The organism is Methylobacterium iners (assembly GCF_022179305.1).
Classification (GTDB): domain Bacteria; phylum Pseudomonadota; class Alphaproteobacteria; order Rhizobiales; family Beijerinckiaceae; genus Methylobacterium; species Methylobacterium iners.
The window spans coordinates 1-111,777 of sequence record NZ_BPQP01000049.1; the positions used below are offsets into that span (position 1 = coordinate 1).

Genomic DNA, 111,777 nt, shown 5'->3' on the forward strand with positions numbered 1-111,777 from the left:
GGCGCGCTGGGCGCCGTCCTCCTACAACTCGCAGCCCTGGCGCTTCCTCTACGCCCTGCGGGACACGCCCGATTGGCAGACGTTCTTCGACCTCCTCGTGCCCGGAAACCAGAAATGGGTGAAGGACACCGGCGCCATCATCTTCCTCGTCTCCAACAGCCGCATGAAGGTGGGCGACGAGCTGAAGCCCTCGTGGAGCCACTCGCTCGATGCGGGGGCGGCCTCGGCGAACTTCCAGCTCCAGGCGATCCGGCAGGGCTGGCATGCTCACGGCATGACCGGGTTCGACCGTGACCGGGCGGTGACCGCTCTCAACGTGCCCGAGGGCCACCGCGTCGAGGCCGCCTACGCGGTCGGACGCGCGATCGCGCCGTCCGAACTCACCCAGGAGCAGCGCGCCCGCGAGGTGCCGAACAGCCGGCGCCCGATCACGGACTTCGTGTTCGCCGGCGGCTTCAAGGCCTGAGCGACGCCGGTGCTGCAAGCCGCCTCCACCTACGACGCCCTCGTCGCCGGCTTCGCGTGGTCGATCCCGAAGCGCTACAACATCGGCGTCGACATCTGCGACCGCTGGGCCACGCGCGACCCAGGGCGGGCGGCAATCCTGGAGGTCTCGGCCGAGGGCGGCATCGCGACCACGACCTTCGCGGGGTTGCGCGACGCCTCGAACCGGCTCGCGAGCGCCCTGAGCGGCCGGGGCGTCGGCACCGGGGATCGGATCGCGGTGCTGCTTCCGCAATCGGCCGCCGTGGTGATCGCCCATGCGGCGGCCTACAAGCTCGGTGCGATCGCCCTGCCGCTGGCCGGCCTGTTCGGGCCTGACGCCCTGCGCTACCGGCTTCGTGATGCGGGCGCGCGGGCGCTGATCACCGACGGGTCGGGCTTGCGCAAGCTCGCCGGCATCCGCGCCGGGCTGCCCGATCTCGACACCGTCGTGTCCCTGGATGGCGCCGGGGAGGGGGCCCTCGACTACGCGGCGCTTGCCGCGGGCGGCGATCCCGCGTTCGAGCCCGTGGTGACGGAGGCCGACGATCCGGCCCTGATGATCTACACCTCGGGCACCACAGGCCCCGCCAAGGGCGCATTGCACGCCCACCGCGTCCTGCTCGGCCACCTGCCGGGCTGGGCGATGATGCACGACTTCCCGCCGCGACCCGGCGACCTGATGTGGACACCCTCCGACTGGGCCTGGGCCGGCGGTCTCCTCAACGTCGTGATGCCGAGCCTGCATCACGGCGTGCCGGTGGTAGCGCAGCCCCATGCCCGGTTCGCACCGGAGGCGGCGCTGGGACTGATCCAGGACCTTGGCATCACCAACGCCTTCCTGCCGCCGACCGCCCTGAGAATGCTGCGCAGCGTGGCGAAGCCGCGCGAGCGCTTCGACCTGACGCGCCTTCGCAACATCGCCTCGGCCGGCGAGGCGCTGGGGCCGGAGACCTTCGCCTGGGCGGAGCGGGAGCTCGGCCTCACCATCGGCGAGGCCTATGGGCAGACGGAGTGCAACCTGGTGCTCGCCGCCTGCCGCGAAGCGGGCGTGGCGCGTCCCGGCTCGACCGGGCGGCCGGTGCCCGGCCACCGCGTCGCGATCCTGCGGCCGGACGGCAGCGAGGCCGACATCGACGAGCCGGGCGAGATCTGCGTCGCGCGTCCCGACCCGGTGATGTTCCTGCGGTACTGGAACCAGCCGGAGGCAACAGAAAGGAAGTTCTCCGGCGACTGGATGCTCACCGGCGATCAGGCCCGGCGGGATGCCGACGGCTACGTCCACTTCGTCGGCCGCGAGGACGACCTCATCACCTCGGCGGCCTACCGCATCGGTCCGACCGAGATCGAAGATTGCCTGGGCAGTCACCTGGCCGTGGCGCTTGCCGCCGTCATCGGCAAGCCGGACGCCCTGCGCACACAGATCGTGAAGGCCTTCGTGGTGCTGCGGCCTGGCTTCCCGCCCTCGGAGGCGCTCGCCGCGGAGATCCAGGCCTTCGTGCGCGAGCGGCTTTCGGCTCACGAGTACCCGCGCGAGATCGCCTTCCGCGAAAACCTGCCGATGACGACGACGGGCAAGATCATCCGGCGGCAGCTGCGGGATGAGGGATAGCGCTCAGTAGTGGGGCGGGGGCGACTCCGTCCCGGTCGGGCTGCGCGTCCCCGCCTCCTCGAACTGATCCTGTAGCGCAGCGACCTGCCGGCGCAGCCGGTCGATCAGGCGCCATTGCTCTGTGATCGTCCGGTTGAGATCCTCGATCGTCGCCTCCTGTTCGGTCAGGCGAATCTCGAGGGTGTCGATACGGGGTGCGAGCGTGTCGCTCATCGCGGAGGGTCCCAGCCAGAAGGTCGGCCGGGATTACAGCCTACGGCGCCGGCCGGATACGCTCCGACCGGCGCCGCGCGACGCAGGACGCCCCGATAGGTCCGCTGATGCTTCAAGCCGCGGCCTGCTCCTCGTCGAGGACCATCGCGTGCAGCACCTCGAAGATGCGCTCGCCGGAGAGGCGCGAGAAGTCGAAGCCGCTCTCGCCCGCGATCGACCCGTAGCGCGCCTCGTCGGCGTCGGAGCCGCCGACATAGGCCATGGACCAGACGGGGAAGCCGCGCGCCTCGGCCGGGCCGAAGGAGAGCAGGGTGACTTCACCGTGGCGCGCGTCCTGCTGGATGCGCTCGAAGGTTGTCTCCACGGCGCCCTGCGGGCCTTCGAGAACCTGGGCGAAGCAGCCCTTGTTGAACATCAGCGCCCCGGTCACCCCGACGCGATCGTTGTTCACCTGGCTCGTCGCCAGGATCTGGGCGACCTCCCGGTCCATCGCTTCGGGCGCAGCGGTGAGACAATTCCGGCTGTAATAGACTAGCCGATGCAGGGTCTCGGTCACGATTCCATCTCCTCGTTGACTGTCTCGGTTCGGCGTGGCGTCAGGCGACCCGCGCGGCGATGAAGGCGCGGGCGGCCTCGGGCGTGAGGGGGCGGCTGATCAGGTAGCCCTGGGCCTCGGTGCAGCCCTCGGCCCGGATGCGCGCCAGCTGCTCGGGCGTCTCGACGCCCTCGGCGATCGTGGTCATGCCGAAGCTCGAACCGAGGCTCGTGACCGCGCGGATGATGGCCGCGCTGTCGCGGTCGCTCGCCATGCTGCGCACGAAGGACTGATCGATCTTGATCTTGTCGAAGGGGAATTTCTGCAGGTAGCTCAAGGACGAATAGCCGGTGCCGAAATCGTCCATGGACACCCGCACACCGAGCTCGCGCAGGCCGTTCAGCACGGCGAGCACGGCGTCCGTGTCCTCCAACAGGGCGCCTTCGGTGATCTCCAGCTCGAGGCGGGCCGCCGCGAGGCCCGAGCCCGCCAGCGCCGAGGTCACGGTGTCAAGGAGCCGCGAGCCCCGGAACTGCACGGCCGAGAGGTTCACGGCGATCGTGATGGAATCCGGCCAGAGAGCGGCCTCGCGGCAGGCGGTGCGCAGAACCCACTCGCCGATCGGCGTGATCAACCCGATTTCTTCGGCAAGCGGGATGAAATCGGCCGGCGAGACGAGGCCGCGGTCGGGATGCCGCCAGCGCAGCAGCGCCTCGAACCCGACGACCGTATCCCCCTCGATCCGCGTCTGAGGCTGGTAGACGAGCTCGAACTCCTTCAGGGCGAGCGCCTTCCGGAGATCGATCTCAAGGCCGCGGCGCGCCTGCATCCGCTCGTCCATCTCGGGCTTGAAGAAGCGGAAGGTGCCGCGTCCGTCCGCCTTGGCTCGGTAGAGCGCGAGGTCGGCATTGCGCAGGAGCGTGTCCGCGCTCAGGCCGTCCTCCGGAACGAGAGCGATGCCCACGCTCGTGCCGATATTGAGCATGTGCCCCTGCGCCACGTAGGTGCGGCCGATGAGATCCACGAGGCGCCGGGCCAGCGCATCCGCCGCCTGCGGCTGCTCGCCCCCGATCTGCAGGATGGCGAACTCGTCGCCGCCGAGCCGGGCGACCACGTCGCCCTCGCGCACCGCGCTGCGCAGGCGCTGCGCCACCATCTTGAGGAGCGCATCACCCACGGGGTGGCCGAGGGTGTCGTTGACCGCCTTGAACCGGTCGAGGTCGAGGCAGACCAGCGCCGCCTGTCCCCCTTCCCGCTGAACGGCCGCGAGGAACGCCTTCAGGCGCTCGTCGAGTTCGCCGCGGCTCGCGAGACCCGTGAGGCCATCCCGCTGATCGATCCGGTTGGCCGCGCGATGGTGCGTCACGTCGTCGAGCGTCACCACCCAGCCGCCGTCGTTCCGGGCTCGTGCCGTGAGGGCGAGGGCCCGGCCCTCATTCTCCTCGACGACGCAGGGGCGGTCCGACCCCGCCGCCGTGATCCGGCACAAGGCCGCGGCGGCTTCGGTGCTCCAGCGCCCGATCCTGACGAGTTCCTTCCCGAGAGCGTCGAGCGTCAGCCCCGCAGCGTCGATCGGCGCGAGGATCGCGCTGGCCAGCGTATTGGCGAAGACGACGTCGCCGAGCCGGCCGAGGACGAGAACGCCGACGGCCAGATCCTCGATGAGCGACCCCGGATCGGAGTATCCCACCGGGTGCGCGCGGACGATCTGAGCTGGCATGCGAGGGACCCGATGGAAGGACGTTCCTCCAGCTTGACCGGGGAATACTAAGGATCGGTCAATCGGGAGCTCTCGCCACGCGCTCGGCAGAGGGAAAATCGCTCGATGCCGAAAGCAACTCCAACGTAGTGCCGAGAATTTAGCGCTTCCCCAGGTCGATGCTGCCCTGGGCCTCCCCGCTCACTCACGACAAAGTGATCTTTCTCCTATCATTTGTTACGTTGCGTTACTCGCCTGTCGGAGGCGCTTTCTAGAAGTTGGTGAATGATCCGGCATCGGGTCGAGCGGCCTCCGCCTTGAGGGACGGGTGCCCTCAAAACGACGCTCGGCATCCCGCGCAATCCTAATCGATCCGTCTCGCCCACCTCATCCCGAGACGGTCTGGCGCGAGGGAGGCTCCATTCTCGCCGATGGCTCCTCGCGGCTTGCCGCGGGGCCTGCCGCCCGGACGAGTGATCAATGCGCCTCCTCCCAGTTCAAGGCCGCCCGCGCCTCCACGACCAGCGGCACCCGCAGCGTCAGGGCCGGCGCCGGGGCCTCGACCATGATGCGGGAGATCACCGGGAGCGCCTTGTCGACCTCCTCCTCGGACGCCTCGAACACCAGTTCGTCGTGGACCTGCAGCAGCATGCGCACGTTCAGCCGCTCGGCGCGCAGCGCCTCCTCCATCCGGATCATCGCCCGGCGGATGATGTCGGCCGCCGTGCCCTGGATGGGGGCATTGATCGCCTGGCGCTCAACGCTGGCGCGCTCCTGCGGGTTGTTCGAGCGGATCTGCGGGTAGTGGCAGACCCGGCCGAACAGGGTCGTGACGTAGCCCTTGTCGCGACAGAGCCGCTTGGTGTCGTCGATATAGGCGCGGATGCCTGGGAAGCGCTCGAAATACTGCTTGATGAAGGCGGAGGCCTCCTCGCGGCCGATGCCGAGGCGATCCGCCAACCCAAAGGCCGAGATGCCGTAGATGATGCCGAAATTGATCGTCTTGGCCCGCCGGCGCAGGTCGGGCGTCATGTCCTTGAGCGCGACGCCGAACATGGCCGAGGCGGTGGCCGCGTGGATGTCGATGCCGTCCTCGAAGGCTTGGCGGAGCTGGGGGATGTCGGCGATGTGGGCAAGCAGCCTGAGCTCGATCTGGCTGTAATCGGCCGAGATCAGCTTGTTACCCTCCGCGGCCACGAAGGCGCGGCGGATGCGGCGGCCTTCCTCCGTGCGGATCGGGATGTTCTGCAGGTTCGGATCGGATGACGACAGCCGCCCCGTCGTGGTGGCGGCGAGCGCGAAGGAGGTGTGGACCCGGTCGGTTTCGCGGTCGGCGTGCTGCTGCAGCGTGTCAGTGTAGGTCGATTTCAGCTTCGAGAGCTGGCGCCATTCGAGGATCTTCTTCGGGAGCGGATGGCCGGCTTGGGCCAGCTCCTCCAGCAGCGTCGCCGGCGTCGCCCATTGGCCGGACGGCGTCTTTTTCGCGCCGGGCAGGCCCATCTTGCCGAACAGGATGTCGCCGATCTGCTTGGGGGAGGAGACCTGGAACTTCTCGCCCGCGTCCTCCTGGATCTCCTCCTCCAGCCGCGCCAGGATCTGCGAGAAATCGCCGGAGAGCCGACTCAGCATGTTGCGGTCGACGCGGATGCCGCAGGCCTCCATCCGGGCGATCACCGGCAAGAGCGGCCGCTCCAGGGTCTCGTAGACGGTGAGCCGCCGCTCGGCGACGAGGCGGGGCTTCATCATCCGCCACAGGCGCAAGGTGACGTCCGCGTCCTCGGCGGCGTAGGCCGTCGCCTTGTCGAGCGGCACCTTGTCGAAGGTGACCTTGGCCCGGCCGGTGCCGGCGACCTCGGCGAAGGTGATCGGCTGATGGCCGAGATGACGGCGGGCGAGCTCGTCCATGCCGTGCCCGCCCTTGCCGGCGTCGAGCACGTAGGAGATCAGCATGGTGTCGTCGAAGGGCGTGATCCGGATGTCGTGGCGCGCCAGCATGACCCAATCGTATTTCAGGTTCTGCCCCACCTTGAGGACGCCGGGGTTCTCCAGCAGCGGCTTGAGGCGGGCGAGCGCGGTCCTCAGAGGAATCTGGCCCGGCAGGAGGTCGGCCCCATCGGAGCCGAGGCCGCCGGCGAAGAGGTCGCCGCCCTTCTCGTCCTTCACGTGCGCCAGCGGGATGTAGGCCGCGCGCCCCGGCGCGGTGGCGAGCGACACGCCGACGAGCCCGGCATTGTTGGCGTCGAGCGAATCCGTCTCGGTGTCGACGGCGATGACGCCCGCCTCCTCGCATTCCGCGATCCAGGCATCGAGCTGCTCGACCGTCGTGACGGTCTCGTAGGATTCCGTGTCGAAGGGCTTGGTCGATTCCGCCGCGCGCGCCGCGACGAGGTTCGAGGGCGTCGGCTCCGCCGGCGGGCGGGGCTTGGCCGGTGCGTCGGGCAGGTTGAGATCCGCGAAGGGATCGACCTCCGGCGGGCCGGCGCCCTCCGGCCGGTCCATGCCGCCGGCCGCGGTCTCCGGATCGGGGGGCACGCTGTCGCCGAAGAAGGGCACGGCATCGCTGCCGCCGGCGCCGTTGGCGTAGGCGTGCGGCGTGCCGCCGGGCAGGAGCGCCGGATCGGGCTTCACGGCCTCGGGGTCGACATGAAGCATCTGCGCGATGCGCCGGGTGAGCGTGTTGAACTCCATGGCCTTGAGGAAGCCGACGAGCTTCTGCGGATCAGGCTGCGGCAGCCGCAGGTCGTCGAGGGGCACGGGGACGGGCACGTTCTCCTCGAGCGCCACGAGTTTTCGCGAGAGCCGCGCCTGATCGATGCTGGCGAGCAGCGTCTCGCGGCGCTTGGGCTGCTTGATCTCGCCGGCCCGCTCGAGGAGCTGCTCCAGGCTGCCGTATTCCTTGATCAGCGCGGCGGCCGTCTTGAGGCCGATGCCGGGCACGCCGGGCACGTTGTCCGAGGTGTCGCCGATCAGCGCGAGCGCGTCGCCGATCTGGCCCGGGCTCAGCCCCTCCCACTTGGCGATGATCGCCTCGACGTCGAGGTTTCGCTCGGGCCGGTAGCCCGGCTTGCCCTTGGCGCCGGACTCGAAGTCGTAGAACCGCACCAGGGGCCCGACGAGCTGCATCAGGTCCTTGTCGGACGAGACGATGATGACGCCCGCGCCCCGCGCCTCGGCCTGGCGCGCATAAGTCGCGATAAGGTCGTCGGCCTCGTAGCGCTCCAGTTCGATCGGCATCAGGCCGAAGGCCCGCACCGCATCGCGCATCAAGGGCATCTGACGCTTGAGGTCGTCCGGCGCGTCGGGGCGATGGCCCTTGTAGTCGGGGAAGAGTTCCTTGCGGAACGAGCCCTCCGACTTGTCGAAGACGATGGCGAGGTGCGTCGGCTTGATGCCGGCCGCCCCGTCCTGCACGAACTGGGCGATCTTGGTGCAGAACAGCCGCACCGCGCCGGTCGGCAGCCCGTCGGAGGGGCGGGTGTTGTACTTCTGGTCCTGGTTGATCGACTGGAAGTAGGCCCGGAAGATGAAGGACGAGCCGTCCACCAGGATGAACTGGTCGCCGGGGCCGACGGGTGGATTCGAGGCAGCAGACATCGAGGGCTAACGTTTTCCGACGAGAACCATTCCACCGATCTTACGGAGCCGAAGGCGCATCCAGCTCCGTGCGGCAGACCGCGATGATCTTCGGGAGTTCGTCGTGGACGGTCTTCCAGACGATGTCCAGCGCCACACGGTGATAGCCGTGACGGTAGAGATTCCCCGCGTCGGCAACGTCCCGCCGGGGAATTTGCGGATGCCGCGCCTTCGCTTCCGGGGCGAGCCTGCGGCTCGCTTCCGAAACGATTTCAAGGCAGCGGACTACGGCATAAATGGTCCGCAGGTCGGCCGCGAAGGTCCCGAACGTCATTCCGCGGACGAAATCCAAGGCCGCCTCGCCATTCGTCAGGATGTCTTCCCACGCATCGAGCTCGCGATCAGAACGCAGCGATCGCCTCGCGCTCGGCCCGGACGCGGATACGGTCCTTCAAGGTCCCGCGATTGGCCACGTCGACCTTCATGGCGAACAGGTCCTCGATGAAGCTCACAACACTCACATGATCGTAGACGGTGAGGATCTCGGCCTCGTCGATCTCGATCATTACGTCGAGATCGCTGCCGGCATGAGCCTCGCCACGCGCGACGGACCCGAACAGGGCGGCATGGCGGACACCGCGCCGACGCAGCTCCGCTTCGTGCTTGCGAAGCGTCTTGAGGGCGGCGTCACGATCCACGTCGGAAGGATACACAACCCGATTGCTGCGCAGAAGCGCGTCCGACGTGACGCCGCAGCGCGGAACGGCGATTTTCCGCGAGGCGTTCTCCGGGTGCATTCCCTTTCGGAGATCCCATGCCGCACAGCCGCCTCGTCCTCGCGCTCTGCCTCGCGCCACTGCCCGCCTTCGCTCAGCCGCTCCAGAACCCGAGCGCGACCCGGATCGAGGCCAACGTGGTCAAGCCGGCGCCACTCGAGGCGACGCCCGAGCGCGTCGCGGGCCTGAAGCTGCCGGCCGGCTTCAAGATCGAGAAATTCGCCGAGGGGATGAAGGCGCCCCGCGTGATCGTGGTGGCCGAGAACGGCAGCCTCTACGTCAGCGATCGTGACGAGGGCACCGTGACAATGCTGGACCCCAGTGACCCGACGAAGCGCAGGGTCGTCCTGAAGAAGCCCGACGTCCACGGCCTCGCCCTCCACGACGGGCGGCTGTTCTACGTCACCGTCAAGGAGATCTTCTCCGCGCCGATCCAGGCCGACGGCACGCTCGGCCCCGAGACGAAGCTCGTCGCCGACCTGCCGGATGCCGGCCAGCACCCGAACCGCACCATCGGGTTCGGGCCGGACGGCTGGCTCTACGCGAGCCTCGGCTCCACCTGCAACGAGTGCGAGGAGCGCAACCCCGAGAACGCGACGATGGTGCGCATGAAGTCCGACGGCTCTGGCCGGGAGATCGTGGCCTCGGGCCTGCGCAACACCATCGGCTTCGACTGGGACCCGCGCACCAAGGCGCTCTACGGCTGGGACGACGGGGTCGACTGGCACGGCGACAACGAGACGCCCGAGGAGCTCAACCGGATCGAGGCCGGCAAGAAGTACGGCTGGCCCTACATCTTCGGCGCGGGCATGAAGAACCTATATCGCGAGGTCCCGAAGAGCAGCCTGGAGCAGTGGGACAAGGACAGCGCGCGCCCGCTGCTGACCTGGACGGCCCACGCCTCGTCGATGCAGTTCACCTTCTACGACGGCGCTCAGTTCCCCGCCGAGCACAGGGGCGACGCCTTCGTCACCATGCACGGGTCGTGGAACCGCAAGCCGCCGAGCGGTTACGAGGTGCTGCGGGTCCGCTTCGAGAACGGGGAACCGAAATCGGTCGAGCCCTTCGTCACCGGCTTCCTCGTCGAGGGCGGTCCCAGCGGCTGGTCCCGCTTCGCGCGGCCCTTCGGCCTCGCTGTAGCGAAGGACGGCAGCCTCTATCTTGGCGACGACCAGCACGGCATCATCTACCGGATCAGCTATCGCGGCTGAGCGGGGGAGATGAGATGAACGGGCTCACCGCGCGCGAGGTCATCGCGCGGCTCGGCCTCGCGCCGCATCCCGAGGGCGGGCATTACCGCGAGACGTTTCGCGATTCCCGCCTGGTCGAGGGCCGGCCGGCGGGCAGCGCGATCTACTACCTGCTCGATGTCGGCGAGGTCTCGGCCTGGCACCGTGTCGATGCCGCCGAGATCTGGCTCTGGCATGCCGGGGCACCGCTGGTGATCACGGTGAGCCCGAACGGGCATGACGCCGAGGCTCGCTACCTCGGCCCCGACATTCTGCGCGGCCAGCACCCGCAAATCGTGGTGCCCGAGGGGCATTGGCAGACCGCGACGAGCCTCGGCGCCTGGACCCTGGTGAGCTGCACCGTCTCGCCGGCCTTCACCTTCGAGGGTTTCGAGGTGGCCCCGCCGGACTGGCGCCCGACGCCGCGGGCGTGAGGGCGGCGCGGGCCGCGACGACGGCGCCGGCGACGATGAGGAGGCACGCGAGTCCGAGGGCGGGTGTCGCCGCGGCGAAGCCCGTTGCCACCAGGATCAGCGTCGAGAGCACCGGCGCGGCGTAGGACGAGACGCCGAGCAGGCGGATGTCGCCCCGCTTCATCCCGATGTCCCAGAGGTAGAACGCCGCCCCCACCGGCCCGAGGCCGAGCGCGACGAGCGCGATCCACTGCGTCGCACCCTCGGGCCAGACCGTGCGCTCGAAGGCGAGATGGCAGAGGAGGCTGAGGACCGCGGTCGCGAGGCAGAACCCGGCCACGGCATCGGTCGGCACGGCGCCGACCCGGCGCGAGAGCACCGAGTAGCCTGCCCACACGAAGGCGCAGGCGAACGAGGCGGCGTAGCCGGGCAGGGCGCCGGCCGCGAAGTGAAGGTCGCCCCGCCCGGCGAACAGCGCGACGACTCCGGAGAGCCCGAGGAGCGCGCCGATCACATGGCCTCGGCGCAGGCCCGCCTCACCGGGGAGCGTGGCGGAGAGAAGCACGATGAGGAGCGGCCAGAGGTAGTTCAGGAGCCCGGCCTCGGCCGGCGGCGCCAGGCGCAGCGCCGTGAAGTAAAGCGCGTGGTAGCCGAACAGTCCGCCGATCCCGAGCGCCCAGACCGCCACGGGCTGGCGCAGGGCCGCCAATCCCGAAGGCCGCAGGATCCAGCTCGCGCAGCCGAGAAGCCCGCCGATGGCGAAGGTCATCGCGGCGAGCTGGAAGGGAGGCACGGCGCCCGACGCGGCGGTGAGAACGGCGAGCAGCGATCACAGAACGATTGCGCCGGAGCCGATCAGAGTGGCGGAGGGCACGGGCGACGGACCTGGATGCGAAGACGGGACGGCCCGCTCTCCCACACCGGCGCCCGGGCGGGCAACCCGGCCGGCTTCACGCGCCGGTCACGCGGCAGGGCTAACCCTCGCCGTCTCGGAGGAAGCTAGGGGAGACGGGCATGCGCGGGATCGCTGCGGGATTGACGATGCTGGCCTGCCTCCTCGGAGGAATTCCCGTTCGAGCCGGCGAGCCCGCCCAGATCGGGCCCCGGCCCTTCGCCCTGGTGGACGGCATGAAGCCGGGCGCCCTCAAGGAGCGGCTGCAGGCCTGCGGCGTGGATCGGCCCTACACCGCACGCGCCTTCTCGATCTCTCACCGGGGAGCGCCTCTGCAATTCCCGGAGCACACGCGGGAGGGCGTGAGGGCGGCCGCGCGCATGGGCGCGGGCATCATCGAGTGCGACGTCGCCTTCACCCGGGACCGGCAGCTCGTCTGCCGCCATTCCCAATGCGACCTCCATGCGACGACGGATATCCTGGCAAGGCCCGACCTCGCGGCAAAGTGCACGCAGGGCTTCCAGCCGGCCGATCCGGCGACGGGGCGCAAGGCCACCGCGAAGTGCTGCACCAGCGATCTCACGCTCGCGGAGTTCGGGTCGCTCAAGGGCAAGATGGACGCCAGCGATCCGGCGGCCGGCTCCGTCGCCGCCTTCATGAACGCCACGCCCCGTTGGCGGACTGACCTCTACGCCACGACCGGCACGCTGATGTCGCACGAGGCCTACATCGCGCTGGTCCGCTCGCTGGGGCGCCGATTCACCCCCGAGCTGAAGACGCCGGAGGTCGCGATGCCCTTCGACGGGTTCACGCAGGACGACTACGCCCAGGCGATGATCGACGCCTATAAGGCCGCCGGCATCCCCCCCCCGCGGACGTCTTTCCCCAGAGCTTCCAGCTCCGCGACGTCCTCTACTGGCTGAAGGTCGAGCCCGCGTTCGGCCGGCAGGCGATCTGGCTCGACGGCCGCGACGAGAAGGATCCGGCCTTCGATCCTGAGAAGCCCGAGAGCTGGAAACCCGGGATGGCGGAGCTTGCCGCGATGGGCGTGCGCACGCTCGGGCCGCCCCTGTGGATGCTCGTCCGTCTCGGCCCCGACGGGGCGATCGAGCCGTCCGCCTACGCGCGCGCCGCGAAGGCCGCGGGCCTCGACCTCGTCGCGTGGTCGCTGGAGCGCTCGGCGCCGGGGGAGGGTACTATTACAAGTCGGTCCGGCCGGCGATCGACCGCGACGGCGAGATGCTCACCCTCCTCGACGTGCTCTATGGGCAAGTCGGCGTGAAGGGCGTGTTCTCCGAGTGGCCGGCGACCACGACCTTCTACGCGAACTGCGTCGGCGCGCCCTGAGGCGGGACCGGACGGGAGTTCGGGCTCCCGTCCGGTAGAGGGATCAGGCGATGTACTGGGCGCCGTTGATCGTGAGCGTCGAGCCGGTAATGAAGCCCGAATCCTCGGCGGCGAGGTATTCCACCGCGCGGGCGATCTCCTCGGCCTCGCCGAGGCGGCCCACGGGGATCGTCGAGATGATCTTGTTGCGCACGTCCTCCGGCACCGCCATCACCATGTCGGTGGCGATGTAGCCCGGCGCGATCACGTTGACGGTGATGCCCTTGGACGCGCTCTCCTGGGCCAGCGCCTTGGCGAAGCCGATCACGCCGGCCTTGGCGGCGGAGTAGTTGGTCTGGCCGATCTGACCCTTCTGGCCGTTGATCGACGAGATCAAGATGATGCGGCCGAAGCCGCGGTTGCGCATGCCCTCGATGACGGGGCGCGTGACCGTGAACATCGAGTCGAGGTTGGTCTTGATGACCGCCTGCCACTTCTCGAAGGTCATCTTGTGGAACAGGCCGTCGCGCGTGATGCCGGCGTTGTTCACCAGGATGTCGACGGGCCCGACCTCGGCCTCGACGGCCTTGATGCCGGCCTCGCAGGCGGCGGCGTCACCCACGTCGAACTTGAAGACGGGGATGCCGGTCTCGGCCTTGAAGGCGTTCGCCGCCTCGTCGTTGCCGCCGTAATTGGCGGCCACCTTGTAGCCCTTGGCCTTGAGCCCGTTCGAGATCGCGGCACCGATGCCGCGGGTGCCGCCGGTGACGAGGGCGACGCGCTGTTGGGACATGGTTTCCTCCTGATTTTTTGTTTGATTTGAGTTCGCTACGGATTGTCATTCCGGGGCGCCGCAGGCGAGCCCGGAACCCAGAGCCGCCGGCGGTGCCTGATCAGGCCTGACCTATGGTCATGGGTCCAGGGCTCTGCGGAGTTCATCCTTGGACCGGCCAAAGGCCGGATCCGGGGGCAGCCCCGGGATGACAAGTGTCAGCTCACACCCGCTCGATGCACATGGCGACGCCCATGCCGCCGCCGATGCAGAGGGTGGCGAGACCCTTCTTGGCGTCGCGGCGCTTGAGCTCGTGCAGCAGGGTGACGAGGACGCGCGCGCCCGACGCCCCGATGGGGTGGCCGATGGCGATGGCGCCGCCATTGACGTTCACCTTGGCATCGTCCCAGCCCATGTCCTTGTTGACCGCCAGGGCCTGGGCCGCGAAGGCCTCGTTGGCCTCGATCAGGTCGAGGTCGGAGGGCTTCCAGCCCGCCTTCTCCAGGGCTTTCCGCGAGGCGGGAATCGGACCGGTGCCCATGACCTTCGGGTCGACGCCGGCGGTCGCCCAGGAGACGATCTTCGCCAGCGGCTTGATCCCGCGCTTCTCGGCCTCGGAGGCCGACATCAGGACGATGGCCGCGGCGCCGTCATTGAGGCCGGAGGCGTTGGCCGCCGTCACGGTGCCGTCCTTCGAGAAGGCGGGCTTGAGCTTGGCCATCGCCTCGACGGTGGCGCCGTCGCGGATGTACTCGTCGGCATCGACGATGGTGTCGCCCTTCTTGCCCGGCACGGTGAAGGGGACGATCTCGTCCTTGAAGCGGCCCTCCTTGCGGGCGGCCTCGGCCTTGTTCTGCGAGCGGGTCGCGAAAAGGTCCTGCTCCTCGCGGGTGAGCTGCCATTGCTGGGCGACGTTCTCGGCCGTCGTACCCATGTGGTAGCCGTTGAAGGCGTCCCAGAGCCCGTCCTTGATCATCGTGTCGACGAGCTTCACGTCGCCCATCTTCTGGCCGCCGCGCAGGTACTGGGCGTGGGGGCTGAGCGACATCGATTCCTGGCCGCCGGCCACGATGACGGTAGCGTCGCCGTTGGCGATCTGCTGCATGCCGATCGCGACGGTGCGAAGGCCCGAGCCGCAGACCTGGTTGAGGCCCCAGGCGGTGGCCTTCTCGGGGATTCCGGCCTTGATGGCGGCCTGACGGGCCGGGTTCTGCCCGGCGCCCGCCGTCAGCACCTGCCCGAAGATGACCTCGTCGACGTCGTCGGCCGGCACGCCGGCGCGGTCGAGGGCGGCCTTGATCGCGACGGCGCCGAGCTCATGGGCGGGAACGCTGCCGAAGGCGCCTCCGAAGGAGCCGACGGCCGTGCGCGCCGCGCCGACGATGACGATGTCTTCCGCTGCCATGTGATGGTCTCCTCGGTTTGCCGGCGCTGCCTTGTGATGCTCCCGCGGGAGCGCGCTGCCGTTGAAGGGATGAAAGCCCTCGACTTCGTGAAGTCAAGCACGGCTCCTGCGTATACCAGCGGGTTACCATCGCAAGAAGCGAAGGGATGTACGCAGAGCATGGCACTATTCTGCGGGGACGAGGCGCAGATTGCTGTTTTCGTCGGCGTGGGAAAGCCTTAAGGTCCCTCCAGGAACGCAGCGATCCCTGCTGGTCCGGGAGGAGCAGGAATGAACGCTGGTACGATCGGTCGGGAGAGGCCGCAGAAGATGGCGGATAACGGCAAGGTGCATCAGACGGTCATCAAGAAATACGCGAACCGGCGCCTCTATCACACCGGTACCTCGACTTACGTCACCCTGGAAGATCTTGCGGGCATGGTGCAGAACGGCGAGGACTTCCTCGTCTACGACGCGCGCTCAGGGGACGACATCACCCGCTCGGTGCTGACCCAGATCATCTTCGAGCAGGAGAACAAGGCCGGCGAGGACAATCTCCTTCCCGTCGCCTTCCTGCGCCAGCTCATCCGCTTCTACGGCGACAGCATGCGCACCATGGTGCCGAGCTTCCTCGAATTCTCCATGGCGAATTTCGCCCGCGATCAGGACGGCCTGCGCGAGAAGCTGACCCAGAGCTTCGCCCCGACGGTGTTCCAGAACGCCCTGGAGGAGCAGGTGCGCGCCAATATGAGCTTCTTCGGCGACGCCATGAAGATGTTCACGAGCTTCGGGACCGGCCCGCTCTCGGGAATGAACGCGCCGACCGGGACGCAGCCCTCCGCCCCGCCGCCCTCCGCGGGAACGAGCGACCTCGACGAGCTGAAGCGCCAGATGGCCGAGATGCAGTCGCGGCTGGAAGATCTGGCGAAGAAGTAGGCGGATCTGGGTTTGACGAACGGGGCGGCACACGGCGCTTGCGTTCGTAACGATCACTCACACGCTCCGCTGGGGCCCCGAATTCAGGTCGACTACGGGTGTTGCTCGCAGAGGAAACGACGGCTCGGTCACTGATCGCCGTCATTCCGGGGCGCCGTAGGCGAACCCGGGATCCATAACCGCCGACATCGACAAGTCCGGCATAGGTTGCGGTTTTGGATTCCGGGTTCCGCGGAGCCTGTCCTCGGACTTGCCGAAGGCCAGATCCGGGGGCGGCCCCCGGAATGACGGTGTTGGTGCTCCTTCCGCGGTAACCCCGGCCGTCAACCTGCGTTCGGAGCTTCGCCCCGGCAGCAAAAGGTTGACGAAAGGTTAACGCCGGCCCAACCCTTGCGCCATCCGTCCGGTATCCCCGGCGGAGGCGGAAGCGATGTCGCGTTCAGAGACAGATCGAACCGGAACGGCGCAGTCGGCGTCCCAGGCGCTCGTCCTGCTGCCGGGTACCGCGGATTCCGAGCCCCGCGGCCGTGCGCTGAGGCGGCCGAGCGCGGGCTTCCTGGCTCAGCTCATGGTCAGCGCCGACCCGAATCTGAGACCGTCGCGCCGCGACCGCACCCGGGCCGCCGCCGCGCTCTACGCCGAGACGGCGCAGCTTCGCGCCTGACCGCGATTTCCGGTTGATCGGTACGGAGCCGGACCCGCGACCCAGGCATCAGGGCGCGAGGCGTCCGAGCCCCTGCGCCCTTCACTACGGGCTGCCGAGGCGGCGGTCCCTCGCTTGATCCCGCATCACCTTCCGCTGACGCTCCGGGCGTCCGGGAAAGGGTTGGGAGACGAAAAAGCGAGCAACCGGATGGGACTCAGGCGCCGGGCCAGGCGTCAGGCCTCGGTGGACTTCACCTTGAGGACCTGACGGCCGCGATACATGCCGGTCTTCAGGTCGATGTGATGGGGACGGCGCAGCTCGCCGGAATCCTTGTCCTCGACATAGGTCGGCGCCTTGAGCGCGTCCGCGGAGCGGCGCATGCCGCGCCGGGAGGGGGAGGTCTTTCGCTTCGGAACGGCCATGACGAGGTCCTGCTACGGCAAAAAGGCGCTGGGGCGCTCCTTCGCGAGGATCGCCTCGGCACCGTGTCCAGACGGAGATTCGAGGAGGCGTCTATAACGGGATGAGGGTCGCCTGACTAGACCCGTCCGGGGCGATGCAGGGCCAGAACCCGGGGTTGCCATCCTTCCCCGTGGGGACACTCGACCCACCCTTGTCATTCCCGGGCCGCGGAGCGGAGCCCGGACCCAGAACCGCCGATGGTGCTCCGGCTTGCCGTGTCACCGCTTGTGGGTTCCCGGCTCGCCGGAGCCTGTCCTCGAGGTGGCCAAAGGCCAGATCCGGGGGCACCGCTAAGCGTTAAGATGCGGTTCAAGCGGGGAAAACTAGAGACTTCCTCCGTCGGGACCGGCATCGTGACCGCGATCGACTTCAGGAGCTTGCCATGACTTCGTCCCTTCTGCGCAGCCTGACCCTTATCGCCGGCCTCGCCGCCCTCCCTGCGTTCGCGCAGACGCCGGCGCCCGCGACGCCGACGGCCAAGCCGCCGGCCGCCGCGCCGTCCACTGCCGCCAAGCCTGAGCCTGCCAAGGCCGACGCGAAGGCGCCGCTGATCGACCTGAACAGCGCCAGCGCCGAGGAACTCGACGCGCTCCCGGGCATCGGTTCGGCCCGCTCGGCCGCGATCATCAAGGGCCGTCCCTACAAGGGCAAGGACGAGCTCGTCTCGAAAAAGATCCTCTCCGAGAGCGTCTACGAGGGCATCAAGGACAAGGTCATCGCGAAGCAGAAGTAGGCGGGCCTGGTCCGGGCGGACTTGTCCGCCCGGACGCCCGATGCTAGGCGCCGGCGCTTTCCCGCGCCGAGAAAAGCCGCCCGATGCCCGCCCAGCCGACGATCCGCGTCCATCGCGGCGACCTTCCCGCCGACTACGTCGCGGGCCCGGCCATCGCGATCGACACCGAGACGCTCGGGCTCAACCCGCATCGCGACCGCCTCTGCGTGGTGCAGATCTCGCGCGGCGACGGCGATGCCGATGTCGTGCAGATCGTGCCCGGCGGCCCGTCGCCGGACCATCTGAAGCGCGTCCTCGCCGACCCGGCCGTCATCAAGATCTTCCACTTCGCGCGCTTCGACCTCGCGGTCCTGTTCAACGCCTTCGGCGTGATGCCCGCGCCCGTCTACTGCACCAAGATCGCCTCGAAGCTCGCGCGGACCTATACCGACCGGCACGGCCTCAAGGACGTCGTGCGCGAACTCGTCGGCGTCGATCTCTCCAAGCAGCAGCAATCCTCCGATTGGGGCGCCGACGCGCTGAGCCAGGCGCAGGTCGACTACGCGGCCTCCGACGTGCTCCACCTGCACGCGGCCTGGGAGCGGCTCAACACCATGCTCGCCCGCGAGGGGCGCACCGATCTCGCGCAGAACTGCTTCGACTTCCTGCCGACGCGGGCCAGGCTCGACCTCGCCGGTTGGGCGGAGGCCGACATCTTCGCCCATAGCTGAGCGCGGCCAGTCCCGTGCGTCCCCGCACATCGCGAGAACCGATTGCGCGGCATCACCGGCACGGTTGATCATTCCGAAAGATCACGGCCATAACTTCGCCATCGCCCGCGAGCAATCGCGGAGCCGATCCGGCGGCGGGCCGGATGATTTCCGCCGCGATCACACGGGACATCGATGCAGGTGGTCGACGCCATCGAGACGGGGCTGCCTGCGACGCGCGGCGACGCGCGGCGGACCCGTGCACATGCGCGCGCTCGGAATCACAGCACTCGCGTGCGGGCCCTGCGCCGCCTGATCCCGGTCGCGGCCGGCCTGTCGCTGGCGGCCGTCGCCGCGGCGGTCTTCCTCAACCCCTTCGCCAACCTTCCCGCCGAGGTCAGCATGGGCCCGGTCAGCCTCTCCGGGACCAAGGTCCGGATGGAGAGCCCGAAGCTCTCCGGCTTCCGCAAGGGCGAGCGCGGCTACGAGGTCACGGCGAGCGCCGCGCTGCAGGACGTACGCAAGCCGACCATCGTCGAGCTCGAGGCGATGAAGGGCCGGATCGACACCGACGACAAGGGCGGCGTCGCCCACCTCGAGGCCGCCTCCGGCCTGTTCGACACCGCGCGCGAATCGCTCAAGCTCGACCGCGACATTCGCCTCTGGACCGACAAGGGCGAGGAGGTGCGCCTGAGCTCCGCGGCGATCGACTTCAAGGCCGGCACCGTGTCGTCCCGCGAGACCGTCACCGTCTCGGTGCCGACCGGGCAGGTGACGGCCGACAGCCTGGACGTGGTCGACAACGGCCGCGTCATCTCCTTCGTCGGCAATGTCCGCACGGTGTTCAACGGCTCGCCGGCGGCCAAAGGCGCGGCGCCGGCCGCGCGCATCCTGACCTCGTCGGCCGAGCCCCCGGACGGCAGGGGCCGCCCGTGATGCGCCGGTCCGTCCTCCTGCGCGCGGGAACGGCCCTCGCGGCCCTGCTCCTCGCGGCGGGCGTTGCCCATGCCGAGACCTCGGCCGCGGCGAAGAAGGAGCGAAGCGCGCCGATGGGCGCGTTCGGCGGTGGCGGCAAGGAGCCGATCAAGATCGATGCCGACCGGCTCGACGTGTTCGACCGCGAGAACAAGGCCGTGTTCGCCGGCAACGTCGTCGCCGTGCAGGGCGACAGCACCATCCGCTGCTCCAGCATGACCGTGCGCTATCGCCGGGGCAAGGAGAAGCGCGACGATGCGAAGGCCGCTCCCGAGGAGGGCGCCGAGGCCAAGGCGGGACCCTTGAGCGAGAACGGCATCCAGCGCGTCGAATGCGCCGGCCCGGTGACGGTCGTCCAGAAGGACCAGGTCGCGACCGGCGACAACGCCGTCTTCGACCAGGATGCCAAGCGCATCGTGCTGACCGGCAACGTGGTGCTCAGCCAGTGCCAGAACGTCACCCGCGGCTCGCGGCTCGTCTACGACATGAACACCGGCCGCGCGAACATGGATCCGGGCGCGGGCGGACGCGTCTCCGCGATGTTCGTTCCCCAGAAGGACGACGGCCCGAAGGGCGCCAAGGGCTGTCCGCCGCCCGCCTCCGCGAAGCCGACCGAGGCGGCAGCCGACAAGCCGCCGCCCAAGCCGCGGGCCCAGGTGAATTGAGCCGGGCGGCAGCGTTGCCCTCGACCGTTGCCGTCAGCCGCGCGAGCGCGGTCCCCGCGAGCGCCACGCGCTCCTCGTCGCTCATCGCGCGCCTGTTCGGCCGCCGGGAGCGGAAGAAGGAGCGATTTGCTGCGGAAAACTCTCACCTCGATGATCACGGCGGCCCCGGCATCCTCGCCGTGCGCGGCCTGCGCAAGAGCTACGGCGCCCGCACCGTGGTGCACGAGGCGGGCCTCACCGTCCGCAACGGCGAGGCGGTCGGGCTGCTCGGCCCGAACGGCGCGGGCAAGACCACGATCTTCTACATGATCACCGGGCTCGTCTCGGCCGACCAGGGCACGATCAGCCTCGACGGCCTGCCGATCACGCACCTGCCGATGTATCAGCGCGCCCGGCTCGGGATCGGCTACCTGCCGCAGGAGGCCTCGATCTTCCGGGGCCTCTCGGTCGAGGACAACATCCGGGCGGTCCTCGAAGTCGCCGAGCCGGACAAGCGCGAGCGGGAGCGCAAGCTCGATTCCCTGCTCGAGGAGTTCGACATCGCGCGCCTACGCAAGTCGCCGTCCATCGCGCTCTCGGGCGGCGAGCGCCGGCGCTGCGAGATCGCCCGCGCGCTCGCCTCCAGCCCGAGCTTCATGCTGCTGGACGAGCCCTTCGCCGGCATCGACCCGATCGCGGTCGGCGACATCCAGGACCTCGTGAAGCACCTGAAGCAGCGGGGGATCGGGGTCCTCATCACCGACCACAACGTGCGCGAGACCCTGGGCCTCATCGACCGCGCCTACATCGCCCATACCGGGCGCATCCTCACCGAGGGCACGCCGGAGCAGATCGTGGCGAACGAGGATGCGCGGCGGCTCTATCTCGGCGAGGATTTCCGCCTCTAGCGGATCGCTCGGTAGCGCACGCGCACAAGAGGCTGTGCACAACTCCGCCGGACCGGTCCGGAGCGGCGGGCGCCCGAATTCTCCGGCTCCGTCAAGGACTTCTTATCACCCGGCGGCCGATGCTGGTCCGGAGCGGGGAGGCGGTCCTGTGTCCCGGGCGCCACCCGCAGCGACGCAGACGCTGTCGACCGACGACACGCTTTGACGCGCGGCTCGGATGTCGATAGATCTGCGGAAGGGCAGAAGAAGCAAGATTTGTGCCGCAAACGGGTGAGCGCTGAATCAAGCGCTGTGCCCGGTGTCATCCGCGTGTTGGGGCAACACCATGAGCCTGCTGCAACGGCTGGAGATGCGCCAGGGCCAAGCCCTGGTGATGACGCCACAGCTCCTGCAGGCGATCAAGCTCCTTCAACTCTCCCAGCTCGATCTCGCCGCCTATGTCGATGCGGAGCTGGAGCGCAACCCGCTCCTCGAGCGCGCGGAGCCGGAGAGCGAAGCCGAGCGATCCGGCACCGAGGAGCCATCCGAGGGCGGGGAGGGCGATTTCAACGGCGGCGAGACCGAGCCTTGGCTCGCCAGCGAGCTCGGCGCCAGTCAGGCGCAGATCGAGACCGACCTCGACACGCGCCTCGACAACGTCTTCGAGGCCGAGGCGGCGATTCCCACGCAGGAGGCGGCATCGGGCGACATGCTCTCGCTGACGCCGGCGCCCTACGGCAATACCGGCGGCAGCTTCGAGGGCGACGCGCCCGATTTCGAGGCGACGCTCACCCACGAGATCTCGCTGCGCGAGCATCTCGGCGCCCAGCTCGACCTCGCGACGCGCGACCCCGGCGACCGCCTGATCGCCGGCTTCCTCATCGACGCCGTGGACGACGCCGGCTACCTGCGCGAATCCATCGACGAGCTTGCCGAGCGGCTCGGCACGAGCCTCGACAGCGTCAGCCGCGTCCTCATGCTCGTCCAGAGCTTCGATCCGCCGGGCATCGCCGCTCGCGACCTCGCCGAGTGCCTCGCGATCCAGCTGCGCGAGCGCGACCGCTTCGATCCCGCCATGCAGGCGCTGGTCTCGCGCCTCGATCTCGTCGCCAAGCGGGACTTCGCCGCCCTGCGCCGCCTCTGCGGCGTCGACGACGAGGATCTCGTCGACATGCTGGCGGAGATCCGCCGCCTCGATCCGAAGCCCGGCCGCGCCTTCGGCTCCCGCGCCGTCGAGGTGCTGATCCCCGACGTGTTCGTGCGCGCGGCCCCCGACGGATCATGGCTCGTTGAGCTCAACGCCGAGGCGCTGCCGCGGGTGCTGGTCAACCAGAGCTACTACGCCCGCGTCTCCCGCGGCGCCAAGGCGGAGGGCGACAAGGCCTTCCTGTCCGAGTGCCTGCAGACGGCCAATTGGCTGACCCGCAGTCTCGAGCAGCGCGCCCGCACCATCCTGAAGGTCGCCTCCGAGATCGTCCGGCAGCAGGACGGCTTCTTCATGCACGGCGTCGCGCATCTGCGCCCCCTGAACCTGAAGACCGTGGCCGAAGCGATCGGGATGCATGAATCGACCGTGTCCCGGGTGACGTCGAACAAGTCGATCGGCACGAGCCGCGGCACCCTGGAGATGAAGTACTTCTTCACGGCCGCGATCCCCGGCGCCCTGGGCACGGCGGCCCATTCCTCCGAGGCCGTCCGCCACCGCATCAAGCAGCTCGTCGACGGCGAGGCCCCGAGCGACGTGCTGTCCGATGACGCCCTGGTCCAGCGGCTGCGCGACGAGGGCGTGGACATCGCCCGGCGCACGGTCGCGAAGTACCGGGAATCCCTGCGGATCCCTTCGTCGATCGAGCGGCGTCGCGAGCATTTCGCCTATGCCGGCCGGTGAGGCGCCCGGCGCCCTTCCGCTCGCGTTGACTTCCCTTCGCAACGCTCCTTAACTCGCCGGCTGAAACGGCGGGAGCGGGAGGGATCATGGGGTCATTGCGCGTGACGGGCCACGGCCTGGACCTCGGCGAAGCCCTGAGGGGGCGTGTCGAAGAGCGGATGGCGGCCACCCTCGCGAAGTACCTCGACTCCCACATGAACGGTTCCTCGTCCGGTCACGTCACCCTTCGTCGCGACGGAGGCGCCTATCGCACGGACTGCGTTCTCCACCTCGTCTCGGGTCTGACGCTGGAGGCGTCGGGCGCCGCCCACGACCCGCATGCGAGCTTCGAGCAGACCGCCGACAAGCTCGAGAAGCGCCTGCGCCGCTACAAGCATCGGCTCAAGGATCACGGCGCGGCGGACCACGACGGAGCCACCGTCGAAGCCGCCTATGCAGTCTTCGCCGCACCGAGCGAAGCCGAGGACGACCTCGATGACGACGAGGAGGAGGGCGGGGAGCACCATCCGCCGGTGGTGGCCGAGAGCACCAAGACCCTGAAGCGCCACTCCGTCAGCGAGGCGGTGACCGCCCTCGACCTGACCGGCGCCCCCGTGATCGTGTTCGTTCACGCTGGCACCGGGCGCATCAACGTCGTATATCGGCGCAGCGATGGTGCGATCGGCTGGGTCGACCCGCCGGACGCGGCCTGAGCGTCGTCGGGACGACATCGACCGAGTGCGCCGTGTGCGGATGCGAGCCTGGCGGCCGCTGCCGCGCTTCACCGAGCAGGACCCGAGCGGGTCTCCGCCGATAGGGTAACAACCCTCTATGCCTATGCTGGAATTCCTCAATTCGGATTCCGTGGTGTTCTCCTTGCGCGCGCGCGCCAAGAGGCAAATCCTGCAGGAACTCAGCGCGCAGGCCGTGCGCCGACTGCCGGCGCTCGACGAACAGGCCGTCTTCGAGACCCTTCTGCAGCGGGAGCGTCTCGGCTCGACCGGCATCGGTGAGGGAGTCGCCATCCCCCACGGAAAACTGCCCGGCCTCGATCGCCTGTTCGGCCTCGTCGCCCGCCTCGAGCGTCCCGTGGATTTCGAGGCCCTCGACGGGCAACCGGTCGATATCGCCTTCCTGCTCCTCGCGCCGGAAGGAGCCGGGGCAGAGCACCTCAAGGCGCTCGCGCAGGTCGCGCGCCTCCTGCGCGAGCCCGGAATTCTGGAGCGCATCCGCGCGGCCCGCGATGCGAGCGCGCTCTATGCCCTCCTCACCCATACCTCGGCCTCGCAGGCAGCGTGACCGGCGTGCGGTATGCGCTGGTCCTCGTCGGCTGCCTGTGGTCGGCCACCCCGATCTCGGCGCAGACGCCCGGCACCGACACGGCTTGCGCCCGCGATGTCCTGGTGGCGAGCTCGATGCAGCGCCAAGCCATCGATCAGCTCGAACAGGCCGGCTCGGACGAGGCGGATCGTTGCCGCGTGTGGCGGCGCCATGTCGAGACGATGCGGAGGGTCGCGTCGGTCTACGGTCGCTGCCTGTCCGGCGCCGAGCGGAGCGAGCGCCTGTCGCAGGTCCAGGGTTCGGAGAAGGAATTCTCGGGTCTCGTGCGCAAGAGCTGCAAAGGTCTCTAGCGCCGACTTAGTCGTTCCCGCGCAGCAGCGGCTCGGCCACCCGCTTCACCGGCTTTCCGCGACCGATCAGGATCGCGGCGCGGGAACTCTCCGGATCGCTCTCGAACCGCGTGCGAACCCAGGCGACGAGGAACTTCGCGTATTCCGATGCCAGCAGGCGGGCCGAGGAAGGGTGCTGCCACCACCGCCCCGCGTCGAGGCCGTCCGTGACGACGGGGTGGGGCACGACCCGTTCACCGCCGGCAAGAGCGTGTTCGAGCTCGATCAACGTCCGCGGCATATGATAGTTGGACGTCACGACGGCGACGGTGTTGAAGCCGTGCTGGCGCATCCAGCGCCGCGTCTCGATGGCGTTGCCGATGGTGTTGCGTGCCCGGTAATCGAGATCGACGCAGCAATCGATCCAGTGCCGCTGACGGGGGTTGAGGCGGGCGATCTCGTCGCGACTGGTTCGTTCGTTCACGCCGGTGATGAGGAGGCGTCGCCCATAGCCTCCGGCCAGGAGGTCGATCGCATCGCCGATCCGCTGCGCGCCGCCGGTGAGCGCCACGATCCCGTCGGCCCGCTCTGCGAAGATCCGCTCGTCCCGGTCGAGGCGGGTCACGAAAGCCAGAAACCCGAGAAGAAGGGCTGCGGCACCCACCGCCGCGAGGCCGAGCAGCACCGCACCGATGTTCAGCACACGCATGCTGTTCCGACCTGTCGCGGGTCGCCGCGTCTCGCTCCAGGCCCAGCCGAACGCTTCGAAGGGCCTCATGGTGCGGTCGCTCGACATCCGCGTGGTCATTCTCCGGGAGGATAGCCTCGATTGAGGCGGCCAAGGGGCAAGCCACAGGCAAGCATTTCGTGGGTGAAAAGTTCACAAAACGTGAAGACCGGAGTCAAGGTCGCCCACAAACCCTCGTCCTCACAAGGAGATGACCGGTTCTGGTCAGGCCAGGAAGCGCCGGACCGTGAGGCGGGAGACGATGCCAGTGACGACGGAGGCGATGACGCCGATCAGGATGACGCTGGCATAGCCGCGCCACCCCACTTGGAAGGTGCCGAACAGCGCCTCGATCTCGTCCCCAGCCGGCCCTGAGCGCCAGTTGCGGGCGACGATCCCGGCCAGGGCGAAGGCGGCGAGCGCTAGGCTCGCGCCGATGACGCCGCCGCGCAGGCCGAGCCGGAAGAAGCGGCGCTGGAAGGCGCGGGCGATGAAGTCGTCGTCGGCACCGACGAAGTGGAGCACCTCCACGACCTCGCGGTTCCCCGCCATGGCGCCCCGCGTCGCGAAGACGACGGCGAGCCCCGTCGCGACGAGGACGAGGGCGACGATGCCGACCCCGATCCCGACGAAGGTGTTGGCCATGGTGGAGAGGCGCTGCAGCCAGAGCGCGTGGTCGTCGAGGCTCGCGATGCCGGGCAGGGCCTCGGTCAACGAGGCCCGCAAGGCTTTCAGGTCCGGCTCGGGCGAGCGGCCGAGCTTGAGGGTGATGAGACGGGGGACCGGCAGGTCCGTGAGGTCGAGGCCACTTCCGAGCCAGGGTTCGAGCAGACGTTCCGCCTCCTGCTTGGTGAAGACGCGGGCGGCCGCAATCCCCGGGGCCGCCCGAGCCATGGCTGCGGCGCGGCCGACATCCGCCTCGATGTCCCGGGCAGGGCTCGGGCGGATCTGGATGGTGACCTCCTGCGCGACCGTGCCCTGCCACTGGTCGGCACTCGACGCGACGATCTCGGCGGCGCCGGCGCACAGGGCTGCCAGGAAGGTCAGGATCGCGATGACGGCGGCGAGCGCCCGGCTCGCCGCCGAGTCCGTCGGGACGAGGGGTGCGTTCCGCCGCAAGGTCAGCGGCAGGGCCGGCTCGGTCGCACCGTGGGCGGCGACCGAACGGGGCGGGGGGCCGACCTCACCCATCAGGACTGAACCGCCAAGCGCCCGTCCCCGAGGACGAGGCGGCGCGCGTCGACGAGGTCCATGAGCGCGAAGTCGTGGGTCGCGATGAGGACGGATGTCCCGAGCCGGTTGAGCTCGATGAAGAGGCGCAGCAGGCGCCGGCCGAGGCCGGGATCGACGTTGCCGGTCGGCTCGTCGGCGAGCAGCAGCTCCGGTCGGGCGATCAGCGCCCGCGCGATGGCGGCGCGCTGCTTCTCGCCGCCCGAGAGCAGCGGCGGCAGGACGTGCATGCGCTCGCCCAATCCGACCCATCGCAGCAATTCGACGACTTCGGCCCGATAGCTCGTCTCCGCGCGGCCCTGGACGCGCAGCGGCAGCGCCACGTTCTCGTAGGTGGTGAGGTGATCGAGCAGGCGAAAATCCTGGAAGACCACGCCCATCCTCCGGCGCAGGCCCGTCAGCGCCTCGCTCGAGATGCCGCTGACCTCTTCCCCGAACACCGAGACGAGTCCCCGGGTGGGCCTTACCGCGAGCAGGATGAGGCGCAGGAGCGTGGTCTTGCCCGCGCCCGACGGCCCGGTGAGGAACTGGAAGGAGCGCGGGGCGATCTGGAAGCTCACGTCGCTCAACACTTCCGGTCCGAGCCCGTAGCGCATCCCGACATGCTCGAACTGAACGACCGGCTCCTCAGCTCCGGGCAGCAAGCTCTCCGCGTTTACCCGATCCGACACGATCCCCCCGCCGAAGCGCCGCCCACGCGAATCCCTCGCTTCACGGACGATTAACTGCGTTGCGCGAGAACGGTGTGAGTCTTTTTTCGAGCACCGGCAACCGCCGATCGAGCCGTTGAGCGCCAATTCGCCATGCTGATCGTCTGCCCGGCCTGCGCAAGCGAATATGTGATCGACATCGATCGTGTCGGGAGCGAGGGCCGTTCGGTCCGCTGCGCGGCCTGCCGTGAAACCTGGTTCATCTCGCCCGACGACGTGGCCGCCGCCCGTGCGGCCGAGCGCGGGGAGGAGCCGGCGAGCGGTCGCGTCGACGACCAGGCCGCGCTCGACGCCTGGGAGGCGGCGCTTGCCGAGGAAGGCGTCTCCTTCGGCGATCCCGACCCAGCGCCGGCGCCGCCTCCGTCCGAGAAGCCGAAGGCGCGAGGGCGCAAGAAGAAGGCGGTATCAAGCAAGCGGCGCCCGCGGCTGTCCCTTGCCGCCTCGATCGGCCTCGCCGTGCTCGCGAGCCTGCCGCTGGCCCTTCTCGCCCGCACCAGCGTCGTTCGCGCGATGCCCCAGAGCGCCGGGGTCTATGCCCGGCTCGGCCTGCCGGTGAACCTGCGCGGCTTGGAGCTGCGGGACGTCGTCGCCTACCAAGTCCCGGGGGAGGGCGGCCAGACCCAGCTTGTGGTGGAGGGCGACCTCGTCGGGATCGCGGCCAGAGCCGCCACCGTTCCTCCGATCGAGGTCGAAGTGCGCGATGGCCGCGACCAGAGCCTGTACCGCTGGACCTTGCCCGCCCCGCGGCCGGTGCTCGAGAACCGCGAGACGGCCCGCTTCCGCGCCAGCCTGTCGACGCCGCCCGTGGAGGGCCGGTCGGTCCAGGTCCGCTTCGCGACCATCACCGCCTCGGAAGCCAAGCTCGACGCCAAGGCCGATGCCAGCGCCAAACACCCGTGATATGGCTGCCTCATGAGCAGTCCCGCCAGACGCGTCCGCGTCCTCTTCGACGAAGCCGCCATCGCCCGCCGCAACGAGGAACTCGCCGGCTCCATCCTGGCCGCGCGGCCCGAGAACCTGCTCGTCGTGGCGGTGCTCAAGGGCAGCTTCATGTTCGCCGCCGACCTGCTGCGCAGCCTGCACCGGGTCGGGCTCGACCCGCAGGTCGAGTTCGTCCACCTCTCGAGCTACCGGACGGCGACGGTTTCCTCCGGTCAGGTCGAGATCCTGCGCGACGTCGAGAGCGAGGTTCGCGGGCGCGACGTGCTCCTCATCGACGACATCCTCGAATCCGGCCGGACCCTCGTCTTCGCGAAGGACCTGCTGATGGCGCGCGGCGCCAACCGCGTCCTGACCGCCGTTCTTCTCGAGAAGCCCGGCAAGCGCGCCGTGACCATCGACGCGGATTTCGTCGGCTTCACCTGCCCCGACGTGTTCGTCGTCGGCTACGGCATGGACGTCGCCCACGCCTATCGCCAGCTGCCGTTCGTCGGTCTCGTCGATTACGACAGCAGCGAGCCGGACCTGTTCGGCGGCACCTGACGAGAAGCGTTGCGGCGACATTTGCGCACATCCGGGCGCAACCGGAACGCGATGCGCTCTTCACGTCTTGACACGTCTGAGACGCACCCTTGTGATCGAACGTAGATCGGAGAGCAGGGACCGATGGCCCGCATCCTGCTGGTGGATGACGAAGAGACGGTGCGCGGCTTTCTGAAGCGCGGCCTGGAGATCGACGGCCATGCCGTCGTGACCGCGAGCGACGGCAGCGACGGGCTCGACCGTCTGACCGAGGCGCAGGGCGACTTCGACTTGATGCTTACCGACATCCGGATGCCGCTGATGGACGGGATCGCCCTGGCGCTGGCCGCCAAGCGCGACTTCCCCGACCTGACCATCCTCCTGATGACGGGCTTCGCCGATCAGCGCGAGAGGGCGCGGGGCCTCGACGCCATCGTGACCGATGTCCTGACCAAGCCCTTCTCCCTGGCCGACCTTCGCTCCACGGTGAACCGGGCGCTGGCGGCCTGAGCCGGACGCGGGGCGAGGCCCGTCAGGTGCCCAGCTTGAGCTCGGCCACCAGACCCTCGACCGCCTCACGCGCGGCCCCGACGGCCTCGGGGTCCTTCCCCCGCACCACGATGCGGTTGGCGAAGCCGCCCTGCACCATCGCCGGATAGGAGCCGATCGAGACCGTCGGGTGCGCGGCCGCGACGGCTGCCAACGCGGAGGCGTAGGTGCCCTCGGGCAGGTTTCCGGCCTCGATCGTCTCCGAGAGCATGCGCTGGCCGGTCGTGAGCGTGGGCCCGATCGCGTCGAGCATCACCTGCATGATCGCCGGCACGCCGGCCATGACGAAGACGTTGCCGATGCGGAAGCCCGGCGCCTTCGAGATCGGGTTCGGGATGAGGTCGGCCCCGGCCGGGATGCGGGCCATGCGCAGGCGGGCCTCGTTGAGATCCTCGGGCTTGTGGCGCTCCAGCAGCATCGCCTTCGCGCGCGGATCGACGTCGATGGTCACGCCGAAGGCCCGGGCCACGCAATCGGCGGTGATGTCGTCGTGGGTGGGGCCGATGCCGCCGGTCGTGAACAGGTAGCTGTAGCGGGCCCGCAAGGCGTTCACGGCGGCGACGATCTCGTCGGCCTCGTCCGGCACCACCCGCACCTCGCGCAGCTCGATACCGATCGCGGTGAGGTACTCGGCGATGGTGCCGATGTTCTTGTCCTTGGTCCGTCCCGACAGGATCTCGTCGCCGATGACGAGCACGGAGGCGGTGACGGTCTGGGGTACGGTGGAGGTCATCGATATCCGTTTCGGTGCTGTGCGGCGCTGCAGGCCAGGTAACGCGGGACACGCATTCCCGCCATCGGTTCCGTCGAGGAGGCACCGCGTCCCATGCGCTTCCCGGCAGCCCTGATCGAGGGGCGGCTCGTCCGGCGATCCAGGCCCTGCACCGGACTTGCCGGTTGCCGAGGACCGGACGATGCTCAGCGACCGGTCCGGAGCGGCCGGCGCGAGTGAGCCGATGACCGAGCCCGCATCATCTCCGACTTGTCGCCTGGTCCGGCCGGGTGAGACCTTCACCGGCAAGCAGGGGCTCGACTACGCGGTGGCCATCTCCGCCGAGAGCGTCGGCGCCCGAGCCCTGCATATGCAGCTCGTGACCCTGGCGCCGGGCGTCAGGGCCAAGGCGCACAAGCACGAGGCGCATGAGAGCGCGATCCATGTGCTGAGCGGCGAATCCGGCTGCTGGTACGGGGAGACGCTCGAACACCACGCCGTCGTGCGGGCAGGAGACTTCTTCTATATCCCGGCCGGCGTGCCGCACCTGCCCTACAACCCGAGCGACAGCGTTCCTTGCGTCGCGGTGATCGCGCGGACGGATCCGAACGAGCAGGAAAGCGTCGTGCTTCTGCCAGAGCTCGATCGGGCGCTGGGTCGGCGGGAGGGCGGGGCGATCTGATCCCGCTCAGCACGCCCGCTCGAACATCAGGTTCAGCCGGGTCGTGGCGATGCGGCGATAGCCGTGGCCTTCCAGGAGGCCCGGCAGATCGATCTGCCACTGGTCGGTGCCGTTCTCGACGAGGATGAGCCTGGGGTGGAGCGCAGGAGGCGCCTCCCGGAGGAACGGCTCGAGGATCAGGTCCTCCGCGCCTTCCACGTCGAGCTTGATGCCGTCGATGCGGGTGATGCCCTCGCTCTCGGCGAGCGCCAGCAGCGTCACCGCTGGCACGCGGATCTGGGCGCCCTCGTTGGTGCCGACGATCTTGAGGCTCGACTCGCCGCGGTTGCGCGGGTCGACGAAGAGCGTCAGCTCGCCCGCCTTGTCCGCCACCGCGCAGGCCACCGCCTTGATCGTGCCGAACGGGTTCTGGGCGATGTTGTAGGTCAGGCGGTCGAAGACGTCGGGCTGGGGCTCGACGGCGAGGATGCGGGCCCGCGGGCCGGCGAAGGCCGCGACGAAGAGGGCGTAGGCGCCGATATTCGCGCCGATATCGAGGAAGGTGCAGCCGGGCGGCAGCTTCTCCTTGAGGATCGCGCGCTCCTCCGGATCGAAGAATTGCGGCGTGAAGAGCACCTTCTTCTCGCAATTGTTGTTGTAGGGGTGCAGCCGCATCCGGGCGCCGTAGCGCTCGACGTCGAGGGGCTGCCCCCGCAGCATCGAGATCGCGATGCGGCGCAGGAAGAGCGCGAGGCGGCGCCCCTGCCAGGTTCGGTCGGAGAGCGTCTGCGTATGCGCGGCGATGCGCGCGACGAGACCGGTCGGCACGTAGGTGCCGTAGGGTTGCGTGTCCTTCATATCGGGCGGTGATGCCATCGGCGCGGCTTGGCCGCAACTGCGGGCGAAGGCCGCCGTTACCGGGGGAGACGTATCGTTCGGCCAGCCCCGACCACGGGGAACCCAATAAGGTCTTCCGACAATACTCTTCCTATCTTGTCCTATTCATTCGCTATAGAGTCGTTGCTGCGACAGCGAAAAATGAGAGCGACCCTAAAGGCAGGTTAGAAAATGGAGAGAAGAGGAACAGCATTGGTGTCGTGCCGTTTCTGTGCCGGAAGATCAGTCTTGTCTTCCGTCACATTGGAGCTCGAATGATGAAAAGCATCACGATCACCACGCTAGCTGCGGCGGCCTCGTTGACTGCCGCTCTGCCCGCCCAGGCGGTCACGCTGCCGGTGGAGCGCAGCGTCACGATCGAGGAGCAGGATCAAAAGCTTCTCCACTCGGTCGGCAACAGCTCGTCGAACAGCTCCTCCAACAGCTCTTCGAATTCCTCCAGCAACAGCTCGTCCAACAGCAGCGACGACGACGATTGGGACGACTGATCGACCCTCGATCCGTTGAAGTCGAGGCGGGTGCGGGCCATGGGGCCCGGCCCGCTTTGGCGTGTTCGACAGTCGTCATGCGTGATCGCGAGGCGGGATGATCTGGTTCAGGAACAAGGCGCAGGCCGCCCAGGGGCAAATCGAATTTCTGTGCCGGCCGCAGGACAAGGGCGTCATCGCCGAGCCCTACCCGGCGCGGGACAAGCTTCCGGACTGGTTTCGCAAGGTGCCGGCGATCGACAAGGAGGTGTTGAGCCCGACCAACAACGCCATCACGGTCAAGCGCTGCATGCCGTTTCTGGATGCCATGAGCGCGGGCTGGATCCTGCCGCTCGCCGCCACGGTGCGGCTGGAAGTCAAGGACGAGGGTCGAACCGTCAACGCCGGCTGGGAATTCGACCGCGACATGGTCGGCAATCACGCGCCCTTCCAGGTCGCCGGCCATCCGGCCCTCCCGCGACCGCCCTGCAAGATGTACAACTACTGGACGATTCGCACGCCACCCGGTTGGAGCTGCCTGTTCGTCGCGCCGCTGAATCGCGACAACGGCGTGCTCGACGTCATCTCCGGTGTCGTCGATACGGACGAGTACAACTCGCTGATCCATTTCCCGTTCTTCGCGAACGCGCCGGACGGGATCTACACGTTGGAGAAGGGCACGCCGCTCGTCCAGGTCATTCCCTTCCAGCGCAGCACGACCGACCTCGCGGCCGTCGTGCGGGCAGAGGACCCAGATGAGGCGGACACCCGCAGGCGCATCCTGCGCAGCACCCAGGCTGGGGACGGCTGGTATCGCAAGACGGCGCGAGCCAAGCGGTAACCGGCGTCCGAGATCACGCAAGCGGGTGCAGCGTCAGGTCCCGTGAGCATCCGGACCCGCATCCTCCTGTTCCTCGTCTTCGTCTCGCTCGCGATCGTGACGACCGGAGTCGTGAGCGTCGTGACGCAAGCGTCCACGCGGAACTACCTGGAAGGCGTCAAGCAGGCGCATCAGCAACTCGAGGCGATGGTTCAGCTCGCGGTGCACGCCAACCGCTACTCGGAGCAGATCGCCGAAGTGCTGCTTCTCGGGGAGGACGAGCGCGAGGATTTCGAGGGCGCGAGCGCGCAGGTCAAGGCGGCCATGACGAACCTCTACGACCGCACCCGGCGCGTGGCCGTGAACGCAGGCCATGGCGACGTCCGAGACCGGGAGCGGCGCGAACTCAAGCGCCTCGATCGCATGCGAACGATGTTGAACGAGGTCGATGATGCCGCCAAGCGCGCCTTCGCTCTCAATGGGACCGACCGGAAGAGCGAGGCGGTCGCGCTGTTTCGTGATCAGATCGAGAACCGTCTCGATGCGGAGTTCGATCAGATGATCGTCATAGCGATGGCCAACGAACGCGCGGACGTGTCGAAGGCTGAGGACGATGCCAACGATCTCTCGAGACGCCTCGCCGTGGCATCGGGCCTCACCTTCCTCGGGCTCCTATCGGCAACGCTCGTGTGGGGCTTCCTGCTCGGCCGGTCCTTGGTGGGTCCGATCGGCGCCCTGACCGAGGGAGCCTCCGCGATCGGGCAGGGCAAGCTCGATCATCGCATCGATGACCGGGGCAGCGGCGAGCTGGCGCTGCTCTCGCGACGCTTCAACGAGATGGCGAGCGAGCTCGGCGAGCGCCGCGCGGAGATCCTCGAGGGGAGCGCGGCCCTCGAGCAGCAGGTGGCGCAGAGGACCGAGCAGCTCGAGCTCGCCAATGCGCGCCTGAGCGCACTCGACCGCTTTCGCGTCCAGTTCCTCGGCGAGGTCAGCCACGAACTCCGCACGCCGCTCACGGTTCTGAGGGGCGAAGCGGAAGTCTCGCTCCGGGGCAAGCCCAAGCCCGTGCAGGTTTACCGCGACACCCTCACCCGGATCGCCGAGCAGGCGATCGAGATGGGCTGGCTCGTCGACGAGCTCCTCACCATCGCCAGCACGGAAGCCGACCAAGCCAGCTTCGAGTGGTCCCTCGTTTCCCTTCGCGACGTGGCCAAGGAGGCCACGCGGGACGGTGCCGTGCTCGCGGCGCGACGAAGCATGACCGTCGCTCTGGATGTGCCGGAGGCGCCGATCGAGGTCTACGCCGATCCGCGGCGCCTGAAGCAGACGATGGTCATCGTCCTGGACAACGCCGTCAAATACTCGCCGGCCGGCGGCACGATCAAGGTTCAGGTCCTCGCCGGCGAGGAGCTTGGCATGGTCATGGTCTGGAACAAGGGCGACGGCATTCCGCCTGAGGATCTGCCGCATGTGTTCAAGCACTTCTATCGTGGGGACGATGCCAGAACCCGCGTCGCGGAGGGAAGCGGGCTCGGCCTTCCGATCTCCAAGCGGATCATCGAGAAGCATGGCGGTACGATCACGATAGAAAGCGAGCCGGGCAGCGCCACGAAAGTGACGCTCAACCTGCCGCTGCGGAGGTGAGATGGCCGTGAAGATGCTGCTCGTGGAGGACGACCGGCGTGTCGCCTCCTTCGTGGCGCGAGGGCTCGAGGCGGAGGGCTACGCCGTCGAACTCGCCCGCGATGGGCGGGAGGCGCTCGCGATGGCCCGCTCGAACCCCTACGACCTGATGATCCTCGACCGCATGATCCCGCACATCGACGGCCTGCAGGTGTGCAGGACGCTGCGGGAGGAGGGTTGCGAGAGCCGTATCCTCATGCTGACGGCGAAGGACGGCCTTCAGGACAAGATCGATGGGCTGACCGGCGGCGCGGACGATTACCTCACGAAGCCCTTCGCCTTCGACGAGTTTCTGGCGCGGATCACCGCGCTGATCCGTCGAAGCCGACAGGAAGCTAGGGCGACCGGGGCGCAAGCGCCGATGCTTTCCGTCGGCAACCTTCGGCTTGATGTCGGCGGCAAGCGGGCTTGGCGCGGCGACCGCGAGATCCCGCTCACCGGCCGGGAATACGCGCTTCTCGTCTACCTGATGGAGAACGCCGAGACCGTGGTCAGCCGGTCCCGGCTGCTCAGCGACGTCTGGAACCTCGGCTTCGACCCGGGCTCGAAGCTTGTGGACGTCTATATCCGGTATCTCAGGCGCAAGGTGGACCCGGACGGCGCTCCGCCGATGATCCGCACGGTCCGTGGCTTCGGCTACATGATCGCCGCCGCCAGCGAGGAGGCGGACTTGCCCGGCAACGGACCTTCGGAGAAGCCGACCGACGGCGAAGGATGACGTCCGGCGGCTAGGACACCCGTCCCGTGCACGCTGACTCGATGAAGCAACCTGTGTTAGGCGGGGGGCCGAACTCAGTCGCCGGTCTGCAACGCCGTCCGCCGAACCGTCGGCCCTCGGTCTTGGCGGGTCGCATTCGAAACCGGAAGGCGGTCGAGGACCGGCCCGTCCCGCACGCACGGATTTCCATGCAGAGCTTCGATTCCGACGGCGTCCGCATCGCCTACATCGACGTGCCGGCTGCGCAAGGCGCCGAGGGCGACCCGGTGCTGCTGATCCACGGCTTCGCCTCGAACCACCTGGTCAACTGGGTCAACACGCTCTGGGTGCGCAAGCTCTCCGAGGCCGGCTACCGTGCGATCGCCCTCGACAACCGCGGCCACGGCGAGAGCGAGAAGCTCTACGATCCGGAGGCCTACGGCTCCGACCTCATGGCCGGCGATGCACGCCGCCTTCTCGACCATCTCGGCATCGAGCGGGCGGACGTGATGGGCTACTCGATGGGTGCCCGGATCGGCGCCTTCCTCGCCCTCGACCATCCGGACCGGGTCCGGTCCCTGCTGCTCGGCGGCCTCGGGCTGCACCTCGTCGAGGGCCGGGGCCTGCCGGCGGGCATCGCGGAGGCCCTGGAAGCACCCGCCGGCGCGCCGGCGCCGAACCCGACGGCCGCGGCCTTCCGCACCTTCGCCGAGCAGACCAGGAGCGATCTGCGGGCGCTGGCCGCCTGCATGCGCGGCTCGCGCCAGACCCTCTCGCGGGCAGAGGTTTCGGGGATCGAGGTGCCGACGCTGGTCACCGTCGGGACCCTCGACACGGTCGCCGGCTCGGCGGCCGGCCTCGCCGCCCTGATGCCGGACGCCCGCACCCTCGAACTGCCGAACCGCGACCACAGCACGGCGGTGGGCGACAAGCTGCACCGGGAGGGCGTCCTCGCCTTCCTGGCGCAGCGGTCGTGAGCGCCGGCTCAGCTCTTCAGTCGGTATCCCGTACGGAAAATCCAGGTCACCGCCCCGAGGCAGAGGGCGAGGAACAGGAGCACCATTGCCAGGCTGATCCCGACGCCGACGTCGGCCGTGCCGAAGAAGCTCCAGCGGAAGCCGCTGATCAGGTAGACGACCGGGTTGACGAGGCTGAGGGTGCGCCAGAACGGCGGCAGCATGTCGATGGCGTAGAAGCTGCCGCCGAGGAAGGTCAGTGGCGTCACGATGAGGAGCGGCACGAGCTGCAGCCGCTCGAAACCGTCGGCCCAGAGGCCGATCAGGAAGCCGAACAGACTGAAGGTGACCGCCGTCAGGAGCAGGAAGGCGATCATCCAGACCGGATGCTCGATCCGCAGAGGCACGAACAGGGCCGCCGTGGCGAGGATGATCAGCCCGATCAGGATCGACTTGGAGGCCGCGGCGCCGACATAGCCGAGCACCACCTCCAGGGGCGAGACCGGGGCCGACAGGATCTCGTAGATCGTGCCCGCGAAGCGCGGGAAGTAGATGCCGAAGGAGGCGTTGGCGATGCTCTGGGTGAGCAGCGCCAGCATGATCAACCCCGGCACGATGAAGGCACCGTAGGGCACGCCGCCGATATCGGTGACGCGCCCGCCGATGGCCGCGCCGAACACCACGAAATAGAGCGAGGTCGAGAGCACGGGCGCCACGATGCTCTGCAGCGCCGTGCGCCAGAAGCGCGCCATCTCGAACCCGTAGATCGCCCGGACCGCCGGCCAGTTCATGCATCCTCCCGGACGAGGTCGACGAAGATTTCCTCCAGCGAGCTCTGGCTGGTGCGCAGGTCGCTGAAGGCGATTCCCGCTGCGGCGAGATCGGTGAGCAGAGCGGTGATACCGGTGGGCTCTCCCCTGGTATCGTAGGTGTAGACGAGCTCTCCGCCGCCGGCGGCGAGTTCGAGGCGGTGGCCGGAAAGCGCCGGAGGCACCTGCACCAAGGGACTCTGGAGCTGCAGGGTGAGCTGCTTGCGACCGAGCTTGCGCATGAGCTCGGCCTTCTCCTCCACCAGGATGATGCGGCCCTTTCGGATCACGCCGACGCGGTCGGCCATCTCCTCGGCCTCGTCGATGTAGTGCGTGGTCAAGATGATCGTGACACCCTGATCGCGCAAACCACGCACGAGCCGCCACATGTCCTGGCGCAGGGCCACGTCGACGCCGGCGGTCGGCTCGTCGAGGAAGAGGATGCGCGGCTCGTGGGCCAGCGCCTTGGCGATGAGCACCCGCCGCTTCATGCCGCCCGACAGGGTCATGATCCGGCTGTCGCGCTTGTCCCAGAGGGAAAGGTCGCGCAGCACGCGCTCGATATGGGCGGGATCGGGCTTCAGCCCGAACAGACCGCGGCTGAAGCTCGTCGTCGCCCAGACCGTCTCGAAGGCGTCGGTGGTGAGCTCCTGAGGCACGAGACCGATCGCCTTGCGGGCGGCACGGTAGTCTCGGGCGATATCGTGGCCGTCCACGAGGATGCGTCCCCCGCTTGGCGTGACGATCCCGCAGACGATGCTGATCAGGGTCGTCTTGCCCGCACCGTTCGGCCCGAGCAGGGCGAAGATCTCACCGCGCCGGATCTCGAGGTTCACGTCCGACAGGGCCGCGAGGCCCGAGGCATAGACCTTCGACAGGTTGGCGATGGAGACGATCGGCTGCATCGGGCCTCGGATGATGTCGACGGAACTTTCGCGGGGCGGCTATCGCCCAAGTCCGGAAATGAAAAAGCCGTCCTCGCGGGACGGCTTCATCGTCGATGGGAGCGACGCCCGCTCATGCCCGCAGACGGTTGCGCACCTCGCCGAGGCTGAGGCGGACGAGGTCCTGGGCCGCCTCGCCCTGCATGCGCTCCTTCAGGATGACCTCCGAGACCCGCACGGCGGCATCGGCCGCTGCCGAGCGGACCTGCGCCGTCGCCTGGACCTCGGCCTGCGCGATCTTGGCTTCGGCCGACTTGGTGCGGCGGGTGATGAACTCGTTGAGCCGGGCCTGGCCCTCGGCCGCGATGCGCTCGGCTTCCTCGCGGGCTCCCGCGACGATCGCCTCGGCCTCCTTCTCGGCCTCGGCGCGGCGGCGCTTGTAATCGGCCAGAACGCCGGCCGCCTCCTCGCGAAGGCGACGCGCCTCGTCGAGCTCGTTGCGCACGCGCTTGGCGCGGCCGTCGAGCCCCGCCGTGATCTGCTTGAAGCCGCCGACCTTCCAGACCACGACCATGAACAGGACGAAGGCGACGGCGACCCAGAATTCTGCTGTCAACAACATGCTCGTCGTCCCACGATCATCGAGGCATCGGGCCTTTCCGGGCCGGATGCGAAATCAATAAGCCGGATCGCCCGTCAGTGGGCGGTCGATGTCTTGTCGAGGGCCCGGTTCAGAGCGGCCTGGTCGGGGCTGTGGCCCGTCAGGCGCTCGACGATGGCAGACGCCGTCTCGGCGGCGATCCCGCGGACGCTGCCCATGGCCTCGGCGGTCCGCGACTTGATCGTCGCCTCGGAGGCGACCAAGCGCTCGTTGAGTTCGGCTTCCAGCGACTTGCGCCTGGCGTCCGTCTCTTGAGCGACGCTGTTGCGGGTGTCTGCGGAAATCGCGCGGGCCTTCGACTGGGCCTCGCTCAGGGCCCGCTCGTAGGCGGCACCCGCAGCCTCGGCCTCGGCCTTCATCCGGTGGGCCTCGTCCAGGTCACCGGACAGGCGCGTGGCGCGATCGTGCAGGATGCCCTGGATCCGGGGCAGCGCGATCTTGGCCATCAGGTAGTAGAGGAGCCCGAAGGCGAGGGCGAGCCAGATCAGCTGGGACAGGAAGGTATGGCTCTGGAACGGCGGAAAGCCGCCGCCATGCTCGGAATCCGGCACCACGACCGTGGCTTGGTTGGGGGCTGTCGGGGAGGCCGGCTGAGCCATGTCGTCCTTCGCTTAAACGTCGTGCGTGCAGAGGTCTCGGAACGCGGCCGGGCGGGAGCGACCCTCGGGTCCTCCGCCCGGCCGGTGCCGGCCGACCGTAGTGATCAGACAGCGAACAGGAGCAGGAGCGCGACGAGCAGCGAGAAGATGCCGAGCGCTTCCGTGAGGGCGAAGCCGAGGAGCAGGTTGCCGCGCTGGCCGTCGGCGGCAGACGGATTGCGCAGCGCGCCGGCGTAGAACTGGCCGAAGAGGTTGCCCAGGCCGATGGCGGCACCCGCCATTCCGAGACAGGCCAGGCCGGCGCCGATGAACTTGGCGGCTTGGGGATCCATGAGATGCTCCTAAAGGTCGTGCGTTCGTTGCGTGGAGAGAACCGGCCGCGAGCGCGGACCGGGGACGGAAAGGGTTGACCCGCCGCTAGTGGCCGGGATGCAGGGCGTCGCTGAGATAGATCGAGGCGAGCGTCGCGAAGACGTAGGCCTGCAATCCGGCGACCAGGAATTCGAGGGCGGTGACGGCGATGCTGAGCGCCAGCGGCAGCGGGGAGATGATCCCCCAGGCGCCGGCGGCGAGCAGCGCCGGCACGAAGCCCGCGAAGATCTTGAGGGCGATGTGGCCGGCGAGCACGTTCGCGAAGAGACGAACCGCGAGGCTGATCGGCCGCGAGATGAAGGAGACGATCTCGATCGCGACGATCATCGGCATCAGCCAGCCGGGCACGCCCGACGGCACGAACACCTTCAGGAAGCCGGTGCCGTGCGCCATGAAGCCGTAGACGATGACGGTGCCGATCACGAGGAGCGCCAGCGCGAAGGTGACGATTATGTGGCTCGTGACCGCGAAGGCGTAGGGGATCATGCCGAGCATGTTCAGCACGAGCACGAACATGAACAGCGAGAAGATCAGCGGCATGAAGCGCTCGCTGCCGTGGCCGGCGGATTGGCGCAGGGTCGAGCCGATGAAGTCGTAGAAGATCTCGGCCATGGACTGCATGCGGCCGGGCACCACCGACCGGTTCGCGGTAGCGACGATGGTGATGAGCGCGATGATCCCCACCGCCGAGAACATGTAGAGGGCCGATTGCGTGAACGCGATCTCTTGGTTGCCGATATGACCGAACGAAACCAGCGGCTTCAGCTCGAACTGGTGGATCGGATCCATCTTTACGGCCATTGCCGCTCCCGCCCTTCTGACACCCGACGCGAACCGCGCCCGCCACCCTCATCGACCGCCGCGCGGCGGTCCACCGATCCGGCTCCCCTCAGGGATCGCGGTTCTTCGTCGGCGCCCTGGGCAACGAGCCCGAGACACGCATGACGTTGTAGATGCCGGTCGCGAAGCCCAGCATCAGCAGGACGATCATCCCCCAGGGTTTCGTCCCGAGGTAATGATCAAACATCCAGCCGAGAATGCCCCCGGCGATAACGCCCGCGATGAACTCCGTCGAGAGCCGCATCGCCTGGCCGAGGGGTGAAGGCCCTCCGGCCGATCCCGAACGCGACGAATGAGCGGGAGAGGCCTCGGGCCGCTTCCGTTCAATCTTCGTCTCAAGACTTTTGAGCCTCGCGGAGAGATCGCCGTCCCGGTCCTTCCCGCCTCCACCGTCCGCGTCGCTGCCATTCATGGCGACGACCCACACCGACGAAATGCGAGGGAACCTCGGGGCGACACCCCCAAAGCGCGGCGCACCATAGTTTCGCCCAACCAGGGTGTCAAGGCAAGCCCTGCATCCATTAAGTGTTTGCGGGAAATGCGAAAACCGGCTTTCCTGAAAGTCCGGGACGGCGAGTTTCCCGCTTTGCGCATGAGGGGCGATCAGGCGCCGAGGATGGGCTTGATCACCTTCTCCATGCCCTCGATCGACATCTCGCCCTTGTAGCGCTCGCCGTTGATGAAGAAGGTCGGCGTGGAATCGACCTTGTAGGTCTCGAGGCCGCGCTGCTTCACGGCGTTCACGGCCTTGTAGATGTCCTGATTCTTGAGGCAGCTCTCGAACTTCTCCTTCGAGTAGCCGGCTTGGCGCAGCATCTGCTCCAGCGCGTCGATCGGCTTCTGCGGCTCGCGGACATAGGCCCAGCCCGCCTGCTGATCGAAGAGCAGGTCCGTAATGGGGTAGTATTTCGCCTCCCCATCGCAGCGTGCCAGCATGAAGGCGGCCGTCGCCAGCGGATCGAGGGGGAACTCGCGCAGGGTGAAGCGGACCTTGCCCGTGTCGATGTAGCGTTCCTTGAGCGCAGGCCAGGTGTTCTTGTGGAAGGCGGCACAGTGCGAGCAGGTCATCGAGGCGTATTCGATGATCGTGACCTTCGCGTCCTTCGGCCCGAGCCAGACGTCGCCGAGCGGGCCCGGCTCCATCAGCGTCGAAAGGTTGGCCTCCTGCGCGATGGCCTCCAGCGAGAGGTGCGGCAGCAGGGCGGCCGCGCCGACGGCGAGACCGGTGAGTTTGATTGCGTCGCGCCGGGTGATCATGGAGGTGACGGGCTCCGTTCGCGGAAAGTCCGAGATTTCCACTGCGGTAGAATCCTCGCGCACGCCTGACAAGCCGTTAGACCGCCGCGGGCGCCGCTCAGCGCTTCGAATCGGCGGCGACCGCGATGCCGAAACGGTCGAGCGCCTCCCGGAGCGCCGCGTCCTCGATCTTGGACACGGCGAGCGCCACCTCACCCCGCTGCACCGGGTCCAACGGCGGCGGCGCGGCCTTGCGGGCGCCACCGCCGATCCGACCCTGACGCATGACGATGCGGCCGACGCAGGCCCAGCCGTAATGCGCATTGATCCGCTCGATCACGATGGGGCCGAGATGCTGCAGCTCGAGGGCGAACGCGCCGTCCACCCGGACCACCAGCGTGCCGGGCTCGGGACGTGCCTCCTCGTCCCGCCGGCGCCGGCGCGGCCATTCCAGCTTCGAGGGCTGGCAGTGTCGGGCGAGGCGCTCGCCGACGATCTCCGGCCAGGCCGCGAGGATGTCGGTCGAGGCGAAGCCCTGGGCCGCGAAGGACGGACCGATGCAGGCCTCGACCAGATCGGCGAGCGGTTTGACACGCGCCATGCGCTTCACACGTTCCTCCAGATGCGGATGCCGAGCATACGATGCCGGCGCGTCGTCACAAACCGGCACCGGGCCGACATCCTCCGCGAGAGGTCCTGCCCGGCGGCAACGGGCATTTTTTCTCGCAGCAGATGCGACGAGCGGTCGAGCGTAACGCCTTTGCCGGACCTGGCGCTGCTTGTAAGGACGGGCGCCCATGCCCACCCCCGATCCCAGGCCCAAGGCCGCAGACCTCCTCGTGTGGTACGACCGGCACCGCCGCGTCCTGCCCTGGCGAGCGCTCCCCGGCGAGACGCCGGACCCCTACCGCGTCTGGCTCTCGGAGGTGATGCTGCAGCAGACGACGATCGCGGCGGTGAAGCCCTACTTCGCCCGGTTCCTGGAGCGGTTCCCGACCCTGCAGGCGCTGGCGCTGGCGCCCGAGGAGACCGTGATGTCGACCTGGGCCGGACTGGGCTACTACTCGCGGGCGCGCAACCTCCATGCCTGCGCCAAGGCGGTCGCGGCCGCGGGCGGGTTTCCGGACGATGCCAAGGGCCTGCGGCGCCTGCCCGGCATCGGCGCCTACACGGCCGGGGCCATCGCGGCGATCGCCTTCGACCGGCAGGAAGCCGCGGTCGACGGCAATGTCGAGCGGGTGGTGACCCGCCTGTTCGCTATCGAGACGCCGCTGCCGGCGGCCCGGCCGGCGATCCGGGCGCTCACCCAGGACCTCGTGCCGGCCGACCGACCCGGTGATTTCGCGCAAGCCGTAATGGATCTCGGCGCCACGATCTGCACCGTGAAGCGCCCGGCTTGCGCGCTCTGCCCCTGGATGGCGCCCTGCCAGGCGCGGGCGCTCGGCCTCCAGGAGACGTTTCCGCGCAAGGTGAAGAAGGTTCCCGGCGTGTTGAGGCGCGGCGCCGCCTTCGTCGCGATCCGCGGCGGCGACGAAGCGGTACTGCTGCGGACGCGCCCGGCCGAGGGCCTGCTCGGCGCGATGGCCGAGCCGCCGACGAGCGAATGGACGGCCGATTACGATCCGGCCCGGGCCCTGCTCGATGCGCCCCTCGACGCGCGCTGGCGGCGCCTGCCGGGGATCGTGCATCACGGCTTCACGCATTTTCCGCTTGATCTGACGGTCTTTCTTGCCCGCGTCGGCCTCGGCACCGTCGCGCCGGAGGGGATGCGCTTCACACCGCGCCGCGACCTCGCCGAGGAGCCGCTGCCCGGAGTGATGAAGAAGGTGCTGGCCCACGCCTTCGACCCAAAGCCCGAGGCGCCGAAAGCGCCCCGCGGCCGTCCGAAGAAACCTCCGGCCGCCGCGCCTCTCCTCGACGAGCCTGAACCACCTGAACCCGAGCCGGCCCCAAGGCTCCGGCCGGTGCCGAAGCCGCTGCCGCGGGTCATCGCTGCAACGGAGCCGGATGACGAGACCAGCGAAGCCCCGCCTGCGCACAACGCTGCGCCGCGCAAACGTTCCGTCGCCAAACGCCCGGCATCGCGCAAGCGCTGATCACCCCCGGCCTTGAGCGCCGCCCCTCGCGAAGAGAGGCGGCGCTCGACCGAGAAGCCGATCAGGCAGCCCCGGCCATCGCGGCGCGCATCTTGCCACGGAAAACGTCGATCACGACCGGCTTGCCCGCCCGGGTCGCGTGCCAGAAGTCCCAGCCGTTGCAGGCGGGAAGCCCCTGGACCAGCGCGCCGATCTTGTGGATCGAGCCGGAAGCCGGGCCGACCATCAGGGTGCCGTCGGGCCGTACGATCGCCGAATGGCGGCCGCGGGCATCGGTCAGGGTCTCGCCGGCGCGGATGTGACCGGCCTCGATCACGCTCAAGAAGGCGACGCGCGGCTCGGCGCGCTTCGTGGGCGCGACGAGGAGCGCGGCCGTCGAGAGCGGCTCGACCGCCGCGATGCGCGCGCGGGCGGCATCGGCGTAGACGGTCTCGCGCTCGATGCCGATGAAGCGGCGGCCGAGGCGCTTGGCGACCGCACCCGTGGTGCCGGTGCCGAAGAACGGGTCGAGGATCACGTCGCCGGGATTGGTGGCCGACAGGATCGTGCGGGCAAGCAGAGCCTCGGGCTTCTGGGTCGGATGAACCTTCTGGCCGTCGGCGCCCTTCAGGCGCTCGTCGCCGGTGCAGAGCGGGATGAACCAGTCCGAGCGCATCTGGACGTCGTCGTTGCCGCCCTTCAGCGCCTCGTAATGGAAGGTGTAGCCCTTCGAGTCCGCCGAGCGCGAGGCCCAGATCAGGGTCTCGTGGGCGTTGGTGAAGCGCTTGCCCCGGAAGTTCGGCATCGGGTTGGCCTTGCGCCAGACAATGTCGTTCAGGATCCAGAAGCCGAGGTCCTGCAGCACCGTGCCGACCCGGAAGATGTTGTGATAGGAGCCGATCACCCAGAGCGTGGCGTTCGGTTTCATCACGCGGCGCGCGGCGGCGAGCCAGGCGCGGCTGAACTCGTCGTATTGGGCGAAGCTCGAGAACTGGTCCCACGCGTCGTCGACGGCGTCGACGCGGCTGTGGTCGGGGCGCAGGAGCGCGCCCTCGCCGAGCTGGAGATTGTAGGGCGGATCCGCGAAGACGCAGTCGACGCTGGCCGGCGGCAACGCGTTCATGGCGGCGATGCAGTCGCCGACGAGGATCTCATCGAGGGGGAGACGCTGGACGGAGGGTACGAGACCCATCCGCGGCGCCGACACGAGCCGCCCGGTACGCGAGACTTTATTCCGGGCGGCGGTGCCGGCGACCGCGGTACGCGGGGAAGCCATGGCAAACACCGGTTACGCGACTGACAACGCGACTCTGGCCCCGTTAGGGTAAAGGCCGGGTTGCCAGAGCCGGGAAAATGCGTCTCGATTTGGGGCTGCAGATTTTGCCTAGGCAATAGATCCAAGTATAAACCCGTAATTCGGTTTGCAATCGAATACGCATACTTATAATTCCGGCAGACACTGCTTGTTTTAAGCTCGTCTCACTGAACTCTTGCTCTGACGCACCTCGCGGGGTCCAAGCGCTGAGCGTTAAGGATGGGAAACGACGCTCCTCGGTGACGCGACGCGCCGAAAGTTCCCGATTGCGAGCAGGGCAGGGTTTCGCGAGACGCAGGGCGGCGGTGCGAGCGCAGGCACCGCCGCTCGGCGTGCCCTCTCGTGAATGCCTTCGAAGTCTGTACCGGGCGGGGAGCAATCCGCCTCGGCAATGTATTTCGAAGTAATAAGTACTTATTCGTCCTGCAGTTGTATAGAGCAAGCTATATCCGCCAAAAACGTGACAAGCTCTGCCATATTCATCTTGTCTCATTTTGGCCGTCATTGGCTTCATTTTCCGCACCCGTTGCACAAGCCTATTAAGGCGCAAGGGAATGCGAATGAACATGAAGCCTGTCCGTACCGTCGCTGTTCTCGGCACCGCCCTCACGCTCGCCTCGATCGGCCTCCCAGCCATGGCGCAGACCGGCGCGGCCTCCTGGTATGCGAGCGGCTCGCGCACGGCGAATGGCGAGCGCTTCAACCCCAACGGCATGACGGCCGCCCATCGCACGCTGCCCTTCGGCACTCGCGTGCGCGTGCACAACACCAGCACCGGCCGCTCGGTCGTGGTCCGCATCAACGATCGCGGCCCCTTCGCGCATGGGCGCATCATCGATCTCGCCCGCGGCTCGGCTCGGGCGCTCGGCATGGGCGGCGTGGCGAAGGTCGCCTTGACCGTCGTCGACTGAGCCATCCGCTACCGGCCGGCGTTGTTCGTCCGGCGGTCGGCACCACATGGGGTGCTCGAAAGCTAAGGGGCTCTGGTGACACGATGCCGAAACCGCTGATCGTCGAACTTCCGCACGAGCTTGGCCCTGTCGAGGCCAGGCGCCGCATTGCGGAGGGGCTGGACCAGATGAAGGGCATGCTCCTCAAGGCCGGCGTCGCCGTCGACTCCATGGCCTGGACCGGCGATCGCCTCGACTTCGCGGTCGCGGCCATGGGTCAGAAGGTCGACGGTCAGGTCGACGTGCGGCCCGAGACGGTACGCATCGAGGTGCGGCTTCCGCTGCTCCTCGCTCTCTTCGCGCAAAAGATCCAGAAGTCGATCGGCAAGGAGGGCGGCAACCTCCTCCTGACGAAGAAGTAGTACGGAGCGGCGTGCGGAACCGGCCTTTGCGGCCATCCGTTTCGTTGGCGTAATCCTTGAGCTTCGCGAGGCGGCGCATGGCAAATCCCGGTCCGATTCCTGAGGCGCCGGTCCCCGAGACGCCCTACGAGCCGCCGCACACGCCGATTCCGAGCCCTGGCCCCGAGATTCCGGGGGAAACCCCGGTGGAAGCGCCGGGCGGACGACCGGCCGAGATCCCGATCAACGATCCCGGCACCTCGCCGCAGATCACGCCCGATCCCTCGCCAACGGGGCCGGTGGCGTAAGGTCCGTACGCCCAGCGGATTTGTTCGCGCCGCACGGCGCTGCCATAAGCCGGCGCATGGCCGCCCCACCGCTCCTGACCCTGCAAGACGTCGCGCTCACCTTCGGCGGCACCCCGCTGATCGAGGAGGCCGCGATCGCGATCTCGCCGGGCGAGCGGGCCTGCCTCGTCGGCCGCAACGGCTCGGGCAAGTCGACGCTGCTCAAGATCGCGGCGGGGCTCCTCGAGCCCGACCGCGGGGTGCGCTTCCTGCAGCCCGGCACCACCATCCGCTATCTCGCGCAGGAGCCCGACTTCTCAGGCTTCGAGACGACGCTCGGCTTCGTCGAGGCGGGCCTGATGGGCGGCGACGATCATTACCGGGCGCGCTACCTCCTTGAGAGCCTCGGGCTTACCGGCGCGGAGGACCCGACGAATCTGTCGGGCGGGGAGGGGCGGCGCGCGGCGCTCGCCCAGGCGCTCGCGCCCGAGCCCGATATCCTCATGCTCGACGAGCCGACCAACCATCTCGATCTGCCGGCGATCGAGTGGCTCGAAGCCGAGCTCAAGGGCAGCCGCTCGGCTCTCGTCCTCATCAGCCACGATCGGCGCTTTCTCTCGGCCCTGTCGCGCAGCACGGTCTGGCTCGACCGCGGCGTCACGCGCCGGATCGAGCAGGGTTTCTCGGGCTTCGAGGCCTGGCGCGACGCCTTCCTCGAAGAGGAGGAGCGCGACCGACACAAGCTCGACCGCAAGATCGCGGACGAGGAGCATTGGTTGCGCTACGGCGTCACCGCCCGGCGCAAGCGCAACGTCCGCCGGCTCGGCAACCTGCATGCCCTGCGCAAGGAGCGGCGCGAGGACCGGCGCCCCGTCGGCACGGCGACGCTGAACTCCACCGAGGCGGACGCGTCGGGCGCGCTGGTGGTCGAGGCCAAGCAGATCGGCAAAGCCTACGGCGACCGCCGGATCGTGGACGACCTCTCGCTCCGGGTCATGCGGGGGGACCGCCTCGGCATCGTCGGCGCGAACGGGGCGGGCAAGACCACGCTCATCAACCTGCTGACCGGGAGCCTCGCGCCCGATACCGGCACGGTCAGGCTCGGCACGAACCTGCGCATGACGCTGCTCGACCAGGCCCGCGCGGTGCTCGAACCCGGCATGACCGTCACCGACGTCCTCACCGGTGGTCGGGGCGACAGCGTGACGGTGGGCGGCGTCAGCCGCCACGTGATCGGCTACCTCAAGGATTTCTTGTTCGCGCCCGAACAGGCGCGGACGCCCGTCAGCGTGCTCTCGGGCGGCGAGCGCAACCGCCTCCTCATCGCCCGTGCGCTGGCGCAGGCCTCGAACCTCCTCGTCCTCGACGAGCCGACGAACGACCTCGACCTCGAGACCCTCGACCTCCTTCAGGAGATGCTGACCGAGTACGCCGGAACCCTGATCCTGGTGAGCCACGACCGTGACTTCCTCGACCGGGTGGTGGGCAGCGTGCTGGTCAGCGAGGGCGAGGGCCGCTGGGTCGAGTATGCCGGCGGCTACAGCGATATGGTCGCCCAGCGCGGGGAGGGGATTGCGGCCCGCAAGGCCGCGCAGGGACCGAAGGCCGAGAAGGCGAGGCCGGAGCGGTTGGAGGCCTCCGGCGCCCGCCCCATCCGAGCCAAGCTCGGCTTCAAGGACCAGCACGAGCTGAAGACGCTGCCGGAGCGGATCGCCAAGCTCGAGGCGGGGATCGAGCGTCTGCGCGCGGTGCTCGCCGACCCGCAGCTCTACGCCCGCGACCCGGCCCGATTCGAGAAGGCCTCGGGCCTTCTCGCCCAGGCCGAGACCGAGCTTGCCGAGGCCGAGGATCGCTGGCTGGCCCTGGAAATGCTGCGGGAGGAAGCGGAGGGCTGAGCCGCACAGCCTTCATGATGCCGTGAAGTTGAGGCCTCACCACGTGATCGCCGAGCGGCTGCGCGCCGCCCCGCGCCATCGAGGTCAACCGTGCCGTCCGCCCCCACGCAAAGCACCCTGTTCGCTCGGTTCGGCTGGCTCACGGGTCTTCCGGTGCTCGCTCTCATCATCGGTGCGGCGATCCATCTCGGCACGCCGCGGATCGAGGCGGAGCTCGCGGGCGAGGCGGCCCGGGTCGTGGCCGCGACGGGTGAGGCGGGCGCCGAGCCCTGGCTCGTCGCGAGCGTGCAGGGCCGCGACCTCTCGGTGAGCGGCGAAGCTCCGAGCGCCGAGGCGCGGGCAGCGGCCCTCCGCCAGCTCGACGCGCTCCCCGGCCTGCGCCGGCTCGAGAACGGGATCGGCTTGGTCGAGCCGGCCTCGCCCTTCGTCTGGACTGCGACGCGCTCCGCGTCCGACCGGATCGAGATCGCCGGCAGCCGGCCTGCGGAGATCGGCCCGGCGGGATCGGCACGACTTCTCGCGCCGGCGCTTCCGGCTGGCGTGACTCTGCGGGACGGCTCGCGGCGGGCGAGGGGCGCCCCTCCGGATTTCGGGACCGCCTCGGCCTACAGCCTCGCCCGGCTCGGCGAACTCCTGCCGGGCGCCAAGGCGACGATCGAAGACACGACCCTGTCCTTCGCCGGAGAGGCGGCGAGCGCGGCCGATTACGAGCGCTTCCGCGCGGCGCTCACCGAGCTGCCGCACGGCTACACCCTGGCCAAGGCCGAGATCCTGCCCGCGAAGGTCGAGGATTTCCGGTTCAGCGTGTCGCGCGAGCCCGGCCGCCTCGTCCTCTCCGGCAACGTGATCTCGGAGGCCGCGCGCGCCGAGATCCGCGCCCTCGCGTCCGAAATCTCCGAAGGTGCCACGGTCGAAGACCGGACCCGGACGGCCCGCGGGCTCGATCTGGGCATCGACCCGGCTGCCCTGACCCGGTTCATGTTCCGGGTCGCCGGCCTGATGCAGGACGGCAGCGTCGAGCTTGCGGGCGCCACGCTCTCGGCCGTCGGCACCGCGCTCGACCGTCAGGCGACTTCGGAGGTCGGCGCGTTCATCCGAGATGCAAGGCCTGCCGGGATCGGCGAGGGGACGGTGAGGCTCGGCACGCGGCCACTCTCGCCCTACCGGGTCACCATTCGCCGAGAGGCCGAGAGCGTCACCCTGAGCGGCCATCTGCCCGACGACCGCGTCCGGGAGCGCCTGCTCGCCGCCCTGCGGCCGCGCTTCTTCCACGAGCGCGTCGTCGACCGACTGCGGATTGCGGAAGGCGCGCCGGCCGAGCTGCCCGCCGTGCTCGATCTCGCGCTCGGATCGCTCTCGACGCTGGCGAGGGGCGAGGCGGCATTGGCCGACCGGACGGTGAAGCTCAGCGGCGAGAGCCTCTACCGCGAGAGCGCCGGGCGTATCGCGTCGGATTTCCGGCGTTCGCTCCCGGCGAGCTGGCAATCCGACGTCGCCATCAGGGCGCCCGGCGAGACCGAGCCCCGCGATGAAGCCGCCTGCGCGGCCGCATTCGGGCAGGCGGTCGAGGGCAAGATTCTTCGCTTCACGCCCGGCAGCACCGTCCTGACGCCCGAGTTCTACCCCCTCCTCGACGCGCTCGCCGCCCTCGCCAAGAGCTGTCCCGCCACGCGGATCGAGGTGTCGGGTCACGCCGACCCGGCCGGCACCGCTCCGCGAGACGCGAAGCCCGTCCTCGACACGGCCGTGGTCGACAGCACCGCCTCGGTCGACACGACGCCGCCAAGGCCGGACCCGGTGGCGGATGCGGGCAAGGCACGTTCCGGGAAGACGGACAATCTGAAGGGCGGATCGCGGGCAGCGAACGCCGCCCCGGGGAGCAAGCCGCCGGCGAAACCCGCCGAAGCGAAGGCCGTGGCGAACGCTCCTGCAGCGCCCGAGCCGGACCTTCCGCGGCAGCGCGCCCTTGTGATCCTGGATTACCTGACGAAGGCCGGCATCCCTGTCGACAGGGTCGTCGCGGCGCCTGACGACCGGTCGCCCTCCGAACGCCAGGGCATCGGATTCACGCGGCGCCCGTGACGCGACTGCGGCAGGGGGACGCGCCATAATGCTTCTCTTCGCGACACTGTAGCCGGCCCTCCTCGCCGGCCTCATCCTCGGAACGCTCGTCGGCGGCCTGAGCGACCTTCCGTCGAGCTGGCCTGCCCGCGCCACTGCCCTCATCCTCGCCGCGCTGGCGATCGGGCTCGCCGGTCTCGCCGTCAGCAGCCTCATTGCGGGATCGCCGGGTTTCTGGCTCGAGGCCTCGGCCCTGATCTTCGGCGCTTACGTCGTCGGCTGCCTGACGGGAGGTGTCACCGCCTCGCGCCGTGCCGACCTCCCGAGCGACTCGATTGAGAGCTGACGGTCCCGGGCGGCGCTCCCGGTCGCCGGAACGTTCACGATGTCGGGAGCGGCCTGAGGCGCTCGTCGGCGGCGGCGGCAGGCGACGCCCCGCCCGACCACGAGCGCGTCGATCCATCGGCGCTCCGGAACGAAGGTCGGGCCGTCCCTCACGCTACGACTGACGATCGCGCGAACCCTGAGACTCGGGCGCGCCATCCCTGACGATCCGACGGCTTGTCGTCATCAAGCCTTCACATGCGCCCTCCAGACAGACGCCCCGAATTGCGAGCGTATACGCGGTCTAACAGAAAGCAATTGAGCCAGCTAATATATGGTCCGGTGAGGTTATTCATCGCATCATGGCCGCCGTATTAGATTACTCCGGCACATTTGCCTTCATCGACTGCAATTGTATCGATCTACAACCTCAAGCGCGGTGACGCGCTCCCTCCCGCATCAACGGACAGGACGGCACGATGTCTGACGAGTATCATCGGCTCGCGACGGGCGACTTCACGCAGGATTGGAGCGATACCGGCCTGATCACCCGTAACGACGATTGGACCGGCGTGCCCGCGATCGTGGGCTATCTCGGGGACATCAATTCCGGGACTCCAACCAACGTCGATCCGCAGACGGTCACCGGCGAGAATCTCGGTACCGCCGACGTTATCGCCAACCAAACGAGCACGAACATCACCAACGGAGGCGTCGCCGAGTTCCAGATCTCGAACCCTGTCGTGGCCCTGCAGGGGTCCGGGACCGCCGATGCGCCGAGTCTCGTCATCCATCTCGACTCGACGAGCCATGAGAACATCGTCCTCGCGTTCAATGCGCGGGACCTCGACGGGTCGGCGGACAACGCAGTTCAGCCGATCGCCGTCCAGTACCGCCTCGGCGCCGCGGGAGCCTGGATCAACCTGCCCGCCGGCTACGTCGCCGATGCCACGCAGGGGCCGAGCGTTGCCGGGAGCGTTACCCCCGTCAGGGTGACGCTTCCGCCTGAGGCCTCCGACCAGCCCCAGCTTCAGGTCCGGATCCTCACCACCAACGCGGTCGGCAACGACGAGTGGGTCGGCGTCGACGACATCCGGGTCACCAGCACACCCAGGGAAGACGAGCCAGCGACGCAGGTCTCGATCGGCGACGTCTCGGTCGACGAGGCGGCCGGCACCGCGACCTTCACGGTGTCGCGCTCGAACGATGCAAGCGCCTTCTCGCTCGACTACGCGACGCAGGGCAACACCGCGACCGCCGGAAGCGATTTCACCGCTGCCGCCGGCCAGCTCACCTTCGCGGCGGGCGGCCCGCTCACGCAGATCGTCACGGTCGCGATCACGAACGACGCCCTCGTGGAGGAGAACGAGACCTTCAGCCTCGCGCTGTCGAACCTCACGCCCCTCTCCGGTCAGGCCGTCATCACCGATCCGACGGCAACCGGCACGATCGTCAGCGACGACATCCAGTTCGCCCGCATCAGCGAGGTCCAGGGCAGCGGCAGCGGAAGCCCGCTCGCCGGCCGCACCGTGACGATCGAGGCGATCGTCGTCGGCGATTTCCAGAACGGGGATGCCGATGGGCGACGCAACCTCGGGGGCTTCTACCTCCAGGAAGAAGCGTCCGACAGCGACGGCAACGCCCTGACCTCCGAAGGCATCTTCGTCTACGAGGGCTCGGGCAACCTGCGCGCGAACGTCAACGAGGGCGATCGCGTCCGGGTCACCGGCACCATCACCGAGTTCAACGGCGAGACCCAGTTCGTCGTCAGCAGCGCCGCGGCGATCCAGGTCGTCGCGCCGGGCGCCGTCGCGGACGTGAGCACCCTTGCGACCGTGCTCAACCTTCCCGCCGCGGGCGCGACCGGGTCCGTCACGGCCGGCTTCCAGCCCGACCTCGAGGCCTATGAGGGGATGCTCGTCACCATCCCGCAGACCCTGACCGTCACCGAGCAGTTCAACCTCGATCGCTTCGGCGAGATCGAGCTCTACGCGGGCGAGGGCGACGGGCTCGCGGGCGCCATCGACGAAACCGCGGGGAACCGCCCCTACTCGTACACGCAGACGAACGACCCGAGCGCCGCGGGCTACGCCGCGCATCTCCAGAGCATCGGCGCCCGCACGGTCGTCTACGACGACGGGCTCAACGCGCAGAATCAGCCGATCGAGAACCTCGACGGCTTCGACCCGGACGATGACGGCCTCGGCGTCTCCGCCGCCGACCCGACCGAGCCGGGCTATGGCACCGCGACCGCGCCGCGCATGGGCGATACCGTGACCGACCTGACCGGCGTGCTCGGCTTCGGACCGGCCGGCGCCTACCGCCTGCGGGCGATCGATGACGGCGACAACACCTTCGTCGATGCCAGTCCCCGCCCGGCCGAGCCCGAGGATGTCGGGGGCACGCTCCAGATCGGAAGCTTCAACGTCCTGAACTACTTCACGACCCTCAATGACGGCGACAACAGGACGGCGAACGGGCTCGAGCCGCGCGGTGCGAACGACGCGGCGGAATTCGAGCGTCAGACCGACAGGCTGGTGACCGCGATCCTCGAACTCGACGCCGACGTCCTCGGTCTCGTGGAGATCGAGAACAACTTCATCGAGGGCTCACCGGGCAACGCGATCGCCTACCTCGTCGACGCGCTCAACGAGGCCGCCGGCGAGGAGCTGTACGATTGGGTCCGCCCGGGCCAGAACTTCGTCGGCGGCGACGCCATCGCGGTCGGCTTCATCTACAAGCCGGGCGAGGTGCGGATCGCCAGGGACACGAACATCGCGATCCTCGACGACAGCGACGTCCGGGCCGATCTGCTCGCGCAGAGCTCGATCGGCCGCATCTTCAACGGCCCGGATACGAGCCGCGCCGCGCTCGCGGTGACCTTTGAGGAGATCTCGTCGGGCGAGCAACTCACGGCGGTGGCCAATCACTTCAAATCGAAGAGCGGCACCGGCACCGGTGAGGATGCCGACGCGCGGGACGGGGCGGGTGCCTGGAACAACCAGCGCGAGCTCGCGGCCGAGGCGCTGAACGAGTGGCTCGCGACGAACCCGACGGGCTCCGACGACGGCGACCGGATGATCCTGGGCGACCTCAACGCCTATTTCGAGGAGAATCCGATCGATATCCTCGAAGAGGCGGGGTACGAGAACCTGCAGGAGCGCATCGAAGACCCCTACTCCTACGTCTTCGACGGGCAGGTCGGCTCCCTCGACTACATCCTGTCGAACGGGAGCTTGAGCGCGCAGGTCACCGGTATCACCGAGTGGCACATCAACGCCGACGAGGCCGACGCCCTCGACTACAACCTCGATTTCGGCCGCAACGCCGCCTATTTCGACGGCTCGGTCGCGGCGCGCGTGTCCGATCACGACCCGTTGCTCGTCGGGCTCGATCTCGGCAACGCGACGCGCACGGCCTTCGGGAGCTTCCGATCCGACAACTTCACCGACGCGACGTCGAGGGCGACGACGTACTATGCGGGGATCGGCAACGACGTCGTGCGCGGCCTTGACGGCGCCGACGTGCTCTTCGGCGGCATCGGCCGGGATCAGCTCTTCGGCGGTTCGGGGCAGGATCGCCTGGCCGGCGAGCTTGGCAACGACGTCCTCAACGGGGGAGCAGGCGCGGACGTCTTCGCCTTCTCGGTCCTGGGCGGCCGTGACGTCATTGAGGACTTCCGGGCCTCCGAAGGCGACCGGCTGGACCTGGGCCGCGGGCTGTTCTTCATCGGTTCGCGCGAGATCGACACCGACGGACGGGACGGCGTGGACGCGACCGAGCTGCGGTTCATCGGCTCCTCGGTCACGCTCCTCGACGTGGTGAACCTGAGCAATCCCGCCGACCTGTTCGCCTAGCAGGAGTTGCCGAGGCCGGAGCGGTGGAGGGTTCCTCCGCCGCTCCGGCACGCCGCGCGTCGACGATCACGACTCGGACGAGACGAGCTTCGCCAGGGGCCTTCGCGTCAGGTGGAAGGCCTGCTCGATGGCGGCGGCGAGGTCCCTCGCCCGGAAGGGTTTCGAGAGACGCGGGATGTCGTGGGCGTTCCCATTCTCCTCGATGTCGGCGAACCCGCTTGCCAGGACCATCGGGAGCCCCGGCTGCAACGTCTTCAGCCTGCCGATCAGCTCCAGACCCTTCATGCCGGGCATCGCCTGGTCCGTGATCAGAAGATCGATTCCTGCGCTGTCCATGGAGAAGCGCTGCAGCGCCTGAGACCCTGACTCCGCCTCGATGACCACGTGCCCCATGTCCTCGAGCATCGCGGTCGTACCGTTCCTGACGAGGGCGTCGTCATCGACGACCATGATCAGCAGGGAGGCGATGGCGGGATCGGCCGTCCCGTAGCCCTCATCGTCGATGATCGGAAGAAGGGCGTCGTCGGGCAGCCGATCGGCCTGCGGCAGCCAGAGGTGCACGGTCGTGCCGAGGCCGACGCGGCTCGACACCTTCATCGCTCCGCCGAGCTGCGCGGCGAGGCCGTGCACCATCGACAGGCCGAGGCCAGTGCCTTTTCCGGGCCCCTTCGTCGTGAAGAAGGGCTCGCTCGCCCGGAGGAGGGTCTCCTCGTCCATCCCGATGCCGGAATCGCTGACTTCGATGCAGATGTAGTCGCCCGGCGCCATCGCCTTCAGCGGGCCGGCGGCGTTCGGTGCCCGCTGCTCCTTGCGCGCGGACACACGCAGGGACCCGCCGCGCGGCATCGCGTCCCGCGCATTCACGGCAAGGTTCAGGATCGCGAGTTCGAGCTGGTTCGCGTCGGCCTGGACCGGGGGCAGCAGCTCGGAGATCGCGACGTCGATCTGGATCTCGGGGCCGAGCGAGCGCTCCAGCAGATCCTGCATGCCCTGGATCAGGCGGGCCACGTCGACCGATTGCGGCCTCAGCTCCTGGCGCCGCGCGAAGGCGAGGAGGCGCTGGGTCAGGGCCGCGCCGCGCTCCGCGCCCTGCACGGCGTTGTCGAGCAGGCGATGAGCGCGATCGTCGTTGGCGGGAAGGCGCTTCTTGAGGAGTTCGAGGCTCCCCAGGACGGCCATGAGCAGGTTGTTGAAGTCGTGCGCGACGCCGCCGGTGAGGTGGCCGATCGTGTCGACCTTCTGCGCCTCGAAGAGCTGCGCGAGCGCGACCTCGCGTTCGCGGGTCCGCTCCTCGACGAGCTGTTCCAGCTCCTCGTTCTGCTGCTGAAGGCCTTCCTCCGCCCGGCGCCGTTCGGTGATGTCGTGCATCACGCCGCTCAGACGGATCGGCTGCCCGAGCGCGTCGTGCGAGGGCGCGCCGGCCGCGATGCACCAGCGCATCTCCCCGTCCGGGCGCAGGATACGGAACTCGCAGTGGTAGGGCAGGCCGTCCTGTGCGGCGTCGCGGCCGGTGCGCCGGATCCTTTCGAGGTCGTCGGGATGGATCAGGGGCTCGACGCTCTCCGAGCAGAGCCGGAAGCCCTCCGGGTCGACGCCGAAGATCCGGTATTGGCCCTCGTCCCAGTGGATCTCGCCGGTCAGGAGGTCCCATTCCCAGGAGCCCATCCGGCCAGCGGCCAGGGCGAGGCTGCGGCGCTGCTCGCTCTCCTGCAGCCGCGCCGCCGTCGCCGCGAGCGCCGCGGTCCGCTCGGCGACGCGCTCCTCGAGTCCGGCATTGAGCTGCTCCAGCTCGCGCGTCTTGCGGTGCAGCTCGACGAAGACCTTGGCCTTGGCCCGCAGGACCTCCGGGATCACCGGCACCGGCACGTAATCGACCGCGCCGGCCTCGTAGCCGCGCAGCCGGTCGAACTCGCTGACCTGGACCGCCGACACGAAGATCAGGGCGGTCTTCTGGAAGCGGGGATGCTCGCGGATCATCGTCGCGAGCTCGAACCCGTCGAGCTCGGGCATGCAGACGTCGATGAGTACCAGGGCGACGTCGTTCTTCAGGAGGTAGGTCAGCGCCTCGCGCGCCGAGCTCGCCTTGATCAGGTTCTCGCCGAGCTCGCTGAGGATGACCTCATAGCTCAACAGCTTCGCCGGCTGATCGTCGACGAGCAGGATGTTGACGGGATCGGGTTGGGACGGGTGCACCGAGAGGTTACTCCTGGGACCTCAGCGGTGCAGCCACATGCGCAACGCGGACAGCAGCTGTTCGGTGTTGACGGGTTTGGCCAGGTAATCGGAGGCGCCGGCCTCGAGGCACTTCTCGCGGTCGCCCTTCATGGCCTTGGCGGTCAGGGCAACGATCGGGAGCCGCCGAAAGGCGGGGTTGGCACGGATCACCTGCATCGTCTCGTATCCGTCCATCTCGGGCATCATGATGTCCATGAGCACGATCGCGACGTCGGGCTGCGCCTCGATGATCGAGATCGCCTCCCGTCCCGTCGTCGCGGTCAGGACGCGCATGCCGCGGCGCTCGAGGACGCTCGACAGGGCGAAGATGTTGCGCGCGTCGTCGTCGACCAGCAGCACCGTACGGTTGACGAGATCCTCGTCGGAGCTGTGCAGGCGCTCCAGCATCCGCTGCTTCTCCGGCGGCAGGTTCGCCACGACCCGATGCAGGAACAGCGCGGTCTCGTCCAGCAGTCGCTCGGGCGATTCGACGCCCTTCACGACGACGCTGCGCGCCATGGTGTGGAGGCGGACGTCCTCCTCGAGCGACAATTCGCGGCCCGTGAACACGACGACCGGCACGTCGCCGATCTCCGCGTCGTCGCGGATGCGCTCCAGCACCTCGAAGCCGGACATGTCGGGCAGCTTGAGATCGAGAACCATGCAATCGACGGGCTCGTCCTGGAGCGCGCGCAGGGCCTCCGCCCCCGTCTCGGCGGTGCGAATGTCGATGTCCTCGTGGCCGAGGAGCTCGGCGACGCTGAGCCGCTCGGCCGCGTTGTCCTCGACGATGAGCAGGCGCTTGCGCCGCGGCTGCGCGAACGCCTTGATCCGGGCGAGCGCGCTGCCGAGCCCCTCGGCCGAAGTGGGCTTGGTCATGAAGGAGAAGGCGCCGCGCGAAAGCCCGTGCTGACGATCCTCCTCCAGGGTCACGATCTGCACCGGGATGTGCCGCGTCGCCGGGTCCTGCTTGAGCTGGGAGAGGACGTTCCAGCCCAGCATGTCGGGCAGGAAGACGTCGAGGGAGATCGCGGTCGGGCGATACTCGCGGGCGAGCGCCAGCGCCTCCGCCCCGCGCGTCGCGACGAGGACCTTGAGGCCGTTGTCATGGGCTAGATCCATGATCACGCGGGCGTAATGCGGATCGTCCTCGACGATGAGGATGACGTTCTCGCCGGCCCCGAGCGTCGCCCGGTCGTCCGTGATGGTCGCCTCGCCGCCGCTGCGGTCGGCGAGGCGCGCGCCGGCCGCGCTCGCGAGCGAGGCGACGGTCGACACCGACATGTGGTGCGGCGTGTCCATGGCCGCGGGCGCGGAGCGGACGGCCGACGGCGCGCCGACATAGGTCAGCGGCAGGAACAGGGTGAAGCTGCTGCCCACCCCCGGCGCGCTGCGCAGCTGGATCTCGCCGCCCAGCAGGCTCGCGAGCTCGCGGCTGATGGCGAGCCCGAGACCGGTGCCGCCATACTTGCGGCTGGTGCTGGCATCGGCCTGCTGAAACGCCTCGAAGATGATCTTCTGCTTCTCGGGCAGGATGCCGATTCCGGTGTCCGAAACCTCGAAGGCCACGACGGACGGCGCGTGGCGAAGGAGCGGGTGATCGGGGGTCCAGCCGCCCGTGGCGGGGGCGACGCTGAGCTTGATCCCGCCCTCGGCCGTGAACTTGAAGGCGTTCGACAAGAGGTTCTTCAGGACCTGCTGCAGGCGCTTCGAATCGGTGATCATGCTGCGATCGAGATTCGGTGCCATCTCGACTTCGAACGCCAGCTTTCGGCTCTCCGCCTCGTGCCGGAACGGCCGCGCCGTCATCTCGAGGAGGTTGGCGAAGAAGATCTCCTCCGCCTCCACCGACACGGTGCCGGACTCGATCTTCGAGAGATCGAGGATGTCGGTGATGAGGTTGAGGAGGTCGGTCCCGGCGCCGTGGATCGTGCGCGCGAACTCGACCTGCTTGTTGCTGAGGTTGCCGTCCGGGTTCTCGCCGAGCTGCTGGCCCAGGATGAGGATCGAGTTCAGCGGCGTGCGCAGCTCGTGGCTCATATTGGCCAGGAACTCCGACTTGTACTTGGAGGTCAGCGCGAGCTCGGTGGCCTTCTCCTCGAGCGCGCGGCGGGCCTGCTCGATCTCCTGGTTCTTCGCCTCGACCTCGTCGTTGCGGTCGGCGAGCTGCTGCGCCTTCTGCTCCAGCTGCTCGTTGGTCTGCTGCAGCTCGCGCTGCTGCGCCTGCAGCTCGCCCGCGAGCTGCTGGGACTGCTTGAGCAGCCCCTCGGTCTGCATCGTCGCCTCGATCGAGTTCAGGACGATGCCGGTGCCGGTGGTGAGCTGGTCGAGGAAGGAGAGCTGAAGATCGGTGAAGGACCGCAGCGAGGCGAGTTCGATCACCGCCTTGACCTGCCCCTCGAACAGCACCGGCAGCACGATCGCGTTGCGCGGCGGGGCCTTGAACAGGCCCGATCCAATCGGGGTGGCGCTCGACGGCATCTCGGTGATCAGCATGCGCCTCGCGTCGCGGGCGCATTGGCCGATCAGGCCCTCGCCGAGGCGGAGGCGGTCGGGATGGCCGCCCTCGCCCTCGTCGGCGTAGGCCGCCAGGAGCCGGAGCCCCGGCGCGGCGGAATCGGCGGATTCCACCTGATAGATGACGCCCTGATGCGCCTCGACGAGGGGCGCGAGCTCGGAGAGCAGTGTGCCGCCCACCGTGGCGAGGTCGCGCTGGCCCTGAAGCATGTTGGTGAAGCGGGCGAGGTTGGTCTTCAGCCAGTCCTGCTCGGTGTTCTGCTCCGTCGTCAGACGGAGGTTGCCGATCATGGTGTTGATGTTGTCCTTGAGCTCGGCCACCTCGCCGCGGGCCTCGACCTGGATCGAGCGCGTCAGGTCGCCCTTCGTCACCGCGGTGGCGACCTCGGCGATGGCGCGCACCTGCGTCGTGAGGTTGGCCGCCAGCAGGTTCACGTTGCCGGTGAGATCCTTCCAGGTGCCGGCCGCGCCGGGCACGTTGGCCTGGCCGCCGAGGCGGCCCTCAACGCCGACCTCGCGGGCCACCGTCGTCACCTGATCGGCGAAGGTGGCGAGCGTGCCCGTCATGTTGTTGATGGTCTCGGCGAGTGCCGCGACCTCGCCCTTCGAAGCCACGGTCAGGTTCTGCTTGAGGTCGCCGTCCGCCACCGCGGTCACGACCTTCACGATGCCGCGGACCTGCTCGGTGAGGTTCGCCGCCATGACGTTGACGGTGTCGGTGAGATCCTTCCAGGTGCCCGCGACGCCCGGCACCTGCGCCTGGCCGCCGAGCTTGCCTTCCGTGCCGACCTCGCGGGCCACGCGCGTCACCTCGCCGGCGAAGGCGTTGAGCTGGTCCACCATCGTGTTGATGGTGTTCTTCAGCTCCAGGATCTCGCCCTTCACGTCCACGGTAATTTTTCGCGATAGGTCGCCTCTGGCAACGGCGGTCGTCACCTCTGCGATGTTGCGGACCTGGGTCGTGAGGTTAGCCGCCAGCAGGTTCACATTGTCGGTGAGATCCTTCCAGGTGCCGGCGACGCCGGGCACGACGGCCTGGCCGCCAAGGCGACCGTCGGTGCCGACTTCGCGGGCCACGCGCGTCACCTCGCCCGCGAAGGAGCGGAGCTGATCGACCATCGTGTTCAGCGTCTCCTTCAGGAGAAGGATCTCGCCGCGCACGTCGACGGTGATCTTCTTCGACAGGTCGCCGCCGGCGATGGCCGTCGCCACCTCGGCGATGTTGCGGACCTGGCCGGTGAGGTTGCCGGCCATCGAGTTCACGTTGTCGGTCAGATCCTTCCAGGTGCCGGCGACGCCGGGCACCTGGGCCTGACCGCCGAGCTTGCCCTCCGTGCCGACCTCGCGCGCCACGCGGCTGACCTCGGAGGCGAAGGCGTTGAGCTGGTCCACCATCGTGTTGATGGTGTTCTTCAGCTCGAGCATCTCGCCCTTCACGTCCACGGTGATCTTGCGCGAGAGGTCGCCGCGGGCCACCGCCGTGGTCACCTCCGCGATGTTGCGGACCTGGCCGGTCAAGTTGCCGGCCATCGAGTTCACGTTCTCGGTCAGATCCTTCCAGGTGCCCGCTACGCCCGGCACCTGCGCCTGCCCGCCGAGCTTACCCTCGGTGCCGACCTCGCGCGCGACGCGCGTCACCTCGGACGCGAAGCGATTGAGCTGATCCACCATGGTGTTCAGCGTCTCCTTCAGCTGAAGGATCTCGCCGCGCACGTCGACGGTGATCTTTCGCGAAAGGTCGCCGTTGGCGATGGCGGTGGAGACCTCCGCGATGTTGCGGACCTGGGCCGTGAGGTTGCCGGCCATCGAGTTCACGTTGTCGGTGAGATCCTTCCAGGTGCCCGCCACGCCCGGCACCACCGCCTGGCCGCCGAGGCGGCCTTCGGTGCCGACCTCGCGCGCCACGCGCGTCACCTCGCCCGCGAAGCCGCGGAGCTGGTCCACCATCGTGTTGAGCGTGTCCTTGAGAAGCAGGATCTCGCCCGAGACGTTGACGGTGATCTTCTTCGACAAGTCGCCGCTCGCCACGGCGGTCGCGACCTCGGCGATGTTGCGCACCTGGGCGGTCAGGTTGCCGGCCATCGAGTTGACCGAGTCCGTCAGGTCCTTCCAGGTGCCCGCCACGCCCTTCAGCTGGGCCTGTCCGCCGAGCTTGCCCTCCGTGCCGACCTCGCGGGCCACGCGGGTCACTTCCGAGGCGAAGGCGTTGAGCTGGTCGACCATTGTATTGATGGTCTCCTTCAGCTCCAAGATCTCGCCCGACACCGAAACGGTAATCTTCTTCGACAGGTCGCCGTTGGCGATGGCGGTCGACACCTCGGCGATGTTGCGCACCTGGGCGGTCAGGTTGCCGGCCATCGAGTTGACCGAGTCCGTCAGGTCCTTCCAGGTGCCGGCCACGCCCGTCACGTTGGCCTGGCCGCCGAGGCGGCCTTCGGTGCCGACCTCGCGGGCCACGCGGGTCACTTCCGAGGCGAAGGCGTTGAGCTGGTCGACCATCGTGTTGATGGTCTCCTTCAGCTCGAGGATCTCGCCTGACACGCTCACCGTGATCTTCTTCGACAGGTCGCCGTTGGCGATGGCCGTCGACACCTCCGCGATGTTGCGCACCTGCGCGGTCAGGTTCGAGGCCATCGAGTTCACGTTGTCGGTCAGGTCCTTCCAGGTGCCGGCGACGCCCGGCACCTGCGCCTGGCCACCGAGGCGGCCCTCGGTGCCGACCTCGCGCGCCACGCGCGTCACCTCGCCGGCGAAACCGTTGAGCTGATCGACCATCGTGTTGATGGTCTCCTTCAGCTCGAGGATCTCGCCCGACACGTCGACGGTGATCTTTCGCGAGAGGTCGCCGCGTGCGACCGCCGTGGTCACCTGGGCGATGTTGCGGACCTGCGCGGTGAGGTTGCCGCACATGGCGTTCACCGAGTCGGTCAGATCCTTCCAGGTGCCCGCGACGCCCGGCACGATGGCCTGTCCGCCGAGCTTGCCTTCGGTGCCGACCTCGCGGGCCACGCGCGTCACCTCGGAGGCGAACGAGCGAAGCTGGTCCACCATCGTGTTGATGGCTTCCTTGAGCTGCAGGATCTCGCCGCGCACGTCGACGGTGATCTTCTTCGACAAATCGCCGTTGGCCACCGCGATCGTCACGTCGGCGATGTTGCGGACCTGCGCCGTCAGGTTCGAGGCCATCGAGTTCACGGATTCCGTGAGGTCCTTCCAGACGCCCGTGACCTCGCTGACCTGGGCCTGGCCGCCGAGCTTGCCGTCGGTGCCGACCTCGCGGGCGACGCGCGTCACCTCCGATGTAAAGACGGAGAGCTGCTTGATCATCGCGTTCACGATGGTCGCCGAGCGCAGGAACTCGCCCTTGAGCGGGCGGCCGTCGACGTCGACGGGGACCGTCTGCAGGAGGTCGCCCTTGGCCACGGCCGTGATCGTCCGGGTCACGGCCGTCGTCGGCCAGAGCAGGTCGTCCATCAGGGTGTTGACCGAGGTCTCCATATCGCCCCAGGCGCCGTTCGAGAGGTCGAAGCGGACGCGGGTGCGGGTCTTGCCCTCGCGGCCGACCACCTGGCCGACATGTTCGAGCTGCTCGGCCATGCGCTGGTTGGCGGCGACGATATCGTTGAAGGCGTCGGCGACCTTGCCCCCGAGACCGGTATGATGGCTCGGCAGCCGCACCGAGAAATCGCCGACGCGCATGGCCTGCAGCGCGTCGAGGAGCTCGATCAGGTCCAGATCCGAGGCGGCGCCGTTGGCGTGCAGCGCACGGCCGTTTGCGCCGTTGGCCCCGGAGGTCATGGTGTCGAGCACGGCCCCTGCCGCCTCGTCGGCGTAGGGCGCAGCGTCTCCGTGAGGTCCATGCGCCAGATCGGTGCTCGGCGATTGCGGCATCGGGTTCCTCCCGCCGGCCTGTCCCACGGCCAGCTTGGAATCGGTATAGCTTGTCCGGACGGGGAAGGTGCAAGTTATTCTGGTCCCCGAGTTGATGCGCAGCATCGCCCAGCGTGGGACAAGAAGCGGCAGAGGGGAGTTGAGAGCGAGCACTCCGCGTCCCGGCCTGCGAGCTTTGCGGGTGCACCGAATTTTTCAATGAAGGCTACCGATACCTTGCCGAACGCATAGGAAGCGCCCGCGACGTCATGCAACCGATGATGGTTCTCGGCGAACTGGCGGCTTAAGGAACAGAGCGCAGCACTCGCGCCCCAGGACCTGAGCCGGGCCAAATCCCCAGATGACGAGGTCGTACTCTTCGGAGGACGATGCGGCCTAACGCGCCCCGCGCTGGAAATCGCTCTCGATGAGGAGCGCGCTCTTGCCCTCCAGGCGGTGGCGGTAGACCTGCAGGTTCTCCATCACCCGCTGCACGTAGTTGCGCGTCTCCGTGAAGGGGATGCGCTCGACCCAGTCGATCGGGTCGACGCCCGGCCGGCGCGGATCGCCGTAGGCGTCGATCCACTTCTTCACGTTGCCGCCGCCGGCATTGTAGGAGGCGAAGGCGAGGATGTAGGAGCCGCGCCAATCCTCCATCAGCTCGCCGAGATGCGCGTGGCCGAGGCGGGCGTTGTAGGCCGGGTCGCTGGTGAGGCGGTCCTGGTCGTAGGGCGCGCTGACGCGACGCGCGGTGCGCTGGGCGGTCGCCGGCATCATCTGCATCAGGCCGCGCGCCCCGACGCTCGATTGCGCGCGGGGATCGAACTGGCTCTCCTGCCGGGCGATGGCGAAGACAAGTGCCTTCTCGACGAGCGGCACCGCGGCGGAGGCCTCGTAGGCCGGGATGCCGATGGTTGGGTAGGCGTGGGCATCGAGCGGCAGGCCGCGCTGCACGGCGAGCTTGCCGATCGCCACGAGGGCACGGGAATCGCGCATCTCGACGGCGAGGTTGCCGAGCGCGTCAAGCTCGGCCGGATTCGTGAGCCGCGTCGCCGCGTCGATGTAGAGCGGCAGCGCCAGCTCCTTGAGGGAGGCCGCCTCGAGGAGGCGGAGCGCGCGGATGCAGAGCCGGTCGTCGAAGGCGGCACGCGCCGCGCCGTCGAGCACGGGGGCGACCCGCAGGGGCAGGCTCGACTGGCCGAGCTTCGCCCGGGCGAGCTGCCCGTAATAGGCGATCGGCTGGAGGGCGGCGCGCTCGTAATGCGCCTTCGTCTCCTCCGGGCGGCCGAGCGCCTCGGCGGCGCGGCCCTGCCAATAGGCGGCGCGGGCCAGAGAAATCGGCGTCTCGGCGATAGCGGCAGCCTCCGCGAAGTGGCGCGCGGCCCGCTCGGCATCGTCGGAGAAGCGGAGCGCGATCCAGCCGGCGTGGAACTCGGCCTCGATCCGCTTCTCCACGGTGCGGGCGCTGTGGCGGCTCGCCACCACGTAGGCGGTGTCGGCATCGCCCTGGTCCATGAGCTTGCGCGCCACGATCCGGCGCTCGACCCACCACTCGTCCCCGTCGACGAGCACCTCCGGGTTCATCGGCGCGGCGGCGAGCACGGCGGCGGCCTCCGCCGCCTTGTCGGCCCGGCGCAGGAACTGGGCGCGCGACAGGATGTAGGAGGAATCGTTGCGGAGCGCCGCGGGCACCGCGTTCAGGGCGGCGGCGGCGCCCGGGCTCTTGGCCTCGACGGCGCGGCGCGCCTTGACCAGGGCGGGATAGGGCTCGCCCGCCTGCGAGGCGGCGCGGCCGGCGGCCTCCCAATCCTCCTTCAGGAGCGCCCGCTCCATCCGAAAGCGATGGTCGACGCGGGTGAGCACGCCGGGGAAGCTGTCGAGGATGCGGGCCTCCAGGGAGCGGCCGAAGCTGTCGCTGCGCCACAGCTCGCGCACCAGCGCGGCGGCGTCGGCCTGGAGTCCGTCGGCCCTGAAGGCCAGGGCGAGGGCGAACTTTCCGGGCGGGCTCGCGGGCCGGGACGCCGCGAAGTAGGCACGCACGGTCGCCGGGCTCTTGCGCTCGATCAGCAACGCCTCCTCAGCGCGCCGCCGCAGGAGGGGCCCCGCCGGCCAGTCGGGATTCGCGCGGGTGAAGGCGATGGTGCGCTCGAAGCCGATGCCGGCGCCGGCCCGGATCGCGACCCATTCGAGCAAGGCGCGGGCGGCGGGGTCCTTGAAGCCGTCGCGGAGGCGGTCGCCCTCAGAGACCTTGCCCTTGCGGTAGAGGTCGATCGCCTGGCGCAGCGCCGGGATGTCGGTGTCGCCGGCCCGCGCTGCGCGGGCGGGATCGGGCACCTCCGGCACCGGCGCAGCCGGCGTCACCGCGGCGTCAGGGAGCGGAAAGGCGATGGGCGCCTCGGGATCAGCTGACGCGTAGGCGGCGGCCGCGGGCGGGACCTTGACCGGCGCGGCTTCGGGGGTCTTCACATCGACCTTCAGGGCATCGGCCGTCACGGGATCGACGGCCTTCGCGTCCGCGACGAGCGCGGAGGGCGCGACCGCGTCGGTGGACGGCGTAAGGACCGTCCCGTCCGCCGAGCCGGCCTGGCCGGGCGGGCTCGCGGCGAGCACGACGGCGCCGGCCAGGACCAGCGCCACGGCCAGTGCCGAGGTTGCGCCGAGGAGGTTGCGGGGTACGCGCGCCGAGACCACCATGTTCATCCCGTCCCCTCGAGAGCGGCCATGCCTTAAGCTCGCTCCTGCTCGCTGAAGAAGTCATTAACCCTGGCGCCGAAGCGTTTGCACCGCCCCGGCCGAGCGCCTATGTCTGCGCGCCTTCGCCGGACGCCCGGCGCCCAGAGAGACCGACGGCCGGGAACGCCAGGATGACCGACACACAGACCCGCCGCCTTCGGGGAGCGATGACCGCGCTCGCAACGCCCTTCCGCGACGGCGCCTTCGACGAGGCCGCGTTCCGCGCCTTCGTGAACTGGCAGATCAACCAGGGCATCCACGGCCTGGTGCCGACGGGGACGACCGGCGAGAGCCCGACGCTCAGCCATGCCGAGCACGACCGCGTGGTCGAGGTGTGCATCGAGGTGGCCGCCGGCCGGGTGCCGGTGATCGCGGGCGCCGGCTCGAACTCGACCGCCGAGGCCGTCGAGCGTTCGCGGCACGCGGAGGAGGCCGGCGCCGATGCCGTGCTCGTCGTCACGCCCTACTACAACAAGCCGACGCAGGACGGGCTCTACGCGCATTTCAAGGCCGTCAACGACGCCGTCGGCATCCGGATCATCATCTACAACATCCCCGGCCGCTCCATCGTCGACATGAGCGTCGAGACGATGGCGCGCCTGTACGAGCTGAAGAACATCGCCGGCGTGAAGGACGCCACGGCCAAGCTCGACCGTGTCAGCCTGCAACGCCAAGCCATGGGCGAAGATTTCGTCCAGCTTTCAGGCGAAGATGCGACGGCGCTCGGCTTTAATGCGCATGGCGGCTGCGGCTGCATCTCGGTCGTGTCCAATGTCGCGCCGCGTCTCTGCGCGGACCTGCAGGAGGCGACATTGTCCGGCGACTACGCCAAGGCGCTGCAGCTTCAGGATCGACTGATGCCGCTGCACACGAGCCTGTTCATCGAGACCAATCCCTCGCCGGTGAAGTACGCGCTCGCCCGGCTCGGCCTCATGACCGAGGACGTGCGGCTGCCGCTCCTGGCGGTCAGCGATTCCACCAAGGCGACGGTCGACGCCGCGCTGCGGCACGCGGGGCTGCTCGAGGGCTGAGGCCTCTCGTGTCTGCGCCCCCGGCGAACCATATATCCTGAGCCGGCCCAGAAGCGCCGGCCCGAACCGGCGATGAGATGGCCCCGAAACCCGAACCTTCCCGCCGCATCGTCGCCGACAACCGCGCCGCCCGGTACCATTACGAGATCTCGGACACCCTCGAGGCGGGCATCGCGCTCACCGGCACCGAGGTGAAGTCCCTGCGCACCGGCAAGGCGACGATCGGCGAGGCCTATGCGGGCCCGTCGGGAGACGATCTCATGCTGTTCAACGCCTACATCCCCGAATATCTCGAAGCCAACCGCTTCAACCACGACACGAAGCGGCCGCGCCGCCTGCTCCTGCACCGCCGCCAGATCGACAAGCTGATCGGGGCGACGCAGCGGGAGGGCTACACGGTCGTGCCGCTGAAGATCTATTTCAACGACCGCGGCCGCGCGAAGGTCGAGCTCGGCCTCGGCCGCGGCAAGAAGCTCCACGACAAGCGCGAGACCTCGAAGCAGCGGGATTGGGACCGCGACCGCGCGCGGATCCTTCGCGACAGGGGATAGGGACATGAATCCGGATTTTGCGAGCCTGCCCGCCGACCTGCCGGCGCCCGTCGACGACGGGGCCGCCGCGCATCTCGAAGGCATGCGCCTGCCGGACGTGTCGCTGCTCGCTACCGACGGGACTCAGGTCACCCTGGCGCACCTGCCCGGCCGCACCATCGTCTACGCCTATCCGCGCACCGGCGAGCCGGGCCAGTCCAATCTCGTGGACCAATGGGACGCGATTCCCGGTGCGCGGGGCTGCACGCCACAGGCCTGCTCGTTCCGCGATCACCATGCCGAACTCGTCCGGCGCGGCGTCGCCCGGGTCTACGGCCTCTCGACCCAGACCAGCGCCTACCAGCGCGAGGCGGCCACCCGCCTGCACCTGCCGTTCCCGCTGCTCTCGGACGTGTCCTGCGCCCTCGCGATGGCCGCACGCCTGCCGACCTTCGAGGCCGGCGGCCTGACACTCCTGAAGCGCCTCACCCTCGTGCTCGATGACGGGCGGGTGACCAAGGCGTTCTACCCCGTCTTCCCGCCCGACCGCAGCGCGGCCGAGGCCGTCGCCTGGCTCGACGCGGCCTGAGGGCTCAGCCCTCCGCCGGATCGTCCGGCTGCCGGATGCCGTAGCGGCTCTCGAGAGCCGGGCTCGGCCGGGCCGGACGCTCGGTGAACTCGCGACGCCCGCCGTTCTCGCCCTGTGCGCGGACCGTGCGCTCACTGGGGTCGCGGCCGATCCGGGCGATGAGCTGGACGAGGTCCAGGAACTCGTCCGCCTGCCGGCGCAGCTCGTCCGAGACCATCGGCGGCTGGGTCTGGATCGTCGAGACGACGGTCACGCGCACGCCGCGCCGCTGCATCGCCTCGACCAGCGAGCGAAAATCGCCGTCGCCGGAGAACAGCACCATGTGGTCGATATAGGGGGCGAGTTCGAGAGCATCGATCGCAAGCTCAATGTCCATGTTGCCCTTGATCTTGCGACGGCCCGAGGAGTCCGTGAACTCCTTGGCCGGCTTCGTCACGACCCGGTAGCCGTTGTAGTCGAGCCAATCGATCAACGGCCGGATGGAGGAATACTCCTGATCCTCGACCATGGCAGTATAGTAGAACGCCCGGATGAGATTTACTCGGATCTGATATTCCTTCAACAATCTCTTGTAATCGATATCGAAACCCAGTGACTTGGTCGCCGCGTAGAGATTGGCGCCGTCGATGAACAGGGCCGTCCGTTGCTGTGCACTCATTCAAATATCCAATACGAACCAGAACTTACGAAATGAAAGACCAACTTGATCCGGAGTGATGTCTCGACGGATTTCGGTGCGACCGATGAGGGCGGTCGCATAATGGATTAGGGTCGCGAGGTTACGATCAGGTGATCAGGCGCAATCGTGTCGTCTTTCGATGAACAAGAGATCGGACCCGAACGAGCGGTTCCGCGCCGCCGCCCTGCAAGGGGCAGCGCTGACAACGGGAAGTGAGAAGAAAAATCGCGTAAAACCCGCGAGTAGATGAAAGTATAGGCCTGCGTGACGGCGGAGGGAAGGGCGTGCGGGCTCCTCCACCTTCCTATTCCCATCAAGCGGTCGGGATCAGCCGGCTGCCGGGCTTGACGGCGGGGAGGGCGGCCAGCTCGGGCGGCAGGGCGTCGGCCGGATAGGCGGGGATGTCCAGGGTGACGAGGGTGACGAGGGGCAAGCCGATCTCGCCGCGTCCGCCGGACCGATCGATCAGGCAGGCTGCGCCGACGATCTCTCCCGCCTCGCCTCTGAGCGAGGCAAGGCATTCGCGCGCCGACAGACCCGTCGTCACGATGTCCTCGACGATGACGGCACGGGTGCCGGCCGGGATGCTGAAGCCCCGGCGCAGGCTGAAGGGTCCGCCGGGATCGCGCTCGACGAAGACCGCCCTGGCGCCGAGGTGGCGGGCGGTCTCGTAGCCCGGCACGATGCCGCCGATCGCAGGCGAGACCACGATGTCGATCCGCCCGAAGCGCTCCGCGATGGACTGGGCCAGGGCGCGGCAGAGGCGCTCGGTGCGCACCGGATCGGAAAAGATCGCCATCTTCTGCAGGAACACGCCGGAATGCAGGCCGGAGCTGAGGACGAAATGGCCTTCGAGCAGCGCGCCGGCGTCGCGGAACTCGGCGAGCACATCGTCAGGACTCATCGCGCTGGCTCCAGGAGGGGATGCGGGCGGTTCTGGCAGGGCAGGGAACGGGAGGCAAGCCGACCGCGCCTCACCCGTTCACCCGGTCCACCCGCGCCACCGCGCGCTTGCCGCGTAGTTCGGCGATGATGGCGGTGAGGTGCTTGAGGTCCCAGACCGAGAGGTCGATCGTGATCTCGGTGAAATCCTGCGTGCGCCGCTTCATCGAGACGTTGTCGATGTTGCCGTCGTGGTCGGCGATGACCTGGGCGATCTGGGCGAGCACGCCGGGCTCGTTGATGGATTGCAGGGCGAGCTTGGCGGGAAAGCGCTCGGTGGTGCCCGCCTCCACGTCCCAGCGCACGTCGAGCCAGCGCGCCGGCTCGTTGTCGAAGGCGGCGAGCGCCGCCGACTGGATCGGGTAGATCGTGACGCCGATTCCGGGCGTCAGGATGCCGACGATGCGGTCACCGGGTACGGCGCCGCCATTGGGCGCGAAGCTGACGGGCAGGTCGTCGTCGAGGCCCCGGATCGGGATAGCCTCGCTGCGCGCGATGTCGCCGTCCGCCCCGCCCGGGAAGGTCAGGCGCATGGTCTGATCCTTCGACAAGGTCAGCCGGCCGGCCCCTGCCGCTCCCAGTTGGGTGGGGCTCGGCGCCGGGGCCGGGCGCCGCTCGTCCTTGAAGTCGGGGTAGACCGCCTTGACCACGTCGCCGGAGAACATCTCGCCGCGCCCGACCGCGGCGAAGACGTCCTCGGTCGAGGCGCGGGCGAGCCGGGGCAGGGCACCGCGCAGCTTGTCCTCGGAGAAGCTTTTGCCGGCGCGCTCGAAGGCCCGATCGAGGATCTGGCGGCCGAGGCCGGCATATTGCCGGCGGACCGCGACGCGGGTGGCGCGGCGGATCGCGGCGCGGGCCTTGCCCGTGACGACGAGGCTCTCCCAGGCCGCCGGCGGCGACTGGCCGTCGGAGCGGGCGATCTCGACCTCGTCGCCGTTGGCGAGCTCGTAGAGGAGCGGCGCCATGCGACCGTTGATCTTGGCGCCCACCGCCGAGTTGCCGACATCCGTATGCACGGCATAGGCGAAGTCGATCGGCGTCGCGCCGCGCGGCAGGGCGATGAGCCGGCCCTTGGGCGTGAAGCAGAAGACCTGGTCCTGGAAGAGCTCGAGCTTGGTGTGCTCCAGGAACTCCTCCGGGCTGTCGCCCTCGGCCAGAAGCTCGATGGTGCGGCGCAGCCACTGATAGGCGCCGCTCTCCGTGGCGAGCTTCGGGTGGATGGCGCCGGCGGCGTCCTTATAATGGGCGTGCGCGGCGATGCCGTACTCGGCGACCTCGTCCATCGTCCGCGTGCGGATCTGCAGCTCGACGCGCTGGCTCTTGGGGCCGATCACGGTGGTGTGGATCGAGCAGTAATCGTTCTGCTTCGGCGTCGAGATGTAGTCCTTGTATCGGCCCGGCACCATCGGCCAGCTCGTGTGGACGACGCCGAGCGCGCCGTAGCAATCGGCCAGTTCCTCGACCACGACGCGGAAGCCGAAGATGTCCGACAACTGCTCGAAGGCGACGGATTTCCGCTCCATCTTCGACCAGATCGAGTAGGGCCGCTTGCGCCGGCCCGTGACCTCGGCGGCGATCCCCTGGGCCGAGAGCTTGGCCATGAGATCCCGCTCGATGCTCTCGACGAGGCGCTCGGACTTCGTCGAGAGATCGGAGAGCCGCTGCGTGATCGTTCCGTAGATCTCGGGCTTCAGGTTGCGGAAGGCGAGGTCTTCCAGCTCCTCGCGCAGCTCCTGCATGCCCATGCGGCCCGCGAGCGGCGCATAGATGTCGAGCGTCTCCTCGGCGATCCGCACCCGCTTCTCCGGCGGCATGTGGTGGAGGGTGCGCATGTTGTGGAGGCGGTCGGCGAGCTTGACCAGCAGCACGCGCACGTCCGCCGCGACCGCGAGCAGGAGCTTGCGGAAGTTCTCGCCCTGGGCCGCCCGCTTCGAGACGAGGTCGAGGCGCTTCAGCTTGGTCAATCCGTCGACCAGCGCGCCGATCTCGGGGCTGAACAGCTCCGAGATCTCGTCGAGGGTCGCGGCCGTGTCCTCGACGGTGTCGTGCAGCACCGCCGCCACGATCGTCGCGTCGTCGAGGCGAAGATCGGTGAGGATCCCGGCGACTTCGAGGGGATGGGCGAAGAACGGGTCGCCCGAGGCCCGCTTCTGGGTGCCATGGGCCCGCATCGCGTAGACGTAGGCGCGGTTGAGCAGGGCCTCGTTCGTGGCGGGGTTGTAGCGCTTGACCCGCTCCACGAGTTCGTACTGGCGCATCATCCGCCAAAACACCCTTTCACGCTCGGCGCCCCGCCTCTTGGGTCGGACTGTCCCGCATCGCGGGCGCAGGCGCCAGACCCACGGCGTCGCAGAGCCGCGAATTCGGGCGCTCCAACGAGAAAACCCGGCGCGGGGGCCGGGTTCTTCGTCGCTCTTCCTTCGATCGCCGACGCCTTACTCGACGTCCTCGTCCGTCTCGGTCGGGGGCGCGAGGTTCTCGAGGCCGCGCAGCAGGTCTTCCTCGCTCATGCGGTCGAACTGCACGGCGCTGTCGTCACTCGACGCCTGGGGCGCGACGGAGGCGGCGGCCGGCGAACTCGACAGGAGCGGCACGGTCTCGGCCTCGGGCTCGTCGACCTCGACGTATTTCTGCATCGAGTGGATGAGCTGCTCCTTGAGGTCGTCGGCCGTGATCGTGGCATCGCCGATCTCGCGCAGGGCGCAGACGGGGTTCTTGTCGCGGTCGCGATCGATCGTCAGGGGAGCGCCTGCGGCGAGCAGGCGGGCGCGGTGGCTCGCGAGCAGCACGAGCTCGAACCGGTTCTCGACCTTGTCGATGCAATCTTCAACGGTGACGCGAGCCATCGCGGGCGGCTCCTTCTCTGAAACGCAAGTCGTCGGGGGCTGAGCGCGCCTCTTACACCGGCCGGCGCGGCGCAACAAGCGGTGGGGTTCCGCGGAGCCGCCGCTCAGCGCCTCCTGACGTAGATCCACAGGGCCCCGACGAGCCCGACATTCAGCAGGGCGAGGCCGGCAAGCAGGCAGAAGGCGACGCCCGCGCCGCCATGCGCCAGCACGAAGGCGCCCAGGAGCGGCGCCAGCGCCTGGGCGACCAGGCCGGGCGCGGCCAGGCGGCCGATCAACGGCCCGTAGCGTTCCGGGCCGAACAGGACGAGGGGCACGGTCCCGCGCGCGATCGAGTAGATCCCGTTGCCGGCCCCGTAGAGGACCAACGCGAGCGCGATCGAGGGAAGGCCGAGTGCCAGCATCGCGATGCCGATGGCGATCAGGCTCATCGCGGCCGTCAAGGTCCAGAGCGGGTGGTGCCGCCCGCGTCCGGCCATTTCGACGAGGCGCGCCGCGACCTGGGAGGGCCCGATGAGCGCGCCGAAGGCCACCGCCGAGGCGAGCGGCACGCCATCCGCCTGGAGCAAGGTCAGGATATGGGCCGAGAGCAGGCTCATGACCGCGCCGCCCAGGACGAGGATGCCGGACATCAGCAGGAACGGCGCCCGCTCCGGCGGCGCGAGGGCGACCGCCGTTCGGGGGCTGCCGTCGCGAGCGGGCGGACACGCCGGAGCCCGGGGAATCAGCAGCAGGATCAGCGGCAGCGACACGGTGATCTGCAGGCCGGCATAGGCGAAACAGGCCCCGCGCCAGCCGACGTGGTTGACGAGGAACGCCGACAGGGGCCAGCTCACGGTGCTCGCGAACCCGCCCCACAGGGTCAGCCTGGTGATGGCCTGCCGGGCCTCGGCGCCGTAGAGCCGGGCGAGCGTCGCGAAGGCCGGATCGTACAGGCCGCAGCCCATGCCGAGGCCGATCAGGAGCCAGCCGGCGAGGAAGATCGGAAGGGACGGGGCAAGACCGAGGAGGACGAGGCCCGTCGCGAGCAGGAGGGCCGAGGCGACGAGCACCGGCCGGCCGCCGTGCTCGCCGATGATGCCCCCGACGCGCGGCGAGGCCAGACCGGCCACGAGCAGGCCGATCGTCAGCCCGCCGAACACCCAGGCGAGCGGCCAGCCCGTCTCCCCGGCGATCGGGGCCGCGAGGACGCCGAGCAGGTAGAAGGACGAGCCCCAGGAGAGGATCTGCACGACGCCGAGCGCCGAGACGACGGCGAGGCGGCTCCTCCCCGCGCCCGCGTCAGCCGGCACGCGGAGCGCCGGGGAGGGCAGGGCTCGCGGCGACCCCGCGCCGGCTTCTCACGATCACCGCTCCTTCCGAAAACACGTTGTCGCTTTGCCGGCTCGGCAAGGGGCGCGTATCGTTGCTGGACGCGTCTGCTTCATCGCGATCTCGCACGCCGATCCTCGATGCACCATCGTTCGGCTCCCGACTTCGAACCGTGTCAACCGGGGCTTGGTTTGTGAAGCGCCGGTCGGACCGAGCCATCGCCCGCGGTTGACACCCGGACGGGGCGGTGCGACTGCGCCGCGCTTATCGTCGCGGGTAATCCAGGGAGCCGAATGAGCCGCGCATTCCTCTTTCCCGGCCAGGGCAGCCAGGCGGTCGGCATGGGCCGGGGGCTCGCCGAGACCTATCCGCAAGCACGGGCCGTCTTCGACGAGGTCGACGCGGCGCTGAGCCAGCCGCTCTCGCGCCTCATGTTCGAGGGGCCGATCGAGGAGCTCACCCTCACGACGAACGCGCAGCCCGCCCTGATGGCGACGAGCCTCGCGGCGCTTCGCGTGCTGGAGGCCGAGCGCGGGCTCGACCTCGCGCGGGACGTCGCCTGCGTCGCGGGCCATTCGCTGGGCGAGTACACGGCGCTCGCCGCGGCCGGAGCCTTCTCCATCACCGACGCCGCCCGCCTGCTGCGCATCCGCGGCGAGGCGATGCAATCGGCCGTAGCGGCGGGGGAGGGCGCCATGGCCGCCCTGATCGGCGCCGAGCCCGAGGTCGCGGCGGCCATCGCCGCGGAGGCCGGCGAGGGTGCGATCTGCGAGGTCGCCAACGACAACGGCGCCGGCCAGGTGGTGCTCTCGGGCGCCAAGGCCGCCGTCGAGCGGGCCGTGGTGATCGCGCAGGGACGCGGCATCAAGCGGGCGGTGATGCTCAATGTCTCCGCCCCCTTCCATTGCAGCCTGATGGCGCCGGCGGCCGAGGCGATGCGCGCGGCGCTCGCTGCGATGCCGCCCCGCGCGCCCGTCGTGCCCGTCTATACGAATGTCGGTGCGGCGCCGGTCTCGGAGCCGGACGCCATCCGCAACGCCCTCGTCGCGCAGGTCACCGGCACCGTGCGCTGGCGCGAGAGCGTCGCCGCCATGGCGGCGGCCGGGGTCGATAGCTTTCACGAGATCGGCGCCGGCAAGGTCCTCACCGGCCTAGTCAAGCGGATCGCGCCAGGCGCCCGGGCCAGTACCGTGGGGACGCCCGACGACGTCGCCGCCTTCCCGGCCCTCGCCTAGACCCTCCCTCCAGCACGAAGGCATCCGCCGATGTTCGATCTGACCGGCCGCAAGGCCCTCGTCACCGGCGCCACCGGCGGTCTGGGCGGCGCCATCGCCCGGGCGCTGCACGCGCAGGGCGCGCATGTCGCCATCTCCGGCACCCGGCGCGAGGCGCTCGATGCGCTCGCCGACGAGCTCGGGGCTGAGCGCGTCCACGTCGTCGAGACGAACCTTTCCGAGCGCGAGGCGGTGGAGGCCCTGGTGCCGACGGCGGAGGCGGCGCTCGGCGGCCTCGACATCCTCGTCAACAATGCCGGCATCACGCGGGACAACCTCTTCCTGCGCATGAAGGACGAGGAATGGGACGCGGTTATCGCGGTCAACCTCACCGCCGCCTTCCGGCTCTCGCGCGCGGCCGTGAAGGGCATGATGCGCCGCCGCTACGGCCGCATCGTCAATATCGGCTCGGTGGTGGGTTCGACAGGCAATCCGGGACAGGTGAACTACGCCGCCGCGAAGGCCGGGCTCGTGGGCATGACGAAGGCGCTCGCGGCCGAGGTCGCCAGCCGCAACCTCACCGTCAATTGCATCGCGCCGGGCTTCATCATCTCGCCGATGACGGACGCCCTCAACGAGAAGCAGCGCGAGGGCATTCTCGGCCGCGTGCCGATGAACCGCCTCGGCACGGGCGCCGAGATCGCGGCGGCGACGGTCTATCTCGCCTCGGACGAGGCCGGCTACGTCACCGGCCAGACGCTGCACGTCAACGGCGGCATGGCGATGTATTGAGGGCGAAGGTTACGCGAAAGACACGCCGCGCGACGCAAGAAAGCACGACGCTGAACGCTTCGTGAACCGGCCCTCGCCAGCGCCGGAACCCTGTGCTACCACCCCGGCTGCCGAGCAAGGGGGGTTGACGGTTCAGCGTGTTGCGGCTTTTCACGACCACGCGCGATCGGACACCGGCCGCTTGAGACGTTCCCGAAGCGGGACAGCGGCCACGGCGCTTCACCAGCAGAACCGAATAGCTTGAGGACCAAGAACGATGAGCGATATCGCTGAGCGCGTGAAGAAGATCGTGGTCGAGCACCTGGGCGTCGAGCCCGAGAAGGTGGTCGAGGGCGCGAACTTCATCGACGACCTCGGCGCCGACAGCCTCGACACCGTCGAGCTCGTGATGGCGTTCGAGGAAGAGTTCAACGTCGAGATCCCGGACGATGCCGCGGAGACCATCCAGACGGTCGGCGATGCCGTGAAGTTCCTCGAGAAGAACTCGGCCTGAGGATCGTCCAAGGCGCCTGGTAAGCGGGGTCGAACGACCCCGCGCGCCGCACGTTACAGATGACAGGACCGGTTCGGGATAACGCGATGCGTCGGGTGGTGGTGACGGGCTTGGGGATGGTGACGCCGCTGGGAAGCGGGGTCGAGGCCACCTGGAGCCGGTTGATCGCCGGCGACAGCGCGGCGACCAAGGTCACGGCGTTCGACGTCGCGGATCTCGCCTGTCGCATCGCCTGCTCGGTGCCGCTGGAGGGCAACAGCGCCTTCAATCCGGATTCCTGGATGGAGCCCAAGGAGCAGCGTAAGGTCGATCCGTTCATCGTCTACGCGATGGCGGCGGCGGGCGAGGCCCTCGACGATGCGGACTGGCACCCCAAGAGCCACGAGGATCAATGCGCCACCGGCGTGATGATCGGCTCCGGCATCGGCGGAATCGGGGGCATCTACGACGCCTCCGTCACGCTCCACGACAAGGGTCCGCGGCGGATCTCGCCCTTCTTCATTCCGGGTCGGATCATCAACCTCGCCTCGGGCCAGGTCTCGATCCAGCATGGGCTGAAGGGTCCGAATCACGCCGTCGTCACAGCCTGCTCGACGGGCTCCCACGCGATTGGCGACGCCGCCCGCCTGATCCAGTTCGGCGATGCCGACGTGATGGTGGCCGGCGGCGCGGAATCCCCCGTGAACCGTCTCGCGCTCGCGGGCTTTGCCGCCTGCCGCGCGCTGTCCACCGGCTTCAATGACGACCCGACCCGTGCCTCGCGACCCTACGACAAGGATCGCGACGGCTTCGTCATGGGCGAGGGCGCCGGCGTCGTGGTGCTCGAGGAGTACGAGCACGCCAAGGCGCGGGGCGCCAAGATCTACGCCGAGGTGATCGGCTACGGCCTCTCGGGCGACGCCTACCACATCACCTCGCCGGCGCCCGATGGCGACGGTGCCTATCGCTGCATGCAGGCCGCCGTGAAGCGAGCGGGCATCGACCCGGGCGAGATCGACTACATCAACGCCCACGGCACCTCGACGCCGATGGGCGACGAGCTCGAGCTCAAGGCCGTCGAGCGCGTGCTGGGCGATGCCGCCTCGCGCGCCGCGATGTCCTCGACGAAGTCGGCGATCGGCCATCTGCTCGGCGCCGCCGGCTCGGTCGAGGCCATCTTCTCGATCCTCGCGATCCGCGACGGCGTGCTGCCGCCCACGCTGAACCTCGACAACCCGTCGGTCGAGACCCCGATCGACCTCGTGCCGCACGAGGCCAAGCGCAAGCGGGTGGATGTCGTGCTGTCGAATTCTTTTGGATTTGGCGGGACGAATGCGAGCTTGGTGATGCGCCGCGTCGCTTGAGACCACGGTTTCGGTCCGGCAAAGAGCGTTTGGCGTCCGAGGCGATTGCCCGTTGTCATTCCGCATCTATAGGCAGAGTGCGGAACGGTCGGCTCGGTGGATCGCAACAGGGCACTGGGTAGCCGCCAAGGCTTCGCCGCCAACGCCTTTTCGCCACAAAATTCAGTACCCTCGCGCCCTCGTCGGGGTACCGGAAGGCGCTTGACGGGTCCGAGGCGGCGCCGCCATGCAGGGCCGTGCGACCGAACAGGATGTCCATGTTCCGTAGACGCAAGAAGCCCGACCCCATCCCGGTGGCGTCCGACGAGCCGGCGCTGCCCAACCGGCTCTCGCCCCGCAGCCCGAGCGAGGCCATCAAGCCGACCGCGGCACCGCCCCCGCCGGAGCGTCCCGAGCGCCGCCGCGGCGGCATGATCGGCACGATCAGCGGACTTCTCACCCTCTTCGTCGTGGCCGCCATCGCCGCCATGATCGGCCTCACCCTGTTCGAGCGTCAGACCCGCGAGCCGGGGCCGCTCGCGGCCGACAAGGTCGTGGTCATCCCGCCCCGCAGTGGTACCAGCGAGATCGCCGAGGCCCTGCAGCGCGAGGGCGTGATCTCCCAGACCGGCTCCTTCGAGATGGCGGCCCGTCTCAGCGGCAAGGCGCTGAAGGCCGGCGAGTACAGCTTCAAGGCGCGTTCCAGCATCAACGAGACCATCGAGGTTCTCGCCACCGGCCGGCAAGTCCAGCACGCCATCACCTTCCCCGAGGGGCTGACGAGCGAGCAGATCGTGATGCGGCTGAACGCCGACGACGTGCTCTCGGGCGAGGTCAACGAGATCCCGCCGGAGGGCTCGCTCCTGCCCGACACCTACAAGTACGAGCGCGGCGCCACCCGCCAGCAGATCCTCAACCTGATGCGCGCCAAGCAGCGCGAGGTGCTCAACCAGATCTGGCTGCGCCGCAACGCCGAGGTGCCGGTGAAGACGCCCGCCGAGATGGTGACGCTGGCCTCCATCGTCGAGAAGGAGACGGGCCGGGCCGACGAGCGGCCCCGCGTCGCCGGCGTCTTCGTCAACCGCCTCAACAAGCGCATGAAGCTGCAATCGGACCCGACCATCGTCTACGGGCTGGTGGGCGGCCGGGGTACCCTGGGGCGCGGCATCCAGCGCTCCGAGATCGAGCGGGCGACGCCCTACAACACCTACGTCATCGAGGGCCTGCCCCCGGGGCCCATCGCCAATCCGGGCCGGGCGGCACTGGAGGCGGTGGCCAACCCCTCGCGGACCAAGGACCTGTTCTTCGTCGCCGACGGCACCGGCGGCCACGCCTTCTCCGAGACCCTGGAGGGCCATGCCCGCAACGTGGCGCGCTGGCGCCAAGTCGAGAAGGCGCGCCAAGCCCCCACGCCGGACGCGAGCACCGGTGCCGTCGACAAGGCCGAACCCCCGGCCGACCCCTCCGCCCCCGGCCGCGCCTCGGCCTACGCCCCGGCCGGTGCCAACTTCGCCCTGGGCGGCGCGGGCGATCCCTCGGGCGCGAAGCCGAAGGCCTTCGACGCCTCCGAGGGCACCAAGCTCGATCCCCTGCGCAACAAGACCTTCGACCTGAACTCGGCGAAGTCGGTGCCGGTGCTGCGGCAGCCATGATCCTCGCCAGCATGACGGGCTTCGCCCGGGCCGCCGGCACCACCGGCCCCGTGCAATGGGCCTGGGAGGTTCGCAGCGTGAATGGGCGCAGCCTCGACGTGCGCCTGCGCGTGCCCAACGGCTTCGATGCGGCGGGCGAGGTGGCGCGCACGGCGCTCCAGCGCACCATCGCGCGCGGCCAGTGCCAGCTCTCGCTCCATCTCACCCGACCGGAGACCCCGGCCCGGGTCCGCATCAACACCGCCCTCCTCTGCGAGCTCGCGGCGGCGGTCGCCCGCGTTCCGGTGCCCGACGGCATGGCGCCGGCCACCCTCGACGGGCTGCTCGGCATCCGCGGCGTCATCGAATCCGAAGAGGAACCCGGCGCCGATCCCGACGCGCTCGCCCGCGACCTCGCGGAGGGCGTCGTCCGCCTCGTCGCCGAGTTGGTCGAGGCGCGCCGCGCGGAGGGGCGCCAGCTGCGCGAGATCATCGAGGGGCAGGTCTCCGCGATGGAGCGGCTGCGACAGGCCGCTGAGGAAAACCCGGCTCGCCAGCCCGAGAGCGTCCGCGCGCGTCTCGCGGCCTCCATCGCCGTGCTCACGGAAGCCGGCGGGCTCGATCCGGCCCGGCTGCACCAGGAGGCGGTGCTGCTCGCCGCCAAGGCCGATGTCCGCGAGGAACTCGACCGGCTCGCCGCCCACCTCGCCAGCGTGCGCGAGCTGCTCACCGCAGGGGGCCCGATCGGGCGCAAGCTCGACTTCCTGGCCCAGGAGCTCGGCCGCGAGGCGAACACGCTGTGCGCCAAGGCCGGCGACGTCACCCTCTCGCGGATCGGACTCGACTTGAAGGCCGTGGTGGAGCAATTCCGCGAGCAGGTTCAGAACGTCGAATAGGTATCAAGGCAACGATGGCGACGATCGGGCGGCGCGGCTTCATCCTGATCCTGTCCTCGCCCTCGGGCGCCGGCAAGACGACCCTGACGCGGGCGGTGGCCGGCGACCCCGCCTGGGGGCTCGACCTCTCGATCTCCGTGACGACGCGCCAGCGACGCCCGTCCGAGATCGACGGCCGTCACTACAACTTCATCGACCGCGAGGCCTTCGACGCCTTGCGCGCCCGCGACGACCTCCTCGAATGGGCGGAGGTGCACGGCAACTTCTACGGCACGCCGCGCCGCCCGGTGGAGCGGGTCCTGGCCGAGGGCCGGGACATGATCTTCGACATCGACTACCAGGGCACGCGCCAGGTCCGGGGCAAGCTCTCGGAGGACGTCGTCACGATCTTCATCCTACCGCCCAGCATGGCCGAGCTGCGCAGCCGGCTCGAGCGCCGCGCCGAGGACTCGCCCGAGACCATCGAGAAGCGCCTCGCCAATGCCCGCGTCGAGATCCAGCGCTGGAACGAGTACGACTACGTCATCGTCAACGACGACCTCCAAAACGCCTTCGACGCGCTCAAGGGCATCCTCACCGCGGAGCGCCTGAAGCGCACCCGGCGCACGGGGCTGACCGGCTTCGTGGACGGCCTGCTGACGGAGGCCGAAGGGAGCGGATAACCAACGCGCCGCACCGGCCTCGGGGGTGCTGACCGCTCACATATCCTTGCCGGGCTTCGCCTGGCCGGGGCACTCGCCGACCCTGCGCATCAGGGTCAGGATCTCCGAGGAATGTTCTGGCCGGCGCGTGATCAACGTCTGATTGGTGCTGCTCACCAGATCCTTGCTGAAGTGGAAGGTGAGGACGATCTTCGAGTCCCGGCAATCCATGGCGAAGGCGAACCCGTCCGCCAGCGAGCGCGTGTCGCTCGGTTTGCAGGCCTTCAGGAACTGCGGCGAGGCCTCATACTGCGCGATCGTCTCGCGGCGAAAGGCGTCGAAATCGGCCGAGGCGATGCAGACCTGGCCGTTCGCGGGCTGATCCTGAAACGCGCTGTTGCGGCTCTCCGTCTCGTAGAGCCCCGGCACGAAGACCGGCTTGGGCGTGAGCAGGGGCGCGGCCTCCTGCGCGAGGGCCGGCGTGCCCAGGAGCGCCGGAAGGAGAGCCATGATCCGCGTCGTTCTCATCGTGCGATCCTTGGAGGCTAAGGGCTGCAGGCGCGGCAAGGTGCGAACCTGCTTGATTGCGGCCTCAATCCTTGACGAGGCCGGCTAGGTCGAGATCCTCGAGCCGCGCCCGCGCCGCGCGATACTCCGGGACCGACGGGTTCTCCTCGACCGCGCGACCATACCAGTAGCGGGCCGCGTGCAACTCGCTCAGCCCTTCGTAGCACTCGCCGATCCGCATGGCCGTGTAGCCTGCGTCCAGTGAGGGATCACCGTCCGCCAACTCGAAATAGACGGCGAGGGCCTCCCGGAAGGCCGCGGATGCCATGTGCCCCTGGCCGGCCTGCTCAAGATGGTTCGGTTCGTAGCGCGGGATCTTCTTCACGGCTCAGGTTCACGCCATTCCTGCGCTTCGTGCAACCGTCGGACGAACGGATTATCGACCAGTTGTCCACTGATCCGCCGCTGCCGTCGGGTTGGATCGCCCCATTGCCGCAGGCGAGGAACGATGCCCAGCCACCAGTGTTGGGCGGTGGTCCGTACGGAGGGCGTCAGCCCCGGGAACGGAGGCACGTTCCGCCGGAGGCAAGCGCATGGATCTCGGCATCAGCGGCCGCGTGGCCGTCATCACCGGCGGCGATTCCGGGATGGGCTACGCCACGGCCGAGTACCTGCTGCGCGAGGACGTGAAGGTCGTCCTGACGGACATCGACCAGGACAAGGTGGGGGAGGCCGCCAAGCGGCTCGCACCGCTCGGTGACGTCCGTGCCGTCCAGGCCGACCTGACCAAGGCCGCGGACGTCCAGCGCCTGAAGGCCTCGGCCTCGACGCTGTTCGGGCAGGCTCCGACGATCCTCGTCGCGGCCGCCGGCATCACCGGCGCCATCGGCGACTTCTTGGAGATCTCGGACGAGGACTGGCTGCACACCCTCGACGCCGACCTGATGACGGCCGTGCGCGTCACCCGCGCCTTCATCCCCGCCATGCGCGAGGCCGGCTGGGGGCGGATCGTGCTGTTCGCCTCGGAGGACGCCGTCCAGCCCTATGTCGAGGAACTGCCCTATTGCGCCTCGAAGGCCGGCATCGTCAGCCTCACCAAGGGGCTGTCCAAGGCCTACGGACCGGACGGAATCCTCGTGAACGTGGTCTCGCCGGCCTTCGTGGCGACGCCAATGACCGACGCCATGATGGAGAAGCGTGCGAAGGAGAACGGCACCTCCTTCGACGAGGCCGTCGCGAGCTTCCTCGACGAGAAGCGCCCCGGCATGGTCCTCAAGCGGCGAGGCCGGCCCGAGGAGGTGGCGGCGGCCGTCGCCTTCCTCTGCTCGGAGCAGGCGAGCTTCATCACCGGCACCAACGTCCGCGTGGACAGCGGCGCCGTCATGACCATCCCGACCTGAGCCGCGGCCGGATGCAGGAGCCTCCGTTGCGTGAGTTGCGCTGCGACGTCGCCGTCATCGGCGCGGGCACGGCCGGCATGGCCGCCTATCGCGCCGCCCGCGAGGCCGGCGCCCGCGCCGTCCTGATCGAGGCGGGCCCGGGCGGGTCGACCTGCGCGCGGGTCGGCTGCATGCCCTCGAAGCTCTTGATCACCGCCGCGAAAGCCGCCCACGACGCCCGCCGGGCCGGGGAATTCGGTGTCGCGACAGGGCCAATCCGCGTCGACGGGGTCGCGACGCTCCAGCGGGTACGGCGCGAGCGGGACCGTTTCGTGGCCGGCGTCCTCTCGGAGTTCGAGAAATTCCCAAACGAGGACCGCGTCAACGGACGCGCCCGCTTCGTCGCGCGAGACATCCTCGTGCTGGAAGACCGCGACACCCGCATCGCGTTCGGCGCGGCGGTGATCGCCGCCGGATCGAGCCCGGCAGTGCCGGAGCTCCTCGCCGGACTCGGCGACCGGGTTCTCACCACGGACACCCTCTTCGAGATCCCCGACCTGCCCCGCTCGCTCGCGGTGATCGGCGGCGGCCCGGTCGGAATCGAGATCGCCCAGGCCATGGCCCGCCTCGGAGTCGCGGTCACCCTTCTCGATGGTGGCCATGCCCTCGCCGGCCTGAGGGATCCCGACCTCGTCGCCCGGGCGAACGCGCTGTTCGCGGCCGAGATGACCCTCCACTTCGGCACCAAGGTGGAACGGGCCGAGAGCGCCGGCGACGGGATCCGCCTGACCTGGGCAGGGAAGGACGGCGCCGGAGGATCGGGGGTCTTCGACCGGGTTCTGGCCGCCGCCGGCCGGCCGCCGAGCCTGCGCGGCCTGGGGCTTGAGGAGGCCGGCCTCAGCCTCGACGAGAAGGGCGGTCCCTGCTTCGATCCCCGGACCCTGATGGGGGAAGGCGCGCCAATCTTCGTTGCGGGCGATGCTGCCGCCTCGCGCCCGGTGCTGCACGAGGCCGCGAGGCAGGGCCGGATCGCAGGCCGCAACGCCGCGGCCCTGGTCCGATCGGGGCCGACCGGCATCGCCACGCCCGCGCCCTGGGTGAACCTCGCCATGGTCTTCACCGATCCGGGCACTGCCGCCGTCGGCGAGACCTACGATCCGGAGCGCGCGGCCGAGCGGGTGGTCGGCGCGGTCGATTTCTCACGTCAGGGCCGCGCCCGGATCATGGACCGCGCCGCCGGTGCCCTGCGGATCTATGCCGACCGCGCGGGTTGCCTGACCGGGGCGGAGATGCTGTGCCCCGAGGCGGAGCATCTCGGCCATCTCCTCGCGATGGCCATACAGGACGGGCAGACGGCGCAGGACCTGCGCGACCGCCCTTTCTACCATCCGACGGTCGAGGAGGGGCTGGTGACGGCCCTCACGCGGATCATCGACGGGCTCGACGCGCGCTGACCGCCAGGTCAGCCGGAACGGCGCGCCTCAAGGTTCTGCCAGACGAGGAGGGCCGGGAGGCCGAGCACCACGTCGGGCACGCGCTTGGCCAGGGACAGCGCGAGCGCGGTGCCGGCATCGATGCCGAACAGGGCGCCGAGGAGGACGAAGCCGCCCTCCTGCACGCCGAGGCCGCTCGGCACGGGGAAGGCCGCCGACTTGATCGCCTGACTCAGGGCCTCGATGACCAGGGCTTCGGCAAAGCCCACGTTCTCGATGCCGATGCAGGCGAGCGCGATCCAGATCTCGACGGCACCGAGCACCCAGGCCGCGAGGTGAAGGACGAAGGATTGAGCGAGGTGGCCGCGGCGGCTCCGGTCCCAGACCCGGTCGAGGGAGGCCTGGACTCCGCCCGAATCCGAACCCGGGGAGCCGCCGTCCCGGACGAAGCGCCGGCCGAGATCCGCGAGGCGGCGCTCGATTCCGCGCAGGGCCCCGGTGCGCTGGAAGGCGAAGAAGGCGGCAAGGACTAGGCCGGTCACGAGGAGGGCCTGGAGCGTCCAGCCGGCGAGCCTCGCGGCCGCCTCGCCCTCGACCCGCGCCAGCAGCGCGACCCCGCCGAGCGCGAACAGCGCCTGCGTGGCGACCTGCATCAGCATGTCGACCAGGATCGAGGCAGCCGCGAGCGTTCCGGCAACGCCCCGGAAGGTGAGCAGGCGCCCCCCGACGAGGTCCCCGCCGACGGAGGCCACGGGCAGGAGCACGTTGATGCCCTCGCGGACGAAGCGCAGGGTGATGAAGGCTCCGGCCTGCGCGGCGCTCAGGCCCTCGAGAATGCGGGCCCAGGCGAGGCCGCAGAGCGCGATGACCGCGGCGCGCACGAGTACGATCGCAACGAGTCCAGGCAAGCCGATCCGGCCGAAGGCCTCCGCGACGGCGCCGAGGTCGTTCGTGGCGACGAGCCAGAGGGCGAGGCCTAGGCCGAGGATCGTGCCGACGAGCGGCAGGCGGCGCAGCACGGCGCGGCCGAACGCAGGCCGGCCGGCATCGGTACGGGGGGTCGGATCGGTCAAGCTTTCGTCCCGCTGCAACACGCCGGGACCTCGCGAAGCGTGTCCATGAACCGGCCCCTCATTCTGCCGATCCCTCAGCCGGCATCACCGCGGGCTATCGCCGGTTTGGGGCTGAAATCGGGGAGGATCGCCTCAACGGCCTCCTCAGGCGTGGAGGCCGGATCGAGAAGAAGGATCCGGCCCCGCTCGACGCTGCCGCCGGTCGCCACCGCGAGCGCCCGCTTCGGGCAAGGTCCGAGGCAACCCGTCTCGATGACCTTGAGCTTCAGGCCGGGCCTCCGGCGGCGAAGGCCGCCCTTGAGCATCCCGCGCAGGGCGCGCTTCGGCAATCCTTGCCGCTTGGCGCATTTCGAGCAGACGAGAACGATTTCCGAGAAGCCTGCCTTGGCCGTGCGCCTCTTCGCTGCGTCAGGTTGGATGCTCTGCGCCACGCGCCTCTCCCCGATGCCGGCGATCAACCTCGCCACCTGCGCGGGTTTCGTCGCACCGGGTCGGCCGCGCAATGCGGCAGATCCGTCATCGGGGCCGAGCTTGGCCGGAGCCGGACGGCGCCTTAAAAAGGGCCGAAAAGCAGACGATTGGCACAACCACTGGCTCTTTGTCCGACGCGGCCACAAGGCGCTCGGGGCAGGGCCTCGGGAACGCGATGCGAATGAACGTTGACGAGGTCAAGCCGACCGACCGGCTGCGCGGGGTCATGGATCTCGCCCGCCGCTCGCTGCCTGATATCCGCCGCAACGCCGAGACCATCCAGCCCCTCACCGACCGCCGCGCGCCCGCCCTCCTGCGCAAGGCCCGCGAGCGCCTCGACTGGACGCGGCTGCCCGGCATTCGCCCGCAATCGACCAAGCCGAAGAATCTCGTCGTCCTGCTGCTGGTGCGGTTCGGCCTGTTCGTCATGCTTCCGACGGCGCTCGTCGGGCTCTACCTGTTCGTCCTCGCCTCCGATCAATACGTCGCCGAGGCACGCTTTGCCGTGCGCGGCAACGTCGAGCCGATGGGCGACGTGGTGCTCGGCGAGTTCAGCTCGCTGATCCAGAAGCACAACAGCCAGGACAGCTTCGTGGTCAAGGAGTACATCGAGAGCCAATCGATGGTCGACGAGGTCGAGAAGGCGATCGGCGTCACGAAGATGTTCTCGCGGCCGGAGGCCGATTTCTGGGCGCGCTGGCAGACCGACGAGCCCATCGAGGAGCTGACGAAGTACTGGCGCAAGCACGTCCAAGCCCGGATCGACGTGGTCTCGGGCATCATCACGCTCACCGTGCGCGCCTTCACGCGCGAAGATGCCCTCCTCATCAGCAAGGAGGTCGTGTCGCGAGCCGAGGCGCTGATCAATCGGATCTCCCGCCGTGCTCAGGAGGACATGATCGTCCACGCGAAGGAGGAGACGCTCAAGACGCAGAAGCGCCTGAAGGAGGCGCATCTCGGGCTGCAGACCTTCCGCAACACCTGGGGCATCATCGACCCCCTGAAGGCCGCGGAATCGACCTCGACGACGTTGATGTCCCTGCGCAGAGACAAGCTGAAGGCGGAGTCCGACCTCCAGATCCTGCGCGGCTCCAACCTCGACGAGAAGTCGCGCAGCATCCAGGTGCTCGTCGCCCAGATCGCGGCGCTGGACAGCCAGATCAAGGTGCTCAAGGACCAGCTGACCTCGGAGGGCGCAGCCAGCTCGGGCGCCAACATGACCCAGGCCCTGCTCGAATACGAAGGGCTCCTGGTCGAGCGCACGATCGCCGAGAAGCTCAACGAATCGGCGAACCTGCTCTACGACAAGGCGCGCATCGCCGCGAGCAAGCAGCACATCTACCTGGCCACCTTCGTGCCGCCGGTCCTGCCCGACGACTCGCTCTATCCGCGCCGCTTCCAGACGCTCGCCGTGGTCTTCCTCTGCTTCTTCGCGGTCTGGAGTTCCGTCTCGCTCGTGGTCGCCGGCATCAACGACCAGCGTCTCTGACCCGTCGCGTCCGATGTCCGAGTTCGCCGACCTCGTCGCCAGCGCCGTCAACCCGTCCATGACCCGCGACGAGCGGGAGGCGGTCTATGCGGTGGTCAAGGAAGCCTTGCAACGGCTTCAGGAGCGCGAAGGATTGGGGGCGGACGACCCTCGCACCGCCCTCCAGCAGCACCTCATCGAGGAGACGATCCGCGACGTGGAGGCCGACATCGCCCGCGTCATCTCGATGGAGAAGCTGGAGCGGGCCTTCGCCGCGCAGAACGCCAGCGACGCGGGTGCAGGGTAGGACCCTCGCCCGCCGAGCGGAGTCGTTCAGGCGTCAGCCGTAGGCCGCCGCGGCCCGCACGCTGCCCGGCTCCGCCACGGTGAGGCCGGCATCGACGTATTCGTTGAGCTTGTTGCGCAGGGTCCGGATCGAGATCCCGAGGATCTTGGCCGCGTGGGTGCGGTTGCCGAGGCAATGGTCGAGCGTATCGAGGATGAGGTCGCACTCGACCTGCGCCACGGTGCGTCCGACGAGGCCGCGGGTCGCCGCCTCCGCCACCTGTGCGGCGCGCTCGACAGGACCCATGGCGTGCCCGATCGCCTCGCCCTCGGGCGTCAGGATCGCGTCCGGCCCGATCTCGGACCCGCTCGCCAGGAGGACCGCCCGGTGCAGGGTGTTCTCCAGTTCGCGCACGTTGCCGCGCCAGGGATTGGCGCGCACGAGCCCTTCCGCCTCGCGGCTGAGCGGCCGGACCGGCAGCCCATTCACCTCGGCGTACTTCCTGGCGAAGTGGCCGGCGAGTTCGAGGATGTCGGCGGGGCGCTCGCGCAGCGCCGGCAGGCGCAGGTGCACGACGTTGAGGCGATAGAACAGGTCCTCGCGAAACGTGCCCTTTCGGACCTCGTCCAGCAGGTTGCGGTTCGAGGTCGCCAGCACCCGGATGTCGACCTTGACCGGCGCGGAGCCGCCGACCCGGTCGATCACCCGCTCCTGCAGGGCGCGCAGCAGCTTCGATTGCAGCCGCACGTCCATCTCCGAGATCTCGTCGAGGAGGAGCGTGCCGCCATTGGCCTCCTCGAAGCGGCCGATCCGGCGCGCGACGGCGCCGGTGAAGGCGCCCTTCTCATGGCCGAACAGCTCGGATTCGAGGAGCGCGTCGGGGATCGCGGCGCAGTTCACGGAGACGAAGGGCTTCGAGGCCCGGTTCGACTTCTGATGGACGTGGCGGGCCAGCACCTCCTTGCCCGTGCCGCTCTCGCCCGTGATCAGGACGGAGGCCTCGGATTTGGCGACCTGCTCGGCGAGCTTGACGACCCGCTCCATTGAGGCGTCCCGCCAGACGAAGGCGCGGCCATCGGCCGAGACGGCCTCGAGAACGGCGGCGATCAACTCCGGATCGGGAGGCAGCGGGATGTATTCCTTGGCCCCCGCCTGGATCGCGGCGACGGCCGCCTTCGCATCGGTGGCGACGCCGCAGGCGACGACCGGCGTGCGGATGCGCTCGTCATCGAGGGCCGTGACGAGGTCGCGGATCGACAACCCGACATCGATCATGATGAGGTCGGCGCCCTTGGCGCGCAGAACGCTGAGCCCCTGCGCGACGCCGTCGGCCTGGGTGACCGCCGCGCCGCGGTTCATGGCGATCTTCGAGGCGGTGATGAGCTCGCCGTTGAGCCGTCCGATGATCAGGAGCCGCATCGTCTGTTCCTCGTGTCACGGGGTCCGGCGCGGAGCCGGCCAATCGGGGTCGATGTCCACCGGAGCACTCGCCCCAGCGGATCCGAAAATCAGTCGTCGCTCTTCACGATCTCGGTCATCGTCACGCCAAGGCGGTCCTCGACGAGGACGACCTCGCCGCGCGCCACGAGGCGGTTGTTGACGAAGATGTCGATGGCCTCGCCGACCTTGCGGTCGAGTTCGAGCACCGCACCGGGAGAGAGCCGCAGCAGATCGCCGATCGGCATGCGCGAAGAGCCGAGCACCGCCGAGACGACGACGGGAACGTCGAAGACCTGTTCGAGGTCGGCCGCGCTCTTCGGCGTCGTCGGCGCGTCGCGGATCGACTCGGTGCCGAGCCCGTCGAACGAGGCGTCGGCGCCGTTGAGCTGGGGCAGGCTGAAATCGTCGGCCATGGTCTCGTCCAGTTGCGTCAGGCGGTGAAGGGGAGGCCGACCGCGTCGAGCACGGCGGCCTCGATGCGGGCGCGGTCGCGCACGACCCCGCCATCGGCCCATTCGAGGCGGGCATCGCCCGGGGGAAGGTCGGGCTCGCCGAGCACCACGAGGCGGCCCTCGAAGCCGCGCTCGCGGGCGAGCCGCTTCACCAGGGCCTCGGTCTCGTCGATGAGGCTGTCATGCACGCGCACGACGAGGTGGGGCACGCCGCGCAGGTGCTGGAGGGCCGAGCGGGCCGCGTCGGTGATGGCCGCGAGGGGCTGGGCGTCGAGGGCGTCGCCCGCGACCTTCCGGGCCAGCGCCACGGCAAAGCTCAGGGCCTGCTCCTCGCGCTCGGCATCGCGGGCGTCCGACTGGCCGATGAGGCCGGCCGCAGAGAGGCCGAGCCGGGTCAGCGCATCGGCCATCCGGGCCGCCGCCTGCGCCTCGGCCTGGGCGCGACCCTCCTGGAGCCCGCGGGCATGGGCCTGCGCCACGGCCTCCGCCATCGCCGCCGCTTCCTTGGCCGTGGCCGCATCATCCCGTTGGCGAAAGTCGGTGTCGAATAGGAAACGGGACGCGTTCAATAGACCAGCTCCTCTTCACCGCTCGACTTAGCGATCATGATCTCGCCCTTCTCGGCGAGATCCTTGGCAAGCTCGGTCATCTTGGACTGGGCCTCGTCGACCTCCTTGAGGCGAATGGGCCCGAGCGATTCCATCTCGTCGCCGATGTTCTTGGCGGCCCGGGTCGACATGTTGCCGAGGAAGAAGCCGCGGACGCGCTCGTCGGCGCCCTTGAGCGCGCGGCAGAGCGTGTCGTTGTCGACCTTGCGCAGCAGGGTCTGCACCGAGCCCGGATCGAGCTTGAGCAGGTCCTCGAAGGTGAACATGAGCTGGCGGATCTTCTTGGCGGCGCCGCGGTTCGCCTGGTCGAGGGCGGAGAGGAAGCGGCCCTCCGTCTGACGGTCGAAGGCGTTGAAGACGTCGGCCATGAGCTCGTGCGCGTCGCGCCGGGTGGTCTGCGCGATGGTCGAGACGAACTCGACGCGCAGGGTCTCCTCGATGTGGCGGAGCGCCTCCTTCTGGACGGTCTCCATGCGCAGCATCCGGTTGAGGACGTCGATGGCGAACTCCTCCGGCAGGATGGTGAGGACCTTGGCGGCATATTCCGCCCGCACCTTGGAGAGCACGACGGCCACCGTCTGCGGGTATTCGTTGCGCAGGAAGGAAGCGAGGATCTCGGGGTCGATCTGGGTCAGGCTCGCCCAGACGCGCTTGCCGGACGCGCCCTTGATCTCGGCCATGATCGAGGAGACCTGCTCGGTCGGGAAGATCTTGAGCAGGAGCGACTCGGTGCGCTCGAAGTTCGAGGTGATGCCGCCGCCCGAGGAGAGCCGCGAGACGAAGTCGACGATCAGCTTCTCGACGGTCTCGGCCTCGAGCGAGCCGAGTTGGACCATCGCGTGGGAGACCTTCTTGACCTCGTCCTCGTCCAGCATCTGCCAGATCGGCGCACCCTCCTGCTCGCCGAGCAGAAGGAGGAGGGCCGCGGCCCGCTCCGGACCGGGCATGGTCGCGAACCCGTTCATCTTTCCGAGTTCGGCGGCGATGTTCAATCCCGAGGCCATGCCTCAACGCTCCTCAACCAAATCAAAATCCGCGCGGGGCTCGCCCCGCCTCAATTGTCGTGGATCCAGTTGCGCAGCACCTCGACGGTCTCCGTCGGGCTGGCGCGCACCATGTCGACGACCCGCTGCACCGTCTCCGCCTGGACCTTGCCGTTGAGCTGCGCGAAGTCGACGAGCTTGGCCGTGGTGTTCTCGCGAGGCACCAGCATCGCGTCGACGGCGTCACCGGCCGTCGCCGGACCGGCGACGAGGGCGACCGGCACGGGATCGGCGGTGAGGACCCGACGCACCAGCGGGCGCACCACCGCGAGCAGCACGATCAGCGTCAGGAGCGCGAGCACCGCGAGCTCGACCACCCGCAAGATCTCGTCCTTGCTCGGCGTCAGGAAGGATTGCACGAGCGAGGGTTCGGAGAATTCGGGAACCGCCGGCGTCTCCGCGAAGCGCAGGTTGAGCACCTCGACCTGATCGCCGCGCGCCTTGTCGAACCCGATCGCGGTGCGCACCAGCGTGGCGATGCGATCGACCTCGGCCGCGGGACGCGCCTGGTAGACGGGCTTGCCGTCGGGACCCGGAGCGTAGGAGCCGTCCACCGCGACGGCGACCGAGAGGCGCTTGACGCGGCCGCCCTCAACCACCTCGGTCTTCGTCACCCGGGAGATCTCGTAATTCGTGGTCTCCTCGTTCTTGCTCGAGGAATCCTTGTCGGTCTTGGCCCCGGCCGACTTGTCCGCGCCCGGCAGCTCGTTGCCGACGGTGACGGCGCCCTCGTTGCCCGTCGTGAGCGCATTCTCGCTGCGGGTCTGCGTCGAGCGGACGACGCGGCTCTCGGGATCGAAGGTCTCGGAGCGGCTCTCGATCCGGTTGAGGTCGAGCTCGGCGCTGACCTGGACCCGGGCGCGCCCCACGCCGACGATGCCGGCCACGATCTCCTCAATCTGGGTTCGCAGGCGACGCTCGAGACCGGTCTGCTTCTCCTCTATCCCGACGGCACCTTGGGCGTCCTGCCCGCGGGCGCCATCCGCCAGCAGGCGGCCGCGCTCGTCCACGATCGAGACGCGCTCGGGCTTCAGGCCCTCGACCGCCGAGGCCGTCAGGTGACGGATCGCCCGGACCTGGGACGGATCGAGGTCGCCCATCAGCTTGAGCACGATCGCGGCGCTCGGCGCCTCGCGGTCGCGCTCGAACAGGCGCCGCTCGGGCATCACGAGGTGGACCCTGGCGGCCTGGACCCGGCCGATGGCGCGGATGGAGCGCGAGAGCTCCCCTTCCAGCGCCCGCAGGTGGTTCACGTTCTGGACGAAGTTCGTGGAGGAGAAGGCGTCGCCCTTGTCGAAGATCTCGTAGCCGACGCCGGCGGCGCTCGGCAGGCCCTTGCCGGCGAGATCCATGCGCAGCCGGGCGAGGTCGCCGCGCGGCGCCAGGATGGTCTGGCCGGCATCGCCTCGGGTCTCGTACTTGATGCCGCGGGCGTCCAGATCGCGGATCACGGCACCGGAATCCTGCATCGACAGGTCGGCGAACAGCACGCCCATGTCGGGCTTGGACACGCGCAGGATCACGAAGGCGAAGAAGCCGAGCAGCGTCAGCGTCACGGCACCCATGGCCGCGAGCCGCGCCGGACCCAGCTTCGTCACCAGTTCGAGAACCGACTTCACGACGCGACGTATCCACCCGTACCGGCGCGGGGGAGACCCCGCGCTCGCTCGGCAGAATTTGCCGGCCTCGTGGTTAGCGCTCCGTTAAGATCCCTGCCTCTTGGATGACGTGGAGCGCCGAAAACGCGAAAGCCGCGCCCACTTGCATGGGCGCGGCTTTCTTCGTCGTGTTCGGCGCGTCCTCTCGGATGCCGCTCCAAGCGGTCGCCTTAGTGTCGGTAATGCTGGATTCGGGTGGTGCGCAGACCCGCGAGGCCGTGCTGATCAATCGAGAATTGCCAGCTCAGGAATTCCTCGGTGGTCAGCGTGTAGCGCTGGCAGGCTTCCTCGAGGCTGAGAAGCCCACCCCTGACGGCGGCGACGACCTCGGCCTTCCGGCGGATGACCCAGCGACGGGTCGTGGTCGGCGGTAGGTCGGCGATCGTCAGGGGGCTGCCATCGGGCCCGATGACATACTTGACTCTCGGGCGATGTGGTTCGGTCATGATACGCTCTACAACTCGACTGACCTGTCGAGTTTTGACGCTACTTGCACCCGCTTAAAATATGTTGAAGCGGATCGATCGCATCTGATTCGTCATCAGTTCGGGGATGTGGATAACCCTGTTCCGACGCTGCGCACGTTGGAGAGCTTGATCGAGGCAGCGCCGACGATGAGCACCGGCTCGCTGCCGCTGAGGTCGACCTTGTCGACGGTTCCGGAGACCTTGGTGTCGACCAAGACGCGGGTTCCAGTCGCGTCCATCGCGTCGACCTTGATCGAGTAGGTTCCGTTCGCCGAGGTGAAGCCGGACGACGCGCGTCCGTCCCACGCGAAGGTCTGGCTCCCGGCCGCGAGGGCCTTGGTCTGCGTGGCGACGACGTTCCCCTTGGCATCGCTGATGGTGATGGTCGCCTGCTTCGCGGCCCGCGGCGCGTTCAGGTTCCAGGTCGCCCGGCCGTCCTTCAGGTCGGCGGTGGTACCCTCGGCCGTGACGGTCTGCCCGACGAAACTCGTCGCGGTGGCCGCGCTTGACGCCTTTGCGTTGGCGAGGATCGAGTCCAGTCGGTCGTTCGATTTCAGTTGCTGCTCCACGCCCGCGTACTGGACGAGTTGCTGCGTGAACTGATTGGTGTCGAGCGGATCGAGCGGGTTCTGGTTCTTGAGCTGCGTCGTCAGGAGGGTCAGGAACTGCGTGAAGTTGCCCGCAATCTCCTGTGCATCGGTCTTGGCGATCGCGCCTGTTGCGGAGGCACTGGAGGCCGTCAGGCCGGTGATGCTCGTCGACATGATCGTCTCCTAAATTCGGATATCGATGCCGCTGAGCCCCCGAAGGGTTCGCAGCGGTGCAGCCTCGACCGCGGCCAGGGCGTCGCTCCTGTCGGTGCCGCTCGGCGCGCGTCCTTGCGAGCCGGATTTCTGCCGGTCGAATTCCTGGCCGCCGGACCCGGTGTCGTCACGCAAGGACAGGTTGATGCCCTCGCTCGGGTCGAGCCCGGCCTGGGACAGGGCCTGTTGCAGGCTGCCCGCATCTCGCTGCAGCAGCGCCAGGGTCTCGGGCCGCTCGACGACGAGGTGAGTGGTCACTGTGCCGCGATCCTTGTCGATGTCGAGGGAGACGTCGATCCGCCCGAGATCGACGGGATCGAGCCGGATCTCGAAGCGGCTCGATCCGGCGAGCAAACGTAAGCCGATCGTCATCGGCACAGCACCAAGCGGCACCGGAGGCGTCACGGGATGGTGCCCGTCAGCCGGATTGGTGGCGGGGGCGGTCACCGTCGCGGCGGCGCTCGCCGTCGGGGCGGCGGCACCTGCTCCAGCGGGCGCCGACAGCGGGCTTGTCTCCAGACCCGCATCCGCATTGTGCGCGGCCAGAACTTGCTCGAAGGCGCCCGTCACGATCTCCGCCGCCGCTCCGGCCGTTTCCGCACCGCCAACGCCTGAGTGACGCCCGGACGAGGCCGCGGCCTCGCCGTCCTGCTGCCCATCGCCTGCCGCCTCACCGCGCCGGCCGGAAACCGGCGCGACGACGAAACCTGCAGAGATAGGACCTGCGGGGGAGCCCGAGGCCCCGGCAGCCTCCTTCTCGACGGTCTCCGCCTCCTCGGTCTCGGGTGTCTCGAACGCCTCGAGCTCGGCCTGCTCAGCACCCTTCGCCTGAACCGCGGCCTCCGCAGGGCCATCGGCAATCTTGGCCGCCGGCTCCGTCCGATCCGCACCCTGGCGTCGGCCCGTGTCGCGGGCCGAAGTCTCGGCAGGTGTTTTGCGCGGCCGATCAGGCTCATCGGGCCTGCGTGTCTCCGGCGCCGCGCGATCAGGAGGCATCTTGTCCACGGACCGCCGCTCCGGGATCGCCCGTTCGGCCGCACGTGCCTCGACGCGGGGCTCGGGACGGCGCTCTGTCGGGCGCGGCGCCTCCCGCTCGGCGGGAGCCAGCGTGAAGCGCTCGCGCAGCTCCGTCCGGGCGCGTGGCGCAGGGGTCCGTGTCGCAGCCTCCGGCGAGCGTCGGATCAAGAAATCTGCGTCAATGGATGGTAGGGCCATATGCCTTGTCTCTCCCAACGCACAGGCAGCAAGCGCCGGGCCAAGACACGATCAGCATAAGACACTGTTTCCACTGTTGTTTTTCCAGAACCGCGCAGGCTTACGCTGCCGTGCCCAGATCGAACTGCCTGCCCCCCGGCAAGTTTTGCCGAGCCATCGCTACCTCGGGACAGAGGCAGCCCCGCCTGGAACTTGCGCCAACGGATCGCTATAGACGGGGCCAAGCGGTCGAAGTCGCCGCTCCGGCAGCCAAAATCCCGATGAACTCCCTCGATCTTCCGAAGCCCCCGCACGAGACGCGCGTCGTCGTCGCCATGTCCGGCGGCGTCGATTCCTCGGTCGTGGCCGGGCTCCTGAAGCGCGAGGGCTACGACGTCGTGGGCATCACGCTGCAGCTCTACGATCACGGCGCTGCGACACACCGCAAGGGTGCCTGCTGCGCGGGGACCGACATCCACGATGCGCGGCGCGTCGCGGAGCGTCTCGGCATCCCGCATTACGTGCTCGACTACGAAGACCGGTTCCGCGACGCGGTCATCGACCGTTTCGCTGAAAGCTACCTGGCCGGCGAGACCCCGATTCCCTGTGTCGAGTGCAACCGGGCGATCAAGTTCCGCGACCTGCTGAACCAGGCTCGCGACCTCAATGCCGACGCGCTGGCCACCGGCCATTACGTGGCGAGCCGCCGGATGAGCGATGGATCGCGCGGTCTGTTCCGCGCCCTCGATCCGGCCCGCGACCAGAGCTACTTCCTCTACGCGACCACCTCCGCGCAGCTCGATTTCCTTCGTTTCCCCTTGGGCGAGCTCCCGAAGGACGAGACCCGGCGCCTCGCCCGGGACCTCGGCCTCTCCGTCGCCGAGAAGGCCGACAGCCAGGACATCTGCTTCGTGCCGCAAGGCCGCTACGCCGACGTCATCGCCCGCCTTCGCCCCGATGCGGCCCGGCCCGGCGAGATCGTCGACCTCGGCGGGCGCGTGCTCGGCCGGCACGAGGGCATCCTGCACTACACGGTGGGTCAGCGCAGGGGCCTGCGCCTCTCCGTCGGCGAGCCGCTCTACGTGATCCGCCTAGAGCCCGAGAGCGCCCGCGTCGTGGTCGGCCCACGCAGCGCGCTCGCCACCAGCCGCATCCGCCTGTCGGACGTGAACTGGCTCGGCGCGACGCCGCTGGCCGCCCTCGTCGACGAGCCGGTCGCCGTGCGCGTCCGCTCCACCCGGGAGCCGCGGCCGGCCCATCTCAGCTGGGATGCCGGGAGCGGCTGCGCCGAGATCGTCCTCGCCACGCGGGAGGACGGCGTCTCGCCCGGCCAAGCCTGCGTCGTCTACGCCGACGAGGGCTCGCGGTCGCGCGTCCTTGGCGGCGGCACCATCCGGCGGATCGAGGCCCTCCGGCCTGGCGCCGCCGAGGCCGCGTGACCTCCCTTCCGACGAACCTCCAGGATTCGAGATCGACATGCTGAGCGAGCCGCAGGCTGGTCCGAGCACGGCCTTGATGCGCAAGGCCTATGCCCGCTGGGCGCCGGTCTACGACGTGGTCTACGACAAGCTGACCGAGCCCGCGGCCCGCCAAGCCGTTCGGGCGGCGGTCGCCTGCGGCCCGCGCATCCTCGAGGCCGGCGTCGGGACCGGGCTGTCGCTTGGCTACTACCCGGCCGGCAGCTTCGTCTGCGGGGTCGACCTTTCCGAAGACATGCTGAAGCGCGCCCGCCGCAAGGTCCTGCGCCGGGGCCTCACCCATGTGCGCGGCCTTCAGGTGATGGATGTCTGCCGGCTCGGCTACGCCGATGCGAGCTTCGACGCCGTGGTCGCGCAATTCCTGATTACCCTGGTGCCGGACCCGGAGGCGGCCCTTTCCGAGTTCCTGCGCGTGGTGCGGCCCGGCGGCGAGATCGTGCTCGCCAACCATTTCGGCCAGACGGAAGGCCCCGTCGCCCGCGTGGAGGAGATCGTGGCGCCGCTCTGCACCAAGATCGGCTGGTCGGCCGATTTCAAGTCGACCCGGATCGAGGCCTGGGCGAGGTCGAAGGGCGTCGAGTTCATCGGCGTCGCGCCGACTTTCCCGGGCGGCTTCTTCAAGATTCTCCGAATGCGCAGGCGCGGCTAGGGCTGCGCCGGTCCGGCGTGACCCGCCACACATCTCCGCCGAAGCGTCGCGCATACCTGCGATGGCTGCCGCTCGCTGCCCTGGCGGCCATCTCGCTCGCCGTGCTGATCTCGGGCGCCTACGAACTCCTGAGCCTGGACCGACTGCTCGAATCCCGGGCTTGGCTGAACGCCTTCGTCGCGCAGAACCCGGCGCGGGCGATGGTCGTCGCCTACCTCCTCTATGTCGGCTCCGTCGTGGTCTCGGTGCCGGCCTCCCTGTTCCTGACGATGATCTGCGGCTTCCTGTTCGGAATCCTGGCCGGCGCCGCCATTGCGGTCGCCGCGGCGACGACGGGCGCGGCCATCGTGTTCGCGATCGGTCGGGGACCCGGGGCCGATCTGCTCCGGCGCCGCGCCGGGCCGCGCTTGGCCGGCTTCGCCGCAGGGTTCCGGCGGGATGCCTTCGGCTACATCGCGTTTCTACGGCTGCTGCCGGTCTTTCCGTTCTGGTTGACGAACCTCGCTCCGGCGGCCTTCGGCGTGCGCCTGCGGACCTTCGTTCTCGCCACCCTGATCGGACTCACGCCGGGCGCCCTCGTCTACGCTTCCACGGGGGCGGCCATCGAGGATGTGGTCGCCGCGCACGAAGCCGCACGGGCGGCCTGCCGCGCTGCGGCCACGCTCGCCTGCGACGAAGCCCTCACCTTGCGCGCCCTGGTCACGCCGGGGATGCTGGCCGGGCTCGGCGGATTGGCGGCCCTGGCTCTGCTCTCCGTCGCTTTCCGGCGCTTCGCGGGACGCGCCCGCGCGCCGCACTGAACGAAGCACCGGTGGCAGGCTACCATGGGTCGGACGCCGCGGACCTCCGCTCACTGGTAAAGGGACCGGGAGCGAGAAATGCCGTAGGCAGGTCGCAAGGAGAGCCCGCTGAGGTCGCGATGGAGCTGGATCGGGGACAGGAGGGCGAAGCCGCGGGCCTCAGGGACGCTGGAAGCGCTCAGCGTCGGGGCGTGCTCGGCCGCGCATCGCGCCTCGGCCTGTCCGGACGCCTGTTTCTCCTCACGATCGCCTTCGTCGCGCTCGCCGAGATCCTGATCTACGTTCCTACGGTCGCCAATTACCGGCGCGCCTGGCTCTCCGACAGGATCGCGGCGGCGCAGATCGCGGCGCTCGCGCTCGACGCGGCTCCCGACCGGCAACTGCCCGACGGGCTCGCCGGACGGCTCCTGTCGGGCGTCGGGGCCCGCGCGATCGCCGTGCGGGGCGGCGGGGTCCGGCGCCTGCTGGCGATCGAGACCGTTCCGACCACGGTCGCGCACATGGTGGATCTGCGTCGCCACGATTGGATCGAATCGATCGGCGGTGCCTGGCAGACGCTGTTCGCCGAGGCCGACGCGCCGATCCGCGTCGTCGGCAAGGGACAGGACGGCTTCGAGCTGGTCGAGATCCTGCTTGACGAGGCGCCGCTTCGCGCAGCGATGATGGATTTCTCGATCCGCCTGCTCGTGTCCTCCCTCCTCATTGCGGCGGCGGTGGCTGGCCTCGTGTTTCTCGTCCTCCAACGCGCCATCGTGCGGCCGGTCCGACGACTCGCCCGCAACATCACCGCGTTCGCCGGTGATCCCGAAGGCCCCGACCGGATCATCGTTCCCTCGAAGCGGGCGGACGAGATCGGGCAGGCAGAGACGGCGCTCGCCCGGATGCAGCGCCGGCTGGCCACGGAGCTGCGCGAGAAGCGACGCCTGGCCGGCGTCGGCCTCTCCGTGAGCAAGATCAATCACGAGCTGCGGAATCTGCTGACGACGGCGCAGCTTCTCGGCGACCGCCTCGAAAGCGTCGCCGACCCGGTGGTGCAGCGGGTCGCCCCCCGCCTCGTGACCACCCTCGATCGCGCGATCCGGTTCTGTGAGGCGACGCTCGCCTATGGCCGCGCGACCGAGCCCGACGCGCGGCGACGGCCCGTGCCGCTGGCGCCCCTGATCGAAGAGCAGATCGAGCTGATCGGCCTCGACGTCGATGCGCGCATCCGGATCGAGACCCGGATCGCCCCGGCGCTCGCGGCGCACGTCGATCCCGAGCAGTTCGCCCGCGCCCTGGCCAACATCCTTCGCAACGCCGTGCAGGCCCTGGAGGGAGGAGCGAAGGACGGCGCTCCCCGCGTGACGATCACCGGCATGCGGGAGGGGCAACGCGGATCGGGGTCGGTGACCATCGTCGTGGCCGATAACGGCCCGGGCCTGCCGGAGCGCGCCCGCGCGCACCTGTTCGCCCCGTTCCAGGGCTCGATGCGGCCGGGTGGAACCGGGCTCGGCCTCGCTATCGCGGCGGAATTGATCCAGCTCAACGGCGGCACGCTCAGCCTCGATCCGGGCACGGCCGGGGCCTCGTTCCGGATCGTGATCCCCGACGAGGCGCAGGAGCGGGCAGAGGCCGCTTAAGCTATTCGGCGGCCGCCAGCGTCAGGCCGGGGACAGGAATGCCGATGTCGCGCAGGAGCTCGGCATCGGCATCGGTCTCGTTGTTGGCCGTGGTCAGCAGACGCTCGCCGTAGAAGATCGAGTTGGCGCCGGCGAGGAAGCACAGGATCTGCGCCTCGCGCGTCAGTCCCTTGCGGCCGGCGCTGAGCCGCACCCGCGCGCGCGGCATCACGATCCGCGCGGTCGCACACATCCGCACGAGATCGAGCGGGTCGACCGGCGGCTGGTCGGCAAGCGGCGTGCCCTCGACCGCGACGAGGGCGTTGATCGGCACGCTCTCGGGATGGGGGGCGTGGTTGGCGAGAACCTGGAGCATGGCGGCCCGGTCGCCGACGCCCTCGCCCATGCCGACGATGCCGCCGCAGCACACCCCGATGCCGGCCTCGCGCACGTTCTGCAGGGTCTGCAGCCGGTCCGCATAGGTGCGCGTCGAGATGATGTCGCCGTAGAAGTCCGGTCCGGTGTCCAGATTGTGGTTGTAGGACGTGAGACCGGCCTCGGCGAGGCGGCCGGCCTGCGAGGGCGTGAGCATGCCGAGCGTCACGCAGGCCTCCATCCCCATCCCGCGCACGCCCCGCACCATCGCGAGGACCGCGTCGAATTCGGGCCCATCCTTGGGTTGGCGCCAGGCCGCGCCCATGCAGAAGCGGTGCGCACCCGAGGCCTTGGCCGCGGCGGCCTCCTTCAGCACCGCCTCGACCGGCATCAGCCGCTCGCGGGGCAACCCGGCGTCCTTGTGGTGGGCCGATTGCGGGCAATAGGCGCAATCCTCGGGGCAGCCGCCCGTCTTGATAGAGAGAAGGCTGGCGCGCTGGATGTCGGAGGGATTGTTGTGCGCACGGTGGACGCTGGCGGCGCGGTGCACGAGGTCGAGAAGCGGCAGATCGTGGATCGCGCGGATTTCGTCGAGCGTCCAGTCGTGCCGGATCGCGGGCGGGGCGGCGGTGAGGGAAGAGGCGGTCATCGCGTCATGAGGCCAATCCCGGCCGGAAAATCAAGCGGCGCATGGAGGTCGTCATGGAAGGCGTGGGAGGGCAGGACGCCCGAGCATGAGGCGGGCGGAGGCGATGAAGAGCCGCCCGTTGGATGCACGCTGCTCGAAGGTCTCAGGCAGTCGCGGCGGGTCGGGCATCACCGTCGCGCTTTCCTCACCGGCGACATCGGTTGGGCAGGGTTCGCGCCATGAGCCATAAACCCCGGTCGTCACCTTAGTTCGCAATAGTCTCCGGGGAGCTGCCCTATTTGGGGGATGTGTCAGTCGACCGACCATGCAGTCTATCCCCGGCGTTCGGACTTTCGAGCGCCTTCCAATGGGGGTGGGTGTCATGTCTCCGGAGTTAGTCTGCGCAGCTCTTGTCTCCACCGCTATCTGGATCACCTTTGCGGCAGGAGCCGCCGGCATCCTTCGCCTTCCGGAGAGGGCTCAACCCTGGGTGCCTTCGTCCTCGCAGATCGCGAAGAATGGACCCGGTGCTGTTCGCGGCGGGCAGTCCGCCCTTGCATATTCGGCAGACGTGACCGCGCTGAAGACCCCGGATTCAGGGACGGAGTAAGCCAGGATTGCGAAGCACCTCATCGGCCGCGAGCGCCGACGCACGGCCGTTCGAGCAGGAAGCTGACGCAAGGCGGCGACGTGGATATCTGCCCGGGTCAGCGGTCACGATCGCCGGCGAGTATGAGCGAGAGCGATGCCGTCGCCGTCGACGGCCCTCACGGCGTCGTCGGGGAAACCGAGTCGAGCACGGTCGGCGCCCTCAAAATGTCCCTGCTCTAGTTCGTCGGTTCGCCCGCGGCGACCTTCGCCGTCCAGTCGTCGAAGGCGACCACCCGCTGGCGCTGCTCGCCGAGACCGGTGATGCCGAGGCTGACGACCTCGCCGCTCTTCAGGAAGCGCGGTGGCTTGCGAGCCATGCCGACGCCGGGCGGCGTGCCCGTCGTGATGATGTCGCCGGGCTCCAGCATCATGAAATGCGAGACGTAGGCGACGAGTTGGTGCACGTCGAAGATCATGGTTCCGGTCGAGCCAGACTGCATGCGGACGCCGTCGACATCGAGCCAGAGGGACAGGTTCTTAAGGTCCCCGATCTCGTCGAGGGTGACGAGCCAGGGCCCAAGGGGGCCGAAGGTGGGGCAGCCCTTGCCCTTGGTCCAGGTGCCGCCGCGCTCGAGCTGGTATTCCCGCTCGGAGAGGTCGTTGCAGATGCAGACGCCCGCGACGTAGGACATCGCCTCGTTGGCGTGGACGTAGGAGGCGCGGGCGCCGATCACGACGGCGAGCTCGACCTCCCAATCCGTCTTCGCCGAGCCCTTGGGAAGAATGACGTCGTCGTTGGGTCCGCAGATGCAGGAGGGCGCCTTGTTGAAGAGGATGGGCTCGGGTGGCACCGCCGCGCCGGTCTCCGCGGCATGGTCGGCATAGTTGAGGCCGATGGCGATGAAGTTGCGCGTTCCGCCGACGCAGGGGCCGAGCCGGGTGCCTGGGGGCACGAGCGGCAGCGTCGTCGGGTCGAGGCGTCGCAGCCGCTCGAGGGACTCGCGCGCCAACGCGGGGCCGGCGATGTCGCGAACGATCCCCGACAGGTCGCGGATTTCGCCCGTCGCATCGATCAGGCCGGGCTTCTCGTCGCCCCTTGCACCATGACGCACAGTTTCATCGCCGGACCGCTCCGTTCTGAGCCAGCCCTCGACATCGGTCGGGAGGGCCGTCGCGACAAGGGCGAGGCCATCCGGGACGTCGTCGTCCGACCTGTTGCAGGAAACACACGATTGGCGTGCAAAGCCTCCGTGCTGCCACTTTTCGTGCCAGCATCATGCACAATCTTGCAGAAAGTTTAGATGTGAACCAAACTCCCTTTGCTTACACTTATTCTGTTATTTAATTTCAAATTAACGAATATGCATAGTATTTATTCCACCATCCTAAGTGCCACACCTTGAAGCCTCGGGGATTGCGAAGTCTCGGCACAACCGGCAATCTGATCATAAAGGCGTCGGTCCGGTTGGGGTCAGACGGAACAATCGAGCGCCACGAGAGCAAGGTGGGGACGGGTCATGAAAGGTAGGATACGGGCGCTGGCCCTCGCGGGTCTCTCCGCAACGGCGTTGGCGGCGAGCTGGGGTTCGGCGCAGGCGGGCGCCTTCGGGGTTCGCGAGCAGAGCGCCGAGGCTCAGGGCCTCGCCTTCGCCGGCGCGGGCTCGGGCTCGGGCGGCGTCTCCTCCATGTTCTGGAACCCGGCCGTCATCACGATGGCGCCGGGCTTCGTGAAGGAGCAGAACCTCAGCCTGATCGCATTGTCGGGCGGAATCCGGACGCTGCCGGGGACCAATCCGGCCTTCGCTCCCCTCGGCGACTCGGGCGAGCTCGGCCAGACTGCCGTCGTGCCGGCCGGCGCCACCTCCTACCAGCTCACCGACCGGATCTGGCTCGGTCTCTCGACCGGCGCGCCCTTCGGCCTGACCACCAAGGCGCGCAACGTCTGGGCCGGCGAGCTCTACGGCCGCTCGAACCGCATCTTCAGCCTGGCCTTCAATCCCGTGATCGGCTTCAAGGTCAACGAGTGGTTTTCGATCGCCGCCGGTCCCAACATCCAGTATTTCCGCCTGACGCTGCGCCAGGCGGTCCCGCTGCCGATCCCGCCCTTCTCGCCGGCCAACCTGCCGAGCAGCTTCCTCAAGGGCGATTCCTGGGGCGTGGGATTCACGGCCGGCGCGCTGTTCACCGCGCCGACCGGCACCACGCTGGGCGTCGGCTACCGCTCGTCGATCCACCACGACATCGAGGGCTCGATCGGCGTGCCGCTCCTCGCCCTGGCGCCGGTCGCCGGGCAGGTCACGGCGAAGTTCAACACGCCGGAGAAGGTCACGGTCGGTCTCACGCAGGAGATCAACCCGGTCACGCGCATCAATCTCGGCTTCGAGTGGGACAACTGGTCCCGCGCGGGAACCATCGGCATCGTCTCGCGCGCCCGCGGCATCCCTGTCAGCTTCCTGCCCCTGAACTACAAGGACGGCTACACCTACTCGATCGGTGCCGAGTACGACTGGTCGCCGAATCTGACCCTGCGCGCCGGCGTGAACTACGAGCAGTCGCCGATCGACTTCGAGAACCGCTCGGTTCGCCTGCCCGACGCCGATCGCATCAATGTCTCGGTCGGTGCGAGCTACCAATGGAACGAGAAGCTGACGCTCCACTTCGCCTACTCGCACCTCTTCGTCGACCGTGCCCCGATCCTCTCCGGCCCGGGCCGCGACTACAACACCGCGAACGTCGTCTTCGCCGGCGTGTCCAACGGCAGCGCCGACCTGGTGTCGGTCGGCTTCCGGTACGTGCTCGGGGAGCCGGCACGGCCCGTCGCCCCGGCGCCGCTGGTCCGCAAGAACTGACGCGGATCGCAGGTCGCTCGCAACGATAGACAGAGCCGGCGGGGCACCCCGCCGGCTCTTTTCGTTCGTGCTCTAACCCTCAGGCCTTCATGCGGACGTAGGTGCCGGGCGCCGGGCCGAGCGAGGAGAGGCCGGCCTCGCCCGGAATGCGGGCGGGAACGCGGGCCGGGGCCTGATGCTCCAGCCAGGCGAACCAGTAGGGCCACCAGGAGCCCTTGTGCTCGGTCGCGGCCTGCATCCAATCCGCGAAGTGGCCCTTGGCCGGACCGCCAGTCCAGAACCCGTATTTCGGCTTGCTCGGCGGGTTGACGACGCCGGCGATATGGCCGGACCCCGCCACCACGTACTCGACCTTGCCGCCGAACTTCGAGGAGCCTTCGAAGACGGAGAGCGCCGGCGCGATGTGGTCCTCGCGCGTGGCGAGATTGAAGATCGGAACCTTCACCTTCTTCAGTTCGAGGCGGACGTTGCCGAGGATCATCCGCCCCTGCGAGAGCGTGTTCTCGAGGTAGCAGTTGCGCAGGTAGAAGGAATGGTTGGCCGCCGGCATTCGGGTCGCGTCGGCGTTCCAGTAGAGCAGGTCGAAGGGCATCGGCGTCTTGCCCTTCACGTAGTTGTTGACGACGTAGGACCAGATCAGGTCGTTCGGGCGCAGCATGTTGAAGGCGGTGGCCATGCCCGATCCTTCGAGATAGCCGCGGCGCTTCATCCGTGCCTCGATCGCCTGGATCTGCGCCTCGTCGGCGAAGACCTTCAGGTCGCCGGCATGGGTGAAGTCGACCTGGGTCGTCAGGAAGGTCGCGCTCTTGATGCGCTTGTTGCCGGTCGCCGCCTGCATCGCCAGCGTCACGGCGAGCAGCGTGCCGCCGACGCAGTAGCCCGCCGCGGCGACCTCGTTCTCGCCCGTGGCGACGCCGATCGCGTCGATCGCCGCCTCGATGCCCTCCCGCATGTAGCTCTCGAAATCCTTGTCCGCGTGGCGCTCGTCCGGGTTGACCCAGGAGATACAGAACACGGTCAGGCCTTGGCTGACCATCCAGCCGATGAGGCTCTTCTGCGGATTGAGGTCGAGGATGTAGTACTTGTTGATCCAGGGCGGCACGATGAGGAACGGCCGCTTCAGGACGGTCTCCGTGGTCGGCGCGTACTGGATCAGCTCCATCAGGTCGTTGCGGAACACCACTTCGCCCGGCGTCACCGCCACGTTGACGCCGACCTCGAACCCGGTCGGGTCGGTCTGGCGGACGCGCAGCTCTCCCTTGCCCGCCTCGATATCCTCGGCGAGCATCTTCATGCCGCGCACGAGGTTGGCGCCGTTCTCCTCCAGCGTGTGCCGGATCAGCTCCGGATTGGTCAGGACGAAGTTCGAGGGCGAGAGCGCGCCGGTGATCTGGCGCAGGTAGAACTGGGCCTTGTGCCGAGTGTGATCGTCGATGCCCTCGGCGCCCTCGACGAGCTCCTCCGCCCATCGCGCGGTGATGAGGTAGCTCTGCTTCAGGAAGTCGAAGATCGGGTTCGTCGACCATTCCTCGTGCTTGAAGCGGTTGTCCTTCGGCTCCGGCTCGACCACCGGCGCGGCCGGCTCGCCCTGGAGGCGGTGCCAGGTCGAGCCCCAAAGGGTGATGAAGGCCTCGCTCAGCTTCGTCTGCGCCTCGATCGTCTTCTGGGGATCGACCAGCCAGCGCTCCGCCACCGCGCCGAGTGTGCGAACGACGTCGTTGACCTCGTCGGGCGGCTTGACCGGCGCGGGGAGTGGCAAGTCGCCCTCGCCCTTCGGCTTCATGTAGATCGCGGCCGCGCGTCCGAACTCCTCGACGAGCAGGCTGGCGTTGCGCGACAGGGCCTCGATGTCGGGCAACGGCGTGGTCCTCTCGGTCGTCACGCGTCCATCTCTCCCTCTCTGTGCCGCGCTCCCTTCGCGCGGCGGGTGCCGCGCGGCCGGGCGGGCCTCGTTTCCGACAAATTAACGCCCCACCTCGACATTCCGCCAGACCGGCCCGCAATTATCGGTCGACATCATCATGAAGCGGCTTCGCTTTTCCTTCGCCGTTCTCGCCGGTGCCCTCCTGACGGGGGGCTGCGCCAGCGACGTGAATCCGCTGCGCGATGCCTATGTCGGGGCGGGGATGCCCTCGCGCCAGGCGAAGCCCGCGGATTTCGTGGCGGAGTCGCGCACCCAGGCGTCAGGCGAGTTCCTGCCCGTCGGCGTCTCGGCGCCGCAGCGGCCGATCCGGGCGAAATCGAGCGAGGGCGCCAAGGCCCTCGAGGCCGAACTCGAGGGCGCGCGCAGCCGCAACGAAGCCCAGGGCCGCGCTGCCGCGAGCGCCGGCCGGGCCGCAGCGCCGCCGCAATAGGACATTTCGGGGTCGGCCTTCGTCCCCCGAAGTGCTAGATCAATCCATCCATGTCACCGTGATGACAGTTTCTCGCGCGAGTCAGGTCGAATCGCGCCGTTGGACACGCTGAAGGCCATGACCGATTTTCACCGCATCAAGCGCCTGCCTCCCTACGTCTTCGAGCAGGTGAACCGGATCAAGGCCCAGGCCCGCGCGGGCGGCGCCGACATCATCGATCTCGGCATGGGCAATCCGGATCTCGACGCGCCCAAGCACGTGATCGCCAAGCTGATCGAGACGGCGGGCCGCCCGCGCACGGACCGCTACTCTTCGTCGAAGGGCATCGCCGGCCTGCGTCGGGCCCAGGCCGCCTATTATCAGCGCCGCTTCGGCGTCGCCCTCAACCCCGAGACCCAGGTCGTCGCGACGCTGGGCTCGAAGGAGGGCTTCGCCAACATGGCGCAGGCGATCACGGCGCCCGGCGACGTGGTGCTGGTGCCCAACCCCAGCTACCCGATCCACGCCTTCGGCTTCCTCATGGCCGGCGGCGTGATCCGCTCGGTGCCCGCCGAGCCGACGCCGGCCTTCTTCCCCGCAGTCGAGAAGGCGATGCAGCACTCGATCCCGAAGCCCGTCGCGATCGTGGTCTGCTACCCCTCGAACCCGACGGCCTACGTCGCCTCGCTGGACTTCTACCGGGACCTCGTCGCCTTCGCGAAGCGGCACGAGATCATCATCCTGTCCGACCTCGCCTATGCCGAGGTCTATTTCGACGATCACGACCCGCCGCCCTCCGTCCTCCAGGTGCCCGGCGCGATCGACTGCACCGTCGAATTCACCTCGCTGTCCAAGACCTTCTCGATGGCCGGCTGGCGGATGGGCTTCGCGGTCGGCAACGAGCGCCTGCTCGCCGCGCTGACGCGCGTGAAGTCCTACCTCGATTACGGCGCCTTCACGCCGATCCAGGTGGCGGCGACCGCGGCGCTCAACGGACCCGAGGATTGCATCCGCGAGATGCGCGGCATCTACCGCAAGCGCCGCGACGCCCTGATCGAGGCCTTCGACAAGACGGGCTGGAAGATTCCCGCTCCCTCCGCCTCGATGTTCGCCTGGGTGCCGATACCCGAGAAGTACCAGGGCCTCGGCAGCCTCGAATTCTCGAAGCTCCTCGTCGAGAAGGCCGACGTGGCAGTGGCCCCGGGCATCGGCTTCGGCGAGCACGGCGAAGCCTATGTCCGCATCGCCCTCGTCGAGAACGAGCAGCGCATCCGTCAGGCGGCACGCAACATCCGTCGCTTCTTCGAGACGTCGGACCGCACGCTCCACAACGTCGTGCCGATGGCCAAGGTCGGCTGAGACCCGCCGCGTGTGGCGGCTGGGCGACAGGCTCTGGTAAACCGCGAATGGCGGCGCGCTCGCCCTTGCCAGGCATGGGCATCGTCCGCACGGTCGCCGCATGTTCGAACGCCGTACTGTTCCGAGGGGCCCTATGCGCCGCCTGATGCTGATTGCGGCCCTCGCGCTCGCCGGCGCCGCGACCGCCTGCGCCCCGAATCCGATCGTCGCCCGCGATCCGGTGCCGGCGCCCTCGCCGGAACTCGGCTACGTCTGCGATTCCCGGCCGACAGCCCTGAACGCGTTCGTGACGGGCTGCGAGCCGGTGTCCCGGGAGCAGCGGGCGGTGGTTCGCGCCCGGGGCTGACGCCCCCTTGAAACGAAGAAGGGCCGGACTTTCGTCCGGCCCCCGCATTCTCGATGATCGCCGCTCAGCGCGTGGCGGGGCTGCCCGTGCGCGGCATTGCCGCCGGATCGCTGGTCATCGTGCCGGGGGTGCCGGGAGCCTGGCGCGTGGTCGGCACGGCGGTCGTGCCGGTGCTGCCCGGACCTTCCATGCTGTCGCCGCGACCGACCACGCCGGACTTGGAGCCAGCGGAATTGGGTCCGACGCTGGTACCCGTCGAGCTGGTGTCGGCTCCGGTGCCCTGCTGCGCGAAGGCTGCGCCGGAAAGGCCGAGCATCAGTGCCGCCGCGGCGGCAAGGGTCGTGGTGCGGGTCATGTCTCGCTCCTGAGATGGGGAAAGGTTGAGTCGAGAACGCGAGCGGTCGGCAATTGGTTCATGCCGTCGCACGTCCAATGCCTCGACGGCGAGGTTGATGGCGTGCGAAAGGCCGGCGACAGACAGCGTGAGATGGGCCATAACCGACCTGGTATTCGAGGGCGTGATGGACGCCTGGGGGGAGAACGTGCAGTGATCGATCGCAAGGTCATCGCCTGCCTGATGCTGGTCGGCTTCGCGCTTCCCTTCGCCGCAACGGTCGAGGCCGCCCCCCGAGACGTGGTGCTTGAACGCGAGGGGCCGATCCTGCTCGACACAGACCGCACCTCGGGTCGACCGCTGCCGAGCCTTCGCCGTCCGGACCTCGATCCCGCACAGGCGGTTCCCGTTCCGACGGTGATGAACGGAGGTGGGTTCGGGCTGACGGGCTTCGACTATTACGGAGACGGTCTCAGCGAGGGACCGTTCGGCCGCGCTCGTCGACGCAACGACTACGTGATCGCACCGGCCCTGATAGTGCCGCTGGGCGTTCCGCTGCGCTGAGCGCGTAGCGCTCACTCCTTTAGGGGATCATGCCCCCAGTTCATGAGTGAGAGCCGCCACGGCGAGTCGGGGTCCTGGCGTGCCTTACCGCCCTGGGCGAGATGGCGCCGGACGTAGCCGATGACCTTACGCATGTGAGCATAATCGTCCGCCGTCAGGTCCGCCTTCGACTTGTCATTGATGGCCAGGATGCGCCGGCCCTCCTGGTGACCCGTCGACTCGGTCTCACCGTCCTTCTTTTGGCCGACGGAGCGGCTCGCCTCGCTGTCCAGATGCTTTCGGAGCACCGCGGGCGTCATGTTGACGACCTTGCCGAACTCCTTCCACGTCGTTGCGTCGTCGTGCTCGGTCTGCGCCATCTCACATCGCTCCTAGTCTGTCGTGACGGAAGCCAAAGCCGACGATGGGCGAGTGTTCCAGGACGGCAACGAGTACGCTGCGCGCCCACGAGCGCTCGGAAGACCTGTCGCGCGCTGCTGGCTTGATTTAAGAGGGAGCAAGACCTGAGAGGCCGCTTGCCGAAACCGGTAGACGGAAGGCACTTAAAATGCCTCGGGCTATGCCCGTGTGGGTTCGAGTCCCACAGCGGCCACCAGCAGGCTCCATTGGGCCGCCCGTGATGTTGATGCCGATAGAATGCCAGTCTACTGCCCGGCGACTGCCGTGCCGATCTTATTGTACACACCCTGCACACTCGACGCGTACAGGTTGATACCACCGACGGCGGCGAGGAAGATCAGACCTGCGATCAGCGCATATTCGATCGCCGTCGCACCCGAGTCATCGCGAGCGAAACGACGCGGGAGTGGCGCGCGCCGTGCGATCGAGGACAGGAACCCAGTCAGCGCCGACGTCGTCATCACTCCGCGATCCTTCCGACCCCAACACATATCAAAGGATAGGACGGGGTTCTTGCCGATCGTTTAAGCCGACCCTCGAATTGCCATGCCGGATCCTCGGCGCCGACCAAACAATGACATGATCGCGTCAGCCCCGCCCGGCCTCCTTGCGCAGCGCGTCGATCCGCTTCGAGGCCTCGGCCTTGTCGAGATCCGGCTCGAACGCCTTCGGCTCGCCGGTCTCCTCGGACAAGGTCTTGAGGTAGGAAGCCTGCGCTCCGGTCATGGGCTCGCCACCCGTGGTCCACTCGCTCGGATCCTTGATGCGGTTGGAGGCATCACCGCCCTCAATCTTCGGGTTTGTGGTATCAGCGGAGTGCTTCTTCCCGGTCATTCGTCTCATCCTTGTTCATGAAATGTTCTATCCATGAACGCAGACCGAGGTGACCTGGTTCCGGCCTGCACCTTCAGGCGGCCTCGGAATTCGGCTGCACCTCCGTGAGGTAATCCTCCATCAGAGTCTTGGTCGTCGCGGCGGGTGTGAAGCGGTAGGGACCGATCTCGGCGACGGGCGTCACCTCGGCGGCCGAGCCCGTGATGAAGCACTCGTCGAAGCCGCTCATCTCCTCGGGGCGGATGCGGCGCTCCGTCACCGAGAAGCCGCGCCGGCGCGCCAGCTCGATCACCGTCTGGCGGGTCAGGCCGTCGAGGAAGCGGTCCGCCAGCGGCGTGTGGATGGCGCCGTCACGAATGAAGAACACGTTGGCGCCGGTGCATTCGGCGACGTTGTCCTCCCAGTCGAGCATGAGGGCGTCGGCGTAGCCCTTGTTCTCGGCCCGGTGCTTAGAGATCGTGCAGATCATGTAGAGGCCGGCCGCCTTCGAGGTCGAGGGCGCGGTGCGCGGGTCCGGCCGGCGGTAATCGGCGATGTCGAGGCGGATGCCCTTCATCTTCGTCTCGGGATCGAAGTAGCTCGGCCATTCCCAGGCGGCGACGGCGAGGTGGATGGTGTTGCCCTGGGCGGCGACGCCCATCATCTCGGAGCCGCGCCAGGCGACGGGGCGCAGATAGGCGTCCTGCAAGCCGCTCGTCTTCAGCACGAGGGCCTTGGCGGCCTCGATCTCGGCGACGCTGTAGGGGATCGTGAAGTCCAGAAGTTCGGCCGACTTCCGCAGGCGGGTCGAGTGCTCGACGCTCTTGAAGATGCGCCCGCCATAGGCCCGCTCGCCCTCGAACACCGCCGAGCCGTAATGAAGGCCATGGCTGAGGACGTGGATCTTCGCATCCCGCCACGGCACGAGGACGCCGTCGAACCAGATGGTGCCCTCGCGCTGGTCGAACGGGATCACGGACATGACGGGCTTCTCAAAAGTTGCGCAGACCCCTCCGCGCGAGGACGCGCGATCCGGGTCGGAGGAGGCCGGGAGGCTTGACGGGTAGCGACGGGCCTGAGATGTGTCAATAAGACTGACATAAATTGAAGGCCGCTCCAAAGGTGACCCATCAGGCGACGAGGCAGGCCGAATCCGGCGCGGCCGCCCCGGCGAGGGAGGCGGCCACGGTCAACGACGACCTGATCGAGCTCCTGTTCTTCGCCTACCGCGACTTCGTGGGCGACCCGGACCGCATCCTCGCGCAGTACGGCTTCGGCCGGGCGCATCACCGGGTGCTGCACTTCGTCGACCGTTATCCGGGCCTCACGATCGCCGAGCTCCTCGACATCCTGCGCATCACCAAGCAGAGCCTCAACCGCGTGCTGAAGGACCTGATCGAGCAGGGCTACATCGCCCAGAAGACCGGCGAGAGCGACCGCCGCCAGCGGCTGCTGTTCTGCACCGAAGCAGGCGCGGCGCTCGCCGGCGACCTCACCCGGGTGCAGGTCCGCCGCCTCGCCCGGGCGCTCTCCGATCCCATCGGTGACGAGTCCGGTGGGGCGCGTGCTTCGGCCCAGGACTTCCTCCTGGCGATGATCGAGCCGGACGAGCGCGCCGCGGTGCGCCGCCTGATGGCGCGGCGCGGGCGGGACCTCGCCTGATGGCCGCGGCAGGCCAGAGCGTCCGGGCCGATCT

110 protein-coding genes, 1 tRNA gene and 1 pseudogene (1 of these 112 only partly in view) are annotated in these 111,777 nt (G+C 68.8%); 59 read left to right on the plus strand and 53 right to left on the minus strand.

Annotation, left to right across the window (positions count from 1 at the left end; genetic code table 11):
- Positions 1–466 (plus strand): nitroreductase family protein (locus MFF55_RS15605; protein WP_238245026.1); only part of this gene is annotated, 466 nt, incomplete at its 5' end.
- A gap of 9 nt (positions 467–475) precedes the next feature.
- Positions 476–2,095: an AMP-binding protein gene (locus MFF55_RS15610; RefSeq protein WP_238245027.1), complete on the plus strand. Its 1,620-nt coding sequence runs from the start codon at positions 476–478 to the stop codon at positions 2,093–2,095.
- A 3-nt stretch (positions 2,096–2,098) separates the two neighbouring features.
- Here the strand turns inward: MFF55_RS15610 and MFF55_RS15615 are convergent, their stop codons facing one another.
- The 6 genes from MFF55_RS15615 to MFF55_RS15640 all read right to left on the minus strand — a co-directional run bounded on the left by MFF55_RS15615 (position 2,099) and on the right by MFF55_RS15640 (position 8,813).
- Positions 2,099–2,308, minus strand: a complete 210-nt coding sequence (locus MFF55_RS15615) for a SlyX family protein (protein WP_238245028.1) — start codon at positions 2,306–2,308, stop codon at positions 2,099–2,101.
- A 112-nt stretch (positions 2,309–2,420) separates the two neighbouring features.
- The gene (locus tag MFF55_RS15620; protein ID WP_238245029.1) at positions 2,421–2,864 is read right to left on the minus strand and encodes a BLUF domain-containing protein; all 444 of its coding nucleotides are present in this window, start codon (positions 2,862–2,864) and stop codon (positions 2,421–2,423) included.
- Between the two features lie 40 nt (positions 2,865–2,904).
- Positions 2,905–4,563: a putative bifunctional diguanylate cyclase/phosphodiesterase gene (locus tag MFF55_RS15625; protein WP_238245030.1), complete on the minus strand. Its 1,659-nt coding sequence runs from the start codon at positions 4,561–4,563 to the stop codon at positions 2,905–2,907.
- A gap of 456 nt (positions 4,564–5,019) precedes the next feature.
- A complete protein-coding gene (gene polA / locus MFF55_RS15630; RefSeq protein ID WP_238245031.1) occupies positions 5,020–8,136 on the minus strand; it encodes a DNA polymerase I in 3,117 nt (1,038 codons plus the stop codon).
- A gap of 40 nt (positions 8,137–8,176) precedes the next feature.
- Positions 8,177–8,527 carry a HepT-like ribonuclease domain-containing protein gene (locus tag MFF55_RS15635; protein WP_283206756.1) on the minus strand — a complete coding sequence of 117 codons (351 nt, stop codon included), beginning with the start codon at positions 8,525–8,527 and terminating at the stop codon, positions 8,177–8,179.
- Positions 8,517–8,813: a nucleotidyltransferase family protein gene (locus MFF55_RS15640; RefSeq protein ID WP_238245033.1), complete on the minus strand. Its 297-nt coding sequence runs from the start codon at positions 8,811–8,813 to the stop codon at positions 8,517–8,519. The genes MFF55_RS15635 and MFF55_RS15640 overlap by 11 nt, the downstream gene beginning before the upstream one ends.
- A gap of 116 nt (positions 8,814–8,929) precedes the next feature.
- Here MFF55_RS15640 and MFF55_RS15645 point away from each other — a divergent pair, with 116 nt between their 5' ends.
- Positions 8,930–10,102: a PQQ-dependent sugar dehydrogenase gene (locus MFF55_RS15645; RefSeq protein WP_238245034.1), complete on the plus strand. Its 1,173-nt coding sequence runs from the start codon at positions 8,930–8,932 to the stop codon at positions 10,100–10,102.
- A 14-nt stretch (positions 10,103–10,116) separates the two neighbouring features.
- Positions 10,117–10,554, plus strand: coding sequence for a cupin domain-containing protein (locus MFF55_RS15650; RefSeq protein ID WP_238245035.1), 438 nt, complete (start codon positions 10,117–10,119; stop codon positions 10,552–10,554).
- Here the strand turns inward: MFF55_RS15650 and yddG are convergent.
- Positions 10,496–11,359 carry an aromatic amino acid exporter YddG gene (gene yddG / locus MFF55_RS15655; RefSeq protein WP_238245165.1) on the minus strand — a complete coding sequence of 288 codons (864 nt, stop codon included), beginning with the start codon at positions 11,357–11,359 and terminating at the stop codon, positions 10,496–10,498. The two genes, MFF55_RS15650 and yddG, sit on opposite strands and share 59 nt — an antisense overlap.
- 215 nt (positions 11,360–11,574) lie before the next feature.
- On the opposite strand from yddG, the pseudogene MFF55_RS15660 reads away from it, so the two are divergent.
- A pseudogene (locus MFF55_RS15660) lies at positions 11,575–12,772 on the plus strand (glycerophosphodiester phosphodiesterase family protein).
- A gap of 43 nt (positions 12,773–12,815) precedes the next feature.
- Here the strand turns inward: MFF55_RS15660 and phbB are convergent.
- Both phbB and MFF55_RS15670 read right to left on the minus strand, forming a co-directional pair.
- Positions 12,816–13,544, minus strand: coding sequence for an acetoacetyl-CoA reductase (gene phbB / locus MFF55_RS15665; protein ID WP_238245036.1), 729 nt, complete (start codon positions 13,542–13,544; stop codon positions 12,816–12,818).
- 202 nt (positions 13,545–13,746) lie between these two features.
- Complete coding sequence (locus MFF55_RS15670; RefSeq protein ID WP_238245037.1) at positions 13,747–14,928, minus strand: acetyl-CoA C-acetyltransferase; 1,182 nt, start codon at positions 14,926–14,928, stop codon at positions 13,747–13,749.
- Between the two features lie 309 nt (positions 14,929–15,237).
- Between MFF55_RS15670 and phaR the strand changes: the two genes are divergently transcribed.
- Both phaR and MFF55_RS15680 read left to right on the plus strand, forming a co-directional pair.
- The gene (gene phaR / locus MFF55_RS15675) at positions 15,238–15,843 is read left to right on the plus strand and encodes a polyhydroxyalkanoate synthesis repressor PhaR (protein ID WP_238245166.1); all 606 of its coding nucleotides are present in this window, start codon (positions 15,238–15,240) and stop codon (positions 15,841–15,843) included.
- A 430-nt stretch (positions 15,844–16,273) separates the two neighbouring features.
- Positions 16,274–16,507, plus strand: a complete 234-nt coding sequence (locus MFF55_RS15680; protein WP_238245038.1) for a hypothetical protein — start codon at positions 16,274–16,276, stop codon at positions 16,505–16,507.
- A 215-nt stretch (positions 16,508–16,722) separates the two neighbouring features.
- Here the strand turns inward: MFF55_RS15680 and rpmF are convergent, their stop codons facing one another.
- A complete protein-coding gene (gene rpmF / locus MFF55_RS15685) occupies positions 16,723–16,911 on the minus strand; it encodes a 50S ribosomal protein L32 (protein WP_238245039.1) in 189 nt (62 codons plus the stop codon).
- Positions 16,912–17,333: 422 nt separating this feature from the next.
- On the opposite strand from rpmF, the gene MFF55_RS15690 reads away from it, so the two are divergent.
- From MFF55_RS15690 to MFF55_RS15730, 9 genes are all read left to right on the plus strand, one after another.
- Positions 17,334–17,684: a ComEA family DNA-binding protein gene (locus MFF55_RS15690; protein ID WP_238245040.1), complete on the plus strand. Its 351-nt coding sequence runs from the start codon at positions 17,334–17,336 to the stop codon at positions 17,682–17,684.
- A gap of 83 nt (positions 17,685–17,767) precedes the next feature.
- Entirely contained in the window at positions 17,768–18,394 is a 627-nt protein-coding gene (locus MFF55_RS15695; RefSeq protein WP_238245041.1) for a ribonuclease D, read from the plus strand.
- Between the two features lie 174 nt (positions 18,395–18,568).
- The gene (locus tag MFF55_RS15700) at positions 18,569–19,309 is read left to right on the plus strand and encodes a lipopolysaccharide-assembly, LptC-related protein (protein WP_238245042.1); all 741 of its coding nucleotides are present in this window, start codon (positions 18,569–18,571) and stop codon (positions 19,307–19,309) included.
- Entirely contained in the window at positions 19,309–20,013 is a 705-nt protein-coding gene (locus tag MFF55_RS15705; RefSeq protein WP_238245043.1) for an LptA/OstA family protein, read from the plus strand. The genes MFF55_RS15700 and MFF55_RS15705 overlap by 1 nt, the downstream gene beginning before the upstream one ends.
- A 14-nt stretch (positions 20,014–20,027) precedes the next feature.
- Positions 20,028–20,900 carry an LPS export ABC transporter ATP-binding protein gene (gene lptB, locus MFF55_RS15710; RefSeq protein WP_238245044.1) on the plus strand — a complete coding sequence of 291 codons (873 nt, stop codon included), beginning with the start codon at positions 20,028–20,030 and terminating at the stop codon, positions 20,898–20,900.
- Between the two features lie 325 nt (positions 20,901–21,225).
- Positions 21,226–22,767 (plus strand): RNA polymerase factor sigma-54, encoded by a 1,542-nt coding sequence (gene rpoN, locus MFF55_RS15715; protein WP_238245045.1) that lies wholly within the window; start codon positions 21,226–21,228, stop codon positions 22,765–22,767.
- Positions 22,768–22,853: 86 nt separating this feature from the next.
- Positions 22,854–23,459, plus strand: coding sequence for a ribosome hibernation-promoting factor, HPF/YfiA family (hpf, locus tag MFF55_RS15720; RefSeq protein ID WP_238245046.1), 606 nt, complete (start codon positions 22,854–22,856; stop codon positions 23,457–23,459).
- 118 nt (positions 23,460–23,577) lie between these two features.
- On the plus strand, positions 23,578–24,045 hold the full coding sequence (ptsN, locus tag MFF55_RS15725; RefSeq protein WP_238245047.1) for a PTS IIA-like nitrogen regulatory protein PtsN: 468 nt from the start codon (positions 23,578–23,580) through the stop codon (positions 24,043–24,045).
- A complete protein-coding gene (locus MFF55_RS15730; RefSeq protein ID WP_373874811.1) occupies positions 24,042–24,377 on the plus strand; it encodes a hypothetical protein in 336 nt (111 codons plus the stop codon). Before ptsN ends, MFF55_RS15730 begins: the two co-directional genes overlap by 4 nt.
- A gap of 7 nt (positions 24,378–24,384) precedes the next feature.
- On the opposite strand, the gene MFF55_RS15735 is transcribed toward MFF55_RS15730, so the two are convergent.
- Positions 24,385–25,065: a YdcF family protein gene (locus MFF55_RS15735; RefSeq protein WP_238245048.1), complete on the minus strand. Its 681-nt coding sequence runs from the start codon at positions 25,063–25,065 to the stop codon at positions 24,385–24,387.
- Here MFF55_RS15735 and MFF55_RS26840 point away from each other — a divergent pair.
- Positions 25,064–25,189: a hypothetical protein gene (locus MFF55_RS26840; RefSeq protein ID WP_283206752.1), complete on the plus strand. Its 126-nt coding sequence runs from the start codon at positions 25,064–25,066 to the stop codon at positions 25,187–25,189. The two genes, MFF55_RS15735 and MFF55_RS26840, sit on opposite strands and share 2 nt — an antisense overlap.
- Before the next feature lie 119 nt (positions 25,190–25,308).
- Here the strand turns inward: MFF55_RS26840 and MFF55_RS15740 are convergent, their stop codons facing one another.
- Together MFF55_RS15740 and MFF55_RS15745 are read right to left on the minus strand one after the other, a co-directional pair.
- Positions 25,309–26,274, minus strand: coding sequence for a cell division protein FtsX (locus tag MFF55_RS15740; RefSeq protein WP_238245049.1), 966 nt, complete (start codon positions 26,272–26,274; stop codon positions 25,309–25,311).
- Positions 26,274–26,909 carry a cell division ATP-binding protein FtsE gene (locus MFF55_RS15745; RefSeq protein ID WP_238245168.1) on the minus strand — a complete coding sequence of 212 codons (636 nt, stop codon included), beginning with the start codon at positions 26,907–26,909 and terminating at the stop codon, positions 26,274–26,276. Before MFF55_RS15745 ends, MFF55_RS15740 begins: the two co-directional genes overlap by 1 nt.
- Positions 26,910–27,116: 207 nt before the next feature.
- Here MFF55_RS15745 and MFF55_RS15750 point away from each other — a divergent pair, with 207 nt between their 5' ends.
- The 3 genes from MFF55_RS15750 (at position 27,117) to MFF55_RS15760 (ending at position 28,994) form a co-directional block, all read left to right on the plus strand.
- Positions 27,117–27,923, plus strand: coding sequence for a zinc-ribbon domain-containing protein (locus tag MFF55_RS15750; RefSeq protein ID WP_238245050.1), 807 nt, complete (start codon positions 27,117–27,119; stop codon positions 27,921–27,923).
- Positions 27,924–27,935: 12 nt separating this feature from the next.
- A complete protein-coding gene (gene hpt, locus MFF55_RS15755) occupies positions 27,936–28,505 on the plus strand; it encodes a hypoxanthine phosphoribosyltransferase (protein ID WP_238245051.1) in 570 nt (189 codons plus the stop codon).
- 123 nt (positions 28,506–28,628) lie between these two features.
- Positions 28,629–28,994, plus strand: coding sequence for a response regulator (locus MFF55_RS15760; RefSeq protein WP_238245052.1), 366 nt, complete (start codon positions 28,629–28,631; stop codon positions 28,992–28,994).
- 22 nt (positions 28,995–29,016) lie between these two features.
- Here the strand turns inward: MFF55_RS15760 and MFF55_RS15765 are convergent, their stop codons facing one another.
- Positions 29,017–29,766, minus strand: a complete 750-nt coding sequence (locus tag MFF55_RS15765; protein WP_238245053.1) for a competence/damage-inducible protein A — start codon at positions 29,764–29,766, stop codon at positions 29,017–29,019.
- A 223-nt stretch (positions 29,767–29,989) separates the two neighbouring features.
- On the opposite strand from MFF55_RS15765, the gene MFF55_RS15770 reads away from it, so the two are divergent.
- A complete protein-coding gene (locus MFF55_RS15770; RefSeq protein ID WP_238245054.1) occupies positions 29,990–30,427 on the plus strand; it encodes a cupin domain-containing protein in 438 nt (145 codons plus the stop codon).
- 6 nt (positions 30,428–30,433) lie between these two features.
- On the opposite strand, the gene MFF55_RS15775 is transcribed toward MFF55_RS15770, so the two are convergent.
- Positions 30,434–31,264, minus strand: coding sequence for an FkbM family methyltransferase (locus MFF55_RS15775; RefSeq protein WP_373874815.1), 831 nt, complete (start codon positions 31,262–31,264; stop codon positions 30,434–30,436).
- A 293-nt stretch (positions 31,265–31,557) separates the two neighbouring features.
- Here MFF55_RS15775 and MFF55_RS15780 point away from each other — a divergent pair, with 293 nt between their 5' ends.
- The 5 genes from MFF55_RS15780 to MFF55_RS15800 all read left to right on the plus strand — a co-directional run bounded on the left by MFF55_RS15780 (position 31,558) and on the right by MFF55_RS15800 (position 35,947).
- A complete protein-coding gene (locus tag MFF55_RS15780; RefSeq protein ID WP_238245056.1) occupies positions 31,558–31,791 on the plus strand; it encodes a hypothetical protein in 234 nt (77 codons plus the stop codon).
- Positions 31,792–31,888: 97 nt separating this feature from the next.
- The gene (locus tag MFF55_RS15785; protein WP_238245057.1) at positions 31,889–32,611 is read left to right on the plus strand and encodes a DUF6065 family protein; all 723 of its coding nucleotides are present in this window, start codon (positions 31,889–31,891) and stop codon (positions 32,609–32,611) included.
- 42 nt (positions 32,612–32,653) lie between these two features.
- Positions 32,654–34,234 carry a sensor histidine kinase gene (locus MFF55_RS15790; protein WP_238245058.1) on the plus strand — a complete coding sequence of 527 codons (1,581 nt, stop codon included), beginning with the start codon at positions 32,654–32,656 and terminating at the stop codon, positions 34,232–34,234.
- A gap of 1 nt (position 34,235) precedes the next feature.
- Positions 34,236–34,991 carry a response regulator transcription factor gene (locus MFF55_RS15795; protein ID WP_238245059.1) on the plus strand — a complete coding sequence of 252 codons (756 nt, stop codon included), beginning with the start codon at positions 34,236–34,238 and terminating at the stop codon, positions 34,989–34,991.
- A gap of 188 nt (positions 34,992–35,179) precedes the next feature.
- A complete protein-coding gene (locus MFF55_RS15800; RefSeq protein WP_238245060.1) occupies positions 35,180–35,947 on the plus strand; it encodes an alpha/beta fold hydrolase in 768 nt (255 codons plus the stop codon).
- A gap of 8 nt (positions 35,948–35,955) precedes the next feature.
- Here MFF55_RS15800 and MFF55_RS15805 read toward each other — a convergent pair whose 3' ends face one another.
- The 9 genes from MFF55_RS15805 to MFF55_RS15845 all read right to left on the minus strand — a co-directional run bounded on the left by MFF55_RS15805 (position 35,956) and on the right by MFF55_RS15845 (position 41,928).
- Positions 35,956–36,717 (minus strand): ABC transporter permease, encoded by a 762-nt coding sequence (locus tag MFF55_RS15805; RefSeq protein ID WP_238245061.1) that lies wholly within the window; start codon positions 36,715–36,717, stop codon positions 35,956–35,958.
- Positions 36,714–37,640, minus strand: a complete 927-nt coding sequence (locus tag MFF55_RS15810; protein WP_238245062.1) for an ABC transporter ATP-binding protein — start codon at positions 37,638–37,640, stop codon at positions 36,714–36,716. Before MFF55_RS15810 ends, MFF55_RS15805 begins: the two co-directional genes overlap by 4 nt.
- A gap of 112 nt (positions 37,641–37,752) precedes the next feature.
- Positions 37,753–38,238: a F0F1 ATP synthase subunit B family protein gene (locus MFF55_RS15815; protein WP_238245169.1), complete on the minus strand. Its 486-nt coding sequence runs from the start codon at positions 38,236–38,238 to the stop codon at positions 37,753–37,755.
- Between the two features lie 77 nt (positions 38,239–38,315).
- Positions 38,316–38,879: a F0F1 ATP synthase subunit B family protein gene (locus tag MFF55_RS15820; RefSeq protein WP_238245063.1), complete on the minus strand. Its 564-nt coding sequence runs from the start codon at positions 38,877–38,879 to the stop codon at positions 38,316–38,318.
- Positions 38,880–38,983: 104 nt separating this feature from the next.
- Positions 38,984–39,211 carry a F0F1 ATP synthase subunit C gene (locus tag MFF55_RS15825; RefSeq protein WP_238245064.1) on the minus strand — a complete coding sequence of 76 codons (228 nt, stop codon included), beginning with the start codon at positions 39,209–39,211 and terminating at the stop codon, positions 38,984–38,986.
- Between the two features lie 85 nt (positions 39,212–39,296).
- The gene (locus tag MFF55_RS15830; RefSeq protein WP_238245065.1) at positions 39,297–40,052 is read right to left on the minus strand and encodes a F0F1 ATP synthase subunit A; all 756 of its coding nucleotides are present in this window, start codon (positions 40,050–40,052) and stop codon (positions 39,297–39,299) included.
- A gap of 88 nt (positions 40,053–40,140) precedes the next feature.
- Positions 40,141–40,503 (minus strand): AtpZ/AtpI family protein, encoded by a 363-nt coding sequence (locus tag MFF55_RS15835; RefSeq protein WP_238245066.1) that lies wholly within the window; start codon positions 40,501–40,503, stop codon positions 40,141–40,143.
- Between the two features lie 191 nt (positions 40,504–40,694).
- Entirely contained in the window at positions 40,695–41,348 is a 654-nt protein-coding gene (locus tag MFF55_RS15840) for a thioredoxin domain-containing protein (RefSeq protein ID WP_238245067.1), read from the minus strand.
- Between the two features lie 97 nt (positions 41,349–41,445).
- Positions 41,446–41,928: a DUF721 domain-containing protein gene (locus tag MFF55_RS15845; RefSeq protein WP_238245068.1), complete on the minus strand. Its 483-nt coding sequence runs from the start codon at positions 41,926–41,928 to the stop codon at positions 41,446–41,448.
- A 196-nt stretch (positions 41,929–42,124) separates the two neighbouring features.
- Here MFF55_RS15845 and mutY point away from each other — a divergent pair, with 196 nt between their 5' ends.
- Entirely contained in the window at positions 42,125–43,423 is a 1,299-nt protein-coding gene (gene mutY / locus MFF55_RS15850) for an A/G-specific adenine glycosylase (RefSeq protein ID WP_238245069.1), read from the plus strand.
- A 61-nt stretch (positions 43,424–43,484) separates the two neighbouring features.
- On the opposite strand, the gene MFF55_RS15855 is transcribed toward mutY, so the two are convergent.
- Entirely contained in the window at positions 43,485–44,678 is a 1,194-nt protein-coding gene (locus tag MFF55_RS15855) for a site-specific DNA-methyltransferase (RefSeq protein ID WP_283206754.1), read from the minus strand.
- Between the two features lie 605 nt (positions 44,679–45,283).
- On the opposite strand from MFF55_RS15855, the gene MFF55_RS15860 reads away from it, so the two are divergent.
- The 6 genes from MFF55_RS15860 to MFF55_RS15885 all read left to right on the plus strand — a co-directional run bounded on the left by MFF55_RS15860 (position 45,284) and on the right by MFF55_RS15885 (position 54,432).
- A complete protein-coding gene (locus tag MFF55_RS15860) occupies positions 45,284–45,628 on the plus strand; it encodes a septal ring lytic transglycosylase RlpA family protein (protein WP_238245070.1) in 345 nt (114 codons plus the stop codon).
- An 83-nt stretch (positions 45,629–45,711) separates the two neighbouring features.
- A complete protein-coding gene (locus MFF55_RS15865; RefSeq protein ID WP_238245071.1) occupies positions 45,712–46,029 on the plus strand; it encodes a polyhydroxyalkanoic acid system family protein in 318 nt (105 codons plus the stop codon).
- 77 nt (positions 46,030–46,106) lie between these two features.
- Entirely contained in the window at positions 46,107–46,316 is a 210-nt protein-coding gene (locus MFF55_RS15870) for a hypothetical protein (protein WP_238245072.1), read from the plus strand.
- A gap of 56 nt (positions 46,317–46,372) precedes the next feature.
- On the plus strand, positions 46,373–48,190 hold the full coding sequence (locus MFF55_RS15875; protein WP_238245073.1) for an ATP-binding cassette domain-containing protein: 1,818 nt from the start codon (positions 46,373–46,375) through the stop codon (positions 48,188–48,190).
- 90 nt (positions 48,191–48,280) lie between these two features.
- Positions 48,281–50,272 carry a BON domain-containing protein gene (locus MFF55_RS15880; protein ID WP_238245074.1) on the plus strand — a complete coding sequence of 664 codons (1,992 nt, stop codon included), beginning with the start codon at positions 48,281–48,283 and terminating at the stop codon, positions 50,270–50,272.
- Between the two features lie 782 nt (positions 50,273–51,054).
- Complete coding sequence (locus MFF55_RS15885) at positions 51,055–54,432, plus strand: ExeM/NucH family extracellular endonuclease (RefSeq protein WP_283206755.1); 3,378 nt, start codon at positions 51,055–51,057, stop codon at positions 54,430–54,432.
- Between the two features lie 66 nt (positions 54,433–54,498).
- On the opposite strand, the gene MFF55_RS15895 is transcribed toward MFF55_RS15885, so the two are convergent.
- The 3 genes from MFF55_RS15895 to MFF55_RS15905 all read right to left on the minus strand — a co-directional run bounded on the left by MFF55_RS15895 (position 54,499) and on the right by MFF55_RS15905 (position 65,727).
- The gene (locus MFF55_RS15895; RefSeq protein WP_238245075.1) at positions 54,499–56,625 is read right to left on the minus strand and encodes a PAS domain-containing hybrid sensor histidine kinase/response regulator; all 2,127 of its coding nucleotides are present in this window, start codon (positions 56,623–56,625) and stop codon (positions 54,499–54,501) included.
- A gap of 21 nt (positions 56,626–56,646) precedes the next feature.
- Positions 56,647–62,961 (minus strand): HAMP domain-containing protein, encoded by a 6,315-nt coding sequence (locus tag MFF55_RS15900; protein WP_373874816.1) that lies wholly within the window; start codon positions 62,959–62,961, stop codon positions 56,647–56,649.
- A gap of 468 nt (positions 62,962–63,429) precedes the next feature.
- Positions 63,430–65,727: a transglycosylase SLT domain-containing protein gene (locus MFF55_RS15905; protein WP_373874817.1), complete on the minus strand. Its 2,298-nt coding sequence runs from the start codon at positions 65,725–65,727 to the stop codon at positions 63,430–63,432.
- A gap of 170 nt (positions 65,728–65,897) precedes the next feature.
- Here MFF55_RS15905 and dapA point away from each other — a divergent pair, with 170 nt between their 5' ends.
- The 3 genes from dapA (at position 65,898) to MFF55_RS15920 (ending at position 67,916) form a co-directional block, all read left to right on the plus strand.
- Complete coding sequence (gene dapA / locus MFF55_RS15910; protein ID WP_238245077.1) at positions 65,898–66,797, plus strand: 4-hydroxy-tetrahydrodipicolinate synthase; 900 nt, start codon at positions 65,898–65,900, stop codon at positions 66,795–66,797.
- A 77-nt stretch (positions 66,798–66,874) separates the two neighbouring features.
- Positions 66,875–67,348, plus strand: coding sequence for an SsrA-binding protein SmpB (gene smpB, locus MFF55_RS15915; protein ID WP_238245078.1), 474 nt, complete (start codon positions 66,875–66,877; stop codon positions 67,346–67,348).
- Positions 67,349–67,352: 4 nt separating this feature from the next.
- A complete protein-coding gene (locus tag MFF55_RS15920) occupies positions 67,353–67,916 on the plus strand; it encodes a peroxiredoxin (protein ID WP_238245079.1) in 564 nt (187 codons plus the stop codon).
- 4 nt (positions 67,917–67,920) lie between these two features.
- Here MFF55_RS15920 and MFF55_RS15925 read toward each other — a convergent pair whose 3' ends face one another.
- From MFF55_RS15925 to MFF55_RS15945, 5 genes are all read right to left on the minus strand, one after another.
- Positions 67,921–68,574, minus strand: coding sequence for a LabA-like NYN domain-containing protein (locus MFF55_RS15925; protein WP_238245080.1), 654 nt, complete (start codon positions 68,572–68,574; stop codon positions 67,921–67,923).
- A gap of 334 nt (positions 68,575–68,908) precedes the next feature.
- Complete coding sequence (gene pyrE / locus MFF55_RS15930) at positions 68,909–69,499, minus strand: orotate phosphoribosyltransferase (protein WP_238245081.1); 591 nt, start codon at positions 69,497–69,499, stop codon at positions 68,909–68,911.
- A gap of 70 nt (positions 69,500–69,569) precedes the next feature.
- Entirely contained in the window at positions 69,570–71,798 is a 2,229-nt protein-coding gene (locus MFF55_RS15935; RefSeq protein ID WP_238245082.1) for a RelA/SpoT family protein, read from the minus strand.
- 174 nt (positions 71,799–71,972) lie between these two features.
- A complete protein-coding gene (gene rpoZ, locus MFF55_RS15940; protein ID WP_238245083.1) occupies positions 71,973–72,383 on the minus strand; it encodes a DNA-directed RNA polymerase subunit omega in 411 nt (136 codons plus the stop codon).
- 104 nt (positions 72,384–72,487) lie between these two features.
- Complete coding sequence (locus tag MFF55_RS15945) at positions 72,488–73,675, minus strand: MFS transporter (RefSeq protein WP_238245084.1); 1,188 nt, start codon at positions 73,673–73,675, stop codon at positions 72,488–72,490.
- 312 nt (positions 73,676–73,987) lie between these two features.
- On the opposite strand from MFF55_RS15945, the gene fabD reads away from it, so the two are divergent.
- From fabD to gmk, 7 genes are all read left to right on the plus strand, one after another.
- The gene (fabD, locus tag MFF55_RS15950; RefSeq protein ID WP_238245085.1) at positions 73,988–74,929 is read left to right on the plus strand and encodes an ACP S-malonyltransferase; all 942 of its coding nucleotides are present in this window, start codon (positions 73,988–73,990) and stop codon (positions 74,927–74,929) included.
- A gap of 30 nt (positions 74,930–74,959) precedes the next feature.
- On the plus strand, positions 74,960–75,700 hold the full coding sequence (gene fabG / locus MFF55_RS15955) for a 3-oxoacyl-[acyl-carrier-protein] reductase (RefSeq protein ID WP_238245086.1): 741 nt from the start codon (positions 74,960–74,962) through the stop codon (positions 75,698–75,700).
- 256 nt (positions 75,701–75,956) lie between these two features.
- Positions 75,957–76,193 (plus strand): acyl carrier protein, encoded by a 237-nt coding sequence (locus MFF55_RS15960; RefSeq protein ID WP_018044468.1) that lies wholly within the window; start codon positions 75,957–75,959, stop codon positions 76,191–76,193.
- 86 nt (positions 76,194–76,279) lie between these two features.
- On the plus strand, positions 76,280–77,536 hold the full coding sequence (fabF, locus tag MFF55_RS15965) for a beta-ketoacyl-ACP synthase II (RefSeq protein ID WP_238245087.1): 1,257 nt from the start codon (positions 76,280–76,282) through the stop codon (positions 77,534–77,536).
- Between the two features lie 257 nt (positions 77,537–77,793).
- The gene (gene mltG / locus MFF55_RS15970; RefSeq protein WP_238245088.1) at positions 77,794–79,167 is read left to right on the plus strand and encodes an endolytic transglycosylase MltG; all 1,374 of its coding nucleotides are present in this window, start codon (positions 77,794–77,796) and stop codon (positions 79,165–79,167) included.
- On the plus strand, positions 79,164–80,042 hold the full coding sequence (locus MFF55_RS15975; RefSeq protein ID WP_238245089.1) for a YicC/YloC family endoribonuclease: 879 nt from the start codon (positions 79,164–79,166) through the stop codon (positions 80,040–80,042). Before mltG ends, MFF55_RS15975 begins: the two co-directional genes overlap by 4 nt.
- A gap of 14 nt (positions 80,043–80,056) precedes the next feature.
- Positions 80,057–80,704, plus strand: coding sequence for a guanylate kinase (gene gmk / locus MFF55_RS15980; RefSeq protein WP_238245090.1), 648 nt, complete (start codon positions 80,057–80,059; stop codon positions 80,702–80,704).
- A gap of 36 nt (positions 80,705–80,740) precedes the next feature.
- On the opposite strand, the gene MFF55_RS15985 is transcribed toward gmk, so the two are convergent.
- Together MFF55_RS15985 and MFF55_RS15990 are read right to left on the minus strand one after the other, a co-directional pair.
- Complete coding sequence (locus tag MFF55_RS15985; RefSeq protein ID WP_238245091.1) at positions 80,741–81,193, minus strand: DUF3617 domain-containing protein; 453 nt, start codon at positions 81,191–81,193, stop codon at positions 80,741–80,743.
- 82 nt (positions 81,194–81,275) lie between these two features.
- A complete protein-coding gene (locus tag MFF55_RS15990; RefSeq protein ID WP_238245092.1) occupies positions 81,276–81,575 on the minus strand; it encodes a tetratricopeptide repeat protein in 300 nt (99 codons plus the stop codon).
- A 208-nt stretch (positions 81,576–81,783) separates the two neighbouring features.
- Between MFF55_RS15990 and MFF55_RS15995 the strand changes: the two genes are divergently transcribed.
- Together MFF55_RS15995 and MFF55_RS16000 are read left to right on the plus strand one after the other, a co-directional pair.
- Positions 81,784–82,590, plus strand: a complete 807-nt coding sequence (locus MFF55_RS15995; RefSeq protein WP_238245093.1) for an SDR family NAD(P)-dependent oxidoreductase — start codon at positions 81,784–81,786, stop codon at positions 82,588–82,590.
- 26 nt (positions 82,591–82,616) lie between these two features.
- Positions 82,617–84,023 carry a dihydrolipoyl dehydrogenase gene (locus MFF55_RS16000; protein ID WP_238245094.1) on the plus strand — a complete coding sequence of 469 codons (1,407 nt, stop codon included), beginning with the start codon at positions 82,617–82,619 and terminating at the stop codon, positions 84,021–84,023.
- Between the two features lie 8 nt (positions 84,024–84,031).
- Here the strand turns inward: MFF55_RS16000 and MFF55_RS16005 are convergent, their stop codons facing one another.
- Both MFF55_RS16005 and MFF55_RS16010 read right to left on the minus strand, forming a co-directional pair.
- Complete coding sequence (locus tag MFF55_RS16005) at positions 84,032–85,075, minus strand: lysylphosphatidylglycerol synthase domain-containing protein (protein WP_238245095.1); 1,044 nt, start codon at positions 85,073–85,075, stop codon at positions 84,032–84,034.
- A 74-nt stretch (positions 85,076–85,149) separates the two neighbouring features.
- Entirely contained in the window at positions 85,150–85,506 is a 357-nt protein-coding gene (locus MFF55_RS16010) for a YuzB family protein (RefSeq protein WP_238245096.1), read from the minus strand.
- A 221-nt stretch (positions 85,507–85,727) separates the two neighbouring features.
- Here MFF55_RS16010 and MFF55_RS16015 point away from each other — a divergent pair, with 221 nt between their 5' ends.
- Both MFF55_RS16015 and MFF55_RS16020 read left to right on the plus strand, forming a co-directional pair.
- Positions 85,728–87,035: a KpsE/RkpR family capsule polysaccharide export protein gene (locus tag MFF55_RS16015; RefSeq protein WP_238245097.1), complete on the plus strand. Its 1,308-nt coding sequence runs from the start codon at positions 85,728–85,730 to the stop codon at positions 87,033–87,035.
- 13 nt (positions 87,036–87,048) lie between these two features.
- Positions 87,049–87,321 carry a hypothetical protein gene (locus tag MFF55_RS16020; RefSeq protein ID WP_238245098.1) on the plus strand — a complete coding sequence of 91 codons (273 nt, stop codon included), beginning with the start codon at positions 87,049–87,051 and terminating at the stop codon, positions 87,319–87,321.
- A gap of 33 nt (positions 87,322–87,354) precedes the next feature.
- Here MFF55_RS16020 and flbD read toward each other — a convergent pair whose 3' ends face one another.
- From flbD to MFF55_RS16060, 8 genes are all read right to left on the minus strand, one after another.
- Complete coding sequence (gene flbD, locus MFF55_RS16025) at positions 87,355–88,719, minus strand: sigma-54-dependent transcriptional regulator FlbD (RefSeq protein ID WP_238245099.1); 1,365 nt, start codon at positions 88,717–88,719, stop codon at positions 87,355–87,357.
- Positions 88,720–88,808: 89 nt separating this feature from the next.
- Positions 88,809–89,153 (minus strand): flagellar motor switch protein FliN, encoded by a 345-nt coding sequence (gene fliN, locus MFF55_RS16030; RefSeq protein ID WP_238245100.1) that lies wholly within the window; start codon positions 89,151–89,153, stop codon positions 88,809–88,811.
- Between the two features lie 17 nt (positions 89,154–89,170).
- Positions 89,171–89,761 carry a FliH/SctL family protein gene (locus MFF55_RS16035; RefSeq protein WP_238245101.1) on the minus strand — a complete coding sequence of 197 codons (591 nt, stop codon included), beginning with the start codon at positions 89,759–89,761 and terminating at the stop codon, positions 89,171–89,173.
- A complete protein-coding gene (fliG, locus tag MFF55_RS16040; RefSeq protein WP_238245102.1) occupies positions 89,758–90,804 on the minus strand; it encodes a flagellar motor switch protein FliG in 1,047 nt (348 codons plus the stop codon). The genes MFF55_RS16035 and fliG overlap by 4 nt, the downstream gene beginning before the upstream one ends.
- Before the next feature lie 50 nt (positions 90,805–90,854).
- On the minus strand, positions 90,855–92,462 hold the full coding sequence (fliF, locus tag MFF55_RS16045; protein WP_238245103.1) for a flagellar basal-body MS-ring/collar protein FliF: 1,608 nt from the start codon (positions 92,460–92,462) through the stop codon (positions 90,855–90,857).
- 209 nt (positions 92,463–92,671) lie between these two features.
- Positions 92,672–92,947, minus strand: coding sequence for a CtrA inhibitor SciP (gene sciP, locus MFF55_RS16050; protein WP_055885701.1), 276 nt, complete (start codon positions 92,945–92,947; stop codon positions 92,672–92,674).
- Between the two features lie 95 nt (positions 92,948–93,042).
- Positions 93,043–93,732 (minus strand): flagellar hook assembly protein FlgD, encoded by a 690-nt coding sequence (locus tag MFF55_RS16055; protein ID WP_238245104.1) that lies wholly within the window; start codon positions 93,730–93,732, stop codon positions 93,043–93,045.
- A gap of 9 nt (positions 93,733–93,741) precedes the next feature.
- On the minus strand, positions 93,742–94,956 hold the full coding sequence (locus MFF55_RS16060) for a flagellar hook-length control protein FliK (RefSeq protein ID WP_238245105.1): 1,215 nt from the start codon (positions 94,954–94,956) through the stop codon (positions 93,742–93,744).
- 290 nt (positions 94,957–95,246) lie between these two features.
- Here MFF55_RS16060 and mnmA point away from each other — a divergent pair, with 290 nt between their 5' ends.
- The 4 genes from mnmA to MFF55_RS16080 all read left to right on the plus strand — a co-directional run bounded on the left by mnmA (position 95,247) and on the right by MFF55_RS16080 (position 99,511).
- A complete protein-coding gene (gene mnmA / locus MFF55_RS16065) occupies positions 95,247–96,404 on the plus strand; it encodes a tRNA 2-thiouridine(34) synthase MnmA (RefSeq protein WP_238245106.1) in 1,158 nt (385 codons plus the stop codon).
- A gap of 37 nt (positions 96,405–96,441) precedes the next feature.
- A complete protein-coding gene (locus tag MFF55_RS16070; protein WP_238245107.1) occupies positions 96,442–97,092 on the plus strand; it encodes a class I SAM-dependent methyltransferase in 651 nt (216 codons plus the stop codon).
- 17 nt (positions 97,093–97,109) lie between these two features.
- Positions 97,110–97,892, plus strand: a complete 783-nt coding sequence (locus tag MFF55_RS16075; protein ID WP_238245108.1) for a TVP38/TMEM64 family protein — start codon at positions 97,110–97,112, stop codon at positions 97,890–97,892.
- Between the two features lie 119 nt (positions 97,893–98,011).
- Entirely contained in the window at positions 98,012–99,511 is a 1,500-nt protein-coding gene (locus tag MFF55_RS16080) for a sensor histidine kinase (protein ID WP_238245109.1), read from the plus strand.
- Between the two features lies 1 nt (position 99,512).
- On the opposite strand, the gene bioB is transcribed toward MFF55_RS16080, so the two are convergent.
- Together bioB and MFF55_RS16090 are read right to left on the minus strand one after the other, a co-directional pair.
- Positions 99,513–100,514: a biotin synthase BioB gene (gene bioB / locus MFF55_RS16085; RefSeq protein WP_238245110.1), complete on the minus strand. Its 1,002-nt coding sequence runs from the start codon at positions 100,512–100,514 to the stop codon at positions 99,513–99,515.
- 806 nt (positions 100,515–101,320) lie between these two features.
- Positions 101,321–102,196 (minus strand): fumarylacetoacetate hydrolase family protein, encoded by an 876-nt coding sequence (locus tag MFF55_RS16090; protein WP_238245111.1) that lies wholly within the window; start codon positions 102,194–102,196, stop codon positions 101,321–101,323.
- Between the two features lie 405 nt (positions 102,197–102,601).
- Between MFF55_RS16090 and MFF55_RS16095 the strand changes: the two genes are divergently transcribed.
- Positions 102,602–103,933 carry an OmpP1/FadL family transporter gene (locus MFF55_RS16095; protein ID WP_238245112.1) on the plus strand — a complete coding sequence of 444 codons (1,332 nt, stop codon included), beginning with the start codon at positions 102,602–102,604 and terminating at the stop codon, positions 103,931–103,933.
- A gap of 79 nt (positions 103,934–104,012) precedes the next feature.
- On the opposite strand, the gene MFF55_RS16100 is transcribed toward MFF55_RS16095, so the two are convergent.
- A complete protein-coding gene (locus tag MFF55_RS16100) occupies positions 104,013–105,815 on the minus strand; it encodes a PHA/PHB synthase family protein (RefSeq protein ID WP_238245113.1) in 1,803 nt (600 codons plus the stop codon).
- Positions 105,816–105,954: 139 nt separating this feature from the next.
- Here MFF55_RS16100 and MFF55_RS16105 point away from each other — a divergent pair, with 139 nt between their 5' ends.
- The 3 genes from MFF55_RS16105 to MFF55_RS16115 all read left to right on the plus strand — a co-directional run bounded on the left by MFF55_RS16105 (position 105,955) and on the right by MFF55_RS16115 (position 107,971).
- Positions 105,955–106,287, plus strand: coding sequence for a hypothetical protein (locus MFF55_RS16105; protein WP_238245114.1), 333 nt, complete (start codon positions 105,955–105,957; stop codon positions 106,285–106,287).
- Positions 106,288–106,404: 117 nt separating this feature from the next.
- Positions 106,405–107,625 (plus strand): LL-diaminopimelate aminotransferase, encoded by a 1,221-nt coding sequence (locus MFF55_RS16110; protein WP_238245115.1) that lies wholly within the window; start codon positions 106,405–106,407, stop codon positions 107,623–107,625.
- A gap of 133 nt (positions 107,626–107,758) precedes the next feature.
- Positions 107,759–107,971, plus strand: coding sequence for a hypothetical protein (locus MFF55_RS16115; RefSeq protein ID WP_238245116.1), 213 nt, complete (start codon positions 107,759–107,761; stop codon positions 107,969–107,971).
- A 64-nt stretch (positions 107,972–108,035) separates the two neighbouring features.
- Here the strand turns inward: MFF55_RS16115 and MFF55_RS16120 are convergent, their stop codons facing one another.
- Positions 108,036–108,326 (minus strand): hypothetical protein, encoded by a 291-nt coding sequence (locus tag MFF55_RS16120; RefSeq protein ID WP_238245117.1) that lies wholly within the window; start codon positions 108,324–108,326, stop codon positions 108,036–108,038.
- A 192-nt stretch (positions 108,327–108,518) separates the two neighbouring features.
- Between MFF55_RS16120 and MFF55_RS16125 the strand changes: the two genes are divergently transcribed.
- Complete coding sequence (locus tag MFF55_RS16125) at positions 108,519–108,869, plus strand: hypothetical protein (RefSeq protein WP_238245118.1); 351 nt, start codon at positions 108,519–108,521, stop codon at positions 108,867–108,869.
- An 11-nt stretch (positions 108,870–108,880) separates the two neighbouring features.
- On the opposite strand, the gene MFF55_RS16130 is transcribed toward MFF55_RS16125, so the two are convergent.
- A complete protein-coding gene (locus tag MFF55_RS16130; protein WP_238245119.1) occupies positions 108,881–109,228 on the minus strand; it encodes a DUF3140 domain-containing protein in 348 nt (115 codons plus the stop codon).
- A 150-nt stretch (positions 109,229–109,378) separates the two neighbouring features.
- Here MFF55_RS16130 and MFF55_RS16135 point away from each other — a divergent pair.
- Positions 109,379–109,464: transfer RNA gene (locus tag MFF55_RS16135), tRNA-Leu, on the plus strand.
- 49 nt (positions 109,465–109,513) lie between these two features.
- On the opposite strand, the gene MFF55_RS16140 is transcribed toward MFF55_RS16135, so the two are convergent.
- The 3 genes from MFF55_RS16140 to MFF55_RS16150 all read right to left on the minus strand — a co-directional run bounded on the left by MFF55_RS16140 (position 109,514) and on the right by MFF55_RS16150 (position 111,063).
- Entirely contained in the window at positions 109,514–109,729 is a 216-nt protein-coding gene (locus MFF55_RS16140; protein ID WP_238245120.1) for a Flp family type IVb pilin, read from the minus strand.
- A gap of 127 nt (positions 109,730–109,856) precedes the next feature.
- Positions 109,857–110,102 (minus strand): DUF3072 domain-containing protein, encoded by a 246-nt coding sequence (locus MFF55_RS16145; RefSeq protein WP_238245121.1) that lies wholly within the window; start codon positions 110,100–110,102, stop codon positions 109,857–109,859.
- Positions 110,103–110,175: 73 nt separating this feature from the next.
- The gene (locus MFF55_RS16150) at positions 110,176–111,063 is read right to left on the minus strand and encodes a branched-chain amino acid aminotransferase (RefSeq protein ID WP_238245122.1); all 888 of its coding nucleotides are present in this window, start codon (positions 111,061–111,063) and stop codon (positions 110,176–110,178) included.
- Positions 111,064–111,203: 140 nt separating this feature from the next.
- On the opposite strand from MFF55_RS16150, the gene MFF55_RS16155 reads away from it, so the two are divergent.
- Positions 111,204–111,743: a MarR family winged helix-turn-helix transcriptional regulator gene (locus MFF55_RS16155; RefSeq protein WP_373874812.1), complete on the plus strand. Its 540-nt coding sequence runs from the start codon at positions 111,204–111,206 to the stop codon at positions 111,741–111,743.
- Positions 111,743–111,777, plus strand: partial view of a response regulator gene (locus MFF55_RS16160; RefSeq protein WP_238245123.1) — the 5' end (the start) only. The gene runs 691 nt beyond the window's last position; the window shows 35 of its 726 coding nt (coding positions 1–35); its start codon is at positions 111,743–111,745; its stop codon lies beyond the right edge, outside the window. Before MFF55_RS16155 ends, MFF55_RS16160 begins: the two co-directional genes overlap by 1 nt.

Excerpts from the sequence above, each read along its gene's own strand:
- sciP (WP_055885701.1), bottom strand. The coding sequence starts at position 92,947 with ATGACCGAACCACATCGCCCGAGAGTCAAGTATGTCATCGGGCCCGAT.
- MFF55_RS15885 (WP_283206755.1), top strand. The coding sequence starts at position 51,055 with ATGTCTGACGAGTATCATCGGCTCGCGACGGGCGACTTCACGCAGGAT.
- MFF55_RS15985 (WP_238245091.1), bottom strand. The coding sequence starts at position 81,193 with ATGGCTCTCCTTCCGGCGCTCCTGGGCACGCCGGCCCTCGCGCAGGAG.
- MFF55_RS15615 (WP_238245028.1), bottom strand. The coding sequence starts at position 2,308 with ATGAGCGACACGCTCGCACCCCGTATCGACACCCTCGAGATTCGCCTG.
- MFF55_RS16150 (WP_238245122.1), bottom strand. The coding sequence starts at position 111,063 with ATGTCCGTGATCCCGTTCGACCAGCGCGAGGGCACCATCTGGTTCGAC.
- MFF55_RS15810 (WP_238245062.1), bottom strand. The coding sequence starts at position 37,640 with ATGCAGCCGATCGTCTCCATCGCCAACCTGTCGAAGGTCTATGCCTCG.
- MFF55_RS15735 (WP_238245048.1), bottom strand. The coding sequence starts at position 25,065 with ATGCGTGTGCTGAACATCGGTGCGGTGCTGCTCGGCCTCGCGGCGGTG.
- fabF (WP_238245087.1), top strand. The coding sequence starts at position 76,280 with ATGCGTCGGGTGGTGGTGACGGGCTTGGGGATGGTGACGCCGCTGGGA.
- MFF55_RS15975 (WP_238245089.1), top strand. The coding sequence starts at position 79,164 with ATGATCCTCGCCAGCATGACGGGCTTCGCCCGGGCCGCCGGCACCACC.
- MFF55_RS15690 (WP_238245040.1), top strand. The coding sequence starts at position 17,334 with ATGACTTCGTCCCTTCTGCGCAGCCTGACCCTTATCGCCGGCCTCGCC.
- MFF55_RS15835 (WP_238245066.1), bottom strand. The coding sequence starts at position 40,503 with ATGAATGGCAGCGACGCGGACGGTGGAGGCGGGAAGGACCGGGACGGC.
- MFF55_RS15870 (WP_238245072.1), top strand. The coding sequence starts at position 46,107 with ATGGCAAATCCCGGTCCGATTCCTGAGGCGCCGGTCCCCGAGACGCCC.
- dapA (WP_238245077.1), top strand. The coding sequence starts at position 65,898 with ATGACCGACACACAGACCCGCCGCCTTCGGGGAGCGATGACCGCGCTC.
- MFF55_RS16120 (WP_238245117.1), bottom strand. The coding sequence starts at position 108,326 with ATGACCCGCACCACGACCCTTGCCGCCGCGGCGGCACTGATGCTCGGC.
- MFF55_RS15900 (WP_373874816.1), bottom strand. The coding sequence starts at position 62,961 with ATGACCTCCGGGGCCAACGGCGCAAACGGCCGTGCGCTGCACGCCAAC.
- MFF55_RS16140 (WP_238245120.1), bottom strand. The coding sequence starts at position 109,729 with ATGACGACGTCGGCGCTGACTGGGTTCCTGTCCTCGATCGCACGGCGC.
- smpB (WP_238245078.1), top strand. The coding sequence starts at position 66,875 with ATGGCCCCGAAACCCGAACCTTCCCGCCGCATCGTCGCCGACAACCGC.
- MFF55_RS15650 (WP_238245035.1), top strand. The coding sequence starts at position 10,117 with ATGAACGGGCTCACCGCGCGCGAGGTCATCGCGCGGCTCGGCCTCGCG.
- MFF55_RS15960 (WP_018044468.1), top strand. The coding sequence starts at position 75,957 with ATGAGCGATATCGCTGAGCGCGTGAAGAAGATCGTGGTCGAGCACCTG.
- MFF55_RS15905 (WP_373874817.1), bottom strand. The coding sequence starts at position 65,727 with ATGGTGGTCTCGGCGCGCGTACCCCGCAACCTCCTCGGCGCAACCTCG.
- MFF55_RS15670 (WP_238245037.1), bottom strand. The coding sequence starts at position 14,928 with ATGGCAGCGGAAGACATCGTCATCGTCGGCGCGGCGCGCACGGCCGTC.
- fliG (WP_238245102.1), bottom strand. The coding sequence starts at position 90,804 with ATGGCCTCGGGATTGAACATCGCCGCCGAACTCGGAAAGATGAACGGG.
- MFF55_RS15785 (WP_238245057.1), top strand. The coding sequence starts at position 31,889 with ATGATCTGGTTCAGGAACAAGGCGCAGGCCGCCCAGGGGCAAATCGAA.
- MFF55_RS15795 (WP_238245059.1), top strand. The coding sequence starts at position 34,236 with ATGGCCGTGAAGATGCTGCTCGTGGAGGACGACCGGCGTGTCGCCTCC.
- MFF55_RS15860 (WP_238245070.1), top strand. The coding sequence starts at position 45,284 with ATGAAGCCTGTCCGTACCGTCGCTGTTCTCGGCACCGCCCTCACGCTC.
- MFF55_RS16055 (WP_238245104.1), bottom strand. The coding sequence starts at position 93,732 with ATGTCGACGAGCATCACCGGCCTGACGGCCTCCAGTGCCTCCGCAACA.
- rpmF (WP_238245039.1), bottom strand. The coding sequence starts at position 16,911 with ATGGCCGTTCCGAAGCGAAAGACCTCCCCCTCCCGGCGCGGCATGCGC.
- MFF55_RS15805 (WP_238245061.1), bottom strand. The coding sequence starts at position 36,717 with ATGAACTGGCCGGCGGTCCGGGCGATCTACGGGTTCGAGATGGCGCGC.
- rpoN (WP_238245045.1), top strand. The coding sequence starts at position 21,226 with ATGAGCCTGCTGCAACGGCTGGAGATGCGCCAGGGCCAAGCCCTGGTG.
- MFF55_RS15760 (WP_238245052.1), top strand. The coding sequence starts at position 28,629 with ATGGCCCGCATCCTGCTGGTGGATGACGAAGAGACGGTGCGCGGCTTT.
- phbB (WP_238245036.1), bottom strand. The coding sequence starts at position 13,544 with ATGTCCCAACAGCGCGTCGCCCTCGTCACCGGCGGCACCCGCGGCATC.
- MFF55_RS15875 (WP_238245073.1), top strand. The coding sequence starts at position 46,373 with ATGGCCGCCCCACCGCTCCTGACCCTGCAAGACGTCGCGCTCACCTTC.
- MFF55_RS16080 (WP_238245109.1), top strand. The coding sequence starts at position 98,012 with ATGGAGCTGGATCGGGGACAGGAGGGCGAAGCCGCGGGCCTCAGGGAC.
- mutY (WP_238245069.1), top strand. The coding sequence starts at position 42,125 with ATGCCCACCCCCGATCCCAGGCCCAAGGCCGCAGACCTCCTCGTGTGG.
- MFF55_RS15680 (WP_238245038.1), top strand. The coding sequence starts at position 16,274 with ATGTCGCGTTCAGAGACAGATCGAACCGGAACGGCGCAGTCGGCGTCC.
- MFF55_RS15920 (WP_238245079.1), top strand. The coding sequence starts at position 67,353 with ATGAATCCGGATTTTGCGAGCCTGCCCGCCGACCTGCCGGCGCCCGTC.
- MFF55_RS15995 (WP_238245093.1), top strand. The coding sequence starts at position 81,784 with ATGGATCTCGGCATCAGCGGCCGCGTGGCCGTCATCACCGGCGGCGAT.
- MFF55_RS15840 (WP_238245067.1), bottom strand. The coding sequence starts at position 41,348 with ATGATCACCCGGCGCGACGCAATCAAACTCACCGGTCTCGCCGTCGGC.
- pyrE (WP_238245081.1), bottom strand. The coding sequence starts at position 69,499 with ATGAGTCCTGACGATGTGCTCGCCGAGTTCCGCGACGCCGGCGCGCTG.
- MFF55_RS16105 (WP_238245114.1), top strand. The coding sequence starts at position 105,955 with ATGAAGCGGCTTCGCTTTTCCTTCGCCGTTCTCGCCGGTGCCCTCCTG.
- fabD (WP_238245085.1), top strand. The coding sequence starts at position 73,988 with ATGAGCCGCGCATTCCTCTTTCCCGGCCAGGGCAGCCAGGCGGTCGGC.
- fabG (WP_238245086.1), top strand. The coding sequence starts at position 74,960 with ATGTTCGATCTGACCGGCCGCAAGGCCCTCGTCACCGGCGCCACCGGC.
- mnmA (WP_238245106.1), top strand. The coding sequence starts at position 95,247 with ATGAACTCCCTCGATCTTCCGAAGCCCCCGCACGAGACGCGCGTCGTC.
- fliN (WP_238245100.1), bottom strand. The coding sequence starts at position 89,153 with ATGGCCGACGATTTCAGCCTGCCCCAGCTCAACGGCGCCGACGCCTCG.
- MFF55_RS16130 (WP_238245119.1), bottom strand. The coding sequence starts at position 109,228 with ATGGCGCAGACCGAGCACGACGACGCAACGACGTGGAAGGAGTTCGGC.
- MFF55_RS15700 (WP_238245042.1), top strand. The coding sequence starts at position 18,569 with ATGCAGGTGGTCGACGCCATCGAGACGGGGCTGCCTGCGACGCGCGGC.
- hpf (WP_238245046.1), top strand. The coding sequence starts at position 22,854 with ATGGGGTCATTGCGCGTGACGGGCCACGGCCTGGACCTCGGCGAAGCC.
- ptsN (WP_238245047.1), top strand. The coding sequence starts at position 23,578 with ATGCCTATGCTGGAATTCCTCAATTCGGATTCCGTGGTGTTCTCCTTG.
- MFF55_RS15770 (WP_238245054.1), top strand. The coding sequence starts at position 29,990 with ATGACCGAGCCCGCATCATCTCCGACTTGTCGCCTGGTCCGGCCGGGT.
- MFF55_RS15745 (WP_238245168.1), bottom strand. The coding sequence starts at position 26,909 with ATGCGCTACGGGCTCGGACCGGAAGTGTTGAGCGACGTGAGCTTCCAG.
- hpt (WP_238245051.1), top strand. The coding sequence starts at position 27,936 with ATGAGCAGTCCCGCCAGACGCGTCCGCGTCCTCTTCGACGAAGCCGCC.
- polA (WP_238245031.1), bottom strand. The coding sequence starts at position 8,136 with ATGTCTGCTGCCTCGAATCCACCCGTCGGCCCCGGCGACCAGTTCATC.
- MFF55_RS16020 (WP_238245098.1), top strand. The coding sequence starts at position 87,049 with ATGTCCGAGTTCGCCGACCTCGTCGCCAGCGCCGTCAACCCGTCCATG.
- gmk (WP_238245090.1), top strand. The coding sequence starts at position 80,057 with ATGGCGACGATCGGGCGGCGCGGCTTCATCCTGATCCTGTCCTCGCCC.
- MFF55_RS15645 (WP_238245034.1), top strand. The coding sequence starts at position 8,930 with ATGCCGCACAGCCGCCTCGTCCTCGCGCTCTGCCTCGCGCCACTGCCC.
- MFF55_RS15865 (WP_238245071.1), top strand. The coding sequence starts at position 45,712 with ATGCCGAAACCGCTGATCGTCGAACTTCCGCACGAGCTTGGCCCTGTC.
- MFF55_RS15855 (WP_283206754.1), bottom strand. The coding sequence starts at position 44,678 with ATGGCTTCCCCGCGTACCGCGGTCGCCGGCACCGCCGCCCGGAATAAA.
- MFF55_RS15625 (WP_238245030.1), bottom strand. The coding sequence starts at position 4,563 with ATGCCAGCTCAGATCGTCCGCGCGCACCCGGTGGGATACTCCGATCCG.
- MFF55_RS15740 (WP_238245049.1), bottom strand. The coding sequence starts at position 26,274 with ATGGGTGAGGTCGGCCCCCCGCCCCGTTCGGTCGCCGCCCACGGTGCG.
- MFF55_RS15935 (WP_238245082.1), bottom strand. The coding sequence starts at position 71,798 with ATGATGCGCCAGTACGAACTCGTGGAGCGGGTCAAGCGCTACAACCCC.
- MFF55_RS15830 (WP_238245065.1), bottom strand. The coding sequence starts at position 40,052 with ATGGCCGTAAAGATGGATCCGATCCACCAGTTCGAGCTGAAGCCGCTG.
- MFF55_RS16095 (WP_238245112.1), top strand. The coding sequence starts at position 102,602 with ATGAAAGGTAGGATACGGGCGCTGGCCCTCGCGGGTCTCTCCGCAACG.
- MFF55_RS16145 (WP_238245121.1), bottom strand. The coding sequence starts at position 110,102 with ATGACCGGGAAGAAGCACTCCGCTGATACCACAAACCCGAAGATTGAG.
- flbD (WP_238245099.1), bottom strand. The coding sequence starts at position 88,719 with ATGCGGCTCCTGATCATCGGACGGCTCAACGGCGAGCTCATCACCGCC.
- MFF55_RS15800 (WP_238245060.1), top strand. The coding sequence starts at position 35,180 with ATGCAGAGCTTCGATTCCGACGGCGTCCGCATCGCCTACATCGACGTG.
- MFF55_RS15750 (WP_238245050.1), top strand. The coding sequence starts at position 27,117 with ATGCTGATCGTCTGCCCGGCCTGCGCAAGCGAATATGTGATCGACATC.
- MFF55_RS16110 (WP_238245115.1), top strand. The coding sequence starts at position 106,405 with ATGACCGATTTTCACCGCATCAAGCGCCTGCCTCCCTACGTCTTCGAG.
- MFF55_RS15780 (WP_238245056.1), top strand. The coding sequence starts at position 31,558 with ATGATGAAAAGCATCACGATCACCACGCTAGCTGCGGCGGCCTCGTTG.
- MFF55_RS15695 (WP_238245041.1), top strand. The coding sequence starts at position 17,768 with ATGCCCGCCCAGCCGACGATCCGCGTCCATCGCGGCGACCTTCCCGCC.
- MFF55_RS15765 (WP_238245053.1), bottom strand. The coding sequence starts at position 29,766 with ATGACCTCCACCGTACCCCAGACCGTCACCGCCTCCGTGCTCGTCATC.
- MFF55_RS15825 (WP_238245064.1), bottom strand. The coding sequence starts at position 39,211 with ATGGATCCCCAAGCCGCCAAGTTCATCGGCGCCGGCCTGGCCTGTCTC.
- MFF55_RS16015 (WP_238245097.1), top strand. The coding sequence starts at position 85,728 with ATGAACGTTGACGAGGTCAAGCCGACCGACCGGCTGCGCGGGGTCATG.
- MFF55_RS15705 (WP_238245043.1), top strand. The coding sequence starts at position 19,309 with ATGCGCCGGTCCGTCCTCCTGCGCGCGGGAACGGCCCTCGCGGCCCTG.
- mltG (WP_238245088.1), top strand. The coding sequence starts at position 77,794 with ATGTTCCGTAGACGCAAGAAGCCCGACCCCATCCCGGTGGCGTCCGAC.
- bioB (WP_238245110.1), bottom strand. The coding sequence starts at position 100,514 with ATGACCGCCTCTTCCCTCACCGCCGCCCCGCCCGCGATCCGGCACGAC.
- MFF55_RS15775 (WP_373874815.1), bottom strand. The coding sequence starts at position 31,264 with ATGAAGGACACGCAACCCTACGGCACCTACGTGCCGACCGGTCTCGTC.
- MFF55_RS16070 (WP_238245107.1), top strand. The coding sequence starts at position 96,442 with ATGCTGAGCGAGCCGCAGGCTGGTCCGAGCACGGCCTTGATGCGCAAG.
- rpoZ (WP_238245083.1), bottom strand. The coding sequence starts at position 72,383 with ATGGCTCGCGTCACCGTTGAAGATTGCATCGACAAGGTCGAGAACCGG.
- MFF55_RS15925 (WP_238245080.1), bottom strand. The coding sequence starts at position 68,574 with ATGAGTGCACAGCAACGGACGGCCCTGTTCATCGACGGCGCCAATCTC.
- MFF55_RS16115 (WP_238245116.1), top strand. The coding sequence starts at position 107,759 with ATGCGCCGCCTGATGCTGATTGCGGCCCTCGCGCTCGCCGGCGCCGCG.
- MFF55_RS26840 (WP_283206752.1), top strand. The coding sequence starts at position 25,064 with ATGCTGTTCCGACCTGTCGCGGGTCGCCGCGTCTCGCTCCAGGCCCAG.
- MFF55_RS15820 (WP_238245063.1), bottom strand. The coding sequence starts at position 38,879 with ATGGCTCAGCCGGCCTCCCCGACAGCCCCCAACCAAGCCACGGTCGTG.
- phaR (WP_238245166.1), top strand. The coding sequence starts at position 15,238 with ATGGCGGATAACGGCAAGGTGCATCAGACGGTCATCAAGAAATACGCG.
- MFF55_RS15845 (WP_238245068.1), bottom strand. The coding sequence starts at position 41,928 with ATGGCGCGTGTCAAACCGCTCGCCGATCTGGTCGAGGCCTGCATCGGT.